Source organism: Bariatricus sp. HCP28S3_A4 (genome assembly GCF_052066395.1).
Classification (GTDB): domain Bacteria; phylum Bacillota; class Clostridia; order Lachnospirales; family Lachnospiraceae; genus Allocoprococcus.
The window spans coordinates 1-115,343 of the sequence record NZ_JBQHSE010000004.1 but is presented as its reverse complement, the minus strand read 5'-3'; the positions used below and the strand labels follow the sequence as shown (position 1 = coordinate 115,343).

The following is a 115,343-nucleotide window of genomic DNA, read 5'->3' as shown; positions in this document are numbered from 1 at the left end:
AGGAAGCTGGGGAACTGCTCTGGCAATTTTACTTTCAAATAATGGACATGATGTGACGGTCTGGTCGATCGACAAAAATGAGGTTGAGATGTTGTCCGAAAAAAGAGAACATACATCCAAACTTCCGGGAGTTGTGATTCCGGATCATATCGTGTTTACCAATGACATTCAGGATGGAATTCTGGAGAAAGATGTAGTCGTGCTGGCGGTGCCGTCACCGTTTACCAGAAGTACAGCGCGTTCTATGAAACCATTTGTGAAGGAAGGACAGATTCTTGTTAATGTAGCGAAAGGAATCGAAGAGAGCACACTTATGACCTTAAGTGAGCAGATTGAAGAAGAAATACCACAGGCAAATGTAGCGGTACTTTCAGGCCCGAGTCATGCAGAAGAAGTTGGACGCAAACTTCCGACGACGGTAGTTGTGGGCGCAAAGAAAAGAGAGACTGCCGAATATCTGCAGAGCATTTTCATGAGCGAAGTGTTCCGAGTTTATACCAGCCCGGACATTCTGGGCATTGAGCTGGGCGGTTCGCTGAAAAATGTCATCGCTCTGGCAGCCGGAATTGCGGACGGTCTCGGCTATGGCGATAATACAAAAGCAGCCCTGATCACGCGTGGAATCGCAGAGATCTCACGGCTTGGAGTGAAAATGGGCGGTAAGATTGAATCATTTACCGGTCTGACCGGAATCGGAGATTTGATCGTGACCTGCGCCAGTGTACACAGTCGCAATCGAAAGGCTGGCTATCTGATCGGGCAGGGCAAGACCATGCAGGAAGCGATGGATGAAGTGCAGATGGTTGTAGAAGGCGTTTATTCTGCGAAGGCAGCGAAGAAACTTGCAGAGAAATATGAGGTCTCCATGCCGATTGTAGAGGAAGTGAACCGCATCTTGTTTGAGGGAAAGAAAGCAGAAGAAGCGGTACGGGAACTGATGCTGCGTGATGGAAGAATCGAACATCCGGCACTTCCATGGGAAGAATAGAAAAAACGATACTATAGGAGGCGTATGTTTACGAAAGACAGAAGCAGGGAAGAGGATGAGAGAGTACGCGGGGAGATCGTGAGAGTCAAACCGGATTATAGAGCGGGACTTACAGAGGAACAGGTAAGAACACGTGTGGAAAATGGATGGACGAACGAGGAAGTGGCGCCGCCAGCATTGACGACAAAAGAGATTATTCATAAAAATGTATTTACGTATTTTAACTTGATTTTTCTGGTGTTGGCGATCCTTCTTTGTATTGTCGGATCGTTCCGTAATCTGACATTTCTTCCGGTCATTATCGCAAATACAATGATCGGAATCATTCAGGAGATCCGTGCAAAAAGGGTCCTTGAAAAGCTGAACATGCTAAATGCTCCGCATGCGGAGGTGGTACGGGACGGAAATGTGCGGAAAATTGATGCGATTGATCTTGTAATCGATGACATCGTCATTTTCGGCGCGGGCAACCAGATCTGTGCGGACGCAGTGGTGGAAGAGGGAGAAGTCAGGGTCAATGAATCCCTTCTTACCGGAGAATCGGACGAGATTACCAAGCGTCGGGGAGACACGCTGCTTTCAGGAAGTTTCATTGTATCCGGAAAATGCCATGCCAGACTGACCAGTGTGGGAGAAGATTCTTATATTTCCAGGCTGACTCTGGAAGCCGGAGCCATGCCGGAAGGGGAACAGTCTGAGATGATGCGTTCTCTCGACCGGCTGGTTAAAGTTGTGGGAATCGCTCTGATCCCGATCGGGATCGTGCTTTTTGTTCAGGGCTTCTTCTTTAACGGGGAGAGTTTCCGGGAAAGCATTGTATCGATGGTTGCAGCCGTGATTGGAATGATTCCGGAAGGTCTGTATCTTCTTGCAAGTGTGGCAATGGTTGTGAGTGCCATGCGGCTTGCAAAGAAACGAGTACTGCTTCATGATATGAAGAGTATCGAGACTCTTGCCAGGGTCGATGTGCTTTGTGTGGATAAGACCGGAACAATCACGGAAAACAGCATGTGTGTGAATAAGGTCGTGAGAGCGAAGGGGTATGAGGAAGAAACTATGCCGCCGCTTGAAGAGATGATCGGGGATTTTGTGAAAGAGATGGAGGCAGACAACGCCACCATGGCTGCTCTGAAAGAATTCTTTAAAGAGAATTCCGGGAAGAAACCGGACAAAGTCATCCCGTTTTCTTCCACTGTGAAGTATAGTGGTGTCATTTACGGAGAAGATGCCTATGTGCTCGGAGCACCTGAATTCGTTCTGAGAAAGATGTTTTCAGAACATCAGGATAAGATTAATCAATTTGCAGAAAAAGGCTACCGGGTTCTTGTTTTTGCAAAATATGATGGAATTCCGGATGGAAAAGCGTTGACCGGAGAGGCAAATCCGCTGGGATATATTCTGCTTCTGAATAAAGTCCGCAAAGAGGCGCCTTCAACGTTTGCATTTTTTGAACAGCAGGGTGTTGAGATCAAAGTGATTTCCGGTGATAATCCACTGACCGTCTCTGAGACAGCAAAGCAGGCAGGAATTCGGAACGCAGAGCGCTATATTGATGCACGGGAACTAAAGACTGAGGAAGAACTGGAAGAAGCTGCCCGGAATTATACCGTATTCGGAAGAGTTGTGCCGGAACAGAAACGCCAGCTTGTGCATGCGTTGAAACGTCAGGGACGTACGGTCGCGATGACCGGGGACGGTGTCAATGACGTACTGGCACTGAAAGATGCGGACTGTTCAGTTGCGATGGCTTCCGGAAGTGATGCGGCGGCACAGGCTTCCCAGGTTGTTCTTCTGGAATCTGATTTTTCCAAAATGCCGGAAGTTGTACTGGAAGGGCGTAGAGTCGTCAATAATATTCAGAGATCGGCCAGTCTGTTTCTGGTGAAGAATATTTTTTCTTTCCTCTTATCGCTGTTCTCTCTGGCTTTCATGATTACGTATCCGCTGGAACCGTCACAGGTTTCGCTGATCACGATGTACACCATTGGTATCCCTGCATTTTTCCTGGCACTTCAGCCGAACAAGGATATCATACGGGGACATTTCCTGACGAATGTGGTTCTGAAGGCGCTTCCTGCCGGACTTACGGATGTGATCGCGGTCGGTGCACTGGTCGTGTTCGGGCAGACATTCGATGTTCCTGCATCGGATATTTCTACAGCAGCGACGATGCTGCTGGCAATTGTCGGATTTATGATTCTTTACCGGATCTGTCAGCCGATGAATCTTTTCAGAAGGGTGATCTGGATAGGATGTGTCGTCGGAATGCTCGGCTGCAGCATTTTCCTTCCTGATTTATTCGCAATCACGGGAATGTCTACGAAATGTATCATGCTGTTTGTAGTCTTCTCCATTGCGACAGAACCGGTGCTGCGCTATCTCACACGGTTTGTGGAGTGGATCAGAGAAGGCTATATCCGGCTGTTTAAGAATCCGGAGAAAAAGAGGGTGTAATGAATCAGACATTTTTGATTTTGACAATATTGGGAATGGTGTTTTTTGGATCAATATATGGAGGCCTGAAAGGAAAAATCGGCAATGGGGTGCTGGTATTCAAAGCGCTTGCCACTCTGATGCCGGTCCTGGCGGCCTTTGCAGGAGTGCGTGCAAATAACAGTATGTCTGGCCGGCTGATGGTCGGGGGAGCAGTTCTTTGCATGGTGGCAGACGTGCTGCTTGAGCTGGTCCTTTTGGCAGGCGTGGCTGTGTTTGCATTAGCTCACCTTTTATTCATTGCAGGATATGCATGCCGTTATGGGATGGAATGGTATACGCTTATTCTTTTTGCAACAGGATATTTGATATTTTTTGTTGGACTTGGAAAGTATCTACCTGAAGCAAAGAAGATGAACCGGAAGAAAATGGTTCCCGATGCAGTTTATCTCACCGGCGCGGCCATATATCCTGCATTTCTCTGTGGAACAGCAGCTATGGCTTTGTCCGGGCTGATTAAAAGTGGATTTTCATTAAGTGCAATACCGGGGGCTATTGGTGGAGTATGTTTTATGATTTCCGATTATATTTTGGCCTGGAGGACATTTACGAAAAGAAAAGAGAGAAAATACAGTCTGATCCTGTTAATATTTTATTATAGTGCGGTGTATTTGCTGGTATGCTGATAAAGTTGTAAGGGGTGCGTTATGGATAGAAAGCAGATGACCAATATCGAAGTGAAGAGAAACAACAGAAACCGTGCGTACCGGTATATATGCAAAAATGGTATTGTATCGAATCCGGATATTTCTTATGCGACGAAGATGAGTTTTTGCCTATAAAATGGATTGCTCTTTTGTGCTCATGTACAGCATAATCTCAGAAAGCAGGGCATACACTGGTATCAGCCGGCAAAGGAGGATACCATATGAATACATTTGACTTATACAAGGACATTGAGACGAGGACAGGCGGGGAGATCTATATCGGAGTTGTGGGACCGGTCAGAACCGGAAAATCCACGTTTATCAAGCGGTTCATGGATGTGCTGGTACTTCCGGGAATGAAGGATGAACACATGAGAGCAAGAACGTTGGATGAACTTCCCCAGTCTGCATCCGGCAAGACGATCATGACGACCGAACCGAAATTTGTCCCGAAAGAAGCGGCTGTGGTCCGTCTGTCAGGGGATACCGATGTGAAGGTGCGACTGATCGATTGTGTCGGTTACATGGTGGAAGGAGCGGCAGGGCATATTGAAAATGGAGACGAGCGGCAGGTGAAAACGCCGTGGTTTGAGTATGAGATTCCATTTACCAAGGCGGCGGGAATCGGAACCAGAAAGGTGATCTGTGACCATTCCACGATAGGAATCGTGATCACGACCGACGGGAGCATCGGTGATATTCCAAGGGAGAATTACCGCCCGGCAGAGGAACAGACGATTCAAGAACTAAAGAGTCTGGGAAAACCGTTTATCGTTCTGGTAAACACCAGAAAGCCTTATAGCGAAGAGGCGAAGAAAGTCGCAAAGGAAATCGAAGAAACGCATAAGGTTACAGCGATGCCGGTGAACTGTGAACAGCTAAAAGAGGAAGACATCCATCATATTATGGAACAGATTCTGTTTGCATTTCCGGTTTCGGAAATTCAGTTTTTCATTCCCAAGTGGGTGGAAATGCTGCCACGAGATCACAAGATCAAGCAGGATATGCTGGAATATGTGCGCCAGGTCCTTAATCATGTCGATGAGATCCGGGATGCGCAGGATGCGGTCGTGACCCCGCAAAGTCCTTACATAACTGAGGCAAAGGTTGGAAAGATCTCCATGGACACCGGATGTGTCGCTGTGGAGATCCGGGTGGATGACGCGTATTATTATGAGACATTAAGTGAACTTACCGGAACCGCGATTACCAGTGAGTATGATCTGATCGGAACGATCAAGGAACTGTCGTCACTTCGAAAAGAGTATGAGAGTGTGAAGGATGCCATGGATTCTGTGAAATTAAAAGGATATGGTGTGGTAAGCCCTGGAAAAGAGGAAATTCATCTGGACGAACCTGTCGTCATCAAGCAGGGAAATAAGTTCGGTGTGAAAATTCATTCCGAGGCGCCGTCCATTCATATGATACGTGCCAATATCGAGACGGAAATTGCGCCGATCGTGGGGAGCGAGCAGCAGGCAGAGGATTTGAAGAACTATATCAAAGCAGCTGCCCAGTCACCGGAGGGAGTCTGGGGAACGAATATTTTCGGCAAATCCATCGAAGAGCTGGTCATGGACGGGATGCACGGAAAGATTGCGATGATCAACGATGAAAGTCAGGTGAAACTTCAGGATACCATGCAGAAAATTGTCAATGACAGCAATGGAGGGCTGGTCTGCATTATCATTTAACAGGAATATGTGGTTGCACAGATGATTTGGGGTATGTTATACTTTTAGATATCAAATATGCCGGTACCGTTTTTTACAGGTATCGGCTTTGACTGTACGTAAGGAGAAGAAAAGAGGAGAGTATAAATGAAAGCAGCAATTGTTTCAGTAGATACATTGATTTACCAGAAATTAAAAGAGGATGATTGTGCGCCGATCGTCAAAAGGATGCTGGGGCAGGTCAGCTTCCGGACGGAACTGATTCAGCCGGTTCCGAATGACAAAGAGGTGATCCGGAAGGTGCTTGCAAGGATCGCTGATGCGGAAATCGCCGATCTGGTATTGACTATCGGAGGAATCGGGTGCAGGGATGAAGACTGGACACCGGAGGCGACGAAGTCGATCCTGGACAAAGAAATACCGGGCATGGCAGAAGCGATGCGGCTGTATATGGAGAGAACGAGAAAGCGCGCCATGCTGACCAGGGGAGTTGCCGGAATCCGGAACCATACGTTGATCGTGAATCTTCCGGGAAGTCCGAAGATCATCAAGGAATGTCTGGAATACATTCTCCCGGAGATCGTTTATGCGACCGAAGTCGTACTGGGAGAACATGACGATATTAAGGAGTAGCAGATGAAAGTAAGGATATATACCGATGGCGCTGCAAGGGGGAATCCGGACGGACCGGGGGGATACGGGACGGTTCTGGAATATGTAGATACCAAAGGGCAGCTCCATGTAAAGGAATTGTCGCAGGGATATGTGAAGACGACCAATAACCGGATGGAGCTGATGGCGGTGATCGCCGGACTGGAGACCCTGAACCGGCCATGTGAGGTCGAATTATATTCGGATTCTCAGTATGTGGTCAACGCATTCAACCAGCACTGGATCGAAGGATGGATCCGCAAAGGATGGAAGCGCGGGAAGAACGAACCGGTCAAGAATGTGGACCTCTGGAAACGCCTTCTGGAGGCGAAAAAGCCGCATCAGGTTCAGTTTATCTGGGTGAAAGGTCATGACGGCCATCCCCAGAATGAGCGGTGTGACCAGCTCGCGACGACAGCGGCCGACGGAAAGGATCTGATCGTTGACGAGGGACTTTAGACTTTACAAGATAGAAAAAATGTGTTAGAGTGTTTGAGGCAAGTAAGACAGACGTTCGCGGCTGCAGGTGCCGAAAGGCCGCAGGTGAGGAAAGTCCGGGCTTCACAGGGCAGGATGCCGGATAACGTCCGGTGGAGGTGACTCCAAGGAAAGTGCAACAGAAATAAACCGCCTGTCATATGACAGGTAAGGGTGGAAAGGCAGTGTAAGAGACTACCGCCCGTCTGGTAACAGAAGGGGCACATGTAAACCCCATCCGAAGCAAGACCGAATCAAAACGATGTGGCGGCCCGTCACGTTTTAGGTAGGTCGCTTGAACCTGCTGGCGACAGCAGGTCTGGATAGATGAACGTCCAACGACATAACCCGGCTTATCGTTTTGCTTGCCTGTTTATACTGAATTTTTATTTATGGTTTGTCATAGTTATGTATAATGCAGCGGAGAGGAAAAGTGGCTATTGTTAGTCACTTTTTTCTTTTATAAAGTAAATATAGGAGTATGATACTGGAGTGGAGTAAAATGTACGATATCGGAATATGTGATGATGGGTTTGAGATTTGTGGTTTTATTCAAAAGGTAATCAAGGAATATGCAGCAACTCATAACAACTTGATGTATGTGAAAACATGGCATACTGGCGAAGAATTAAAAGAATATCTGGGAAGCGGGAATTCTCTGGATTTGTTATCCGATGGATTTTCTGATAAAGTCAATATCAAAGGGACTGATAGAAGAAAGTCTGGAGTTGGCTATACGATTGCTAGGGGAAAAACCAGGGAAATTTAGATTTGAAAGAGGGAAGAAGGTTCAAAAATGAAAATTCCAAAATAAAATTGTGCTGACTACATAATATCCCCAAAACACAATTTTCTTTTCTTCTTTTCTCTCCTGAAAATTCCCCAAAAATATTTGAATAAATCTGTCAATTAAATAAATTCGAAACAAAATTGGGAAAAGAATTAGAATTTGCAGATAGCATTGGATTCCTTCTGGAAAACCCTACTTTTCTGGACCGGTATTCTGGCTATGAGAACTTGAAGATGCTGGCATCTATTCGGAACCTGATTGGAGAAGAAGAAATTCATGCTATACTGCGAAAAGTTGGACTGGATGCAAAGGCGGAAAAGAAGAAATATCGTAAGTATTCCCTTGGGATGAAACCCGACAAAAAAGCTAATTGCAACAAAATAGTATAGGGAGAGGTATCACTCTTTTGAGTAATATCTCTCCCTATTAAAGGTTGTTTATTTTCCTTACGTTATTTTACAGAATTAATGTTTTCTCCTTTTCTGTCTGTCATATTTTTCTTCGCAGTATTTGCACCGGTACACTTCATTTTCCGGATCGGTCAGGACGAAGATATGATCCAGCTCCTGTTCGATGGAAGTGATACAGCGTGGATTCTTGCATTTGATCACATTTTTGATCTCTTTCGGAAGCGTCAGCGCCTTTTTGTCGACGATTTCTTCATTTTCAATGATATTGATCGTAATGTTGTGATCGATGAATCCGAGGATATCCAGGTCGATGATGTCGATCGGACATTCGATTTTGATGATGTCCTTCTTACCCATCTTGTTGCTCTTGGCGTTCTTGATGATAGCTACACAGCAGTCCAGCTTATCCAGCTTCAGATATTTGTAAATATCCATGCTCTTTCCGGCTTCAATGTGATCAAGAACAAAACCTTCCGAAATCTTACCGATATTCAATGTATTCTTTACCATAGTCAGTTACCTCCTAATCCACATGGATATCAAGCAGTGTCAGAATGAGGGCCATTCGGATATAGACACCATACTGTACCTGCTTGAAATAAGCAGCTCTTGGATCCTCATCTACTTCGACAGAGATCTCATTTACCCTTGGAAGCGGATGAAGCACCAGCATATCCGGCGGTGCGAGTTCCATTTTGGCTTTGTCGAGAATATAGAAATCCTTCATACGGACATAATCTTCTTCGTTAAAGAAACGTTCTTTCTGTACACGTGTCATATAGAGAAGATCGAGGTCAGGAAGCGCCTCTTCAAGACGAACTACCTCAGTATATGGAATGTTCTGTTTATCCAGAACGTCATGTCTTACATAATCCGGAAGACGAAGTTCTTCTGGTGAAATCAGTACAAATTCAATATCATCGTAGCGGGCAAGGGCATTGATAAGAGAATGAACGGTACGGCCGAATTTTAAGTCACCACAGAGACCGATTTTCAAGTGGTTCAATCGTCCTTTCAGAGAACGGATCGTAAGCAGGTCGGTTAAAGTCTGGGTCGGATGCTGATGTCCGCCGTCACCTGCGTTGATGACAGGAATGGTAGCATGCTGGCAGGCAACCATCGGAGCCCCCTCCTTCGGATGCCGGATCGCACAAATATCAGCGTAGCAGGAAATCATGCGGATCGTGTCAGAAACACTTTCGCCTTTTGCAGCAGAACTGGATGCTGCTGAAGAAAATCCCATGATGCTGCCCCCAAGATTCAGCATTGCAGCTTCATGGCTGAGGCGGGTACGGGTGCTTGGTTCATAGAATAAAGTAGCAAGCTTTTTGCCGTCGCATGCATGTGCGTATTTCTTTGGATTTGCCTCGATGTCGTTCGCGAGATCCATGAGTTTGTCAAGTTCTTCGACAGAAAAATCTAATGGACTCATTAAATGTCTCATGTAGGAAACCTCCTTTATTTTTGCCAGAATGACGACAGGTCTTCTGGAATTAATCTTTATTCTTCACTATCATATAATAAAACAGACCACATTTCAATAAGGATTTTATCTTTTGGTTTTCCGGCAGTTCGCTCTGATTTGGATATTCAGCCAAAGGAAGAGGAATAAAGAACTGGATTTTATAAAAAAAATAGTATATAATGTCCACGCAGGCAATGAATGCCGAAAGGACGAGCGAATGATAGAAGAAAGAACGTACAGATAAGGAGAGAATCCATTATGGAAACATTACTGGAGATGAGGCAGAAACTGGATGAGATCGATACCCAGATTACGGAGCTCTACGAGAAACGTATGGAAATATGCGGACAAGTGGCGGATTATAAGATAAAAAATGGAAAAAAGGTGCTGGACCGCACACGCGAGAATGAGAAGCTGGCGTCCGTATCTGCAATGGCGACGAATGATTTTAATAAAAAGGGAATCAGAGAACTGTTTGAGCAGCTGATGTCCATGAGCCGGAAACTCCAGTATCAGAAGTTGTCCCAGGAAGGCGTCCTTGGAAGACTTCCTTTTATTGAACTGGATGAGCTGAATGTGGAAGGGGCCCGTGTGGTGTTTCAGGGCGTTGAGGGCGCCTATAGTCAGGCTGCCATGGAGAAATTCTTCGGATCAGGTCAGAAGAATTTCCATGTGCCGACGTTCCGGGATGCAATGGTAGCGATCGAAGAAGGAACGGCGGATTATGCGGTGCTCCCGATTGAAAATTCGACAGCAGGCGCGGTGGATCAGGTCTATGATCTCCTGGTAGAATTTGAAAATTATATTGTCGGTGAAGTCATCCTTCCGGTCCGCCATCAGCTTGCCGGTCTTCCGGGTGTGAAGATTTCCCAGATCAAGAGAGTATATTCCCATCCGCAGGGACTGATGCAGAGCGCCAGATTCCTGGATAATTACGGGGACTGGGAGCAGATCAGTGTCGCGAATACGGCGGTTGCGGCGAAGAAGGTGCTGGAGGAGAAGAATCCGGAGCAGGCGGCTGTGTGCAGTGAATATGCGGCAAAGCTTTACGGCCTGGAGATCCTGGAGCAGGACATCAATGCAGAATCCGATAATTCGACGAGATTTATTGTCATTACGAACCAGAAGGTATTTTTGAAACATGCCTCAAAAATCAGCATCTGCATGGAAGTTCCGCACGAAAGCGGATCCTTGTATCACCTGCTTTCACATTTTATTTACAACGACTTGAATATGACCAAGATTGAATCACGCCCGATCGAAGGAAGAAGCTTTGAATACCGTTTCTTCGTTGATTTTGAGGGAAATCTTGCGGACGCGGCCGTCAAAAATGCGATCCGCGGTTTGAGAGAAGAGGCGCTGAATCTGAAAATTCTCGGCAATTACTAGATTCAGAACAGACATATGCTTTGACATTTGCAATGGGAAAGGACAAATGAAATGAGAACGAACGAACTGGTATTATATCGCTATATGGAACATGAAGATCTGCTGCGTGATATGACATTTTTGATCGAAAATGCAGATAATGAGTATTATAATAAAGAAGATCTGAAGGGACTTTTATATGAATGCCTGAATGAAATGATCGAACTGGCGAGCTGTTACGGATTTGAAGGAAATCTGTGGCATAATTTTCTCACTTTACTGCTGGCAAACAGTGAGAATGCGTACAGTACTGCATGCGAGATCGTAGGTGAGATCGAAGGAAGTGTCAATGAGGCAGCACTTCATGATTTTGAAATTTTCAAAGAATTGTTTGATTATGACCTTCACCGGATGGAGAAGGAGATTGGGACTACCTGTATTTACATGATCGAGGATTATCATCACACAAACGGGCACGGAAAAGTCTTTAATAAGAGGATCCGCGACCGCATCTGCGATCTTGCAGGGGCACTTGGACAGGCAGGATCCGCGGAAGAATTCAAGCGGATCATCACCGGATTTTACAAAGAATTCGGAGTGGGCAAGCTTGGACTTCATAAGGCGTTCCGCGTGGAGCACGATGAAGACGGTGTGCAGATCGTGCCGATCACTAACATCGCCCATGTTCATCTGGACGATCTGGTGGGATACGACATGGCAAAGCAGAAGCTCATCGACAATACGGAGGCATTTGTAAGCGGAAGACGCGCGAACAACTGTCTGCTGTTCGGAGATGCAGGGACAGGAAAATCCTCTTCGATCAAGGCACTCCTAAACCAGTATTATGACAGGGGACTGAGAATGATTGAGGTTTATAAACATCAGTTCCAGGATCTGAATGATGTGATTGCGCAGATCAAGAACCGCAATTACAAATTTATCATCTATATGGATGATCTCTCTTTCGAAGAATTTGAAATTGAGTATAAATATTTGAAAGCAGTGATCGAGGGCGGACTGGAAAAGAAGCCGGACAATATTCTGATCTATGCGACCTCCAACCGCAGACACCTGATCCGTGAGACTTTCAAGGATAAGGCAGACCGCGATGAAGAACTGCACACCAACGATACGGTGCAGGAAAAACTCTCACTGGTGGCAAGATTTGGTGTTACCATTTATTTTGGAAAGCCGGATAAGAAAGAATTCCAGAAAATTGTCAAAACACTGGCGGAACGAAACGGGCTTACGATGCCGGAAGATCAGCTCCTGCTGGAAGCAAATAAATGGGAACTGAATCACGGTGGCCTGAGCGGAAGAACGGCGCAGCAGTTCATCGATTATCTGCTTGGTAAGAATTAGGAGTACTTGCGCTTTCGGACAGGACTTGTTATACTAATATGATACTGGAATTATAAAAATCGGATCAAGGAGATCATGGTATGAAATGGAATAAATTCAGAATAGAGACAACGACGGAAGCGGAAGATCTTGTCAGCAGTATGCTCATGGATCTGGGAATCCAGGGCATTGAGATCGAAGATAATATTCCGATGAGTCAGAGAGAAAAAGAGCAGATGTTTGTGGATATTCTTCCGGAGACCGGCGTGGATGACGGAGTTGCCTATATCAGCTTCTATCTGGAAGAAGAGGATGACAAGGAAGCGGTACTTGCAAAGGTTCGCGCTGAACTTGAGGATATGCGTGCGTATATCGAGGTGGGAAGCGGATCGATTGAGGAGTCGCAGACGGAAGATGTGGACTGGGTCAATAACTGGAAGAAATATTTTCATCAGTTCTACGTAGATGATATTTTGATCATCCCGTCCTGGGAGAATGTGAAGCCTGAAGATGAGAATAAGATGATTGTACACATCGATCCGGGCACTGCGTTTGGCACCGGTATGCATGAGACCACGCAGCTCTGTATCCGGCAGATCCGCAAGTATACCACGGAGCATACACGGATTCTGGATGTGGGATGCGGCAGCGGTATTCTGGGGATGCTTGCATTGATGTTCGGAGCCGAATATTCCGTCGGAACCGATCTGGATCCGTGTGCCATCGATGCGACCCGTGAGAACATGCAGGTAAATGGGATCACCGAAGATCGCTATGAGGTGATGATCGGTAATATCATTGATGATAAAGCGGTGCAGGATAAAGTGGGTTATGAGAAATATGACATTGTTGCAGCCAATATCCTTGCGGATGTGCTGGTGCCGCTTACGCCGGTTATTGTGAATCAGTTAAAACCGGGCGGAATCTATATCACCAGCGGAATTATTGATGACAAAGAAGAAACGGTAGTGAATGCTGTGAAAGCAGTGGGGCTTGAGGTCCTTGAGGTGAACTATCAGGGAGAATGGGTTTCCGTAACTGCACGTAAGAATTAGATGGGATGAGTGAGTGATGCATCATTTTTTTGTGACACCTTCGCAGGTGGAAGAACCGTATATCTATGTGGAAGGGCAGGATGTCAATCACATGAAGAATGTCCTTCGGATGAAACCGGGCGAACAGGCCGGGATCAGTGATGGGAATAATCTCAAATACGTCTGTGAAGTGGTATCTTACGAGGAAGGAAGGGCTACACTTCGTATCCTGGAAAAAATGGAGGCGGATACAGAGCTTAGCAATGAATTGTATCTGTTTCAGGGACTTCCCAAGGGAGACAAGATGGAGCTGATCGTTCAGAAAGCGGTGGAACTCGGAGCGGTGAAGATCATTCCGGTCGCAACGAAGCGTTCTGTCGTGAAGCTGGATGAGAAGAAAGCTGCAAGAAAAGTGGAACGCTGGAACAGCATTGCCGAGAGCGCCGCAAAGCAGGCCGGTAGAAGCCGGATCCCGGAAGTGGAGATGCCGCTTTCGTACAGCGAGGCTCTTAAGAAGGCCGCAGAGCTGGATGTGGTGCTGATTCCGTATGAGCTTGCCAAAGGGATGGAGGAGACAAAACGGATCATTCGTTCCATCAAAAGAGGGCAGTCTGTTGGAATCTTTATCGGGCCGGAAGGTGGTTTTGAACAGGAGGAAGTGGAAGCAGCCATCCGCAGTGGTGCAAAAGAGATCACCCTTGGAAGGCGGATTCTGAGGACCGAGACAGCGGGACTAGCGATTCTTTCTGTGCTGATGTTTGAACTGGAAGAGCAGCAGTAGGATTTCATTCAGAAGAGACAGATGGCAGGAAAGCAGAACCGGCATAAGATATAGTGAGGAAGAAGTTAGGAGACGATAAAAATGGAAGTTTATCTGGATAATTCAGCTACGACCAGAGCATATGACAGTGTCAGGGATATCGTTGCGAAAACGATGTGTGAGGATTACGGCAATCCATCTTCCATGCATAAAAAAGGCGTGGAGGCGGAAAAATATGTCCGGGGCGCAAGGGAAACGCTGGCAAGGCTGATGAAAGTGCAGGAGAAGGAAATATTCTTTACATCCGGTGGAACAGAAAGTGACAATCTGGCACTGATCGGAGGCGCGCGTGCAAATCATCGCGCCGGAAAGCATCTGATCACGACGGCGATCGAGCATCCTGCTATTTTGAATACGATGAAATATCTGGAAGAAGAGGAAGGGTACCGGGTCACGTACCTTCCGGTTGATATGTACGGGCGGGTGCGTTTGGATGCCTTGAAAGAAGCACTCTGTCCGGAGACGATCCTGGTATCAATCATGTATGTAAATAATGAAATCGGATCCGTACAACCGATCGCGGAAGCAGCAGGAATCGTGAAGTCCTATAACCGGAATATTCTGTTTCATGTGGATGCCGTGCAGGGCTTTGGAAAATACAGGATCTATCCGAAGAAAATGGGAATCGACATGTTCTCGGTAAGCGGACATAAGATTCACGGCCCGAAGGGGATCGGATTCCTCTATATCAATGAAAGGGCAAAAGTAAGACCGATCATTTTTGGAGGAGAACAGCAGAAGAATATGCGATCCGGTACGGAAAATGTTCCGGGTATTGCCGGAATCGCGCAGGCAGCAAAAGAGATCTATACGGGACTGGACGAAAAAGTGGCGCATATGAGGTGGCTGAAGCAGAAATTTATAGAAGGTGTCAGCCAGATCGAACATACAAAGGTTCATGGACTTACCGATGAGACGAGCGCACCGCATATCATCAGTGTGGGAATTGCAGGGATCCGGAGTGAGGTTCTGCTGCACACACTGGAGAGCAAAGGAATTTATGTATCATCCGGTTCTGCATGCTCATCGAATCACCCGTCTGTGAGCGGAGTGTTAAGAGGAATCGGTACAGGTAAAGAATATCTTGATTCCACAGTTCGCTTCAGTATGTCAGAATTTACAACGGAAGAAGAGATTGATTATACATTGCAGACATTATACGATTGTGTGCCGATGTTAAGAAAGTATACACGCCATTAGGAGGAAAGTATGAAGTTTCAGACTTATTTGATAAAATATGGAGAGATTGGAATCAAGGGAAAGAACCGGTATATGTTCGAAGACGCGTTGGTGCGTCAGGTAAAATTCGCTTTGAAAGATGTAGAAGGAGACTTCCACGTATACAAGTCACAGGCCCGTGTCTATGTGGACTGTGAAGGATACTATGATTCCGACGAAGTGACGGAAGCACTTCAGAGAGTGTTCGGAATTGTGGGAATCTGTCCGGTAGTCCGGGTATCTGACCGTGGATTTGATGAATTGAAAAAAGATGTGGTTGCATATATGGACGAAATGTATCCGGATAAAAATATCACATTTAAAGTCGAGTCCAGAAGAGCAAAGAAGACTTATCCGAAAAAATCGATGGAGATCAATTGTGACCTTGGAGAAGCGATTCTGGATGCTTTTCCGGAAATTCGCGTGGATGTTCACAAGCCGGACGTTCTTCTCCGAGTAGAAGTCCGCGAGGAAATCTATATTTATTCGGAAATTATTCCGGGACCGGGAGGCATGCCGGTCGGTACGAACGGCAAAGCCATGCTTCTCCTTTCAGGAGGAATTGACAGCCCGGTGGCAGGGTATATGATCTCCAAAAGAGGAGTCGGACTTGAGGCGACTTATTTCCATGCACCGCCGTATACCAGTGAGCGCGCAAAACAGAAGGTGGTCGATCTGGCGAAGCTTGTCTCAAAGTATACAGGACCGATCAAGCTTCATGTGGTGAATTTCACCGATATCCAGCTCTATATTTATGAGAAATGTCCGCATGACGAGCTTACTATTATTATGAGAAGATATATGATGCGGATCGCAGAGCATTTCGCAAAACAGGATGACTGTCTGGGACTGATTACAGGAGAGAGCATCGGACAGGTGGCGAGTCAGACGATGCAGAGCCTTGCGGCTACAAATGATGTCTGCACTCTTCCGGTATATCGTCCGCTGATTGGTTTTGATAAGCAGGAAATCGTGGAAGTGGCAGAGAAGATCAACACCTATGAGACCTCGATCCTTCCGTATGAAGACTGCTGTACCATTTTTGTAGCAAAACATCCGGTAACAAAACCAAATGTGGAAGTGATCAGAAAATCGGAAGAAAAACTGGCGGAAAAGATTGATCAGCTTTTTGACGAAGCAATTCGTTCGGTAGAGACGATTATCGTAAAATAAAGGAAACAAAGCCTAAAAAATAAGATGAAGGCTCCGAGAAACCTTCATCTTATTTTTAACTAAATATTAAACTAAATATGGGTTCAGGATTTCAAGAATGTGATCGACTTCTTCACTGTCAGCGTGAATGTTGAGATCAATCGGTTTTGAAAGATCCAGACTAAAGATACCCATGATAGATTTAGCATCGATAACGTATCTTCCAGATACAAGATCAAAATCATAATCAAACTTTGTGATTTCATTTACGAAAGATTTTACTTTATCAATTGAGTTTAAAGAAATCTGTACTGTTTTCATGTGAAAGTTCCTCCTTGTTTTGAATTTATATAGATATATTATAGTTTGTATAGAGAATTGTCAAGGAATAAAATTCCAAAGAAAACGATATTTTTTTGTAAAATCTTATAGAATTTGAAGGTGGGAAATGTGATGAGAAAAGCAGCGTTACACAATTTGGGGTGTAAAGTAAATGCCTATGAGACGGAAGCAATGCAGGAACTTCTTGAGAAGAACGGATATCAGATTGTCCCGTTCCAGGATGAGGCGGATATTTATATCATTAATACCTGTTCGGTTACGAATATTGCAGACCGGAAATCCAGACAGATGATCCATCGTGCCAGAAAGCAGAATCCGGATGCGGTGATCGTGGCTGCGGGCTGTTATGTGCAGGCAAGGACCGATGCAGGGGAAAAGGATGAGAATATTGATATTGTCATTGGGAATAATAAGAAACAGGAGCTGATCGGGATCCTGGATGCCTATTTTGCACAAAAAGAGAAGCATCAGCAGATTGAAGTAATTGATATCAACCATACTGCAAAGTACGAAGAACTGTCCCTCACAAGGACGGCAGAGCATACAAGAGCCTATCTGAAAGTGCAGGATGGCTGTAATCAGTTTTGCACGTACTGCATTATCCCGTATGCACGGGGAAGAGTAAGGAGCAGAAAAAAGGAAGAGGTTGTGCGGGAGGTAGAGACACTGGCCGCAAACGGATATCGTGAGGTGGTGCTGACCGGAATTCATCTCAGCTCCTATGGTGTGGATCTTAAGGATGAAAATGGGAAGCAGCAGGAAGACCTGCTCTCACTAATTCGGGCGGTCCATGAAGTGGAAGGTATTGTAAGGATCCGGCTCGGATCTCTGGAACCGCGGATCATCACAGAAGAATTTGCGTCTGAACTGTCGAAACTCAAGAAGATCTGCCCGCATTTTCATCTGTCGCTCCAGAGCGGATGCAATGCGACGCTGAAGCGGATGAACCGCCGGTATAGTGCGGAGGAATACTATGAGAAATGCAGGATCCTTCGGAAATATTTTGATAATCCGGCTCTTACTACCGATGTGATTACCGGATTCCCGGGAGAGACAGAAGAAGAATTTGAGGAATCCAGACGTTTTGTGGATAAGGTGGATTTTTATGAAACGCATATATTTAAGTATTCGAAACGCCGTGGGACAAAAGCAGCGGAGATGAAAGGCCAGATTACAGAGCAGGAGAAGGCCGGAAGAAGTGCTATTTTGCAGGAAATGAATGAAAGAAAACAGGCAGAGTATGAAAAGCAGTGGGTTGGTAAGGACGTAGAAGTCCTTTTTGAAGAGGTGACTGAAAAAGAAGGACGGAAGATGGTGACCGGACATACCAGGGAATATCTCAGGATTTCTGTGCCTTGTACCGAAGACGGAGAGGAAAGCTGGACTAATCAGATAAAGAAAATTAAAATTGTGGATATTTCACAAATTACTCATTGAATTTTATTACAGATTATATTAGAATGGGTATTGAAGTATTGGAGGTCGTAAGATGAAGAATTTATCGAATACACAATTTTTTCAGGTGGAGGCCGGACCACAGATTCAGGCAAAAGATATCCTTGAGATTGTATATAATGCTTTAGTGGAGAAAGGATATAATCCAGTGAATCAGATCGTAGGATACATTATGTCAGGTGATCCTACATACATCACCAGCTACAATGGTGCAAGAAGCCTTGTGATGAAGGTGGAACGGGATGAGATCGTAGAAGAACTGCTGAAGGCATATATTAAGAACGAGTTATAGGATGATTCAGATTATGCGGATTATGGGATTGGATTACGGTACGAAGACTGTGGGAGTGGCGGTAAGTGACCCGCTGGGGATTACAGCCCAGGCCGTAGAGACGATTGTGCGCAAGTCGGAGAACAAGCTCAGACAGACACTGGCAAGAATTGAAACACTTGCAAAAGAATATGAAGTAGAGAAGTTTGTGCTTGGTCTGCCAAAACATATGAACAATGATATCGGAGAACGGGCAGAGAAAGCGTTGGAATTTGGTGAGATGCTTCGTCGGCGGACCGGCCTTGAGGTCGTGATGTGGGACGAGCGTCTGACCACGGCATCAGCAGAGCGGACGTTAATTGAAACAGGGATAAGAAGAGAGAACCGCAAGCAGTACGTGGATCAGATTGCGGCTGTTTTTATATTGCAGGGATTTTTGGATTCGCTTGCGATGAAGCAGAACCCGGACGAGGGAGACGAATTGTATGAGTAGTGAAAAACTGGTTTTTACTTATGAAGATAGTGGAGAACAGGTAGAATTTTATATTCTTGAGCAGACGAAGCTGAATGGGAATACGTATCTTCTGGTTGCAGATTCTGAGGAGGACGACGCGGAATGTCTCATCCTTAAGGACACCAGTGCGCCTGAAGATGAGGACAGTCTCTACGAGATCACAGAAGATGAAGTGGAACTCGAGGCTGTATTGAAAGTGTTTGAAGAATTACTGGAAGATGTGGATATCGAGATGTAGCAGCACACCGCGCGCCGGGAACCGGGGCGTAGACTCTTTATTTTACGATATGGATGTACGGACGATACATAAAAATATATGGAGGTGTGACGTTGAAACGAACGAACAATTCTAAATTGAAAATCATTCCGTTGGGAGGTCTGGAAAAAATCGGAATGAACATTACTGCCTTTGAATATGAAGACAGTATTATTGTTGTGGATTGCGGTCTTTCATTTCCGGAAGATGATATGCTGGGAATCGACCTGGTAATTCCGGATATTTCTTATCTTAAGAATAATGTTGAAAAATTAAAAGGTTTTGTAATCACCCATGGGCATGAAGACCATATTGGAGCTCTTTCTTATGTGCTTAAGGAGATTAATCTCCCGATTTATACTACGAAGCTGACCATGGGAATTATTGAGAAAAAGCTGGCAGAGCATAATCTGCTTCGCTCCACCAGAAGAAAAGTGGTGCGCCACGGACAGTCTATCAATCTTGGGCAGTTCCGTATTGAATTTATCAAGACAAATCACAGTATTCAGGATGCATCTGCACTTGCCATTTATTCACCGGCAGGTATTGTGGTGCATACGGGAGACTTTAAAGTGGACTACACCCCGGTATTTGGCGACGCGATCGATCTTCAGCGGTTTGCGGAGATCGGAAAGAAGGGAGTACTAGCCCTCATGTCGGACAGTACCAATGCAGAACGACCGGGATTTACCCAGTCTGAACGTACTGTGGGAGCAACATTCGACCGTATTTTTGCGGAGCATACGAACAGCCGTATCATCATTGCGACCTTTGCGTCGAATGTGGATCGTGTTCAGCAGATTATCAATTCTTCCTACAAATTTGGAAGAAAAGTTGTGGTTGAAGGACGCAGCATGGTCAATATCATTTCCGTAGCGTCTGAACTTGGATATCTGAATGTACCGGACAACACGCTGATCGAGGTGGATCAGCTCCGGAATTATCCGCCGGAGAAGACGACGATCATCACAACCGGAAGCCAGGGAGAATCCATGGCGGCACTGTCCAGAATGTCGGCGGATATTCATAAGAAGATTACCATTATGCCGGGCGATACGATCATTTTCAGTTCGAATCCGATCCCGGGAAATGAAAAAGCGGTTTCCCATGTGATCAATGAACTCTCTGCCAAAGGGGCAGACGTTATTTTCCAGGATGCACATGTTTCCGGTCATGCGTGTCAGGAGGAATTGAAGCTGATCTATTCCCTTGTGAAACCGAAATATGCCATTCCGGTGCATGGAGAATACCGGCATTTGAAAGCGAATGCGAATCTTGCAAAATCTCTGGGAATTCCGAAAGAGAATGTATTTATCCTGAAGTCGGGCGATGTGCTTGCTCTGGATGAGAACAGCGCCGAGATCGTAGATAAAGTTCATACAGGAGAGATTCTTGTGGATGGTCTTGGTGTAGGCGATGTCGGTAATATTGTTTTAAGGGATCGTCAGCATCTGGCGGAGGACGGTATTCTGATCGTTGTTCTCACTCTGGAAAAAGGTACCAATCAGCTCCTGGCAGGTCCGGATATCGTTTCCCGCGGCTTTGTCTATGTGCGTGAATCGGAAGGCCTGATGGAAGAGGCGAGATGTGTGCTTACGGATGCGGTGGAGCGGTGCCTGATGAGCCGCCACGCGGACTGGAGCAAGATCAAGCTTGTGATCCGCGATACGATGAATGATTTTATCTGGAAGAGAACGAAGAGAAAACCGATGATCCTACCGATCATTATGGATGTATAGAAGGATTCATGTGCCCCGCAGGTGTTGCGGGGCATCTGTATGAATGCGTATACAGCTGTATGGACAGGATATCGGTGATGTGCAATACAGGAAGTGAGGAACCACATGATAGTTGAAGAACGTCTGGTGACATACTTACATTCTCTGGAACAGGAGAACAGCGAGATTCTGGAAGAGATCGAACAGGAGGCTTTGCGAGATAGTGTGCCGATCATACGCAAGGAGATGCAGAGTTTTCTGAAGGTGCTCCTTGCGATCAAACGTCCCACGAGGATCCTGGAAGTGGGAACAGCGGTCGGCTTCTCGGCGCTGCTGATGAGCGAATATGCTCCTGAAGAATGTACAATTACTACGATAGAAAATTATGAGAAAAGAATTCCCATTGCCCGGGAGAATTTCAAAAGAGCGGGGAAGGAACAGAAGATCACTCTGATCGAGGGAGATGCCATGGAAGTGCTGACAGAGCTGAGTGGGCCATATGATTTTATTTTTATGGATGCCGCGAAGGGGCAGTATATTGCATATCTCCCGGAAGTGCTCCGAATTCTGGAGCCGGATGGCGTTCTGGTTTCAGACAATGTGCTCCAGGACGGGAATATCATTGAGTCCCGTTTCGCGGTGGAAAGACGGGATCGCACGATACACAGCAGAATGCGGGAGTATTTGTATACGCTGAAGCATCACCCGGACCTGGAGACTTCGATCATCCCGCTCGGGGACGGAACGGCAGTCAGCGTGAAAAGAAATAAAGAGAGGTAGAAGCAGATGGCACGACATCCTGAATTATTGATTCCGGCAAGCAGCCTGGAAGTTTTAAAAACAGCAGTTATTTTCGGTGCAGACGCCGTTTATATCGGCGGAGAAGCATTCGGACTTCGTGCAAAAGCGAAGAATTTCTCCATGGATGAAATGAGAGAAGGAATCGCTTTCGCTCATGAACATGGCGTGAAAGTGTATGTAACGGCAAATATTCTGGCTCATAATTATGATCTGGATGGTGTGCGTGCTTATTTTGAGGAGCTTCGGGACATCAGGCCGGATGCACTGATCATTGCCGATCCGGGAGTATTTGAGATTGCAAAAGAGGTATGCCCGGAGATTGAACGCCACATCAGCACGCAGGCAAATAATACGAATTACGGAACCTATCTGTTCTGGCACAAGCAGGGGGCAAGCCGTGTGGTTTCAGCCCGGGAACTGTTGCTTCGGGAGATCAAAGAGATCCGAAGTCATATTCCGGATGATCTTGAGATCGAGACCTTTGTGCACGGAGCGATGTGTATTTCCTATTCCGGAAGATGCCTGCTCAGTAATTATTTTACCGGGCGTGACGCCAACCACGGTGCCTGTACGCACCCGTGCAGATGGAAATATGCGGTCGTGGAGGAGACAAGGCCGGGAGAGTATCTGCCGGTATACGAGAACGAGCGGGGAACTTATATTTTTAATTCTAAGGATCTCTGCATGATCGAGCATATACCGGAACTGATCGATGCGGGAATTGACAGCTTCAAGATCGAGGGACGAATGAAGACGGCTCTCTATGTGGCGACAGTGGCAAGGACTTACCGTAAGGCGATCGATGATTACCAGAAAGATCCGGAGCTTTACCGGAAGAACATGCCCTGGTATCTGGAACAGATCGTGGGATGCACATACAGACAGTTTACGACAGGCTTCTTCTTCGGTAAACCCGGGGATGAATCACAGATTTATGACAGTAACACCTATCTGCGCGATTACACGTATCTTGGAATGGCAGGGGAAGTACGTGACGGCATGGTACGGATCGAACAGAGAAATAAGTTCAGTGTTGGAGAAGAGATTGAAATCATGAAGCCGGATGGAAGGAATCTGGAAGTGACCGTAGAGCGTATTGTAAATGAAGAAGGAGTGGAGCAGGAAAGTGCACCGCATCCGAAACAGGTATTGTATGTCAAGCTGACCGGTGATGCCGAACCATATGATATTTTAAGGCGAAAAGAAATGGAAATGAATGGGGAAGCATAAGAGAAGCTATGTATCAGGAGGACTTCGGTCCTCCTTTTTGTATCTGAATATAATCAGAAATAAGGACGGAGTTTTTCAATTGCGCCCTTCTCAATACGGGAAACGTAAGAACGCGAAATACCGAGCCGTTCAGCAATCTCACGCTGGGTGTATTCTTCATGATTGTATAGACCATATCGCATCTTCAGAACCAGCTGTTCCCGGGAAGTGAGAGCGGATTCCAGTTTACTGTAGAGAAGCTGAATGTCATTTTTTTCCGAAATCCGTGAGCATGCATCTTCTTCTCTGGATTCCAGAATGTCATAGATCCGGATCTCGTTGCCTTCACGATCCGTGCCCACTGGTTCGTAAAGAGAAATTTCACGATTGGTCTTGCGCTTGCTACGAAGCAGCATCAGGATCTCGTTTTGGATACATCTGCAGGCATAAGTGGCCAGCCGTGCGTTTTTTTGAGGATTAAATGTTGATACGGCCTTGATAAGGCCGATCGTCCCAACTGAGATCAAATCCTCCGGATCATCTTCCAGATATTGATATTTTTTCATGACATGCGCAACAAGACGAAGATTCCGTTCAATCAGAATGTGCCGGGCCTTTTGGTCACCTTCTGCATACTTGCGGAGAAAACAGGCCTCTTCTTCGGCTGTGAGAGGTGGGGGAAAGGACTTCAAAAGCAGCACCTCACAGAGTAGTTATTATAGTGTATGCGGGGACAAATCTGAGCGTGCATTTCCGAAAAAAGATTTCCGGCATTGACAAAACGGATGATTTCCGATATGATGGGGATATATTTTCTAAAGGATTTCGGTTTTCTTTTAGCAAATCAAAGTGACGATCCGTCACAACATTTTCAGAAAAGATTTTTGTACTTTTACCGTCAGGTAAAGGAGAATTTTCATGGGATTTTATACAATTTTATCAGCATCGATTCAGGGAATCAAAGTTGAAATGATTCAGGTTGAGCTAGATGTGGGGAATGGTCTTCCGGTATTTCATATGGTGGGTTTCCTGGCTTCTGAGGTGAAAGAGGCGGCAGAACGTGTACGAACGGCTCTGAAAAATACAGGGTTTATGATCCCGGCGAGGAAGGTGGTCGTGAATTTGTCGCCTGCCAATGTAAGAAAAAGAGGAACAGCGTTTGACCTTCCGATTGCGCTTGGCGTACTCATGGCACTTCAGATCCTGCCCGGAAACAGGCTGAAGAATGCACTGGTGGTTGGAGAACTGGGATTGGACGGAAGTGTTCGCAGGACAGAAGGAATTCTCGCAATTGTAGCGGAGGCAAAAGAAAGAGGAATCAGGTTCTGCATTGTACCGGCAGAAAACATGAAAGAGGCGGTATTGATCCAGGGAATTCATATTCTGGGCGTCAAGACACTGGCGGAGGTCTGCGAGTGGGCCAAAGGGCACAACTGTGCAGTCACAGAAGCGGATTTTACGTCTGATTTTGTTCATGAGGTACAAAAAGCGGACATAGATTATAGTGACATTCAGGGACAGGAGATCATGAAAAGGGCGGCGCTTGTGGCTGTAGCTGGAAATCATAATCTGCTTTTTATCGGTCCTCCGGGGGCAGGAAAAACGATGGTTGCCAAACGAATCCCGACGATCCTGCCGGGCCTGACCAGAGAGGAAAGTCTGGAAATCACCAGGATTTATAGTATTGCCGGACAGATCGAAGGGGAGAATCCGCTGATTACAAAGCGTCCTTTTCGGGAGGTTCATCATTCGGTGACCCGGGCAGCTCTGATCGGCGGAGGAATGATCCCTTCGCCGGGAGAAGTGACGCTGGCACATGGAGGTGTGCTGTTTTTGGATGAATTGCCGGAGTTTTCACGCACGGCACTGGAAGCACTTCGACAGCCCCTTGAGGAAAAATGCGTCCATATCGCCAGAAATCAAGGGATTTATTCGTTCCCGGCCGATTTTATGTTGGTGGCGGCGATGAATCCGTGTCCCTGCGGATTTTATCCGGATCTGGATAAATGCTCCTGCTCCCTGTCACAGGTGCAGAAATATCTGGGAATGATATTTTTCATACGTACCTACCATATCTTGATAGATGCCATACGTTTACCAGCATTTTTACGCTTTTTCCCCCGAGCCGACAGGCTTCTTATCTTGTATTTTCAGTGTAAATGCCACATGTTTTTGTTGTTTTCACCTTAGATGCCACATCTTTTTCCTGTTTTCAAGATATCCATCATAACTTCAGGGTTGATTTTTCACATAGATGCCATATGTTTGATCGGATTTTTCACTTTTGAAGGATCTTCAAAATCGTATCCATCACTTCTCAGGAGGATTTTTTCACCTACATGCTACATCTTGGATCAAAATTGCTGTTTTGTCATCGGATTTTTCAGGCTATTCATCACATCTCAAATGAAGGAAGCCGATTTTGAGTAAAATTTTTCACCTATCCGTCACATCTTTTCAGAATAGAGTTGTTTTTCAGCTGAATTTTTCACCTACATGCCACATCTTTGGATGAAAACGGCTGTTTTGGGCCTATTTTATTAGAAAAATTTTTCAGAGCTATCTGCCACATCTTGTTTTCATTATTTCATGATGGTGTGCGAGCCGATGGAACTTATAAGAAGTCTGATTATCGAAAAACGATGCCCCGCTGTATCATGACAGATACGGACGGGGCGTTGTTTATGCCGGCACAACGGCTGCATCCGGCTTCAGGTATTGCATTTCTGCATTCATATCATCGGAAGGGAAACACCATCTGCCAGTTCTGTGATCTGTTTGGCCAGCTTGACGGCAGCGGCATTACGGTCATCCGGCAGGACATTTGCCATCTCCCGGATGGTGCGTACAAAGAGCCGCATGACGGACTACTGCAGGGTTTTGTGCCCGCCTGCAATACGTTTGGCAAAAGTATCGCTATCAAATCCATAGGCGTTCACAAATTCCAGGATGTCATCTGCTGCGGCTTGCGCTCTGTGTGTTCTTGCGTCGTTCATATCGAAATGCTCCTTTCTTGCAGATCATGTAAAGGATTGATATCCAAGATATATTCTGATTTTTCGCAGTCCTGGAAAAGACAGTCATCCAGCATGCTCTGGATACGGCTGTGTAAGTACCGCACACCCATCTTCGTATCAGCGGCTTCCTGAGCCAGCTGTCTGCAGGTATCTGCATCCATATGCAGCATGACGTCATACTGCTGTTCCAGCTGACGGATGGGCGAGATCCTGTCATCCTGCAGGATGGATTCATAGTCTTTGGCTGTCATGGGAGACAGCTGCACGATCTGGTTGATGCGTCCTGCAATCTCTCTTCGCATGCCGGCATACTGGATCAGGTCATCCGGTGTGAGTATTTTATTATATACAGTGTATGCATCCTGACTGTCCGGTTTGCTGCCGAAACCGATGGATGGCCTGGACTCTTTCTTATTTTTTATTTCCGTCAGTGTTTCGAAGCTCCCCAGGAAGACAAACGAGATGCGGGAGGAATCGAATGTGACAGCGGGCTTGTCCCTGTCTGCAGGGAAGGAGAAACGGTCGCCTTCTATCAGTTTTAATAAACCGTTTTGCTCGACATGGCTGTGGTTGGTTCCGGCAGAACTGAATTTCGGCTCGCATAGTTTATCGAACTCGTCGAAGACCACGATGGAGCGCTCGATCTCCTGACCGGTGAGTCCGGTGAAGATGTCCCGGATTTTGAATGACCCCAGCCAGCCTTCTGCTGTGATCTGGTTTGCGTCGACGATGATAACATGAGGATAGATCTGCCTGCATACCCGCCAGATCTCGGTCTTGCCGCATCCGGTGGGTCCAATGAACAACACATTGCGGCGGTGGCCCTTTACATGATTGTATAGCAATGTTGCAGCTGCCCGGCAGGCATCCTGCTGCCCGTGGATGTGATCCGTCAGATAATCATAAATATGCCGGGGTGACTGCAGTCTGCTGTCCGTGCAGCTTTGGTGCTTCATGATGGTTTGCCCCGGAAGCGGACGGGGTTCGCTCCGGTATTGTTCTGCCAGGCGTGCTCCTTCCGGAATGTGTTCCAGCAGCTCCGGGTTCTTGAGTTCCGGAGCAAAAGTACCGATGGATTTTTCATAGCATCTGCAGAGCTGTTCGGCAATGATTCTCAGGCTTTCGCTGCTGATGCGGATGTTTTCCAGGAAGACCTTTAGAAGGTCAGAAGTCTGCGCATTCGGCTGATCCAGCCAGTTCCTTGCCAGTTCTTCGGCTTCGCCCAGCAGGATATTGTAATCATCATCGTTCAGGCCGTCGAATTTCCCGGAACGGGCAGATCGGACGAATGTTACTGCAGGATTGTTCTGCTTCCGGTATCCGCGGCCTTCGCTGACTTCCCGGATCAGAGACGTGATAAACGCCATGCAGGCGGATTTTCTCATGGTATATTTTCACCTCCTTTTATGCGGCAGGAAGCAGATGGGAAAGAATCTGATCAGAAACCTGCCGGATGTCCTGCATGGTTGCTTTGAGCTCATCCATCTCTTTTCCGGATGACCATCCTGCGATATAGCCAAAAGAGTATTCGCCTGTATCAATGCCGATGGCATTGCAGACGACAAAGGCGATGCTCTCGGCACGGACTTCCATGCTCTGCCGGTCGATGCGGTTGTTCGGATCGCCATCCAGCAGGCTGTGGGCGATCTCATGTATGAGTGTTTTGACTTTATGCTGCCCATGGATGGAAGCACGCACTCGAATGGCATGTTCAGCAAAGCTGAAACAGCCGTAGACACCGGGAGGCAGTTCGTCTGTGAAGCGGACGGGGACGATTGAGAAGCGGCACAGCTGCTCAATAACATGCTCAAAAGAACGGTTGTCGCCTGTAAGCTCACTGGTGAGAGACGGAAGATCCGGCCCTTCCGTCTGTGAGATGTCAAAGACGGTAACCGGCTTGAATAATAATAAATCGTTTTCTTCTGTATGATCGGGATCGTCCTTCTTCCCTTTTATTTTCATGGGGGCCATGATCATGATGCCGTGCTCCCCTTTTTTGACCTGCCGTCCCATGTCCTGCCAGGCCCGGTAGCCGGCAACCTGGCTGGAAAACGGAGCCTGCATCAGGATTAAGATCTGGTTGTTCAGGGAATATCTATGGAATCTGCTGCAGACACGCAGCCAGTCCGCATACCGTTCGGAACAAAATACGGATTCGACTCCTTCCTGAAGCATCTTAGTGATGCAGTCCATCTTTTCTTTTCGCTTTTCATTCATGTTCCCTTCTTTCTGCGATCATGCCGCAGGCGCCGAACAGATCCGCATTGGATTCGTTGAAACTGTAGAATTGCTTTCCAGCGACGATAATATGGTCAAGCAATGGGATTCCCAGGATGTGGCCGCACTGTGCAATCGTTGTCGTGATGTTGATATCATCCGGACTTGGTTTGGGGTCATTTGTCAAATGATTGTGGATCATAATGATGCCGGCGGCATTTGAGAGTACCGCGGATTTGAATATCTCCCGGCCTGATGTCAGGGATTGGTTGATGGTTCCAATGGATACACGGCAGAAGTTGATGACGAGACCCTTGACGTCAAGATTAAATACAAGGATGGATTCTGCTGCCCAGCCTTTGGTGTAGTTCTGGGCGAAACGGATGACAGCCTCCGGCGTCAGCAGCGGTTCTTCTGAGATGCGTTGCTTGATGTTCTGGAGCCGTAGACGCGGCTCTACTTCCTGTATCAAATATTTATCATTTTTCTTTGGCTTCGACGGTGCAGATTCCGGTTTTGGCTTCCGGCGTGCGCTGTGATATTCATCCAGATGGCTGGCAATGAATGTCGCATAGTCTGTCATGGTGCCGTTTTGCGGCATCGGAATCCCTAAGGTCCGGGCGATGTCACTGGCATAGTGTATCTGCCGTTCAGATGGTTCAATCGCTGTCATCGTCTGTTCCCTCCTTTCTGCTTTTTTCCTTGTATTCATGGCACATGGAATCTATAAAGAGAGGCAGCTTTGCTGCTGCCTCTCAAAGACCATAAGGAGACGTAAATTTTTCGTGATATATTAAATTTTTGGAATATCCGGTACGATTGAGTAGGTGACCGGATTCGGATCAGCTTTTTAATCAAACGGCACATCGTCAGATGATGCTGATACGAGCCGGCCTTTTTCATCCAGCTCAAAGACGCCGTCTGAAAGCACTTCTGCAGGAGCCACCTGGCTCTGGTTGATGCTCATGACCATATACCGCAGTTCGTCAGGATCTTTTGTACTGATTTTAGGCACAATAATCCATTCGTGAACAGATGATGGCAGCAGATAGCAGCCGTTTGGATAATGATGTTGGATCATATCCGGAACTGCAGGGTACAGAATGACGGCAGCTCCATGACAGGCGTCCTCGTTGGTCAGGACCATCATCATGAGATCATCCGGCGTGTCAGATGCGGCACCGGGGCACATGTCTTCTATGATGCTGGACAGGGAGGACAGCTTTGCAGGACGGAGCTTTGGACCGTTGGCGATGGCTGCTGTATGGATGTCTTTCAGACAGCGGTCCCAGCATGACAGCATATGGTTGGTGATAGGTACGGTCATTGTAGGATCGTCTTTTGCCCGGGGCAGCTCGATATCATAAATAATGCCGATCCCGGTACCGGGCAGTTGCTGCACCGGTCTGTCAGCAAGATAGCCGTCGTTTCTTCCGGGGCGTATATCAATGAGTTTTGGGACGATATAATTTTTTGCGGCGTCAAAATTAGCCAGAAGTTCCAGATCGATATCATCCGGCAGGTCAGACCGGTACCGGATGGTATCAGCCAGGTCAGAGGCAATTGCCTGAATCGGCATGCCTTCCAGCAGTTTCGTATACTGGTCATTGATATAAAAGCATGGAGCGGTTACAGCACCATGCAGACGTATGGTGATGCCGGTAAGTATCAGGTTGCCGGGCTTTGGGACCTGCTGCACAGTGAATTCTGCATCGTGGGAAAGATCCGGAAATTTTTTCTGGATGATGTGGATGAGTTCGTGTGCAAATTCTTCAATGGTCATGATTTCTCTTCCTCCTTTTCTTGGGAATCAAATCAAATCGTATTCTATAGGGAATACGCATGTTGGTAGTTGCAGGTGTTCTGCGTTGGCCAGCCGGTGGCAGCAGAACGAGTCGAAATCTATCCCGAGGCGCCGATCAGGCGCCGTTCAGTCCATGCACGCTTGCCGTATGGATTGACGGGATGGAAAAGCCGGGAGTGGGATATCAAACGAAACGATATATCTTGTAGACGGTGTAGAAAATATAGATGTTTCCAGTATTTAATCGTAATTAAAAATAATTATTCATAATTATGAAACATTAAAAATATTGACTTTAAGAGGAAATTTCGATATAATGAGGATGGATAACTATTGCGAAAATACGGAGGAGTGTTGTATGGCTGATGCAAAGAAAATAGATGTACTGTGGGATGATAATCCCGTTGATATTACATCTGAGGCGAATTTTATCTGGAGTATTGCGAATAAACTCCGCGGTTCTTATATGCCGGACAAATATGGCGATGTTATCATTCCCATGACTATCATCCGGCGTTTCGAGTGCGCGCTGGAACCCACAAAATCTGACGTGGTGGGGACATACAAGAAGAATCCGAATTATCCTGCAAAGGCAATGCAGCGTATTTCGAATTATCAGTTTTATAACACCAACGAATATACATTGAAAGAGCTCTGCAACGATCCGGATCATATTGCTGCGAATTTCAAAGAATATCTGAATGGTTTCTCTGCAAACGTGCAGGATATTTTCCGTGAACTGAACATGGATGATCATATAAAAAAAATGGACAAGGACGGATGCCTGTATTCTGTTGTAAAGGCATTCTCAGAATTGGATCTGTCCATTAAGACCTTTGACAGTATCAAGATGGGATATATCTTTGAGAATCTGATCGGTCGTTTTTATCAGAACGTAGATGCCGGACAGTTTTATACCGGCCGTGATATTATCAAGCTTCTTGTCGCTGTCCTGACAGCGGAAGGCTGTGATGATATTTTTGATCCGGGCAAGGTCATCACGATCTGTGATCAGACGTGCGGAACCGGCGGTATGCTTTCGACTGCATACAGCTATATCCGGCATTTTAACCCATCGGCTGATGTGCGTCTGTTTGGTCAGGAGCTCATGGGTCAGTCTTATGCTATCGGGCTGGCTGAGATGCTTATTAAAGATCAGAATGCCGATAACTTCCGTCATGCTGATACACTGAAAGAGGATTGTTTCCCGGATGTAAAGATGCGTTTTCTGATCGAGAACCCGCCGTTCGGAACACCGTGGAGCGGTGCTGATGCAAAAGACGGGCAGGAAGATGCTGTAAAGCGGGAATATGAGAGAGGATATACAGGACGATGGGGCGCCGGGCTGCCTGGTGGTGGCGATGCGCAGCTGCTGTTCATGCAGTCTGCGATTGCAAAGCTGGATGATAAGCTTGGACGGGCTGCAATCATTGAGAATGGTTCGCCGCTGTTTACCGGTGGTACAGCGTCCGGTGAGTCTCAGGTGCGCCGTTGGCTTCTGGAACAGGATTTAATCGAGGCGATCATTGCCATGCCGACGGATTTGTTCTACAATACCGGCATTGCTACTTATGTGTGGATCCTGTCGAAAAATAAGCGGCCGGAACGGAAAGGAAAGATCCAGCTGATCGATGCGACTCAGATTTACCATAAGCTGCGCAAGCCACTGGGTAATAAGAAAAACGAGTTTACCCCGGAAGACAGGGCAGAGATTACCCGGCTGTATGCAGAGTTCGAGGAAAATGAGGTCTGCAAGATCTATGACAATACAGAGTTTATCTATCGTGAGTACGCGGTGATGCAGCCTTTGCAGCGCAGCTATGGTTTCACCGAGGAACGGATGGAGAATATGCTGCAGGCGGGTGCTTTGAAATCTCTGTGGGATGATGCAAAAGTCGCTGCTTTGGAAGAGAAAGGTACGGCTGCAACGGCGAAGGAGCAGAAGACACTGGCTGACTATTATAAGACGAAGCCGGTATATGATGCCATTCTGGCAAACTTGGAAGCTGCCGTATCAGAACAGAAGTGGCTGTCCCCGGATGCGTTTGTGCCTGTGTTGACCAAAGCACTGGATGGGATTGCAGTTGATAAGAAGTTGTTTGATAAGATTATGGACGGCCTGTCTGTTATGGATAAAGAGGCTGTGATCCAGAAGGACAAAAAGGGCAATATCCTGTACGATAAGGCAACGAAGGATACAGAGATCGTGAAGTTTGATGAAGACATTGATACTTATATGGCCCGTGAAGTCCTTCCGCATGTGCCGGATGCCAAGTGGTTCTGGGAAGAAAATCTGGGAGCAAAGAAACCTGTCATCAAGACCGGGGCGGAGATCCCGTTTACGCGTTACTTTTATAAATATCAACAGCCGGTGGCAAGCGAAGAATTGGAAGAGAAGTTCATGGAACTGGAGCATTCTGTTTCGGAGCGTATAGCCAAGCTGTTTCAGTAAGGCGGTGATGATATGCGTAAGATGAAAGATAGTGGGATCAAGTGGATTGGTGAAGTTCCTGCTTCGTGGACGAAAAAGAAAATTAAAAATGCTGTTTCGTTAATTGGCAGTGGGACTACGCCGCAAAGTAGTAGTTATCAGTATTATGAAAATGGAGACATATTCTGGATTCAAAGTGGAGATATTTACGGAAAGACCTTAATAATTGAAACAGCATCCATGGTGACAGAAATGGCGATGCATTCTTTACCAGCATTGCGTTTATATGAACCAGATTTTATTGTAATTGCAATGTATGGTGGCTCTGTTGGCAACATCGCAATATCAAAAATACCGGCGTGTGTTAATCAGGCTTGCTGTTGTATTCAGCCTGATAAAGAAAATGACTTGGAATTTATGTTCTATTGGATTTCGATGTGCCGAGAAGATTTTTTGCGAGTCTCCGAAGGAGGCGGGCAACCTAATATTAGTCAGGCAAAAATTAAAAACCAGTATTATATTCAACCTCCCCTTTTGGAGCAAAAGCGAATTGCAACTTTTCTCGACACCAAGTGTGCCGAAATCGACGCACTGATCGCAGATATTCAGGCGCAGATTGATACGCTGGAGCAGTATAAGCGGTCTGTGATTACAGAAGCAGTTACTAAGGGATTGAATCCTGATGTGGAGATGAAGGATAGTGGGATTGAGTGGGTTGGTATGATTCCTGCTTCGTGGCATGTTCATCCAGTATATTATTATTTTGGAGAACGAAAGAATAAGAATTATGCTCTTCAGGAACAGAACTTGCTTTCATTGAGTTATGGTCGCATTATTCGTAAGGACATCAATACGAATGGAGGATTGCTTCCCGCCAGTTTTAATACATATAATATTGTTGAACCGGGCGATATTATCATTCGTCCGACAGATTTACAAAATGATAAGAGGAGTCTCAGAACTGGTTTTGTGATAGAACGGGGCATCATTACGTCTGCATATATTGATCTGATGCCGAAGGAAAATGTGAATTCGAAGTATTTTCATTATTTGTTACATTCTTTTGATGTGCAGAAAGTATTTTATAACATGGGCAATGGTGTTCGACAGGGATTGAATTATAGTGAATTTGCAAAGTTAATGATTTTTGAACCTTCTCTTCGGGAACAGAACGTGATTGTAGATTTTTTGGACAAAAAGTGCGCCGAAATCGACGCAACCATTGTAACAAAACAGGAGCAGATGACCACTCTGGCTGATTACAAGAAATCTCTGATTTACGAATATGTGACCGGCAAGAAAGAAGTTCCACAGGCCGCAGCTGATAAAGCGGCTGAGCTTGACCCACAAGTTATCCTGTTGGGTATTCTCATCAATAAACTCGGCAGGGATATCCGGGGCAAAATCCAGCTGCAGAAGATGCTTTATCTCACGAATGAATATGTCGGTCTTAACCGCGGTGTTCAATATTACCGTTATGCTCACGGTCCCTATGATCTTCAACTGGAACAGTATGTGGACATTCTGGTCAGCAACCATTGGTACGAAGAGAAACATCAGGGCGCTGATTTGCTGTTGGCGGGGAAAAACCATGCTGATTTCGTGGAAAAATACGGGGATCGGTTCAACGATAAGCAGGCTGAGATTGATAAGCTAATTGATTTTCTCGGGCCGATGAAAACCAGTCAGGTTGAACGTATTGCCACATTGTTCGCGGCATGGAATGACTTTATCATTGATGGTAATCCGGCGCCTACGGACAGCCAGATCATCCATGAAGTGATGAACAACTGGACAGATAATAAAGCACATACGCAGTATGCGACCTGGCAGGGAACTTTGAAAAAGATGAAAAAGCATGGTATTGTTCCCAAAGGGTTAGGGCTTCATACGCTTCCAAAGGCATAAAGGAGGAATCGCAATGAATGACATACTTTCAGAAAAAGAATATCAGAAGTTCATTCTTGACCGTCTGGAGCAGGATAATGGCTATCGGATCCGTAAGGCAACTGATTTTGATCGCTATTTTGCCATGGACCGTGAAATGCTGTTTGAGTTCCTGGAGAAATCTCAGCCGGACGTGATGGCAGAACTGCGTAAGATCTTCAAGGCAGATACCGAAGAGACGATTGTCAATGTGATCAATCAGGCTGTTACGGGTGACAAGAGTTCCCTTGTGGAAGTCCTGAAGAACGGTGTTGAAATTAGCAATCGGCATCTGGACCTGATGTATACGAAGCCGGCAACGACGTTCAATAAGACGCTCAATCAGCGTTATGATGACAATATCTTCTCTGTGATGGAAGAGGTGTGGGCATCGGATGACGAACGGATCGATCTGGTCCTTTTCCTGAATGGAATCGCTATCATCTCTTTCGAGCTTAAGTGCAATGCGGCAGGCCAGTCTTATCAGGATGCTATCCTGCAGTACCGTAAGTCCCGTAATCCGAAGACACGCCTGTTCCGCTTCAAGGCCGGGTGCTTTGTCAACTTCGCCATGGATCTGGAAGAAGTCTATATGACGACGAAGCTGGATCAGGATGCCACCGTGTTCCTGCCTTTTAACATGGGCAGCGGTGAGGGCGTGGATGCAGGTGCAGGGAACCCGATTTTCCCGGATAAATACAGTGTGTCTTACATGTGGGAGGGCATTCTGACCAAGGATTCCATCCTGGACCTGATTTCTAAGTTTATTTTTGTTGAGCGTAAAGAGACCGTGGACGAAGTTACTGGCAAGAAGAAACGTTCTGAGACGCTCATCTTTCCGCGTTATCATCAGCTGGATTTGATTCGCAAGCTGCTGGCATCGGTGTATGAGCACGGTTCTTCGCTGAATTATCTCATTGAGCATTCGGCAGGTTCCGGTAAGACGAACAGCATTGCCTGGCTGACGTATCGTCTGGCGTCTCTGCATGATGCAAACAATCAGGTCATTTTCGATAATATCATCATCGTGACGGACCGTGTGGTTGTCGATCGCCAGCTGCAGAAGGCGATCCTGGGAATGGATCACAAAGCGGGTCTTATTCGTGTGATGGATGATAAATGCACATCGGCGGATTTGTCTTATGAGCTGACGCATAATACAAAGATTATTGCAACGACGATTCAGAAGTTCCCGTATATCGTGGATACCGTAGCAAATCTGAAAGACAAGCGGTTTGCAGTCATCATTGATGAGGCGCATTCCTCTACCTCCGGTAAAGACATGCAGGCCGTGACGCAGGCACTTGGTTCCGGCGGTCAGACTTATACGGATGCAGATGATATGATCAACGATCAGATCGAAAAGTCCGGAAAACAGTCGAATGTGTCCATGTTTGCCTTTACGGCTACACCAAAGGACAAGACGCTGCGCCTGTTTGGCCGGCTGAATCCGAAGGGCCAGTACGAGGCATTTCATCTGTATTCCATGAAGCAGGCCATTGAGGAAAAATACATCCTGGATGTGTTGCAGAATTTCACGGAATACGATACGATGTTCAAGCTGAATAAAGAGATCGAAGACGATCCGGAAATGAAAACAGACGATGCCAAGAAGCAGATCGCTCGTTTTATCGAGCTGCATGACACCAACATTGCGCAGCGTGTGGAGGTCATTGTGGAACATTTCCGCACGGTAGTTATGGGTGAACTGGGCGGCATGGCCAAAGCCATGGTTATCACTGCATCGCGGCAGGCTGCCGTTAAGTACCGGCAGGCGTTTGAGGATTATATCAACCGCAAGGGCTATACCGGAATTTCCGCTCTGGTGGCGTTCTCTGGAAAGGTTAAGCTGGATGGGAACGATACCGAGTATACAGAGATCGGTATGAATGGCTTCCGTGAGGAGCAGCTTCCCGGCAAGTTTGACAGCGACGATTACAACGTGCTTATTGTCGCCAACAAGTACCAGACCGGCTTTGATCAGCGGAAGCTCTGTGCGATGTATGTGTTGAAGAAGCTGAAAGGCGTCAATGCTGTTCAGACTTACAGTCGTCTGAACCGGATCTGCCCTCCGTATGATAAGAAGACATTTATTCTTGATTTTGTGAATACCTATGCTGAGGTGCAGGCTTCTTTCGCGCCGTTCTATACGACAACACTGTTGTCCGGAAACATGAACCCGAAGCATATCTATGATTTGGAAGCTAACCTGGATGCCTTTGCTGTTTTGGATCCTTTGGATATCGAGAAGTTTAATGAGATCCTGTTCAAACAGCGGCAGAAGACGGTTACTCCGTCAGAGAAGAAGGCGCTGACATTTTACCTGCAGAAGGCAGAGAAGGCTGTCAAGCAGTATAGTCCGGAGCAACAGAAGGAGATTCGTTTCCGGATGCGTGGCTTTGTCCGCTTCTATGAGTTTTTGCTGCAGGCCAGCTGCTTCAAGGATGTTGATATCCATAAGAAATATGTGTTTATTACATATCTGCTTTCTTATCTGAATATATCTGGCGGCGGCAGCGGGTTTGATCTGACCGGTAAGATTAAGGCGTCGCGATTCGTTCAAAAGAAAGGTGAGACACACGGTACCGAGAAGCAGGTATCGAGACCGGTCATGAAGCTTCCGGAATCGGATGGTTTCAATCTGAGTGAGGCAAAGATAGAGCGCCTGAGCCAGATCATTGCCGATATCAATTCCCGTACAGGGAAAGCATATGACAGCGATGTCGCAGTGAAAGCGATGCTGCAGATCCGTGACATCCTGATGAAATCTGATAAGCTGCGGACTTCGGCACAGAATAACAGCGAGAAAGATTTTGAATTCACTTTCTATGATGACATTGATGATGCACTCATTGAAGGACTGGAACAGAATCAGGATTTCTTTACGCTGCTGCTCAACAATGAAGAGATCAAGAAGTCTGTGCTGGGAATCTTTTCTGGCGAGATCTATTCCAGTCTGCGCAATGCCGGGAAGTAAGGGGGTGGTCGAGAATGCCGCGAAAAAAGAAAGATGCAAAGAATTTTACCTGCAAGTTCGAACGCGAGATATTCGAGAAGCTGGAAGAATTCTGCAATCTCTCCGGGCAGAATAAGACCACCGTGGTGGAACGTGCTGTTCGAAAGTATCTGGATGAAAATATGGAACTGATCCGAGAGGTTTCAAAGAAATTGTAATGAAAACCGTTCGTGTGAGACGCGTACGTTAACGCAGTGCGATTGTTTGCGTCACGCCTTTAAGGGGCGTGTGGATTGAAAAAAAGAGAGATAAGGCAAAGATCGGAGATAAAAAATAAAGTCGCCAGAGAGGAGAAATTCTTTCCGGCGACTTTATTTATCCGTGAATTTTACAATATCGTTTGGCGTACAGTCGAGTATTCGGCATAACTTTTCAAGGGTTACTAAAGTGATGTTCTTATTCTTTTTCAAGGCATCCAGTGTTTTATTGTCAATGCCGGATTTTAACAATTTATATTGTGAGATATTTTTTTCATCCATCGTTTTCCATAGTGGTTCAAAATCAATAATAGCAATCACCGCCTTTATGCGTTATTGTTATTATTATGAGCCAGAATTGAACAATTACATATTGTGGAGATATTCACAATATGCTATAGTGGTTTCAAATCAAAGGAGGGATGGATGTGAGAATAAATCCTGATGAATTAACGCCGGAACAAAGGAAAGGGCTTATAAGTTTTTTTGCCGTAACATTCACTATGGATGAAAGAGAGTTGGATGCGATTGATGGCATCATACCCATGACGCAAGAACTGTTCGATAGTATTGTAGACAAATGCATCGGCAGTGAATTTGACGGTTTTTTCTATGATTTTTTACTGCAATATCCGGACTTTTTGATCGATCATGCAAATCAGGTTGAAATGGAGTTAGAACAAATGCCGCTCCCGAAAGACTGGCATGATCCTACGCCGGAAGAAACAGAAGCAAGCTGGCAGAGATTGTGCGCCAGAATCCGGGAAGAATACGGGGAAGACGCAATATAAAGACAGGTATGGCCCAGATATGTTTTGTATGTGATGTAGGAGATATATACCATATATATCTTCTGCATTTTTTTTGCGATTCTAAATTGAATTTCTCATATATAAAATATATTTCTCATATTGATAAATGAAGAAAAATAAGATATAATTGTGATCGTTAATCAGTGGATGTTTCGTGACCCTGAAAATGTTGTATATAGTTGCTGATAAGTATTTGACCGGATCTGTGATAAATGAAAGGAGATGCATCATTATTATGACAAGAGATCAGGTTAAGCAAGCTGTAGTAGATTATGTCCGTGAGAACGAAGGTACATCATATGCAGAGCTGGAGCGCTTGTTTGAGCGTATTGGGTTTGATTACAAAGGTGATTTCGACATTTGTGTAAAAGAATTTCCGAATGTGGTGATATGGTTTGGCTGGAATATGAATGCTGTGAATATTATATCTGAATTGGAATCAGAAAAATTGATATTTAGAGATGCAGTGCCGTCGTGGGTTTATTTGGCGGACGGACGTCTTATTGATCTGCCTGTTGTGGATGATAGCCCGAGTTATAAACATAAAAAATGTTGGCTGCCTGTCGGATTTTTTTCTGAACTTAAAGATTGATGTCATTCTAAAATATTCAACGAATTTATAGCAAGGGTTCTTTCGTCTTTGCAGATGGTGAGATGAATTTCTGAAAGAAGTTTAACGGCAGTAATGGGCGGAGAAAAATCGGTATCCCACGCTGTCATAAAGTCAAGTTATAGCCGGTATTTCCTGTATGTCAGACTCCGAAGATACCGACTGTGGATTGAAATTCGTATTTATCAGTAATTACATTATAACACAGCGTCGCATCCCACATGGGGCGCGTGGATTGAAATGAGTTTTGCGAAGAAGTGATCCCTACTCTTAGCAGTCGCACCCCTTATGAGGTGCGAGGATCAAAATAAAATAAATCAGATAGTGTCAGTGATGACCGTATGAGACGATCGGCATCCAGGCCCAGCATATCAGCTGCTGTTGTGGCAATGCTGTCGATGTTCTCATAGATCCTGCCGGCGATATATCCGCCGTCTGCAGCGGCGTATTGTCCGTCTGTCTGTACATACAGCGTATAGAGCCAGCCGTCGGTACGGTCATGCTCGACATGTAAATAGCTGTCTCCGCATTGGAACAGTGCTTCCCATTCCCATGGATTGTCCATGGGAATTTTTTTATTGCTGCTCATATTCATAGGCAGGCATCCTTTCCGTATCGTGTCTTGTGATGAGCCAGTCCAGATCTACATGAAAATACTCAGCGATCCGGTAGGCGTCACAAAGGCCGATGTCACTGATGCATCCGCTGCACCAACGGGTGATGCAGGACGGTGAGATAAAATTCTGGCGGGCATAGCCAATGCGGCTGCCTGGCTGGCTGTCAAAGAGCCGCTTGATATTGTGTGAGACTGTTATCATGATTTCCTGATTGCTCAGCAAAATACACCATCTCCTTTCTCATAAGTGCAAAACGATTCGATTTTGCACCCGTGTAGAAAGTGTAGATGGTGTAGGTGACATGTTATTTGATCCAATTTTGGGCAGCTTTTCTCTGATCATAACCGTATCGGTTTCTAATTTCCAGCAGTTTCTCATTATTCCCTACGATACGGGCAAGATTGGCGAACTCTACGATTCGGTCGGTATCGGCGGTGCCAGGTTCGGACGTCCGGATCTTATCCCATAATTCCGGTTCGATCCTGTCTGGCAGAGGCGTGTTATATAGTTCCATGATGCGTGCCAGCCATGCACTCTTTTTGGCGTTATCCAGATTCGGATGTTCCGTGATGTGCTGCCATTCTTCTTCCAGGTAGCGCAGGATAGGGTCGGCAATGCTTTCTATCTGCAGCGTCTGGTTGGTAATCAGTGTTTTCAGGGCTATAAAGGCATCAGCATAGGTCCTGATCCGGTCAAACGCATTGAAATCTCCGTGGTCGGTCATGATCCAGTCTGACGTGACACCAAAGTGATTGGCGATGATATAGACATATTCGGAGCTTGGCAGTGCTCCGCCTTTTTCCGCTGTCCACCGGCTGATACTGGACGGTGAAATATGGCATTCTGCGGCCACCTTGATGCGTGAGTCTTTTTCCCTCCCAAACAGCTCTATCAGATTTTTGCGCACTATCTGACGGAGCTGCTCCTGATATTCGCTCCTTTCGTTCATGCGGGTGTTCTCTCTTTCTTATATGTTAAACCCCATTATAGCAGATATAAAAGAAAATAAATAGCAATTTTGCCTCATTTATGAAGGGATTTTTCTTATTTTGCGAAAAACGGCAAAAGCATCATTCTCAAATTTGCGGTTGGATTGCCGCTTTCGGGAAGTCAAGGCTTTTTATTTGCTGAATTACGAAACGAATTCATTTCACGTTTCTCAAAATGACAAATGCATTTATTTGAAGTAAAATGATAAATATGATAAGAAAGTATTCATAAATGAACTGATTTTAGTAAGGAGCAAGCTATGGGAAAAAGAAAGACAAACAAAGCAAAACTTGCGGAGGGACGTTGCCAGGGTATTGGACCTGACTATGTGCCATTCTATAAAGCCAATGAAGGCGGTTCTCAGGCAACAACGTCCATGATACCAGATCCGATTGAAGGACGGATGATTCACTGTTTATCCGATACTGAGACGATGATGTATTATCTGCTTCGCTGGAATACGGAAGTTCTTCACATCCGCGAGCAGTATTTATTAAATCATGAGCGTGTCAATGATGTGAGAAGCCAGCTGGGCTACAGCCGGGTGCCGGAGCAGGCATGCTTCACGACTGACTTTCTGGTGGACTTCAAAGACGGCAGCCAGCAGGCGTATTCCGTGAAGTTCAGGACAGGAGATTTTAACCCGAATGCAATTATTTATAAAGGCCGTGAACACGCCTACGCACGCTTGATCGAACGGCAGAATACAGAACGGCTCTATTGGGAGAGCCAGGACGTGAAGTTTAACATCGTGACCCGGGACGATCTCATGCAGTACCGGATACAGATCAAGAACATTGCTTTTGTGATGCGGTTCTGGGACGATACATTCATCGTGAACCGCCAGCAGAAGCTGTTATATTTAATTGCACACCATATCGTTGTCGTGTCTATGGATAAAGAATTCATCAATCCGAAGCAGTTGGCAGACAGCATGTCGTTTGATATCGACGCTGTGTACGCAAAGACACTGGAGATGAGGAGGCAGATGATCGGTGAATAATGTAAATGAAATAAATCAAATAAATGAAAAGCAGAACCGCGGCATCCGTATGGGTGATATTTATAAAATAGATGGGAAGCGTTACCGCCTATTTCATGTATCATCAGACATTATCGGTATCATTGGTCTGGATGAGCTTGGGTATGACACAATAGACAGCCAGACATTCTCTGAGAATGTGCGGAACGGTTTATACGAACGTGTGGAAGAACCGGAAAATCCGGTCTCTATCGAGTTATCCGATGAACAGAGGGATCGCATCCGGCACCTGAGGGACCTTATGGAAGATGTTCTCAGGGAGGAATATCCGGAATGGGGACGGTTCGGTAAAAGAGGCGTGGAAGTGAAGAGTATGCATGCAGCAGCAGACCAGGCAGATCTTAGCGTTTACCGGTTCCGGAAACTGTTTATTCGATATCTGCGTTCCGGACGGGATGAGAATTCGCTGATTGACGGGCGGGTTATGAAGTTTGCGAGAAAGCAGCTGCCAGTAGCTCTGCCGCTTGATAACAGTATGCCTCAGCAGGAAGTCCTGACGAAAAAGGATCAGGCGTTCCTGTTTGCTCTGGACGTGTTCAAAAGTACGCTGAGCATGCAGAACGCCTATGAAATGATGATACGGAAATATTATTCCCATATTGAGTGCCAGATGGAAAACGGTGTACTGATGGACAAAGTGATCCCAGATGATGATATCCCGCATTATTCAACCATGCGCAGATATATCTGCAGCCATCTTGGCGGACTGACTCCAACGGAGTATATCAAAGGCGAAAAAGAGTACCGGAACAATCATAGAAAACTCACCGGCAACCAGCGCTCCGGACTTATTACCATCGGGCAGCAGGTGCAGGTGGATGAGTGCGAGGTTGCGGTCAACCTGATAGATACGGATGGGAATATCATCGGGAAACCGATTTTGTATATCGCATTCGATCCGATGGCGCAGATTATTATTGGCGCCTATATCGGTCTGATCAATAACTCTATGGGCGGGTTTATCAACCTGTTCCTGTCCATGCTGGAACCACACGAAAATCAGACAGCGCCATACGGTGTATCCTGTGATGAATATAGTTTCCCGTCCATGGTGCTTCCGAAGCAGATATGCAGTGATCAGGGGTCAGAGTACATGTCAAAGCATATGGAAGCTGCTATGCAGGAACTTGGGATTATAGATTCCATGGTGCCGGCTGCAGCAGGGTCTTATAAAGGCGGCGTTGAGAACGTATTTCATCGTCTGCAGAGCAGACTGAAAAAGCAGCTGATCCATGACGGGTATATTCTGGCAACGCATGAAGGTCCCGACAAGGCGAGGCAGGAAGCTGTTTTATCCATGGACGGGTTCAAGGCGATCTGTTACCGCCTGATCATCGAGCTGAACACCACATCCCTCGGAGAGATGTTCAGCCCTGACAGGGATATGATTGAGCATCATATCCCACCGGTACCGGCTGAGATCTGGAAGTATAAGCTGAACACCTGCTTTGAGCCGATGTTCGTGACAGACCGGAACCGTATGCAGATCCTGTTTGCCCTGTTATGGCGGGATAAAGCGTTCAGCCGGGGGCGTGACGGATTGAGATACAAAGGCCATAGTCTGCGGTTTTTCGTGTACGATGATAACGAATGGTTCCTGGAGCTTATCAGTGCAAAGAATCCGGAGTTTGAAGTCCGTTATAACGATACAGACATTTCAAGGATCTATGTCCGGTACAAGGGTATCATCCATGTTGTCCCATTGGCACCGGTGCGGGATGAGCTGGCCACTTTTGCCGGAATGACATGGACGGCGTATGACACGGTTTATGCGGAATACAAGAAGATGCGCAAAGAACAGCAGAAAAAGGATCTGGGTGTCCGGCTTACGACGGCGCACCGGAATGATCAGACGCTTGCTGCTGAAAAGGCAGCCCATGCCGGTACAGACAACAGTGCAAAAGCGGTGAAGGATTCGCGGGCCGTGGAGCGGGCACGGATCGAGAGCAGCAGTGAGGAGACAAGAAACCGTCTGCTTGGCGTGAAGCAATTATCTGAAGTTCTTCCGGAGCCTGCACAGCCGCCTGTACAGCGTATGAAGACCAATGCGGAACTGGCAGCTATGTTTGAGGATGAAGACGATTGAGGAGGTATGACATGGACCTGTTGACAGGCTATGAGTTAGAAATCGAAAAGTTTGGAAAAGACGATGATATGTATCCGGACAGGCATATCCATTCCATCGTGGAAGCACGGTATGGAAAACGGGGCGGCATCACGGACAATCCGGACGTGTGTGCCCTGCCCCGCCCGGCATCTGTGGCCCGGATGCTGGAAGTATCCACGATACCGCTGGCCGGTTACGATTACGATGAAGTGCGCACGATGAGCCTGGCGGAACGGAAAGAGTCGGTGTTGCTGCTGCAGAGGGCATTCAGTCCTCTGGCACATATTATCGAGATGGGAAAGGCCGTGGATGATGCGCTGTTCAGCTCTTATCTTTCCCGGGAGGTCCGCACGAATTCCTATGCCGGACCGCAGGAGCTTGTGAATGCGGGGCTGCCTGCAAATATTTATTCTGTCCGGAGCGGCTTTGCGGGGCGTGCGCTTTCTTTTGTCGTGTATGGTTCGTCCGGCTGCGGAAAGACCGTGGCTATGAATTTAATCAGGAGCCTGTATCCGACCGCTATTCATCATGTGATAGGGGATATGGAATATATTCAGATCCCGATCATCATGGTCACGGCATTGGTGGGAAACATGTCGGAGCTGATGATCTCGATTGCAAGGGCGATCGATGATGTCATTGGTGCCGGGCCTGTCTGGGAGAGGCGCATGAAGAAAAACAACGTCGGGCTTTCCGGCGCCGTAGTGAAAGAAGCAATCCGCATATTCCATGTCGGCCTTATTGTGATTGATGAATCGCAGTTCCTGAAATTCGATGCATCGAATGTTTCCTTGGAAAATCTGATAGGAATTGCAGAGGATACCGGCTGTAGTCTTGGGTTTATCGGCAACAAAGATCTGATTGGCAAGATGAACCGTTATCCCCGCTTTGTGGGGCGTACGATGCTGAACCGGATTGAGGTCAGCTGCACGGCAGATACAGACCGGGAGTTCTTTATCCGGGCTGTCCAGCATCTCTGGCGTTATCAGTGGACAAAGCAGTATACGGAGCTGACCGATGAGATACTGGAAGAACTGCTCAGGGACAGCATGTATAACATTTCTATTTTGAAAGCGATTCTGATGCGGGTGCAGGCAGAAGCCGCGGCAAAGTATCCTGCCGGCGGTGTTACGGCAGGGTATATCCATGAGATTTCTGAGAAAAGATTTTCGATTATCCGCACGCTCATTCTGGATGATTCCGAAGAATCGGAGCGTGTGGTGTTGAAACTGCTGCAGCAGAATACGGACGACATTTCGTCTGACGCAAAGAAACTGGCGGTGAAAGCAAACCAGAAGCTGCTGGCGGAGATGGAAGAGCAGACCCGTATCTGGGGGCCTACAAAGTATGCGGATATCGAGACCGCATTGAAAATCTACGGGATCAGCCGGGCTCAGGTGAAGACCGTGATAAACAAGCTGATGCAGAAAGATCCGGAATTGCCGGGGCGTGATGTGCCGTATATTATCGACGAAGTGCGCCGGTATATCGCAGATAATACAGATTCGAATATCACGAAGCTGTCAAAGTCCCGCAGACGCAAAAAAGAGCTGGATGTGGAAGGAGAAGCACTGGTGCGCGAGGTAATGCGGGAGTCGATTGCAGAAGGCGGTGGCGTATGATACTCGGATATAGCAGAAGGCCGTATGCAGATGAACTGCTTTATGGCTATATTCATGATATTTTTTATAAAAACGGGTTCAGTACGATGAATGATGTAGACCAGCTGGTTGGTGGACATATCCGGGTGGGCTGTACGACAGCTCTGCCGGTCGTCTGCGAACGCATCGGAAATGTGACTTTTCCGGATGTGATGCAGGCAGTCAAAATGACGCCGTATGGCGCTTATGTGAACGGCTTAGACGCCGGGGCCGCGGCAAGGTATGCGGAGATGTATCTGCAGGCAGAGATGCCTTATGTGCCAGCTCATCCGTCCAAAGAAAAAGACGGGATCCATATCTGTCCGGAATGTTGGAAAGAAGATACAGAGAGATATGGCGATGGATACCTGCATCTGAGCCATCATCTGCCTGGCGTGACGGTGTGTGCAAAGCATGGCTGCACGCTGTTCCAAAGACCCGTGCCGTTGAAGCGGGCGTTGATGAAACCATGGACTATAAAAGATATGGAACCTGTAGATAGTATAGATAATATAGATGAAGCAGTACAATATGCGCAAGCGCAGCTGCGCCGGAATGATGAAAATACAAGTGCTCTGGTATGGAGCAGATGTTCCCGTTGCGGGAAAGAATATGTGGAGCATTCATACAGCAGGGAAACGGCATGCGGCTGTCCGTTCTGTAATCAGACGCTGCGGCCGGAAACAATCGTGAACCGGCGGCTGCAGACGATACAGGATGGAGAATACCGTGTGGATCCGGGGTTTTCGGCATTAAATAACGCCTACGTCATCCATGAACCGTGCGGCAGCAGGAAGCGCAAGCTCATGCAGGTGTTATACGGCGAACCGGAGTATTGCCTGGAATGCATGAAACTGACACCGGAACGGCTGAAACGGCGCTTTGACCCGTCCGGGGAACACTGGGAGTTTTTTGAAAACAGTGAGACGGAGCGTCAGAAAAAGCGCATCCGTGTGAAGCATCGTGTGTGTGGTCGGGAATTCAGCATTTTTTCTGTCCGGTTTGGAAAGAAAGAAGGCGGGTACTGCCCTTACTGCGACAATCCGCAGAAAGTGATCGACATCTGCACGGTGGATCCGGAATACCGGATTGTTGGAGAATATAAGAACAACCTGTTGCGGGTGGAGATGAAGCATCTTGCCTGTGGTACCGTGTTTCAAACAAGCAAGACATCGTTCCTTGCAGGCCGGCGGTGTCCGATTTGTACGCCGCGGTATGATTTCAAAGAAGTGGAGCGTGCGGTCATGGAATGTGCTGTTGGCTGGACTGTCAGGAAAGAGCCGCGCCGGGGGTATGTGACGCTTATTACGCCTGCCGGGTTTGTCATGAGCGGGCTGTCCTATATTACCGTCATGAACGACCTGAAATCAGAAAAGGCGTCTATTATAAAAAACCGCAGGAAGCGGTGGTCCGATCCGGTGAGTATCCGGCGAAGGATTTATGATAATGTAAAGAAGGCATCGCTGGACAAAGGGTTCTGGTGTTTTGCAGACGGTCTGGATGGAGAGCCTGTATCCAGGACGCAGCGGAATCTCATACAGGACCTTGCAAGGCTCGGCTATATCGAACGTGTCGGTGTTGGACGGTACCGGACGGTTACAGGAAATGAGGAGGAAATATGATACCGATAGGATTGAAAATGGCAGATGATGAGCTGATGACCGCCTGGCTGCAGTCCATGGCAGAGGCAAACGGGATGGAGCAGAAAGAATTCTTCCGGTCTTATCTGGGTGCGCATTCAGCCAGGTCGTTTTCACTTTATCCGAAACGATTGGAACAAAACTGCCAGAGGCATGCAGATATGGCGTTCTTCCCCGATGTATTTACGGCCCTGGAAAAGCATACCGATCTGTTCGTTGCAGCACTGGGGCTCAGCAGGGGCATGGTTGCACATTTGGTGGAAGTAATGCTCCGGGATGCGTCTCTGACGTTGAAATCCGGCAGGATAACAGATGGATTTCGTTACTGCCCGGAGTGCATTTCAGAAGATCAGAAGGCATATGGCAGAAAAGTTGTTCATGTGCCGCATCAGATTGCAGGAGTGAAATGCTGCTGGAAACATGGCTGCTCTTTGGAAAACAATGATGGCAGAAAGATCATAGATACGGTGACCGGTATCGAACAGCGCATTGCGGCCTATGCCAGAGAGCTGTATCTTGTGCCGCCGGCTGACGGGATGGATCAGATAAGAACAGCCATGCAGGTATATCTTTTGGAACATAAGATGGACATCCGTGACCTTGCTGGTGCTGCCGTGGCAGACGGCTATCTGGATGATACGGACAAGAAGACGGTAGTCGAGGCGTATCAAAATCCGAAACGCAGGCAGTTTAAGCAAGTAGTGCGGCTTTTGGCTTATCTGTACCCGGATGAACGAAAGCTTCGCCGGTTGGCAGGTACACCAGCCCATTATCCGGAAAATACAGAGGAATGGGAGCTGGTAGATGCAAGACATTGCATTGGAAGGTACCGGTGCAAACGCTGCGGCAGGGAGTTTTACCGACATGAGCGTGCCGTGGAAGCTGGTATGGTTTGTCCTCATTGTCAAAATGGTCTTACCCGTGAAGAACAGCTGCAGCGTCTGCTTTCACGCTATCGGGATGGACAATATGAGTTCACGGATGAGTCATGCAAGAGATTACGTCATAAGAGCTGCGGCAACGAGATGCCGGCCCGGCATATGTTCTGGCTGTACGAGGGCGGTTCCTGCTGGTATTGCGGCGCCCGGTCTATAGATGAATGGCAGGATGTATTTTCAGATTCGGGATTTACTGTGGAAGATGTGTCGTCAGGAAGCAATGGGCGCAGGCTGATGCTGTCATGCCGCAAATGCGGGAAGCGTTTTGATATCATGTCCCATTCGAATTATATGCGCAGAGGTGTCAAAACGGTTGTCTGTCCGGGCTGCGAGGGTCCCGGGCAGAATGCTGCGTATTTGAAAAAGATGCGCATGGAGCGTCTTGGGCAGCGGCAGGTAGCAGGGACCGGGATAGGCGCTGTTGTGGTTGCGTATGATGGTTGGAACCGGGTTTTGGTCCGCTTCGATAACGGTCTGGAACGCTGGATGAATTGGGATGTGTTCCTGAATATCGGCAGATGCCATAAGGGCGGCTATTCGATGAAGGAGCTGCATATCGGGGAAGAAGGCATTATGAAGGACGGCGGGCACTGCGTGATTATCAGATATCAGAATCGGGATGATCTGCTGGTGCAGTTTGATGACGGCGTCCAGGCTGCCGGGAATTATAAAAAATTTCAACGGGGGACTATCGTGCATCCATGATATAGGTATATATGAAAGGGATGGTTTCAGACGCAGCAGCTGTGATGTGGGTAACTGACGGAATGTGGGCAGGCTGTGGGCAATACCCGTGAGGGTTTGTCCATGGGCTGTCCACATTTGCATTAAGGCAGTTATCCACATCGGATAAATACAGTGGGACGGTGCTGTGATATTTGTAACAGCGATAATTGGCGGGTTGAGATATGGACGGCCCGCAGGGAATGTGCAGCGGCAAGGCCGATGCACATTCGCAAGGGCATACAGGGGGTGTATTGGGGGCTGTAGGCACCCGGATCCCAGTGTAAAAAGAGTATGCTGAATCTGCAGAAGCGCAGCGTTGCATAACGATATATGTACAATATATATTATATAGAAGAAAAAAATCAGCACCCGTTCATTCAAGAATTGGGTGCTGTGTTGTTGTGGGAAAAAGGCGTAAAAGGAGCGTGAAAAATTTTGAACGCATTGAAAATGAGATGTGGCATGTATCTTGAAAAATTTGCCACAAAAAACATGGTATTTTCGGGGGAAGTTGTGGTATGTATAAGTGAAAAATATCAGGGAAAGATCAGCCAGCCGTTTCTGGACAGACTGGATGTCTGTGTGGAAGCGGCGAAGGTGGAGTATGATGTACTTGTGGGAAAACAGGAAGAATGTACTTCGGAAAAACTGAGAAAAAAGGTGGAAAAGGCGAGAAAAATACAGAAAGAGCGGTTTAAGGACTTGCCAATTGCAACAAACTCGCAGATGCGTAAAGAAGAAATAGAACAGTTCTGCCGCCTGGACAGCCGGGGAGAATCCCTGATGCGACAGGCATATGATGCGCTGCATCTGACGGCAAGGAGTTATTACAAAATTCTGAAAGTGGCACGCACGATCGCGGATCTGGAAGGATCGGAAGTGGTTGAAGAAGGACATCTGGGAGAAGCGATCGGGTACAGGATGATGGATAAGAAATATTGGGGTTGTTAGGAGAAGAAAAATGACAGAATTGTGGCAGGAATACTATCTGGCGAATATATCAGAAATAAGGCCTGGGAAAAAGCGGAATTGGGCGGATCGGGGAATATCTGCTGAATTTTTATATAATATAGAAGAAATCAGTGAAAAAGAGCGCATCATGGCCGGAATCACAGAGGAAGAAAAGCGGATCCTTATGGAAAGCAGGAAGAGTAAGAACTGGAAGGAAGAGCTGGAAAAACTGGAAGAAAGAGGAATTCATTTCCTTGCGTGGGACAGTGACAGGTATCCCGGACGGTTGAAGGAGCTTACAGGTATGCCATATGGGCTATACGTAAAAGGTAAGCTCCCGGAGGAGAATCGAACAAGTGTCGCAATCGTAGGTGCCAGAAGATGCAGTGCCTACGGCGAGAAGATGACATTGCAGTATTCGGAAATACTGGCAGAGGCAGGCGCACAGATCATCAGTGGGATGGCACTGGGAATCGACGGGGCAGCACACAGAGGAGCGTTATCTTCCGGCGGTAAGACCTTTGCCGTACTAGGATGCGGAGTGGATTTGTGTTATCCAAGAGAGCACAAAGGACTCTATACAGATTTGTCTGTGAAGGGAGGAATCCTATCGGAATACCCGCCCGGTACACCGCCTCTAGCCAATCATTTTCCGGCGCGAAACCGTCTCATCAGCGGCCTTGCTGATGTGGTGCTCGTGATGGAGGCAAAAGAAAAAAGTGGATCACTGATTACTGCGGACATGGCATTGGAGCAGGGAAGAGATATTTTTGCACTTCCCGGACCCGCTGACAGTGCTCTCAGCAAAGGCTGTCACCGACTCATAGATCAGGGGGCAGGAATCCTTCTTGACCCGGAAGAACTGTGTGAACAACTTCACATGATTCCGAAAAATAAGAAAAACGGAATGGCTCAAAATAACCATAAAAATAAAATAATGCTTGAAACTGAAGAGGATTTGGTGTATAGTAAGTGCGATTTGTTCCCGAGAAGCAGAGAGGAGATCCGAAGGCTCACCGGACTTGCTCCGGAAGAATTATCAAGGATTCTGCTCTCGCTTGAATTAAAAGGGTACATATCAGAACGGTCGAAAAATTATTATTTCAGACGAATATAGATTGCAGTGACAGGCATGGAGGAGTATTATGGCACGTTATCTCGTAATTGTGGAATCACCTACAAAAGTGAAAACCATTAAGAAGTTCCTTGGCAGCAACTATGTGGTGGTTGCGTCTAACGGGCATGTAAGAGATTTACCGAAGAGTCAGATGGGGATTGACATTGAACATGATTTTGAACCAAAATATATCACCATTCGGGGAAAGGGTGAAATTCTTGCAAATCTTCGAAAGGAAGTAAAGAAAGCGGATAAGATTTATCTTGCAACTGACCCGGACCGGGAAGGAGAGGCGATCTCCTGGCATTTGATGAAAGCATTGAAGCTTGAAGATAAGAAAGTATACCGGATCAGTTTTAATGAGATCACAAAGAGTGCGGTGAAAGCATCTTTGAAAAATGCGCGCGAGATCGACATGGATCTTGTGGATGCACAGCAGGCAAGGCGTGTGCTGGATCGAATCGTGGGATATAAGATCAGTCCGCTTCTCTGGGCAAAGGTGAAACGGGGACTGAGCGCAGGACGTGTACAGTCTGTGGCACTTCGTATCATTGCGGACCGGGAGGAAGAAATCAACTCCTTTATTCCGGAAGAGTACTGGACGCTGGATGCGATCCTGAATGTCAAGGGGGAGAAGAAGCCCCTTACAGCGAAGTTCTATGGGACAAAAGACGAGAAAATGGTGATTCATAACAAGGAAGAACTGAATCAGATTCTAGCAGGATTGGATGGCGTGCGTTATGAAGTGACCGACGTGAAACGGGGCGAGCGAATCAAGAAAGCACCGCTTCCGTTTACCACCAGTACCCTGCAGCAGGAAGCTTCCAAAGCCCTGAATTTTGCAACATCTAAAACCATGCGGATCGCACAGCAGTTATACGAAGGCGTGGATATCAAGGGTAGCGGTACGACCGGCCTTATCACGTATCTGCGTACGGATTCTACCCGTATCTCAGAAGAAGCAGATGCAAGTGTGAAGGCATACATCGGTGAAGTGTACGGAGAACAGTATGTTACACAGGTAGAAGAGACGAAGAAATCAGACGGGAAGAATATTCAGGATGCTCATGAGGCGATTCGTCCTTCTGATGTGACCAGGACCCCTGCATCGGTGAAGGACTCTCTGTCCAGAGATCAGTTCCGACTGTATCAGCTGATCTGGAAGCGGTTTGTTGCCAGCAGAATGCAGCCGGCCAGATATGAGACGACATCGATCCGGATCGGAGCAGGTGACTATCGTTTTGCAGTGTCTGCTTCCAAGGTGGTATTTGAAGGTTTCCGCCTGGTTTATGTGGAAAGCGATGAAGAGAAAGAAGGAAGCAATATCCTTGTAAAAGGACTGGATGAGAACTCGGTTCTTACGCATGAATCGTTTGACTATAAGCAGCATTTCACTCAGCCGCCTGCGCATTTTACAGAAGCGGCTTTGGTTAAGACGCTGGAGGAGTTGGGGATTGGAAGACCAAGTACCTATGCTCCGACAATCTCCACAATCATTTCCAGAAGATATGTTGCGAAGGAGAACCGGAATCTGTACATGACAGAGCTGGGAGAAGTAGTCAATAATATGATGAAAAAATCTTTCAGCAGTATCGTAGATGTGAATTTCACAGCTTATATGGAAGGACTTCTTGATATGATTGCAGAAGGCAAGGTAGAATGGAAGACTGTGATCCGCAATTTCTATCCGGATCTGGAAGAAGCAGTGGAAAAGGCGGAAAAAGAACTGGATACCGTGAAGATCGAGGACGAGGTTACGGATGTTGTGTGTGAAGAATGCGGACGCAACATGGTGATCAAATACGGACCACACGGAAAGTTCCTGGCCTGCCCCGGATTCCCGGAATGTAAAAATACAAAGCCGTATCTTGAGAAAATCGGCGTTGCATGTCCGAAATGCGGCAAAGACATTGTGCTGCGCAAGACTAAGAAAGGCAGAAAATATTACGGATGCGAGGATAATCCGGAATGTGATTTCATGTCATGGCAAAAACCGTCCACGGAAAAATGTCCAAAATGCGGAAGCTATATGGTGGAAAAAGGAAATAAACTGGTGTGCGGTGATGAACATTGCGGTTATGTAAAAAATAAATAGGAAATTCATTGAGTTCTTGCGAATTGTATGATAATATAGTTTTGCACACAAATTTTTCGCTATTTGTGCGAATAATTTCTACAATAGCCGATGGAGAGGAAAAACCAGAGGTGCAATGCTTTATGGAGGATAAAATGAGCGTACAATTATTGGATAAAACTAGAAAAATAAACAAATTGCTGCACAATAATAATTCCAGCAAAGTTGTGTTTAATGACATTTGTGAGGTGCTGACAGAGATTCTTCTGTCCAACGTGCTTGTGGTAAGTAAAAAAGGAAAAGTGTTGGGAGTCAGTGCTTGTCCGGGCGTTCCGGAGATTAAAGAACTTCTGAAGGGAGAGGTCGGCGGACACATTGACGAGATGCTGAATGAGCGTCTCCTGAATATCCTTTCCACGAAAGAGAATGTCAATCTTCAGACACTAGGTTTTACACCGGAGATTGTGAAAGGGTATCAGGCGATCATTACTCCGATCGATATTGCGGGAGAGAGGCTTGGAAGTCTGTTCATTTACAAGAAAGATGCCTTGTATGAGATTGATGATATTATTCTCAGTGAATACGGTACAACAGTCGTGGGACTTGAGATGCTTCGCTCTGTGAATGAAGAAAGCGCTGAGGAGACCAGAAAGGAACAGATCGTACAATCCGCAATCAGTACTTTATCATTTTCTGAATTGGAAGCAATCATACACATTTTCGAAGAACTTGACGGCATGGAAGGAATTCTGGTTGCAAGCAAGATTGCTGACCGGGTGGGAATTACCCGTTCCGTGATCGTAAATGCACTTCGTAAGTTTGAAAGTGCGGGCGTGATCGAATCCAGATCTTCCGGTATGAAAGGTACTTATATCAAAGTCGTGAACGATTATGTTTTCAAAGAATTGGACAAGATCAAAAGAGAAAAAATGAAATAGAAAACAGAAGAGAAGGGTATCAGGAGTCTGATACCCTTTTTATCTCTCATTAACATAGATCACAATGAAAGGAGAAAGAAAAATGTACGACGGAGACAGAGCGGTCATTTCGATGATCCACAATTATCTCGAAGGCGGAAAGCAGGACGAGACGGTTTACAAATGCACAGTGATCGAGTATCAGAAAGAGATGGAGCAGCTTCATCTGCGGATGAGCACGGGAGAAATCACCGATATTTCTCTGGATGCAGTCTATGAATGCCGGATTCAGACCCTGAAAGGGGAAGCCGTCTGCAAAGGAGTGATCAAAGAGCGGTATGAGAACAGAGCCGGAATGATCTTGATTTTACAGATTGTCAATGGATTTTATGAAATAAATATAAAGTAATTATAAAATTAAAAAAGGCATGTTGACAAATAGAAGTCGCAGTGCTATTTTATATCTAGACAGTTTTTAGCACTCAAATTTAATGAGTGCTAACAAAAATAGAAATCAAGGAGGAATTACAATGAGATTAGAACCTTTAGGTGACAGAGTTGTATTAAAACAGTTAGTAGCAGAAGAGACGACAAAGTCAGGTATCGTATTACCGGGACAGTCAAAAGAGAAACCGCAGCAGGCAGAAGTAATCGCAGTAGGACCGGGCGGAATGGTGGACGGTAAGGAAGTGACGATGAATGTGGCAGTCGGCGATCAGGTCATCTATTCTAAATATTCCGGAACAGAAGTAGAACTGGACGATGTTGAATATATCATTGTAAAACAGAGTGACATTCTTGCAGTAATCAAATAGTCAGCCGTATATGGCCTTTAGAAAAGAATTATTTTAAAACAGGAGTGAATTGAAATGGCAAAAGAAATTAAATTCGGCGCAGAAGCCAGAAAAGCATTGGAAGCAGGTGTGAATCAGCTTGCTGATACAGTAAGAGTAACATTAGGACCAAAAGGAAGAAACGTAGTTCTGGATAAATCCTTCGGAGCACCGCTTATCACAAATGACGGTGTAACGATTGCAAAAGAGATTGAACTGGAAGATGCATTTGAAAACATGGGAGCACAGCTCATCCGTGAAGTCGCTTCCAAGACAAATGATGTTGCCGGAGACGGAACCACAACAGCTACCGTACTTGCCCAGGCTATGGTAAATGAAGGTATGAAGAACCTTGCAGCAGGGGCAAACCCGATTGTTCTTCGTAAAGGTATGAAGAAAGCAACGGACTGCGCTGTTGAAGCAATCCAGAAGATGAGCAGCAAAGTAAACGGAAGAGATCAGATCGCAAGAGTGGCTGCTATTTCAGCCGGTGATGATGAAGTAGGCGAGATGGTAGCAAGCGCTATGGAGAAGGTTTCCAACGACGGCGTTATCACGATCGAAGAATCCAAGACCATGAAGACAGAACTTGACCTGGTAGAAGGTATGCAGTTTGACCGTGGATATATTTCCGCATATATGTGCACCGATATGGAGAAGATGGAAGCAAATCTTGACAATCCATTCATTCTGATTACAGACAAGAAGATTTCCAACATTCAGGAAATCCTTCCGCTTCTGGAGCAGATCGTTCAGTCCGGAGCAAAACTTCTTATTATCGCTGAAGACATTGAAGGTGAAGCACTCACAACACTGATTGTGAACAAACTGCGCGGAACATTCAATGTTGTAGCAGTAAAGGCACCGGGATATGGCGACAGAAGAAAAGCAATGCTGGAAGATATCGCGATCCTGACAGGCGGACAGGTGATCTCAGAAGAACTTGGCCTTGATTTGAAGGAAGTTACCATGGATCAGCTCGGACGTGCTAAATCTGTAAAAGTTCAGAAAGAAAACACGGTAATCGTTGACGGTTTTGGCGATAAAGATGCAATTTCCGGAAGAATTGCACAGATCAAAGCCCAGATCGAAGAGACAACTTCTGACTTTGACAAAGAAAAACTTCAGGAAAGACTTGCAAAACTGGCAGGCGGTGTAGCTGTTATTCGCGTTGGCGCAGCAACCGAGACTGAAATGAAAGAAGCGAAACTCCGTATGGAAGATGCTCTTGCAGCTACCAGAGCAGCAGTAGAAGAAGGTATTATCGCAGGTGGCGGATCTGCATATATCCATGCAGCAAAAGAAGTTGCAAAGATGGCTGAGACATTGACAGGTGATGAGAAGACAGGTGCAGGCGTTGTCCTGAAAGCTCTGGAGGCTCCATTATTCCATATCGCAGCAAATGCAGGTCTGGAAGGTGCTGTTATCATTAACAAAGTCAGAGAAGCAGAACCAGGAAACGGATTCGATGCATACACAGAAGAATATGTTGATATGGTAAAAGCTGGAATTCTTGACCCGGCTAAAGTTACAAGAAGCGCACTTCAGAACGCAACAAGCGTAGCCTCTACATTGCTCACGACAGAATCTGTTGTTGCAAATATTAAAGAAGATGTTCCACCGATGCCGGCAGGAGGCGCAGGCGGAATGGGAATGATGTAATTCCCGTTTTGAATTATTTGTGAATTTTGAAAACTCCTCGTAAAGAGGAGTTTTCTTTTTGTAGGAAAAGTGATACAATGATAGAAATATACAAAAGGAAATTTGGAGGTAAGATATGGGTGATTATTATACCGAACAACTTGTGAAGCGGAACGCCCCCGCAAGCACGATTCTTGCAAAAGCAGCACTGATTTTGCTTACGGTTGCTTCAGTTGGGCTTGTTTTGATCATTCCGGTTGCTATCATTGCACCAATTATTTTGATTTGTCTGGACGTTTTCTTATTCCGCAGTATGGATGTGGAATTTGAATATCTGTTTGTCAACGGCGCTCTTGATATCGACAAGATTATGGCAAAGTCCCGCAGAAAAAAGGTTTTCACGATGGAATTAAATGAGATGGAAGTTCTTGCACAGGCAGGTTCAGCAGAACTTAGACCGTATCAGGGACTTAAGACAGTGGATTTCAGCTCTGGAAACCGGGATGCAAAGCAGTACGAGATGGTGATCGTTCAGAAGGGTGAAAAGAAGAGAGTGGTTTTTGAACCGAATTCAACGATTCTGGAAGGAATGAAGATGCTTGCACCTAGAAAAGTTTTTGTTTAGGGTTGACACAAGTGTAACATGTATTGTATGATAGCAGTTAAATCACAACAAAAGAAGCGAAAGAGAGGAAAAGGATAATGGGAAAGATTATCGGAGAAGGAATTACATTTGATGACGTACTCTTAGTACCTGGGTATTCAGAAGTGATTCCGAATCAGGTCGATTTGTCAACCTATCTGACAAACAAGATTAAGCTGAATATACCAATGATGAGTGCCGGTATGGATACTGTTACGGAACATAGAATGGCGATTGCGATGGCTCGTCAGGGTGGTATTGGTATTATTCATAAGAATATGTCGATTGAACAGCAGGCAGAAGAAGTAGACAAAGTTAAGAGATCTGAATATGGAGTAATCACGGATCCATTTTATCTCTCACCAGAACATACACTTGCGGATGCTAATGATCTGATGGCGAAGTTCCGCATTTCAGGTGTGCCGATCACAGAAGGAAGAAAGCTGGTAGGTATCATTACCAACCGTGATTTGAAGTTTGAAGAGGATTTTTCCAAGAAGATTAAAGAATCCATGACTTCGGAAGGGCTGATCACAGCACCGGAGGGCATTACCCTGGAAGAGGCTAAAAAGATTCTTGCGAAAGCACGCAAGGAGAAGCTTCCGATCGTGGATAAGGATTTCAATCTGAAAGGCCTGATCACGATTAAAGATATTGAGAAGCAGATCAAGTATCCGCTTTCTGCGAAAGATGCCAAAGGACGTCTTCTTTGCGGAGCAGCGATTGGTATTACTGCAAACTGTCTGGAAAGAGCGGAAGCACTCGTGAAGGCACATGTTGATGTTGTCGTGCTGGATTCTGCGCATGGACATTCTGCAAACGTGATCCGGACTGTCAAGATGATCAAAGAGGCATTCCCGGAACTTCAGGTTATTGCGGGAAATGTAGCTACAGGCGAAGCAACAAGAGCTCTGATCGAAGCAGGAGCCGACGCTGTCAAAGTAGGTATCGGTCCTGGATCAATCTGTACTACACGTGTCGTTGCAGGTATCGGTGTACCGCAGATCACAGCGGTTATGGATTGCTATGAAGCTGCAAAAGAATATGGGGTTCCGATCATTGCTGATGGTGGTATCAAGTACTCAGGAGATATGACAAAGGCAATTGCGGCAGGTGCGAATGTATGTATGATGGGAAGTATCTTTGCAGGATGCGATGAAAGCCCGGGAACATTCGAATTATATCAGGGAAGAAAATATAAAGTATACCGCGGCATGGGTTCTATTGCTGCTATGGAAAACGGAAGCAAGGACAGATACTTCCAGACGGATGCTAAAAAGCTGGTTCCGGAGGGAGTAGAAGGACGTGTGGCGTATAAAGGTTCTGTAGAAGACACCGTATTCCAGCTTATGGGCGGTCTGCGTTCCGGTATGGGATACTGTGGTGCTGCGGATATCGAGACACTGAAGACGACCGGAAGATTTGTGAAGATTTCTTCGGCTTCATTAAAGGAAAGTCATCCACATGATATCCATATTACTAAAGAAGCTCCGAACTACAGTGTAGATGAATAAAATGAGATGCCTCGGTGATGCCGGGGCATCTTTTATGTCTGTGCTTCAAAGGCTTAAGAAAAAAATAATGAAATATTCTGCTTTTGTTCGAAGGAAATATGGTAAAATAAAAGAATGAAGCTATAGAAAAAAGGTAGGGGCAGGAATGTTCGGCAAGAGGCGAAAGAGAAGAAGAAAAGAGAAGATATACAGGAACAGAGAAAGAGGATATACAAAGAAGCAGCAGATTCGGCTGCGGCACTATCTGAAGCTGGGCGTAGTTATCCTTGTTTTACTGATTTTGATTCTTTCTGTGATACGAATTGCAGGATGTATCCGCTCCGGGAAGTACTGGGAAAAAGAGGATGCAAAAATCGATGCGACAAAACCGGATATTGATGTGGAACTTTTGACTGTAAATGAATACTCCAGACCGGGGACGGAGACGGGAGAGATCCAGGGAATTGTGATCCACTATACGGCAAATCCCGGTGCAACGGCCATGCAGAACAGAGACTATTTTGAGGGCCTCAAAGATACGCATACCACGAAGGCAAGCAGTCATTTCATCGTTGGATTGGATGGAGAAATCGTGCAGTGTATCCCGACCTGGGAAGTGGCTTATGCCTCAAATTCGCGAAATGCAGATACAGTTTCGATCGAATGCTGCCATTCCGATGAGAGCGGGATGTTCAATGAGAAGACATATCGTTCCATGGTACAGCTCACGGCGTGGCTCTGCGAGAAGTTCGGGTTGGATGAAAATGACGTGATCCGACATTATGATGTGACCGGGAAAAACTGTCCGAAATATTTTGTGGAAAATGAAGATGCATGGGAACAGTTTAAGCTTGATGTGAAGACTGCGCTTGCAACTCCGAAAGAAGAATAATAAGATATTTGGGTTGATAAGAAATAATAAATTCTGTTATACTGAATCCATACATATGTACAGTGGTACAAGACAGGAAATGAGGAATACAATGAAGAATATGAATAAAAAAATGTTGGATTATAATATTGTTTTGATTGGATTTATGGGCGCAGGGAAAAGTACAGTTTCCGCTTACCTGAATAAAGAGTATGGTATGGAAGTGATCGAGATGGATCAGGTGATCGCAGAGCGTGAGAAGATGAGTATATCCGATATTTTTGCCGTACACGGAGAAGAATATTTTCGCAATCTGGAGACGAATCTTCTGATTGAGATGCAGTCTCAGACGAACAAAGTTATTTCCTGTGGCGGCGGTGTTGCCATGAGAGACCGCAACGTGAAAGAGATGAAGAAAAATGGAAGAGTTGTTCTACTTACGGCAGCCCCGGAGACGATTCTGGAGCGCGTGAAAGACAGTGATGACCGTCCCCTTTTGAATGGGCACAAAGATGTAGATTATGTCGGCGGCCTGATGGAAGTGCGAAGACCCAAATACGAAGCAGCTTCAGATATCGTTGTAAGCACGGACCAGAAACGTGTTTCAGAGATCTGTGAAGAGATGATGCAGAAATTGAAGGAAATGGATGAGAAAGATGTTTAATATGTTTTACCCGGATGATTATGTGGCATCCACTTATGTGATTGATTTTGACAAGTTATATACAGAGGGTTACCGGGGGCTGATTTTTGATATTGATAACACACTGGTTCCTCACGGCGCACCGGCCGACCAGCGAGCTATCCGACTGTTTGAAACGCTGAGAAGGATTGGATTTGATACTTGTCTGATTTCGAATAATCAAGAGCCGAGAGTGAAGCCTTTTGCGGAGAAAGTGGGAAGTAAATATGTCTATAATGCGCATAAACCTTCTACAAAGAATTACAAGAAAGCAATGGAACTGATGAGCACGGATGAGAAGAATACCATTTTCATCGGAGATCAGTTATTTACAGATGTATGGGGAGCAAAACGCACCGGAATCGAAAGCATACTTGTGAAGCCGATACATCCAAAAGAAGAAATTCAGATTGTTCTGAAACGTTATCTTGAAAAAATTGTTCTATATTTTTATAAAAGAGACAAAAAAAGAAACAGATAATAGAAAACAGCAAAGGAGTCTGCAGGAAGCAGGCTCTTTTGTTGTGTGTGTCCAGCGAAGCAGGACCACACTTGCCGGTGCAAGTCCGGTCACGGTAATCGCCAGTGAGCCGTGTAGCTAAACTCGGTGCGTTGTAGTAATACAGGGTGCTAAATGAGGGGCGGATGAAAGGTTCATCCGCCTACTCTACCAGAACTGAAGTTTCACCGGATAAAATACGGCCTTCGTATGTTACAAAAATAATATAGACAATATGTATAATTTTTATAGTATTTTTCTATAATTTATGTTATTGTAAAATAAAAAGGAAAGGTGGTAGGGTTTATGAATTTAAATCAGTTGTATTATTTTGCAACTCTGGCTCAGGTGGAACACTACACAAAGGCAGCTGAGATGCTTTCCATTACGCAGCCGAGTTTAAGCCATGCCATCAGTATGCTGGAACAGGAACTGGGAACCACTCTTTTTGAAAAGCGCGGAAGAAATGTTGCCCTGACAAAGTATGGAAAAGTATTTCGCGAATATGTGCAGGAATCGCTTTCTATTCTGGATTCAGGAGTCAAAAAGATGAAGGCTCTCACAAGTGAAACGAGTGGAATGATTGATTTGGCGTACATTTATACACTTGGAAGTGTTTTTGTACCACAGCTGGTCGGAGGTTTTTTAAATCGGCATGAAGGATGGGATGTGGAGTTCCATTTTCATGCAGGCAGTACGACAGATATTATCAAGGGACTAAAAGAAGAAAAGTATGATCTTGCACTTTGCTCGGGTAAAGAAGATGAACCGGAAGTTGTTTTCATACCTGTAGGTATGGAAAAATTAGTGGTTGTTGTACCCAAAGATCATGAATTGGCCGGCAGAGGAGCGATCACACTGGCAGAGACAGTGAAATATCCGCATATCTGTTTCCCGAAATCCTGTGGACTTCGTCTGATTATTGATGATCTTTTTGAAAAATCGAGTGGAATGCCGGAGATAGCTTACGAAATACTGGAAGACAATTCTATGGCAGGTCTTGTGGCACAGGGATTTGGAATTGCTGTAATGCCGGAAATACCGCTTTTAAAAAGTCTGGCTGTGGATGTATTGGAAATCAAAGAACCTTCTTACGAACGGTTTGTTTATATGGCGATAATGAAGAACAAGTATTTAGCTCCTATTGTAAAGCATTTTGCAGATTATGTGGAGAAATGCTACAAAGAGGAGGTTTCCAAGTGAGTGAGAGTCAGGTTGCCCGAATTGTCATTCTGTGATATATTTGTGTGTGACAGGAGGGAGAAGAATGAAGCCGCTTGAAATCAGAAATATAAGAATCGGAGAAGGAATCCCTAAAATATGTGTGCCGATCGTCGGGAAAACGAAGGAGGAGATACTGGGTGAAGCCGGAAAGCTTTCAGAAGTCCCGGCAGATATCGCGGAGTGGAGAGCAGACTGGTATGAGGACGTATTTGATGTGGAGAAGGTGAAAGAAGTTTTGAAGGAACTTCGTGCAATACTGAACGAAACACCGCTCCTTTTTACAATACGAACAGCAAAAGAAGGAGGAGAGAAGGATATCACACCGGAAATGTATGCGATGCTGAATTCAGAAGCAGCAAAAACGAAAGATGCAGATCTGATCGATGTGGAAGCGTTTCTGGACGCAGATCTGGTTCCGGGCCTGATTGAAGAAATTCACCGGTGTCATGGAAAGGTTATTGCATCCAACCATGATTTCGAAAAGACACCAAAGAAGGATGAGATCGTTCGGAGACTCTGTGCCATGCAGGAAGCGGGAGCAGATATCCTGAAGATCGCTGTTATGCCACAAAGCAGGGGAGATGTTATGACCCTTATGGAAGCAACGGTTGAGATGCACGAAAAGTACGCCGATCGTCCGATCGTTTCGATGTCCATGGGAGGCATAGGTGGTATCAGCCGGATCTGCGGAGAAATGTCCGGTTCAGCTATGACATTCGGTACAGCAGGAAAGGCATCGGCACCCGGGCAGATGAACGCAAGGGATCTGAGTAAAATTCTGAAAGTACTGCATGAAAATATGTAAAAGTTGCAACTGTTCATAAAAATACAAAAGTTTCGGTTGAAAAATACAGAGATTTATTATAGAATTATTAAAGTGAATGATTTAAGATGAAAAAGGAATGCCGTAGAGCATATATTAAGGAGGAAGTATACAATGGCAGTAAAATCAGCTGGTGAATTCAGAAATGGTATGACGCTGGAAATTGAAGGCAATGTATATCAGGTACTTGAGTTCTTACATGTAAAACCAGGAAAAGGTGCAGCTTTCGTTCGTACGAAGCTTAAAAACATCATCAATGGCGGTGTGGTAGAAAGAACATTCCGTCCGACAGAGACATTTGAGGAAGCATTTATCGAGAGAAAGAATATGCAGTATCTCTACAACGACGGAGATTTGTATTATTTTATGGACAACGAGACCTATGATCAGATTGCCATTAACGCAGAAACTGTTGGCGATTCCATGAAGTTTGTGAAAGAGAATGAGAACGTTACGATCAGCTCTTATCAGGGAAGTCCTTTCGCAATTGAGCCGCCGTTTACTGTAGAACTTGAGATTACAGAGACAGAGCCAGGCGTAAAGGGAAATACTGCTACGGGTGCTACGAAACCGGCTACCGTTGAGACTGGTGCACAGGTTATGGTTCCGTTGTTTGTCGATCAGGGTGAAAGAATTAAGATTGATACTCGTACAGGAGAGTATTTATCCAGAGCATAGGTTGAAGGATAGAAAGTACAGATATGAGTGTCTGGCATTTTTCACAAAAATCATAAGAATGTATATGCCGGAATTACGGATAAATCCCGTAGTTCCGGCATTTTTTCTTGTCAAAGCCTTTGGGGCTCATGAAAAATAGTACTTGAAAAAGGAAGAAAGGAAACGTATAATCAACTCACATACCTGTAAATCAGGTATTCTCATTCAGATGATGTTTTCTTTGACGGCTGCGCAGAGTTTCAGATTTTAGGAAAGGAGAACGTATGGAATATACGGATTTTGTAAAAGCAATGCACAGAGAAGTCAGAGGACAGATGGAGCCGGATGTGGCGGTGGAGATTCACACAGCAATTAAGAATAACAGTGCCCTAAGAACCGGGCTTGTGTTTATAAAAAAAGATGTCAACATTGCTCCGACGATCTATCTGGAAGAATTCTATGAACAGTATCTCGAAGGTGCCTCAGTCCAGGAAATGGCACAGACAATTCACTCAATCTATGAAAAGATCAGTTTGAAAAATTCCTATCCATATAACAATATTTTAAAATTTGAGAATATAAAAGACAAAATTGTTTATAAACTGATTCATAAGGAATCCAATCTGGAACTGCTTCGAGAGATTCCTTATGAGGAATATCTGGATCTTGCAGTTGTTTTTTATATTCTTCTGGATCATACCGGATTCGGACCGGCAACGATTCTGATTCGCAGTGAGCATATGCTTCGGTGGAATGTCACGAAGGAAGAAATCAGCCGGCTTGCGAAAGAGAACACGCCGAAACTGCTTCCGATGGATCTTGGTATTCTTGCGGACACCATGTACGTAGTGACGAACCAGACACGCAATCTGGGTGCAGCAGTCATGTTGTATCCGGACACCTGGGAGAAAGTTGCTGCTCTTATCGGAGAAGACTTCTATATCCTTCCCAGCAGTATTCATGAACTGATTGTAGTTCCGGAAAGCATTGGAATGAATCGGCTTCAGCTTGAGAATATGGTTGAGGAGATCAATCAGACGGAAGTGGAACAAGAAGAGATACTGTCCAATACGGTCTATCGATATATTCGTAAAGAAAAGAGGGTCATTTTCTAACGAAATATAAGATAACTGTGAATCTGGTCAGAATAGATTATGATTTTTCACTTGATTTTTAGAGATAATAGTGCTATATTAATTATTGTCTCTGTAGCTCAGTGGATAGAGCACCGCCCTCCGGAGGCGGGTGCGTCAGTTCGATTCTGATCAGGGACGTATAAGAGAACGGCAGGAGTACATGATTTGTTACATGTATTTCTGCTGTTTTTTGTAATAGTGATGCCGCATTTTTGCATCTGACAAAACTTTCAATTTTTCGCTATTGACGCAGAAAATCTGCCGCGTTATCATGGGGGAGAACAAGGAGGTTTCTGATATGGCGGAAAAAGTGAGGAATCTCTGTCTCTGGTACTGGAAGCATCAGCGGGCGAATGTGATCGTTGGGATATTGCTTCTTGGACTGGCAGGGATGATGACCGTGTTTTTTCTGACGTATGAGGAAGAACCGCAGGTGATTCCGGTTCCCGCGATCGTGAGCGTTCAAGGATGCGAAGAGATGGAGACGAATCCACTTCGTGAGAGCAGGATGGAAGATGTGAATCAGGCGGTGGAAAAGTACTATGCCCGGATTGGAGAAAATGCAGATTATGTCGAGAATTACGAGAACCTTTATCTGTATATGAAAAACGGGCAATATGAAAATACCTATGTGGTATATGCGACCTATGAGATGAAGATCCGAGATATCTATACGCCGGTTCCGGGGCTGGGAACGCTCTATATAGAGAGGGAAGAGGACGGAACAATTAAAATCAGTGCAAGCGTAGATGAAGAGATCCAGAAATACATCGCACATATCACGCAGCATGAAGATGTACGGGGACTATTCAGGCAGATCGAAGAATCTTACGCCCGTGCTGTACATTCGGATGAAATGCTGGCGCAGGCACTGGGGGATTTACAAAGCGTGCTGAAATAAAATATTGCGCACGGGAGAAGATTCCCTTATAATAAAAACTGGTTTTGAAACAGATTTGAAAGACAGAGAGGAAGAAGAGTATGAAGAAAATCCTGGATCTTATAACAGAGGAACTGGAACAGGCGTTTGAGGAGGCCGGATATGAAAAAGAACTGGCGAAAGTGACGCTGTCCAATCGGCCGGATCTTTGCGAATACCAGTGCAACGGGGCGATGGCCGGAGCTAAAAAGTACCACAAAGCACCGATCATGATCGCGGAAGAGGTTGTGGCAAAGATTACAGGTGATGGAAGCATTCGCGAGGCAGAGGCTGTGAAGCCGGGATTTATTAATCTGAAAACGAATCCGGATTATATTGCCGGATATTTGAATGAAATGGCAAAAGATGATAAATTTGGCGTGGAAGAAGAGAAAAATCCGAAGACGATCCTGATCGATTACGGCGGACCGAATGTAGCAAAACCGCTGCATGTAGGACATCTTCGTTCTGCGATCATCGGCGAAAGTATTAAGAGAATTACCCGCTTCATGGGGAATCGTGTGACCGGAGATATTCACCTTGGTGACTGGGGATATCAGATGGGATTGATTATTACAGAGCTTAGAAAGCGTCAGCCAAATCTGCCGTATTTTGACGATGCGTTTACCGGAGAATATCCGGAAGAACCGCCGTTTACGATCGGTGATCTGGAGGAAATCTATCCTGCTGCATCCGCATATGCCAAGGAGCATGAAGACTATCGTGAGGAGGCTCTGGAGGCTACTTTCCAGCTGCAGAACGGGAAAAGAGGATACCGTGCAATCTGGAATCATATTATGAATGTATCTGTAGCAGATCTTAAGAAGAATTATGCGAATCTGAATGTGGAATTTGACCTGTGGAAGGGCGAGGCAGATGCGCAAAAATATATTCCGGATATGGTGCAGCGCCTGAAGGATGAAGGATATGCACATCTGGATGAGGGAGCACTTGTGGTGGACGTAAAGGAAGAAACAGATACGAAGGAGATCCCTCCGTGTATGATTCTGAAATCAGACGGTGCCGCGCTTTATGATACCACAGACCTTGCAACGCTGGTTGAAAGAGAAGAACTTTATCATCCGGATGAAGTGATCTATGTGGTTGACAAGCGTCAGGAACTTCATTTTATCCAGGTATTCCGCTGCGCGAAGAAGACCGGAATCGTGCGCGAGGATACAAAGCTTACGTTCCTTGGCTTCGGAACGATGAACGGAAAAGATGGAAAGCCGTTCAAGACCAGAGAAGGCGGCGTGATGCGTCTGGAACATCTGATCAAAGATATTACGGATAAGATGTATGAGAAGATTACCGACAATCGTACTGTTGCAGAAGAGGAAGCGGAGAAAACAGCGAAGATCGTGGGAATGTCTGCGATTAAATACGGAGATCTTTCCAATCAGGCTGCGAAGGATTATATTTTTGACGTGGATCGTTTCACTTCATTTGAAGGAAATACCGGTCCGTACATTCTCTATACGATCGTCCGGATCAAGTCGATTTTAAATAAATACAAAGAAAATGGAAATACGCTGGATGATACGAGGATTCTTGGCGCCGGAAGTGAGAGTGAGAAGGCTCTGATGCTGGAGGCTGCCAAATTTGGAAGTGTGATGGAAACAGCATATCAGGAGCTTGCGCCGCATAAGATCTGCGCGTATATCTATGATTTGGCAAATGCATTTAATCGTTTCTACCATGAAACAAAAATTCTGGCAGAAGAGGATAAGGCAAAACAGAAGAGTTATATTGGGCTTTTGAAACTGACAAGAGATATTCTGAATACCTGTATCGATCTGCTGGGATTTGAAGCACCGGAGAGGATGTAAAATAGAATAAAACTATTCGTAAGGTGGCTTGAATAAATACGAAAGAAGGAACATAAGGATGATGACAGAGAGATTATATTATGAAGACAGTCATATGGCTGAATTTGATGCGAAGGTCATTTCCTGCGAAAAGTCCGGGGAAAATTATGAGGTGGTTCTTGACAGAACTGCCTTTTTCCCTGAGGGAGGCGGACAGTCTGCCGATACCGGATTTTTGGAAGATATAAGAATCGTAGATGTTCAGGAAAAAAACGGAAGCATTTTTCATAAAGCTGAAGGCTACATTGAGCCGGGCAGTGAAGTAAAGGGAAGGATCGACTGGAAACAGAGGTTCACCAGGATGCAGCAGCATACAGGGGAGCATATTCTGTCCGGTTTGATCCATAAAAGATTTGGATATGATAATGTGGGATTTCACCTCAGTGATGAGATATGTACGCTGGATCTGAATGGCCCAATGACAAAGGAAGAAGTCAGAGAGATTGAAAATGCGGCGAATGAGGCTGTATTTGCCTGCATTCCGGTCGAGGTGTTATACCCGTCAAAAGATGAGCTTGCATCTTTGGAATACCGGAGCAAGATCGAGATCGAGGGTCAGGTCCGTATTGTGCGAATACCGGGGTATGATATGTGTGCCTGCTGCGCACCGCATGTGGATAATACCGGTGAGATCGGTCTGATCAAACTGATTAGTGTCCAGAACTACAAAGGAGGAGTTCGGCTTACGGTGGTTTGCGGAAGACGTGCACTGGCAGATTATCAGGCGAAAGAAGACAGTGTAAAAGCGATCATGTTCAGCTTGTCCTCCAAGGAGGAATTGATAGCAGATGCAGTTGAGGAGTTGAAAGAAGAGACGAATGCATGGAAGATGAAACTGATAGAAGCCAGACGGGAGATGCTTGCAGGGAAAGTAACCGGCATAGAAGAAGGAAAAGCGTGTGTCTGCCTGTTTGAATCTGGTCTGGAGGGCAGTGAACCGCGTGAACTGATGAATCTGGTTCTGGACCGCAATGTGAAAGTATGCGGAGTATTTGCCGGGACAGATGATGTTGGATACCGCTATGTGATCGGAAGCCGCACGGAGGATGTCCGGCCTCTTGGAAAAGAGCTGAATCAGGCATTTGAAGGAAGAGGCGGAGGAAAACCGGAGATGGTTCAAGGGTCATTAAAAGGGGCTGCATCCGAAATAAAGGAGTACTTTATGAAAGTGCAGTAATGAAATTCTCATGAATTTCCTATTTACTTTTTGAAATAAATGTTGTATAGTGGTGAAATATAAAATGTAACCAGAAAAAGTAACATGATTTCAGAAAGGGCAGGATATATGAGTAGTCAAAAAATGAATATGCAGGATGGTTTGTACAGCCCGGATTTTGAGCATGACAACTGCGGAATTGGAGCAGTTGTGAATATCAAGGGAAGGAAAAGCCATGAGACAGTCGCCAATGCGCTGAAGATAGTTGAAAACCTAGAACATAGAGCTGGCAAGGATGCCGAAGGGAAGACCGGAGACGGAGTTGGAATTCTGTTACAGATTTCACATAAGTTTTTCTCCAAGGTCTGTGAACCCCTCGGCATCTTTTTAGGTTCTGAGAGAGATTATGGTGTAGGTATGTTTTTCTTCCCTCAGGATGAACTGAAGAGAAACCAGGCAAAGAATATTTTTGAAGTCATTGCAAGAAGAGAAGGCCTGAAGTTTCTTGGATGGAGAGAGGTCCCGATTCATCAGGAAATTCTCGGGAAAAAGGCAGTTGAGTGTATGCCGTGCATTATGCAGGGGTTCATTGAGCGCCCGGAGAAGATTGAGAAAGGTCTGGACTTTGACCGCCGTCTGTATGTGGTAAGGCGTGTGTTTGAGCAGAGCAGTGATGATACATATGTGGCATCCCTTTCCAGCAGGACGATCGTCTACAAAGGAATGTTCCTGGTCAAACAGCTGCGGCGATTCTTTGAAGATCTTCAGGATCCGGATTATGAATCTGCGATCGCGGTGGTACATTCCCGTTTCAGTACCAATACGAATCCGAGCTGGGAGCGGGCACATCCGAACCGATTCATAGTGCATAACGGAGAGATCAACACGATACGTGGAAATGCAGATAAGATGCGCGCCAGAGAAGAAAATATGGAATCTGAATACCTCAAAGGAGAGCTCTATAAGGTTCTTCCTGCGATCAATATTGCGGGATCAGATTCTGCCATGTTAGATAACGCTTTGGAGTTCATGGTAATGAGCGGGATGCCTCTCCCGCTTGCGGTTATGATCTCGATTCCGGAGCCATGGGCGAACAACCGAACGATGTCTCAGAAAAAGAAGGATTTTTATCAATATTATGCGACGATGATGGAACCTTGGGACGGACCTGCATCGATCCTTTTCTCCGATGGAGACTGTATGGGTGCGGTTTTGGATAGAAATGGACTTAGACCATCCCGATACTATATCACCGATGATGATACGCTGATCCTTTCTTCTGAAGTTGGCGTGCTGGATATCCCGCCGGAGAAGATCGTAGTCAAGGAGCGAATCCATCCTGGTAAAATGCTACTTGTAGATACGGTTCAGGGTAAAGTGATCGATGACGATGAACTGAAAGAAGGATATGCAGCATCACAGCCTTATGGTGAATGGCTTGACAATAATCTTGTTTGTCTGAAAGATCTGAAGATTCCAAATCTGAAGGTTCCGGAATATACGAAAGAAGAATGCCAGAAGCTTCAGAAAGCATTTGGATATTCTTATGAAGAAGTAAATTCTTCTGTGCTGAATATGGCGAAAAACGGAAGTGAAAGTATCGGTGCAATGGGAATTGATGCACCACTGGCAGTCCTCTCCGAGAAACATCAGTCCTTGTTTGGATATTTTAAACAGATTTTTGCACAGGTAACCAATCCGCCGATTGATGCGATCCGCGAAAAAGTAGTGACATCAACCAGCGTCTATGTCGGCAGGGACGGGAACCTTCTGGAAGAGAAGGAAGAAAACTGTCATGTCCTGAAGATCAATGATCCGATCCTCACAAATACGGATCTTCTGAAAATTAAAAATATGAAAGTGGAAGGCTTTAAAGTGGTGGAAATTTCGACCACGTATTTTAAAAATTCCAGCCTGGAAAAAGCGATTGATTATTTGTTTATCCAGGTGGATCGTGCAATCCGTGACGGCGCGAATATCCTGATCTTAAGTGATCGTGGTGTAGATGAATACCATATTGCTATGCCTTCACTTTTGGCTACTTCCGCAGTGCATCAGCATCTGGTGCGTACTAAGAAGCGTACGAGTGTTGCTGTAATCATGGAAACCGGTGAGCCGAGAGAGGTACATCATTTTGCAACCCTGCTGGGTTATGGAGCCTCTGCAATCAATCCGTATCTTGCCCATGAATCGATCCGCCAGCTGATTGACGAAGGAATGCTTCAGAAAGATTATTATGCTGCGGTAAATGATTATAATGAGGCAGTGATCAGCGGTATTATCAAGATTGCGTCCAAGATGGGAATCTCTACGATCCAGTCTTACCAGGGATCTATGATCTTTGAGGCAATCGGTCTGAAGGCGCAGTTCATTGATAAATATTTTACCGGAACTGTCAGCCGTGTGGGCGGTATCGGAATTGAAGAAATCGCGCAGGATTATATGGCAAGACACTTTGCTGCATTTGATCCATTGGGGCTGGATGTAGATCTGACTTTGAACAGTGTAGGACAGCATAAATCCAAGAGCGGAGGGGAGAAGCATCTGTATAATCCACGCACGATTCATATGCTGCAGCAGTCCACAAAACGTGGAGACTATCAGATGTTCAAGCAGTATACGGAAATGGTAGACGAAGAGTCACGTGGTATCACCTTACGTGGACAGATGGATTTTAATTTCCCAAAGAAAGGAGTTCCGCTGGAAGAAGTAGAAAGTGTGGATGAAATCGTGAAGCGCTTTAAGACCGGTGCGATGTCCTATGGATCCATTTCCAAAGAAGCACATGAGACGCTGGCACTTGCTATGAACGCTCTTCATGGTAAATCAAACAGTGGAGAAGGCGGAGAAGATATCGAACGTCTGGACAGCGATAAATGTTCTGCAATCAAGCAGGTCGCAAGTGGAAGGTTCGGTGTAACTTCCCGTTATCTGGTCAGCGCCAAAGAAATTCAGATCAAGATGGCACAGGGGGCAAAACCTGGAGAAGGCGGACATCTTCCGGGTGGAAAAGTATATCCGTGGATTGCCAAAACCAGGCATTCTACACCGGGAGTGGGACTGATCTCACCGCCGCCGCATCATGATATATATTCCATCGAGGATCTGGCACAGCTTATTTATGACTGTAAAAATGCCAATAAGGATGCGAGAATTTCTGTAAAACTGGTATCCGAAGCAGGGGTAGGTACGGTCGCTGCCGGCGTTGCAAAAGCGGGAGCAGGGCTGATCCTGATTTCCGGATATGACGGAGGAACCGGAGCGGCGCCGAGAAGTTCCATCCATAATGCAGGACTTCCGTGGGAACTGGGACTCGCAGAAACACATCAGACCCTGATCCAGAACGGTCTTCGTGAACGTGTACGGATTGAGACAGACGGAAAATTAATGAGCGGGCGTGATGTGGCGATCGCAGCACTTCTTGGTGCTGAAGAATTCGGATTTGCAACGGCACCGCTGGTAACAATGGGATGCGTTATGATGAGAGTATGTAACCTGGATACCTGTCCGGTCGGCATTGCAACCCAGAATCCGGAGCTGCGGAAACGATTCGCAGGAAAGCCGGAGTATGTGATCAATTTCATGCGTTTCATCGCGGAAGAGCTTCGGGAATACATGGCAAAACTGGGAGTGCGTAAAGTAGATGAACTGGTAGGACGCACCGATCTCCTGAAAGTAAGAGACGTTCCCACTTCTGCGCGTGCGGCTACGCTGGATCTGTCAAGGATCCTTTACAATCCATACGCGAAAGAAAAAAGCGGCATGATCTTCAATCCGAAGAAAAAGTACGACTTTGAACTGGAAAAGACGATGGATATGAAGGTGCTTGTAAAAGAACTTCTGCCGTCTCTGGAAAAGAAGGAAAAGAGAACCCTGGAACTTGAAGTGTCCAATGTAAACCGTACCTTTGGAACCATTTTTGGCTCAGAGATCACCAGACATTATCCGGAGGGACTCCCGGAAGACAGTTATGTAATCAAGTGTCACGGAGCCGGCGGACAGTCATTTGGCGCATTTATACCGTCAGGGCTGACGCTTCAGTTGACTGGTGACAGTAATGATTATTTCGGAAAAGGGCTGTCCGGAGGTAAACTGATCGTTTATCCACCGAAGGAAGCGAAGTTCAAGGCAAATGAGAATATTATAATAGGTAACGTTGCACTTTATGGTGCCACCAGTGGAAAAGCATTTATAAACGGACTTGCGGGAGAACGTTTCTGCGTAAGAAATTCCGGTGCAACTGCAGTGGTAGAAGGTGTCGGTGATCATGGATGTGAATACATGACCGGCGGACGTGTGGTGATTCTTGGACAGACCGGAAAGAATTTTGCGGCCGGCATGAGCGGTGGTGTGGCATATGTATTGGATGAAAACAGTGACCTTTACACCAAAGTAAATAAAGAGATGGTAAATATTGAGCATATTACCTCGAAAGCAGATGTTTCTGAACTCAAGGAAATGATCGAGGAGCATGTGGCAAATACAAATTCGGAAATGGGAAGAAAGATTCTGGAGCATTTTAAAGAATATCTTCCGAAATTCAAGAAAGTCATTCCACATGATTATGAAAAGATGCTGACTATGATTCTCCAGATGGAAGAAAAAGGATTCAGTAGTGAACAGGCAAAAATTGAAGCATTTTATGCGATTAAAAATGGAAGATAGGGGGCGAAAACAGTGGGAAAAGCAACAGGATTTATGGATTATGAGAGATGCGACCAGAAATGTGAGTCGCCGATGAGCAGAATCAAACATTTTTGTGAGTTCCACACGCCTCTGTCTAAGGAGGAACAGGAAATTCAGGGAGCAAGATGCATGTCATGCGGCGTTCCTTTCTGCCAGTCAGGGCAGATGATTATGGGGATGGCAAGTGGATGTCCGCTTCATAATCTGGTGCCGGAATGGAATGATCTGATCTATCACGGGAACTGGGAGAAAGCATATTATCGATTGGTGAAAACCAATAATTTCCCGGAATTTACATCCAGAGTGTGTCCGGCACTTTGTGAGGCGGCATGTACCTGCGGCCTTCATGGAGATGCAGTAACTACGAAAGCAAATGAATATGGAATCATTGAAAATGCCTATGAAAAGGGATACGCAAAAGCGCGCCCGCCGAAAGTACGTACCGGGAAAAAGGTGGCTGTGATCGGTTCGGGGCCTTCCGGACTTGCGGTTGCGGATCAGCTGAACCGTCGCGGTCATACCGTTACCGTATTTGAAAGAGAAGATAAAATAGGCGGTTTGCTTCGTTATGGAATTCCGAATATGAAACTGGAAAAGCAGGTGATTGATCGAAAGGTTGCAGTGATGGAAGAGGAAGGCGTCATTTTCAAAACGGGATGCGATGTGGGAAAAACAGTGAAAGCATCTGAGATTTTGAAAAATTATGACCGCGTTGTACTTGCCTGTGGAGCTTCAAATCCAAGAGATATCAAAGTGCCGGGAAGAGATGCAAAAGGAATTTATTTTGCTGTAGATTTCCTGAAATCCACAACGAAATGCCTGTGGAATCATGGTATGAAGCTGAAAGAGGGAGAATACATTTCTGCAAAGGGCAAGAAAGTTATGGTCATTGGCGGCGGGGATACCGGAAATGACTGTGTTGGTACTGCTGTGCGCCATGGTGCCAAATCTGTGCTTCAGGTCGAGATGATGCCGAAACTCCCGGATGAGAGAGCGGAGAGTAATCCGTGGCCGGAGTGGCCGAGAATCTGCAAGACGGATTACGGTCAGGAGGAGGCTGCAGCTGTCTGGGGAAATGATCCGAGAATCTATCAGACAACAGTCAAAGAATTTATTAAAGATAAAAACGGAAATCTTTGTAAAGCTGTTCTTGTAAAGCTGGAAAGCAAAAAAGATGAAAAGACCGGGCGGATGATGATGGCGGAGGTCGCAGGAAGTGAATACACGGTCGAAGTAGATCTTGTCCTGATCGCGGCAGGATTTCTGGGGAGCCAGGATTACGTAACCAAAGCATTTGGCGTCGAAGTCAATGAAAGAACGAATGTCAAGACTGAGCCGGGAGAATACAAAACGAATGTGAAAAATGTATTTACAGCTGGAGATATGCATCGCGGGCAGTCTCTGGTTGTCTGGGCAATCCGGGAAGGCCGCGAAGCGGCCTGCCAGGTGGATCTGGATCTGATGCGATATACGAATCTTTATGTACAATAAAATAGGAGAGAGACTTGAGTAAAAACAGGTCTCTCTTTTTCTTTATATAAATGCTTTATAAAAATGTTACATAAATGTTAAAAAATATTGCAAATCTTTGAGAGTTGCTATATAATAGTTTTGATTAAAAGAATAATTAAGGAAGTTTTAAGAAACTGAGATACTCTGATACGAAAAGCCTTGAAAATATGTGTCGTTTAGTGTATGCTTAATTCGTATGGGGTATAAATTTTAGATTTTAATAGAATAAGGTGGGTAACAATATGAAGAATAAATTTTTTCGTACACTCGTAGCATCGCTTGTTGTGAGTTCTTGTATTGTAACAACCGTGGGCGCTGCTCCGGATGCGGATACGATTAAGGAACAGAGAGATTCGGTACAGAGTCAGGTCAATTCTCTTCAGAGCCAGTTGACTGAAGTGCTTACAGAGATTAATGATCTGGAACGCCAGCTGATTGCAACCGGAGAACAGATCACACAGGCGACTGAAGATCTGGCGGAAGCTGAGGAAAAAGAGAAAGAACAGTATGAGGCCATGAAGCTTCGTATCAAGTATATGTACGAAGAAGGCAATAATACAGTGCTGGAGAAGATATTTACTTCCGGAAGCATCGGTGAGATGCTGAGTCAGGCTGAGTATATTCAGAATGTACATAAATATGACAGAGATCAGCTCAATGAATATGTTGAGACAAAAGAAAAGATTGCTGATTTGAAGGAACAGCTTGAAGAAGAGCAGAAGGAGCTCGAGGCGACACAGGAAGAATTTACGGCTAAGAAGGAATCCTTGAATGCGACTCTGGAAGAGAAGAAAGAAGAGGTTGCAGATCTCGATGCGCAATTCCAGGCGGCAGTAGAAGCTGCGGCTAAGGAAGCAGAAGAAAAGGCACGCAAAGAACGTGAGGCGGCGGAAGCAGCAGCTGCTGCTGAGAAGAATAACAGCAACAAGAATAACAGTAATAATAATACGAACAATAATAATAGTAACAATAATAATAGTAACAATAATAGTAACAATAATAGTAACAATAATACTTCGAAGCCGAGTACCCCGTCGAACAATGGCGGAAGCAGCAGTACAAGCGGAGGCGGAACGGGCGATACCAGTGTGGCACAGGTAATCGTGAACGCGGCATACAGTCAGCTTGGAACGCCGTATGTGTGGGGCGGGACAAGCCCGGGTGTCGGCCTTGACTGTTCCGGACTTACCCAGTACTGCCACAGAGTAGCTGGAATCTCGATTCCAAGAGTATCAGGTGATCAGGGGGCAGGCGGCAAAGCGGTTTCCAGCCCGCTGCCGGGTGATATTGTATGTTATTCCGGACATGTTGGAATCTACATCGGTAACGGTCAGATGATTCATGCACCGGAACCGGGAGACGTAGTAAAAATCCAGAGTGTATACGGAAATCCATGGTACAGAAGATACTGGTAAAAAAACATTGAGAAAAAAGAGTCGGAATCCTGGCAGAACTATCTGTCAGGATTTTTAGTTACCATGCATATGAGAAAAAGCAGTTGTAATAATTCATGTAGAAAGGAAAATCGTCAGATGAGAGTAATAACAGCGAAGAGTGCCGGCTTCTGTTTTGGAGTAAAGCGGGCAGTGGAAACAGTATATAAACAGCTTGAACTGGAAACAGAAAAGCAGATATATACATATGGTCCGATTATCCATAATGAAGAAGTTGTGAAGGATTTGGAAGAACGCGGGGTAAAAGTAATACGAAGTGAGGAAGAACTGGAAAAACTGACAGAGGGTCTTGTGATCATACGATCACATGGTGTTCCCAAAAGAATTTGTGACATGCTGGAGAAGAGGGGAGTTTCATATGTGGATGCCACCTGTCCGTTTGTCAAAAGGATTCATAAAATTGTATCAGAAGAAAGTGAAAGAGGAAGCTATATTGTGATTGTCGGAGATCCAGAGCATCCGGAAGTGCAGGGAATCCGCGGATGGGCTAAGGATAATGTAAGCGTGATTCAGAATGCGGAGGAAGCACAAAAATTTTCGCTGAATTCTTGTGGGAATGCGATACCATGTAGACAGAAAGTCTGTGTAGTGGCACAAACGACATTTAATTACAATAAATTCAAAGATTTAGTTGAAATTATTTCAGAAAAGGGTTATGATATAAGTGTTTTAAATACGATTTGCAATGCTACGAAGGAGCGTCAGACAGAAGCCAGGAGCATTGCGGAAGAGGTGGATGCTATGATTGTAATCGGTGACAAGCATAGTTCCAATACCCAAAAGCTATTTGAAATATGTAAAAAAGCATGTAACAATACGTACTATATACAGACACTTGGCGATTTGGATACGAATCAATTAAGGTCCGTGGAAACAGTAGGTATTACAGCAGGGGCATCCACGCCCAACAATATAATTGAGGAGGTTCAAAATAATGTCAGAATTAACTTTTGAACAAATGTTAGAAGAATCATTTAAAACAATTCATAATGGAGAGGTTGTAGATGGCACTGTAATCGATGTGAAACCGGACGAGATTATTCTGAATATCGGATACAAGGCCGACGGTATCATCACCAGAAGTGAATACACGAATGAGTCAGGATTAGACCTTACAACAGTTGTATCTGTTGGAGACACAATGACTGTAAAAGTGCTGAAAGTAAATGATGGAGAAGGACAGGTTCTTCTTACATACAAGAGACTTGCAGCTGAGAAGGGCAATGAAAGATTAAAAGAAGCATTCGAGAACAAAGAAGTTCTGAAAGCAACCGTTACACAGATCCTTGGCGGCGGATTAAGTGTTGTTGTAGATGAAGCAAGAGTATTTATTCCTGCAAGTCTTGTGTCAGATACTTATGAGAAAGATTTATCAAAGTATCAGGATCAGGAGATTGAGTTTGTGATCAGCGAGTTCAATCCGAGAAGAAATCGTATCATCGGTGATAGAAGACAATTGCTCGTAGCAGAGAAGGCTGAGAAGCAGAAAGAGCTCTTTGCAAAGCTGAAAGTTGGCGATACGGTTGAGGGTACTGTTAAAAACGTGACAGACTTCGGTGCATTTATCGATCTCGGCGGAGTGGACGGATTGCTTCATATTTCTGAGATGTCTTGGGGAAGAGTAGAAAATCCGAAGAAAGTATTTACAGTAGGTGAGACTCTGAAAGTACTTGTGAAAGATATTCGCGATACAAAGATCGCACTCAGCCTGAAGTTCCCGGAGACCAATCCGTGGGCAAACGCAGCAGAAGATTATGCTGTAGGCAAAGAAGTGACAGGAAAAGTGGCAAGAATGACTGATTTCGGTGCATTTGTAGAGCTGGCACCTGGTGTAGATGCATTACTTCACGTATCTCAGATTTCCAGAGCACATGTTGAGAAGCCGTCTGATGTTCTTTCTGTTGGTCAGGAGATTACAGCTAAGGTTGTAGATTTGAATGAAGCTGAGAAGAAGATCAGCCTTAGCATGAAAGCACTGGAGAATGCAGAAGTGCAGGCAGCGGAAGCACCGGTTGAAGAATAGAATTTTAGAAAATTCAAGTGAATATGATGGGATTTTTATACAAAAAGAGACTGGAAACAGTCTCTTTTTACGTCTATAAAATGTTAAAAAAACATCAAGATGTTTCTCAAAATGTACAATAAATTTGTGCATTTTACTGGAATTGTTCTTGAGTTTTCGGTATAGTTAGAGCAAGTCAACAAGGAGAAATAAGGAAGGAAGGAAATTGATTATGGGACTTTTGACATTTAAAGGCGGAGTTCATCCGAATGACGGCAAAAGCTTTGCAAAGGACAAGGAAATTGTAGAACTGTTGCCGAAAGGCGATCTTGTGTATCCGCTTTCCCAACACATAGGGGCGCCGGCAAGCCCGGTTGTCAAAAAAGGCGATCATGTCCTGAAAGGGCAGATGATTGCCGAAGCGGGTGGATTTGTATCTGCGCCGATTTATGCGTCCGTGTCGGGAACTGTAAAAGCAATTGAGCCGCATGTGAACCCGACCGGTGCAAAAGTGAATTGCATTGTAATTGAAAATGATGGTCAGTATGAAGAGGTGGAATATCCTCCGGTAAAACCACTTTCAGAACTGACAAAAGAAGAGATTCTGAATATGATCGCGAATGCCGGTATTGTAGGTATGGGTGGGGCCGGATTCCCGACCCGTGTGAAGCTCTCACCGAAAGAACCGGACAAGATCGATTACATCATAGCGAACTGTGCAGAATGTGAACCGTATATCACGGCAGACTACAGAAGGATGATGGAGACTCCGGAACTTCTGGTAGAAGGCATGAAAGTTATTCTCAAGTTGTTTGACAATGCAAAAGGTATTTTTGGTGTGGAAGATAACAAACCGGATTGTATCGCAAAACTCAAAGAACTGGTTAAAGACGAACCGCGTATGGAAGTAAAGACATTGATGACAAAATATCCGCAGGGTGCAGAGCGTCAGCTGATCTATGCAACCACTGGACGCGCCATCAACTCTACGATGCTCCCGGCCGACGCAGGATGTGTGGTGGACAATGTAGAAACTGTCATCAGTATTTACAACGCGGTTGTGAAGGGAATCCCGTCTATGGAGCGTGTTGTGACCGTGAGTGGTGACGGCGTTGCAAATCCGGGAAATTATAAAGTCCTTTTTGGTACCAATCAGAGAGAATTGGTAGAAGCAGCAGGCGGATTGAAGGAAGGATGCGAAAAGGTGATTTCCGGCGGACCGATGATGGGATTTGCCATGTATACGCTTGACACACCGATTACGAAAACATCGTCTTCTATTCTCTGTCTTTCCAAAGACGAAGTATCTGCAAGTACGGCGACCGCATGTATCAACTGCGGAAGATGTGTGGAGGCCTGCCCAAGCCGAATCATACCGTCCAGACTTGCGGATCTTGCAGAACGTCATGATGAAGCAGGATTTGTCAAGATGAACGGACTGGAATGTGTGGAATGTGGTTCATGCAGTTATGTCTGTCCGGCAAAGCGCCATCTGAAGCAGGCAATCGGCTCCATGAGAAAGACTGCACTTGCAAATAAAAAGAAAAAATAGAACAGTACAGAGAGGAAGAGGTGAACAAAAGTGAGTGAACAATTGAAAATTTCATCTTCACCACATATTCGTTCCAAAGCGACGACCAGTAATATTATGATGTGGGTTGCAATCGCACTTCTGCCGGCGACCGCCTTTGGAATCTATAATTTCCGTGACACACATGCATGGCTTGTTGTGATCGTGACGACAGCAGCAGCAGTACTTACGGAATATATTTATGAGAAACTGATGCACAAACCGATCACGATCAAAGATTTCAGTGCAGTTGTCACAGGACTTCTGCTTGCACTGAACCTTCCGCCGACAGCACCACTTTGGATGGGAGTTCTCGGAAGCGTATTTGCAATCCTGGTCGTAAAGCAGCTGTTTGGAGGACTGGGACAGAACTTTATGAACCCGGCACTTGCTGCAAGATGTTTCCTGCTGATTTCTTTTACCGGCAGAATGACATCCTTTACATATGACGGGATTTCAGGTGCCACACCGCTTGCGGCTATCCGCGCAAATGTGGAAGCAGGCAACAGTGCACTGGCAGGAGTGAACAGCATGGATATGCTCCTTGGAAAGATCGGAGGAATGATCGGTGAGACTTCTGTGATCGCAATTATGATTGGCGCGATTATTCTGATTCTTATGGGAATTATCGATCTTCGTATTCCGGGAACTTATATCGTGACATTTGCATTATTCATTGGAATTTTCGGCGGATTTGTTGATGGAATCGGATTTTTCAACATTCCTTACATGACAGCACAGCTCTGCGGCGGCGGTCTGATGCTTGGAGCGTGGTTCATGGCAACCGATTACGTGACATCGCCGATTACGAAGAAGGGACAGATCGTATATGGAATCATTCTTGGTGTTCTGACCGGAATCTTCCGTTTGTTCGGAGGGGCCGCAGAGGGCGTATCCTACGCGATCATCTTCAGTAACCTTTTGGTTCCGCTGATCGAAAGAGTTACTCTTCCAAAACCATTCGGTAAAGGAGGAGAAAAATAATGAATAAAATATTAAAAAATACATTGATCCTTACCGCGATTACCGTGATTGCCGGTACGGCTCTCGGACTGGTATATGAAATAACAAAAGATCCGATTGCAAAGGCAGAAGCTGATGCAAAGCAGGAAGCCTGCCAGACGGTTTTCCCGGAAGCAGATACATTTGAAGAAGTGGAAGTTGATTCGGATGCGGCGGCGAAGGCGGTAGAAAGCATGGGAACCAATGCAACGGTCGATGAAGTGTATGTGGCAAAAATGGGCGGTGATGAAGCAGGATATGTGATCACTACAACAGATAAAGACGGATACGGTGGAAATATTCAGATTTCTGTTGGAATCATGAATGACGGAACCATGAACGGTATCTCCATTCTGTCGATCGGTGAGACGGCAGGTCTCGGTATGCGTGCGACAGAGCCGGAATTCTATAATCAGTATGCAGAGAAGAAGACAGACAAGTTCTATGTTGCCAAGGATGGCGGAGAGAGTGAGCCGATTGATGCACTCAGTGGTGCAACGATCACCAGCCGTGCCGTGACCGGAGCCGTCAACACAGCACTTGGTTATTTTCAGAATGCGTTAGGAGGTAGTGGAAATGAATAGTTGTACCGAAAGATTATATAATGGTTTAATTAAAGAAAATCCGACCTTCGTCATGATGCTTGGTATGTGTCCGACACTTGCGGTAACGACTTCTGCGATCAACGGTATCGGAATGGGACTTTCCACTACGGTTGTACTGGTACTCTCGAACATGCTGATTTCCATGCTCCGAAAAGTAATTCCGGATTCAGTCAGAATGCCTGCATTTATCGTAATTGTGGCATCATTTGTAACAATGGTGCAGTTCCTTCTGCAGGGCTTTGTTCCTTCACTGTATGATTCGCTTGGAATCTATATCCCGCTGATCGTAGTAAACTGTATCATTCTGGGACGTGCAGAAAGTTATGCTTCCAAGAATCCGGTACTTCCGTCTATCTTTGACGGTATCGGAATGGGACTTGGATTTACATTTGGTCTTACCTGTATCGCAATCGTGCGTGAACTGATCGGATCCGGAAAAATCTTCGGAATCCAGATCATGCCGAGTTTCTATGAGCCGGTCACCATCTTTATTCTTGCACCTGGTGCATTCCTGGTACTTGCGTTCCTTGTTGCAGCACGCAGCAAGATCATGAAGAAGATGGCAGCAAAAGGCAAAGAAGTTCCGAAAGCACAGGGATGTGCAGAAGGCGGATGTGCGTCATGCGGCGGCTGTGAAGGAAAAGTTTTCCCGACAGGCCAGGAAAAAGAATAGGAGGAATACGAGATGAAAGAATTACTTATTATTGCGATTGGTTCAGCACTTGTAAATAACGTAGTCCTCAGCCAGTTCCTGGGAATCTGTCCGTTCCTCGGAGTTTCCAAGAAGATCGAGACAGCTGCAGGTATGGGAGGAGCCGTTATCTTCGTTATTACGATTGCATCATTTATCACCAGTTTGATTTACCGTTTTATCTTGATGCCGACAGGGTTCGAATACCTTCAGACGATTGTATTTATCCTTGTCATTGCAGCACTGGTACAGTTTGTAGAAATGTTCCTGAAGAAAACGATGCCTCCGCTTTACAATGCACTTGGTGTGTATCTTCCGCTGATCACAACAAACTGTGCAGTACTTGGAGTTGCACTCACGAACGTACAGAAGGAATATACCATTCTGGAAGGTGTGGTAAATGGTTTTGCAACAGCACTTGGATTCACGATCGCCATCGTCATCATGGCCGGTGTTCGTGAGAAAATCGAATACAATGATATCAGCGAGTCTTTCCAGGGAACACCGATCGTACTGCTTACGGCAGCACTTATGTCCATCGCGTTCTTTGGATTCTCCGGAATCATATAGGAGGACCGGATTATGAGTATAACAGGAATTTTAGTTGCTGCACTCATCGTGGGCGGCACCGGCCTTTTCATCGGTGTCTTCCTCGGAGTTGCAGGTAAAAAATTTGCGGTAGAAGTTGATGAAACAGAACAGGCAATTCTGGAAGCACTGCCGGGCAATAACTGTGGCGGATGCGGATACGCGGGATGTTCAGGACTTGCGGCAGCCATTACGAAAGGTGAGGCACCACATAACCGCTGTCCGGTCGGAGGAGCTCCGGTAGCAGAAAAGATTGCCGCAATTCTCGGAACCGACGCAGGAGAAACGGTCCGTCAGACTGCATTTGTCAAATGTGCCGGAACCTGCGGCAAGGCAAAACAGGCCTATGACTATACAGGAATTGAAGACTGTGTTATGGCGAGCCAGATGCAGAACGGCGGTCCGAAAGGATGTGGCTTCGGATGTCTCGGATTTGGAAGCTGTGTAAAAGCCTGTCAGTTCGATGCGATTCATGTGGTAGACGGCATTGCGGTAGTAGATCCGGAGAAATGTAAAGCCTGCGGAAGCTGTGTGAGCGCCTGTCCGAAACGCCTGATTGAGATCGTGCCATACGAACAGAAACATCTGGTTCAGTGCAGCTCCAGAGATAAAGGAAAAGATGTTATGAGCGTATGCTCTGTCGGATGTATCGGATGTAAGATGTGCGAGAAGGTCTGCGAATTCCAGGCAGTGACTGTGACAGGCAATATCGCCCACATTGACCCGGAAAAATGTACAAACTGCGGAAAATGTGCGGAAAAATGTCCGAAGAAGATTATTAAATAATATGAAGCATCAAATAAAAAAAGCAGCGAAGGTGATGGGAGAAGGACTCCTGCTCGTGTGGCAGGATGTCCGGAACCTGTGGCCTGTGCTGCTTGTTCTGGTATTGTATTTCCTTCTTGGAAAGTTTGTGCTTCACAGTCTCTGCCCCAGTGTGATCCTGACCGGATTTCCTTGCCCGGGCTGCGGCATGACGAGAGCGATGCTGTCAATCCTGAGAGGAGATTTCGCATCCGCATGGAGATTTCATCCGTTTTCCTACGTGCTTCTTATGTGGGCTGCGGCATTTGGAATACGAAGATACATCCTCCAGAAGGATGTCAAGATCCTGATGAAATGTCTGATCGTGATTCTGATCGGGATGCTGGTGTTTTATGTGTATCGGATGGTACGGTATTTTCCGGGAGAACCTCCGATGAGTTACGATGAGAGCAGCCGGCTGTATCGGTTATACAGACTTTGGAAAGGGAATGTATAAGCGTACATTTCCAGTGAAAGAGAAATGTGAAAGGTATGTGAAGAATGTTGTTTTTTAATATTTGCTGTGGTATTATGATACCAGTTTAAGTAGATGAATGACAGGAGGAATATACCATGGATAACGAGTTGGAGAACAAGGTATCGCAGGAAGAGAGCGTTTTAGATACACAGCCGGACTTGCAGCCGGAAGGGGCAGGTACTCCGGCGGAACTGACGGAGGCTGATGGAAGCTGTACTGTAGGAGCAGAAGAAGCACAAGTGAGCGAAGAACGACAGCTGTGCGAAGAACCACAGGTGGGGGAAGAAGCACAAGTGAGCGAAGAACCACAGATTACGAAAGACACATTGGTAACTGTACCACAGCAGGAGAAGCCTGTTTTGGAACAGACGGAGGTTAAACCGGATGAAGAGCCGGTTTACACGGATCCGAATGCGGACACAGTACATAAGCAGCAGACAGCGGGACATTTTTCTTATGGAGATCCGAATATGGGATATTATGGAAATGCACAGCAGACAGGAGCGACGGGCAGTCAGTCGAACGGTGCGTCAGATCCCAATATGAATCAGAGCCAGAATGGTCAGAATTATAACACAAATTCTAATCAGGCACAGAAGATAAACTATAATCAGAATTACAACTTCCATCCTGGTCGTCAGACGAATGAAGCACCGCTTTCTATGGGCGAGTGGCTGCTTACTTTGCTGATCGGTGCAGTACCGTGCTTTGGAATCATCATTTACTGTATCTGGGCATTTGAGAAGAACGGCAATGTGAATCGTAGAAATTACTGCCGTGCATATCTGATTATGACTCTGATTGCTTTTGCAATTGTCATGATATTTGTTTTTGTTGCGATAATCGGAGCATTGCTTAGCTTCTAATTGAATAATAATTTTTATTGAAAAGGCCAGTCCGAGTGGGGAGTGGTCTTTTTCTTATTCTTAGAGGTTCCAAGTCTTGCCTGCCTGACGAGCACTATTTTTATAAACGAAAAAAGTTTGTATTTCTCCTGCAATTTCGTTCAATAAGAAACAGACAAAGTATTTGGAGAATAAACTTTAGAAAATCTTTAGCATTTTGTGCCGTGTTCTTTAAGAAGTCTCATCTATCCTATACGTAGAGCAAAAGAAAAACGTGTTTGCTTTACGGAGGTGAAAAAAAGTGTATAATATGAAAGTGTGACCTGGTACATTAGGTGCACGCAATGAATGGAAGAGATGAGGGAAAAGAACATGGAAATGAATCATGTATTAATAGTAGAAGATGACAAAGAAATCCGGGAAGGTGTTGAGATTTATCTGAAAAACCAGGGGTATGAGGTATTCCAGGCCGCGGACGGTGTTGAAGGTCTTAAGATGATAGAAAGAGAAGAAATTCATCTTGCGATCGTAGATGTGATGATGCCGAGAATGGATGGGATCACAATGACAATGAAGCTTCGTGAGAAACATGATTTCCCAGTGATCATGCTGTCAGCCAAATCGGAAGAAGTGGATAAGATCATGGGACTGAACATCGGAGCAGATGATTATGTTACGAAACCATTTACACCGATGGAGCTTTTAGCCCGGGTAAATTCACAGCTTCGGCGCTACCGGAGATTTGCAGAAAAATTAAACAAACAGAACGAAGGGAAGAATATACATGTCGTCGGTGGTCTTGAACTGAATGAGGACACTGTGGAAGTAACCGTAGACGGAGAACCGGTCAAACTGACACCGATCGAATATAAGATTCTTTTACTATTAATGAAGAATCCCGGAAGAGTATTTTCTTCCGAAGAGATTTATGAAAGAGTCTGGAATGAACGGGCGATCAATACGGATACGATCATGGTGCATGTGCGGAATATCCGTGAGAAGATTGAGAGCTGCCCGAAAGAACCAAAATATTTGAAGGTGGTGTGGGGCGTTGGATACAAAATTGAAAAACAGGCATAAACTTGCGATCGTGCTTATTGTTGCTGCACTTGCAGTTGTAAGCATCATTATGGTAGAGAATTATGGGAAATTCTACCGCGCTATGGAAGAAAGGCAGGAACTGGAGCAGGATTATTATCAGGATAAAGAAGAACTGATAAAGGAGATGCTCATGAGCAGTTATGTGCTCTATTATGCACAAGGCAAAGGGGACGATGCCTATGGATATCTTCCCAGGTCTGAATATACTGGGGTTTATCAGGTGTTTGAAGGGCTGGCTCCTTATGTGAATTATCAGATGGAAATAGCAAAAGAGACTACGACAGAAGATTCTGCTTCAAAGGATTCTGCTGCAGAGGACACCAATGCAGATGATTCCAAAGCAACATCCGCTGAAACAGAGAATACAACCATTATTACGGATACGGAAGAAAACGATATTTTGAGAAAATGGGATCAATACGCATTTGGAGTTGCTTTTGGATATGATGAAAACGGAACGCCTTATTATCTTGACTGCATTGGGGACAGAGAAGAAGAGACAGAAAAAAGCATTCGCAGAATCATCGGCGAACTGACGGACTATCCGTTTTGTGACCCGATATTGGATAATGAACTTCCGGGAGCACCGGTTCATTCTGTATTCTACTTTGGAATGACGCAGGAAAATCTTGACTGCTATCTGGTGTCTCAGATCTATGTCAACGAGAGTGCACCGGATATCGAAGTATACACTTTCTTCGCTCTTGCCATGCTGATGATCCTTCTTGCCATGCTTCTGCCTCGCTTTAAGACGCTTCATACCGGGGAGGAACGCATATTCCACGCACCATTTGAAGCGGTTCTGATTATTGGATGCTGTACCGTGGCGTGGATTTTGAATCACTGCGGATGGCTGGTGGCACGTAATACGGGAAGAGGATACTACCCGGAAGATTTTCTGATCTGGATGGCAGTGTTTGCTGTTGCATACTGGATCGGAGGATGCACAAGGCAGATCTACACACTTGGTATCAAGGGGTACCTAGCACAACGGGTACTATGTGTAAAGCTTTGGGAAAAATCCGGGCTTCGTTTGAAAAGTATTTATGAATGGATCAAAGAAAAACTTCATCGGTTATACCACTCCTTTTATGATATCGATCTGAAAGAGAAGAATACCAAAGTGATCCTGAAGATCGTTGCGGTTAATTTTTGTATACTTCTGATCTGTTGCATGATGTGGGTGTTCGGTATCTTTGCACTTTTAATCTATTCGCTCATTTTATTCTTTATCCTGCGGAAATGTTTTGATGATATCCGTACGAAATATGCGCTTCTGTTGGAAGCTACAGGAGAGATCGCAAAGGGCAATCTGGATGTGGAGATCAAGGAAGATCTGGGGATTTTCAGTCCGTTCCGCGAAGAGATACAGAAGATACAGAGTGGCTTCAAAAAAGCGGTCAAAGAAGAGGTGAAGAGCCAGCGTATGAAGACAGAGCTGATTACGAATGTGTCTCATGATCTGAAAACACCGCTCACGGCGATCATTACCTATGTGGATCTTTTGAAGGAAGAGACGGACGAAGAAAAGCGGAAATCCTATATCGATGTGCTGGATCAGAAATCCATGCGCCTGAAAGTACTGATCGAGGATCTGTTTGAGATCAGTAAAGCGAACAGCGACAATATTTCTCTGAATCTGGTTCAGGTCGATATTGTGAATCTGTTTAAACAGGTGGAACTGGAGCTGGATGAAAAAATCAAAGCGGCTGATCTGACACTGCGCACGGATTTTCCGGAAGAGAAAGTGAACCTTCTGCTGGACAGTCAGAAGACTTACCGGATTTTTGAGAATCTGCTGGTCAATGTGGCAAAATATGCGCTTGGGGGCACCCGCGTTTATGTAGAGATCCGAAAAGAAGAGAAGGAGGCTGTGATCCGGATCAAAAATATTTCTGCTACGGAGCTGAATTTCAATCCGGATGAGATCACAGACCGTTTCGTACGTGGGGATGTTTCCAGAAATACGGAAGGCTCCGGTCTGGGGCTTGCCATCGTGAAAAGTTTTGTGGAACTCCAGAAGGGAACCTTCGTCATAGAGACCGAAGCAGATCTCTTCAAGGCAGAGATCCGCTGGCCGCTTGTTCTAAATTAATAATTGCAGCCGAAGTGCACTGTTTCAGGTTTATTTCTTATATCCGCTGGAATAGTGCATTTCGTAGTCTGAGGTTATGAATACCGCTTCGGCAGCAGGTGTATCTTCGATCAGCTTCATACCTGCTTTTAGACCGAGTGCAAAACAGCTCGTGCTCAGTGCATCTGCTTCGGCGGAAGAGTCACAGATGATCGTAACGCCCAGAAGGTTATTTTCATACGGATAGCCGGTGACCGGATTCAGAATGTGATGGTACTGGACCCCGTCCTGTTCAAAATACCTCTGGTAAATGCCGGAAGTGACGGCGGATTTATCTTTCAGTTTTACGGAAGAAATCGTGACGCCGGTCTCTTCAAACGGCTTCTGGATCCCGATATTGAAACTGGTTCCGTCCGGTTTCCCGCCGAGTGCAAGTACATTTCCGCCGAGACTGATCAGCGCGTGTTTGACTCCCTGTCCCTTGAGATATTCCTTGAGGCGGTCGGCGATGTAGCCTTTTGCGATGCCGCCAAGGTCTACGCCGGATTTGACATCGGCAAGGCGGACGGTGTTTCCTTCTATCTTGACGTTCTGATAGCCGATATGATTCTTTGCTTCCGCAATGGCGCTGTCTGACGGGACAGAAGGAGAATCACTGCGGAATCCCCAGGCATCGATCAGCGGCGCGATGGTAATATCGAATTTACCCTCCGTGAGCTGGCTGTATTTCAGCCCGATCTCGATCGCCTCAATGGTTTCGCGGGAAAGCTCCACCGGCTGGCCTCCTGCATGATTCAGCTTGTATATCTCACTTTCTTCATTTGTCGGGCTGAAGAGAAGTTCGTATTTCTTACATAACTGCATACACTCGTCTAATATGTGGTCCGCATTTTTATCGTAGACCGTGATGGTGATCACTGTGTCAAAGAAGGTGGAAGTCCTGGAAGCAGGTTCATTTGAAATGCTGGAGCATCCGTTGACAAGAAGTATCGTAATGAGGAGCAGAATCCCCGGTAATTTCCATTTTTTCATAATTCCCTCCGAAGTGTTATAATAGTATCATTATAAGGTGACTGCAGAGAAAAATCAATCGAACGTTTGGTTGCATTCGGGGATATGTTGTGCTAGAATAAACGGAAGAGAGGTGGAGTCATGGAGAATAAGAAGAATTTGAGAAAGAACGACTTGCTCTTATTGCTAATCGTGGTAGTTGTTGCAGCAGCGATCTGTGCGCTGAGATTCTGGCTCGGGGACAAGCATCCGGGGTATGTGACTGTGCGGATAGACGGTGAGGTCGTGGCATCCTATGATCTGTCGGAAGATCAGGAAGTGGAATTGAACGGAGGAACGAATACGATGCGGATCGAGGACGGTACGGTGAAGATGATTCAGGCCGACTGCCCGGATAAGCTCTGTATGAAGCAGAAAGCGATTTCTAAGAATCGGGGAAATATTATCTGCCTTCCGAATAATATCGTGCTCCAGATCGCAAATCAGGATGAATCGGAGCTGGATGCGGTTACGAATTAGGAGGCGGCAAATTGAGAACAAAAGTGACATATTTCGGAGTGTTCACTGCACTGGCGCTGATCTTCAGTTATGTGGAAAGTCTGATCCCTTTTCACATCGGAATTCCCGGAGTGAAGCTCGGACTGGCGAATTTGATTGTTGTGGTGGCTCTTTATAAGATGGGGACAGAGGAAGCATATGCACTGTCTGTTGCCCGAATCGTACTGTCCGGCTTCCTTTTTGCAAATCTTTTCAGTATCATTTACAGTCTGGCGGGAGGGATGCTCAGCCTTACGGTCATGGTTTTTCTGAAGAAGAAAGGCTGGTTCAGTGTATATGGTGTCAGCCTGGCGGGAGGAGTCATGCACAATGTGGGGCAGCTTCTGATCGCCATGCTGATCGTTGAGACATTCAGTGTTTCCTATTATCTTCCGGTGCTTCTGGTTGCGGGAGCAATCACCGGACTTGTGATAGGAATCCTGGCAGAGGCCATGCTGAAGAGGCTTGCGGGATTGGACATGGGAAGCAGGAAGGAGCAGAAGAGATGATTTCATATATTCGAGGAGAACTGGTCTATATCAGTGAAGATAAAGCAGTGGTTGATGTTGGAGGGGTGGGCTATGGCATTTTTATGCCGGCAAAGTCGTTGAGTCAGCTCCCGCCTACGGGGAAAGAAGTGAAGATTCATACATATCTGAATGTGAAGGAGGATGCGATGCAGCTCTACGGCTTTCTCACCCGGGATGCGCTGGAAGTATTCCGGCTTGTGATTGGGGTGAGTGGAATCGGGCCGAAGGGCGGACTCGGGATCCTCTCACAGCTGACGCCCGATGAACTGCGGTTTGCGGTGATGGCGAACGATGTGAAGGCCATATCGGCAGCCCCCGGTATCGGGAAGAAGACGGCAGAGAAGTTGATCCTGGAACTGAAAGACAAGCTGAGTATTGAAGATGTGCTGACGCATCAGATGGAGGGAGAAGGAACTGTTCAGAACGCTTCTTCCTGCGGACAGGAAGTACAGTCTGATGCGGTGCAGGCGCTGACCGCGCTTGGATACGGAGGCACGGAAGCACTCCGCGCGGTGCGTCAGGTAGAGACGGATGAGAATACAACGGTAGAAGAACTGCTGAAAAAAGCACTGAAGTTTTTGATGTAAGGGGCGGCATATGGCGAAGAGAATTATTACAACCGAGAATCTGGAAGAAGACAAGAAGATAGAGAATCATTTAAGGCCTCAGCTATTGAAGGATTATATCGGCCAGGAGAAGGCAAAGGAGACTCTGAAGATCTACATTGAAGCGGCGAAGTCCAGGGGGGAATCCCTGGATCATGTACTGTTTTACGGGCCTCCGGGACTGGGAAAGACGACACTTGCCGGTATCATTGCGAATGAGATGGGAGTCAATATGAAGATCACCTCGGGCCCGGCTATCGAGAAGCCGGGAGAGATGGCGGCAATCCTGAATAATCTCCAGGAAGGGGATGTGCTTTTTGTAGATGAGATCCACAGGCTGAACCGGCAGGTGGAGGAAGTGCTGTATCCTGCCATGGAGGACTACGCGATTGATATTATGATCGGGAAGGGGGCGTCCGCTCGCTCCATACGGCTTGACCTTCCGAAGTTTACACTGGTTGGAGCGACCACGCGTGCCGGAATGCTTACCGCACCTCTTCGCGATCGTTTCGGAGTGGTCAACCGTCTGGAATTCTATACGGAACAGGAACTGCAGACGATCATCATGCGTTCCGCGAACGTACTGGATGTGGAAATTGACAAAAAAGGAGCACTTGAGCTGGCAAGGCGTTCCAGAGGGACTCCGCGTCTTGCCAACCGCTTATTGAAGCGGGTAAGGGATTTCGCCCAGGTGAAATATGACGGGGTGATTACGGAAGAAGTGGCTTCTTACGCACTGGATCTTCTGGGAGTGGATCGTCAGGGACTGGATCATGTGGACCGGAATATTCTGCTGACGATGATCGAGAAATTTCAGGGAGGTCCGGTGGGACTTGATACGCTCGCCGCTTCGATCGGAGAGGATGCAGGAACGATTGAAGATGTTTATGAACCGTATCTTCTTAAAAATGGTCTGATTCAGAGAACACCGCGGGGAAGGGTCGTCACGGAGCTGGCATACCATCATCTGGGGCTGGAATAGACCTTAAAAACCAATGATTCGTTGAAATTTAGATAAAAAAATTGAAAAACAGTTGGTTTTTGTCTAAATATAGTATATAATGAAATGAGGAATTGAGCGGGTAAGGAGGTTCTTTATGGCATCGTCAAAAAATTACACAGAAGTTCTCATCGGTGGAAAGGTATTTACACTGAGCGGCTTTGAGAGCGAAGATTATCTACAGAAGGTGTCCACTTATCTGAACCATAAGATTGAAGAATGTACAAGCAGCGAGGGGTACCGCAAGCAGAGTGCGGAAGCCAGGAATGTACTTCTGGCACTTAACATTGCAGACGATTACTTCAAGGCCAAGAAGCAGGGTGGAGCCTTAGAGAGCGATATCGAAGCGAAAGACAAAGAGATGTACGACCTAAAGCATGAACTGATTTCCATTCAGATAAAGTATGAGAATGCTGAAAAGGCATTGGACAAGCTGAAAGAAGAGAACAGAGAATTACAGATGAAAATCGTACAGTTAGAAACTGAGATGAAAAATCACCGTAAGAAATAGACTGTCTTATGACAGTCTATTTTGCGCTATAGGAGGTTGGTATGAGGAAGCAAGTGGAGATTCTGGCACCTGCAGGGTCGATGGATAGTCTGAAAGCAGCTGTGGCTGCAGGAGCGGATGCGGTTTATACCGGAGGTATGATGTTCGGTGCTCGCGCATATGCGAATAATCTTTCGGAAGACGAACTTCTGGAAGCAATCGATTTTGTGCATCTGCACGGTAAGAAGCTCTATCTGACTGTTAATACACTTTTGAAGGAACAGGAGTTGGAAGAGGAGCTTTATGCGTATCTCTATCCCTATTACCGTCAGGGGCTGGATGCGGTGATCGTGCAGGACATCGGGGTACTCCGGTTTATCAGAAAGACATTTCCGGATCTTCCGGTCCATGCCAGTACACAGATGACGATCACCGGTGTGGATGGAGCGAAACTTCTGGAAAAGGAAGGCGTCACACGTGTGGTGACAGCCAGAGAGCTTGGTATAGAAGAAGTAAGAAAAATCGCAGAAGAGACCGATCTGGAGATTGAAAGCTTTGTGCATGGAGCACTCTGCTACTGCTATTCAGGTCAGTGCCTGTTCAGCAGTTTCCTTGGCGGGCGAAGCGGGAACCGTGGACAGTGTGCGCAGCCGTGCAGACTTCTGTATCAGGCTGAAGGAGACGACAAAAGCAGGTATCTGCTCAGTCTTAAGGATATCTGTACACTGGATCTGATCCCCGAGATGGTCGAAGCGGGGATAGATTCTTTTAAAATAGAAGGAAGAATGAAGAAACCGGAATATGTAGCGGCAGTCGCGCATTTATACCGCAAATATACGGATCTGTATCTGGAACTGCTTGAAAAAGCACCAGAAGGGACAGATCCGGAGGTATTTGCCAAACAGAAGTTCCGGGTGGAAGAAGCGGATCGGAGTGTACTTCTGGATCTGTACAATCGGGGAGGATTTCACACCGGATATTATCACACACAGAACGGGAGAGAGATGGTTTCGCTGGACAGGCCGAACCATGCGGGGATCCCTGCAGTAAAGGTGCTGAAAAAATCCGGAAGGAATATGGAATGCCGTGCACTCATCGATTTGAATCCGCAGGATATCATTGAACTTCCCATGCGGAGAGGTAAGGAGAAGGCGAACAACTATACCTGTAAGACGGCAGTGAAAAAAGGTGCGTCACTGACCATTCCGGTATTTGCCGATACTCCGGCTGCGAAAGGAATGGTATTGAGCAGGATCAGGAACGAAGTGTTGATCCAGAAGCTTCATGAGCTATATGTGGATAGAAAAATAAAAGAAAAAATTAAGGGAATTTTTATACTTTCCGTTGGAGATTCTGCTAAACTAACGGTATCATACGGCGATATTTGCTTTACGGTATGTTCGGATAAGGTTCAGGAAGCCATGAATCACCCAATCGATGTTGAACGTGTGAAAAAGCAATTAGAAAAGACGGGAAATACCCCGTTTGAATTCGAAGAACTTCAGATCGAGATCACAGGAAACGCGTTCGTTCCCATGCAAAAGCTCAATGAGATCCGAAGAGAGGCGTTGGACAAGCTGCAATGCGAAATAACAGAGAGGTACAGAAGAAAGGAAGCGGATGCGCAGGATATCAGGGAAACTGTCCCCGCTGTTATGGCGAATCCTATGATAGATTCCATGCCGACGCATCATAGATTTACCGCTTCTGCCCGGACGTTGGAGCAGATCCGCGTGCTGACAGGATCCGGAATGATTGAGCGGATCTATGCGGATTGTGCAGCGTTCCCGAAAATCTGGGAAAATGAGATGCTTCGGGAGGTCATTCGGGATGTGAAAGAATCCGGGAAAGAGATCTGGCTGATCATGCCGTATATTTTCCGGGAAACGACACGGAAACGGTATGATGCAGGCTATGACCATATCCTGAATGCCGGATGGGACGGCGTCATGATCCGGAATTATGAAAGCTATGGGTTCCTGAAGAAACGCGGGTTTGAAGGACGTATTATGACAGAATATAACCTCTATCAGTTTAACCGCGAGGGCTTGGCGTTCTGGAAGGAGAAGGGGATTTATGGGTTCACAGCTCCGCTGGAACTGACTGCCAGAGAATTGGAGTCACTTCCGATGCAGGACGGAGAACTGATTCTGTACGGACACCTTCCCATGATGGTATCTGCCGGATGTGTCCGCAAAACGCTGGGCAGATGTAAAAAAGAATCGTCCTGTATGACAATAACTGACAGATATCGAAAACAGTTTATGGTACAAAATGAGTGTGATTATTGTTATAATGTGATTTATAATCAGGTACCACTCTATCTTGCAGACCGGATGCAGGAGGCAGATCAGATTGGAGCAGGAGGCTTCCGCCTGATGTTTACAGTAGAGAATGCCCGGCAGACCGGCAGGATTCTGCAGCTTTATGAGGAGGAGGCAGTATACCTGGACGGAGAATTTACCCGGGGACACTGGAAGAAAGGAATAAAGTAGGTGAAGATTTGGTAAATATTGTTGTTGAGCTGTCGAAATATCTCATGATCATCATGATTGCAGTCTATACGTATGAGTGTTTTGCAGTTTTTGGCTTTTCAGATGAATATACGAAAAAGAGCATTCTTCGCCGCCAGAATGTATTAATGTTTCTCATGCATTTTACAGCGTTTCTGGTGCTGTATTTGCAGACGGAAGAGAAGAAGATGATTGGGTTCTATGGAATGCAGGTCGTGCTTCTGCTGACGATCATTCTTCTGTATACGAAAATCTACCCGAAGGTGTCGCGCCTAGTCGTGAACAATATGTGTATGCTTTTATCGATCGGGTTTATTATGATTACCAGATTATCCTATTCGCTGGCGGTGAAGCAGTTTATCATTGCAGCGGGAGCCGTGGCAATCAGTCTGATTGTTCCGATCATTATCCGTAAGGTGAAGGTACTCTCTGAATGGAGAAGGTTTTATGCAATAGCCGGTGTGATTATGCTGGCGGTGGTGTTGATTTTTGGTCCTGTAACCGGTGGAGCACTGCTTTCTATTCAGATCGGTGGTTTCGCCTTACAGCCGTCGGAGCTTGTGAAAATCATTTTCGTATTCTTTACGGCTGCGAGCCTGAAGATGGATACCAGTTTTAAAAATGTCGTGATTACGACTGTAGTTGCTGCTGTTCACGTGTTGATTCTGGTGGTTTCCAAGGATCTGGGGGCAGCACTGATCATTTTTGCCGTGTACCTGGTCATGCTCTATGTGGCGACGAGGCAGCCACTGTACGTATTTGCAGGGGTGGGTGCCGGAGGCGCAGCTTCCGTAGTAGCGTATTATCTGTTCAACCATGTGAGGGTACGTGTACTTGCATGGAAGGATCCGTTTGCGATTTACAATGAAGGCGGTTTGCAGCTGGCGCAGTCATTGATGGCAATTGGGACAGGAAGCTGGTTCGGCATGGGACTCATGCAGGGGGCTGCGGATAAGATTCCGGTTTCAGAGTCGGATTATATTTTTTCGGCAATCGCAGAGGAAATGGGATTGATATTTGCAATCTGTCTGACGATGATCTGCGTCAGTGTGTATATTATGTTTCTTAATATCGCCATGGAACTGCATGATCGTTTCTACAAGCTTGTGGCACTTGGACTTGGAACCTGTTACATATTCCAGGTATTTCTCACGATTGGCGGTGTGACAAAGTTCATTCCGTCCACCGGGGTGACGCTTCCGCTTGTGAGTTACGGAGGAAGCTCAGTTTTAAGCACTGTGATCATGTTTGGTATTATTCAGGGACTTTATATAGTAAGAGAAGACGAGGAAGAGGATATTGAAAGAAAAAAAGCACAGCAATTACGAAATGGACAGGCTGGACGAAGAGCTTCAGAACCTTCCCGACGAAAGAACGTATCAACCTCAAAAGCGGCAAAGCGGCCAGCGCAGCGAAGGGCAGAAGAAAGGGGAAGGACCGCGGGAAAACAACCGCAAAAAATCAGTTCAGGAAAAGCCGGTTCGGGAAAAGCCTCTGTCAGAACGACGGGCACGAAAAGAGCAGAAGGCGCGCGAAAAGGAAGAAGCTAAGAAAAAGAAGATGACCAACAAGGAATTTGCCAGAGTGACATATATGTTTGTAACATTGTTCCTTGTGATGATTGGATATATGGTATACTTCAATGTAGTGAAAAGCAAAGAAGTGATCAACAGCCCGTATAACGTACGTCAGGATCTTCTCGCCAAGCGTGTAGTCCGGGGAAAAATACTGGACTGTAACGGAGAAGTACTGGCACAGACTGTGACCGATGAAGACGGTACAGAGACCAGGGAATATCCGTATGACGATTTGTATGCGCATGTAGTTGGTTATTCTGTAAAAGGAAAATACGGGATCGAGTCGATTCAGAACTTTAATCTGCTGACTTCCAATGCATTTTTCCTTGAAAAGCTGGCAAAGGAATTCAAAGGAGAGAAAAATATAGGTGATAATGTGGTCACGACGCTGGATACGAAGCTGCAGCAGGCCGCGTATAACGCGCTGGGCAACAACAAGGGTGCCGTAGTGGTGATGGAAGCCAGCACAGGTAAGATTCTTGCTATGGTTTCCAAGCCGACATTCGATGCGAATACCGTAGCGGAGAATTGGGAAGCTTTGAACAACGATCCGGACAGTTCGCTCTTCAACCGAGCGACTATGGGACAGTATACGCCCGGTTCCACGTTCAAGATCGTCACGACTCTGGAATATTTAAGAGAACATCCCGATGCCGATGATGCCTATACACATTACTGCGAGGGATCTATCGAGGCGGACGGAACGACAATCCATTGCTACGGACAGACGGCTCACGGGCAGGAGGATCTTGCGGATTCTGTGGCAAATTCCTGCAATACATCATTTTCAAATATCGGGCTTCAGCTTGATAAAGATAAATGGAAGAAGACGACGGAGGACCTTCTGTTTGACAAAAAGATTCCGTGTGATCTGTCTTATCGCGAGAGCAGTTTCCGACTGACCGGTGATTCGGACAGTGCTGAGACGATGATGACCGCGATAGGCCAGGGGAAAACGGTGGTAACACCATATCACATGGCTATGATCACCGCAGCAATCGCGAACGGAGGAACCTTAATGAAGCCTTATCTGGTGGATCAGATCACCAATTATACCGGAACAACTGTGAAAAAATACATGCCGGAGAAATATGCGGATCTGATGACCTCGGCGGAGGCGGCGCAGCTTACCGAATATATGACGGATGTTGTGAATTACGGTACCGGAACTGCCCTTTCCGGAGAATCTTATACTGTGGCGGGCAAGACAGGAACGGCGGAAGTAAGCGTAGATAAGCAGACGGTTCATTCCTGGTTTGTAGGATTTTCCAACGTGGACAATCCGGACATTGTAGTCAGTGCGGTCGTGGAAAATGCTGATACGGCAAGCATCACCGGAACAAGTGTTGCGAAAAAGATATTTAATGCGTATTACTATCAATAGATAGTTATTCGGACGCAGAACGGATGGGAAACATGAAGTTTTACAAACATCTGTATGTCAGTGAGGACATCGGGAAAAAGAAAGAAAAAATTATCCGGAATATGAAGTCGGGCAAATATCCGCTGACAACCTATCTTCTTGTCCTGACCGAAGAAGGTGAGAATCAGCTTGAGTTCTATTCTGCATCGCTTTTGCGACAGGGAATGCTGTATGAGGAGGATGTTTTTGTGGTTGGTCTGGCATCCGGATATGAAGATGCGGTCTATCTGGTAGAGGAGATTATCAGAGAAGTCTATGAAAAGACCGGCGATGTGGATATACGTTCCTATATTAGGGACCAGGAAAAGAAATAATATAGCGTGGGGGAATAGAAAAAGATGCTCCATCTCATCGGACTGATATTGAAAATCATAGGGATTATACTGGCTGTGATACTGGGAATTCTGGTATTGCTTGTTTGTATTGTCCTTCTGGTGCCGGTGCGGTACGCAGCCGACGCGGATTTTCCGGGAAATGTAAGTGAGATCAAAGCCCATGGAAGTGTCTCGTGGCTGCTTCATCTCATACGCTTGAAGGTTTCGTTTGAAAATGGGGAGCTGAAGTGGAAGCTCGGATTGGTTTGGCTTAGATTTTCCAGTGAAGCAGAGAAAGATAAGGAAGCAGCCCCGAAAGAAAAGAGGGGAAAAAAGAATAAAGAAAAATCTGTGAACGTGCCGAAAACACAAAGAATAGAAGAGAAAGATGTATCGGAAAATGCAAAGGAGAAGAAGTCTGCAGAAACCGGTAAGGAAGAGCGGGCAGAAGTCAAATTGCAGAAAACCGAAGTTCAGGGCAAGGAAACACAGAATACAAAATCAAAGGACGCAAAAGATCTGGATGCAGAACATTTAAAAAAGGAGTTTCAAGATACGAAGTCTCATAAAACAGAACCGGAGGAAATGTCCCGAATCGAAAAACTTTGCGAGCGATTCCGGAAAATATTTGAAAAGATCAAATATACATTCCGGCAAATCTGTGATAAAATAAAAGCAATCGGCGAAACAAAAGAACAGATTACGGTATTTCTTGAGAATGAGAGTCATCAGAGGGCATTTGCAAAATTGATGAAAGAGACAGTCTGGATCAGGCGCTTCTTGAGACCGAAAGAAATAACGGGGGATATTCATTTCGGTTTTGAGGATCCGTATTTAACCGGCAAGACGCTTGCACTGCTCAGTATGATTTATCCCTTTGTGGGGGAACATATGAACATAGAGCCTGATTTTGAAGAAAAAGTGCTGGAAGGAAGCGTTAAGATCCGGGGCGGACTACGGCTGTTTCATCTGATAGCGCTTGTCTGGTGCCTGATCTGGAACAGAGATATCCGTATACTGATCAAAGATGTGCGTAAAAGAATGAAATAATAAAGAATCGTTCAGAATAGAAGAAAGAAAACAGGAGGAACAGATTATGGCAGAAGAAAATCGATTCAAGGACACAATGGATTCCTTATTCAAAGGAATGAATGGAGTGGTATCTTCCAAAACGGTAGTAGGAGATGCGATCCATATCGGAGATACAATCATTCTCCCGCTTGTCGACGTTTCCTTTGCAGTAGGCGCCGGTGCATTTAACGCGGATAAGAAAGAAAAGGGAGCCGGCGGACTTGGCGGAAAGATGACCCCGTGTGCCGTGCTTGTCATTCAGAACGGAACGACCCGTCTTGTCAATATCAAGAACCAGGATACGATGACCAAGATTCTCGATATGGTTCCGGATGTCATCGACAGACTGAAAGCACCGAAAACGGACAAAATGACCGAAGAGGATGTGGTGGATATCCTGGACGGAGCTGAGAAAGAAGCTGAGAAGAAAGCATAAACAGGCCGTCACGAATACTCCCGGGAAACATAACATACAATATAGAAAGAGACCGGAAGCAGGGATGGAAATAAAATGAAACGGATCATCGGATTTGCGCTGTTTTTTATCGCGGTCGGAATCATAATAATGATGTTTCTTCCCAATATTTTCGTGGGAATACTTATTGCTCTGCTGTGTATTTTATTCGGCTACCTGCTTTTTTGCAGCTGCTGAAAAAGAAAATGATATCACAGAAAACAGTCAAATAAAATAGTAAAGAAAAGCCTTGCAGATGCAGGGCTTTTATGATATAATTTGTGCGTTGCAAAAAAACACGTATGTGGTTCATCCCAATGGTGCCAACGCATCAGATGCACGGTTTTGGGACCTAAACATACGGAAGTAAAAAACCAAATGGAGGAAAGAAACATGAGCGTTATTTCAATGAAACAACTTTTAGAAGCAGGTGTTCATTTTGGACATCAGACCAGAAGATGGAACCCTAAAATGGCTGAGTACATCTACACAGAAAGAAACGGAATCTACATTATCGACTTACAGAAATCCGTTGGAAAAGTAGATGAAGCTTACCAGGCAGTTGCTGATATCGCAGCTGAAGGCGGAAAGATCCTGTTTGTAGGAACAAAGAAACAGGCTCAGGATGCTATCAAGACAGAAGCAGAACGCTGCGGAATGTTCTATGTAAATGAAAGATGGTTAGGTGGTATGCTTACCAACTTCAAGACAATCCAGAGCAGAATCGAACGTCTGAAAGAGATCGAGACAATGGCTGAAGACGGAACATTTGACGTACTGCCGAAGAAAGAAGTTATCGCTCTTAAGAAAGAATGGGAAAAACTGGAAAAGAACCTTGGCGGTATCAAGGAAATGAAGAACATCCCGGATGCAATCTTCGTAGTAGACCCGAAGAAAGAAAGAATCTGCGTTCAGGAAGCACACACTCTGGGAATCCCGCTGATCGGTATCGCAGACACAAACTGTGATCCGGAAGAACTTGATTATGTAATTCCAGGAAATGATGATGCTATCAGAGCCGTAAAACTGATCGTTTCCAAGATGGCAGACGCTGTTATCGAAGCAAATCAGGGAGCAGCTGAAGACGTTGTTTACGAAGGTGAAGACGTAGAAGTAGCTGAGGCTGAAGAAGCAGTAGAAGAATAAGAAATTTGATATAACAGATGATACACGAATATATCAGTTGGAGGAAAAAATCATGGCAATTACAGCAAGCATGGTAAAAGAATTAAGAGAAATGACAGGCGCCGGAATGATGGACTGCAAGAAAGCTCTGAGCGAAACAAACGGAGATATGGATGCAGCAATCGAATTCCTTAGAAAAAATGGTGAAGCAAAAGCTGTTAAGAAAGCCGGACGTATCGCAGCAGAAGGTATCGTAATGGCAGATGTTCAGGGTGATAACACAGCAGCAATCGTTGAAGTAAACTCTGAGACAGACTTCGTTGCTAAGAATGCTGATTTCCAGGCATTCGTTAAAGCAGTAGTTAACCAGGCATTAGCAACCGAGAACACTGAGATGGAAGCATTCATGGCAGAAGCTTGGAATGAAGACACAAGCAAGACTGTAAATGATGCATTAACAGAGAAGATCGCTATCATCGGAGAAAAACTCAGCATCAGAAGATTTGAAAAAGTATCTATCGACAATGGTGCAGTTGTATCCTACATCCACGGCGGCGGAAGAATCGGTGTTTTAGTTGTAGCTGAAACAGCAGTAGTTAACGATGCAGTAAAAGAAGCACTCAAGAACGTTGCAATGCAGGTTGCAGCATTAAATGCAAAATTTGTCAGCCAGGCAGAAGTTGATGCTGAATATCTTGCACATGAGAAAGAAATTCTTCTTGCTCAGATCATGAACGATCCGAAAGAATCTCAGAAACCGGAAAAGGTTATTCAGGGAATGATCAACGGACGTATCAACAAAGAAATGAAAGAAATCTGTCTGTTAGACCAGGTATATGTAAAAGCAGAAGACGGAAAACAGTCTGTTGCTAAATACCTTGAAGAAGTTGGAAAAGCTAACGGAACTACAATCAAGCTTCAGAAGTTCGTTCGTTTCGAGACTGGAGAAGGTCTTGAGAAGAAGAATGAAGACTTCGCAGCAGAAGTTGCAGCTCAGATCAACGGCTAATTAAATCAGATTTTTTAAGGGCTCTGAAAGCTTTATAAACACTTGATTCTAGTGGTTATAAGGTTTTCGGAGCTTTTTCTTTGAGAAAAGATAACTATCTGCAATCCCGAAAATTGACACATTTACATATAATAATAGTCTATTGAGAATAAAGATTATTTGGTATAATATAAGTAAAGTCCAGGGGAATAATATCCTAAGCGGCAGGTTACTGATAATCCGGTTCAATCATTAGTAAAAGGAAATTTGATTATGTACCATAAATTAAAAATCTCTCATAAATGGAATGTGGCGGATACAATTACCACCATGCGGATGGCAGCTACTGTTTTTCTGTTTTTTCTTCCGCTTACATCTACTTTGTTTGTTGTGATTTATACATTTGCGGGTATTACGGATGTATTAGATGGGTGGATTGCAAGAAAATCAGGAAAGGCAAGTGAATTCGGTGCCAGACTGGACAGCATTTCTGACTTGTTCTTTTACAGTGTTTTGCTGATTCGTCTTTTCCCGATTTTGTACCGGACACTTCCGGGAGAAATCTGGTATGTAGTATTGGCAATCATACTTGTACGTCTTGCAGCATACATCACAGCAGCAGTCAAATATCATCGCTTTGCGTCAATTCATACATGGATGAATAAGTTGACCGGTGCGTCGGTATTTCTGTTGCCTTATATTCTTTTGGTTTCGTCAGGTGTAGGGTATTGTTGGGCAGTATGTATGTTGGCATTTGCTGCGTCGGCAGAGGAACTTGCAATTCATCTTTTACGGAAAGAATATCTTGCGGACAGAAAGTCCTTTCTACAAAAAAATAGAGATGATATCTATGTTGATAACGAAGAGGGAAGAAGTTAATGGGGAGGTAAGACTATGAAAAGGTATGTTGCCCTGCTAAGAGGCATCAATATAAGTGGAAAAAATAAAGTACCAATGTCTGAGTTAAAGAAATGCTTTGAAAAACTTGCATTTGAAGAAGTTAAGACATATTTGAACAGTGGTAATGTGATTTTTTCCAGTAATGAAGATAATACAGAGAAAATGACAGCACAAATTCAAATGATGATTCATAATCAGTTTGATTTAGATATTGCTGTTCTTGTCATATCAAAAGAAATGCTTGAAGATATTTTACAAAGTGCACCTGACTGGTGGGATAATGACAACAAAGAAATCTATGATAATCTGATTTTCATTATACCTCCGGCTAAATCTTCTGATGTATACAGTGAGATTGGAGAGCCTAAAAAAGGGTTAGAAAAGATAGAAGGTTATAAAGAAGTTATATTCTGGTCTTTTAGTCGTAAAGATTATCAAAAAACGAATTGGTGGTCTAAGACAGCAAGTGCAGGTATAGGAACTAAGCTAACGATAAGAACAGCGAATACTGTCAGAAAAATAGTTCAAATGTAAGCACTTTTATGATGGAGCTGGTATTCTGGCCAACGTATATCGAGAAATATCTTGACAAGTAAACGGTCGTTCACTATAATTGTGGTAAACGACCGTTTTCTTAATCGCCATGAATAAGAAAATGATTCAGTGAACCATTTTGAATGGAGAAAATAAAAATGTCTGATACAAGGGAACGAATATTGATGACTGCTCTTCACCTGTTTGCGAGGGATGGTTATGAGGCTGTACCGGTAAGCGCAATTGCAGGAGAATTGGGAATGACGAAGGGAGCTCTCTATAAGCATTATAAAAACAAACGTGATATTTTTGACAGTATCGTTGAGAGGATGTATCAAATTGATGCTGAACGGGCGCGGAAATATGAAGTACCGCAAGAGAAATATGAAATCCAGCCGAAAGCATATGAGAATCAGTCCGTGGAAAATGTGATTGAATTTACCATTGCTCAGTTTTTCTTCTGGACGGAAGATGATTTCGCATGCGATTTTCGCAAGATGCTGACACTGGAGCAATACCGCAATGAAGAAATGGCAGAACTTTACAGTCAGTGTATCGTAGCAGGACCGGTCGACTACATAGAAGACTTATTTCGAGGGCTGATCCGGGAAGGAGTATTGAAAGAGGAAAATCCCAGGCAGCTTGCGGTAGAATATTATGCGCCGCTTTTTCTTCTTATCAGTATGTCCGATCGGACACGGGGAAATGAGGATTATGCCACAATACTCCGTAATCATGCAGAACATTTTATGCAGAGTCATGGGAGAGACCCGGGAGAGAGAATACAATGAGAAACGAGATAGATATGAAGCAATACGGCCTGTCTGAAACGATTGAAAAAACAGCGGAATGTTTTGAAGATTTGATTGTTTCGCGGGTTATTTCACAGGAAAAGGGAATCTATCGGCTGGTATCTTCACAGGGAGAAAAATGGGGAGAAATATCGGGCAGATTCCATTATGATGTCCAGGCAAAATCAGAATATCCGGCGGTGGGCGATTTCGTTATGGCTGACTGGAACAAAAGCGGCGGAAATGCAGTAATCCACCATGTTCTTCCAAGAAAAAGTTGCTTTATCCGAAAAGCTGCCGGTGAAAAAAATGAGGAGCAGATTGTTGCTGCCAATATCGATACTGTATTCTTGTGTATGTCTCTGAATAATGATTTTAATCTGCGGCGCCTGGAGCGTTATGTATCGATTGCATGGAACAGTGGAGCAATGCCGGTTGTTGTGTTGACAAAATCAGACCTGTGCAAGGATCTGGAACAAAAACTGTTCGAAGTATCTTCTGCAGCAGCGAGTGTGGATGTTTTAGTGACGAACACGATCGATCAAAACGGTTATGAGCAGATTTATCCGTATCTTACTGAAGAAAAGACAATCGCATTGATCGGTTCGTCCGGTGTCGGAAAGTCTACTTTAATCAATTGCCTGCTGGGTGAAAAGCATTTGGATACAAACGGACTGAGGAATGATGAGAAAGGACGGCACACGACAACCCATCGTGAACTGATTCTTCTGCCATCCGGCGGTATGGTGATTGATACACCGGGGATGCGTGAACTGGGAATGTGGGATGCCGGAGACGGAATCGATCAGACTTTTTCAGATATCGAGAAATTGGCGCTTAAATGCCGTTTCCGTGATTGTACTCATTCAGGCAGCGAACCGGGATGTGCAGTACAGGAGGCAGTAGAGCATGGTGAACTACCGATTGAACGGCTCCGCTCCTGGCAGAAGCTGATGAATGAGAATCGGTATGCAGAAGATACACAAGGTTATCTGGCTGAGAAAAAACAAAAATTTAAAAACATTGCAAAAATCAATAAAAAGAATCGAAAAGGATAAAGAAAAAATGAGCACCAGCAATATTTTAATACGTTTAGAGAGAAAAGAAGAATATCGGGAAGTAGAAAACTTAGTAAGAGAAAGTTTCTGGAATGCATATCGTCCGGGATGTTATGAGCATTATGTGCTGAATCAGCTCCGGAACGATCCGGCGTTTGTTCAGGAACTTGATTTTGTTATGTACCTCAGTACACAGGAAAATGCTCCGGTGGAGCATGCCGATGCGGAACAGGATGGTAAGCTGATTGGGCAGAACATGTTTATGAGAGCAAATATCAAAGCAGATGACGGCAGAACGATTCCTATCATGGCGATGGGGCCAATCTGTATTGCGCCTGAACTGAAAAGAAAAGGATATGGAAAAATTTTGTTAGACTACTCCTTTGAGAAAGCGAAAGGACTTGGCTGTGGCGCGGTTTGTTTTGAAGGAAACATTGATTTTTATGGAAAGAGTGGCTGTACTTATGCCAGTAAATATGGTATTCGCTATCATGGATTGGCTGAAGGCGAAGATGCCTCCTTCTTTTTATGTAAGGAATTGATTCCGGGATATATATCCTGTAATACATCTAATTCAAAACAATCTGAGAATACCTTATCTTTGGGTAAAAAATCGTCTGGGTTTTTCCGATAATATCCCTCCGTCCCATATTTTGATAAAAGCGTATATATATGAAACAGTGTTGTTAAAAGATGCTGATGCCATTCAATATCCGGAGTGAAAATAATATATGGAAGGTCAGAATGATATAAAACTGACAACAGATATTTGTTGTAAATATCGCTGGTTATTGGTGCAATCAGGGTGCCGGAGAATAAAATATTCGGGCAAATGCAATCTGTCATTTCTGTTTTTGTTGATCCAGTGGCATGGCCGGCAATTTATGAAGAACTTGATCTACCGGTTTCTTATGTCAGCATAGTATCTATGCTGATTTCAGGAGGAACTGTCATTTCCAGTTTATTGAGTGTCAGGTTAGTAGCAAGGCTGGGAACCGAAAAGATTACAGCAATCAGTACAAGCTTAACAGCGGTTGCTTTATTTGGTTTCTCATGTTCGCATAATCTTTTGTGGCTATGTCTTGTGCTATTCCGTTGGAAATAGGAGCAGGTTCCATTGATACAGCATTAAACAATTATGTTGCACTACACTATTATGCGATGCAGATGAGTTTTCTGCATTGTTTTTATGGAATTGGTGTTTCTCTCAGTCCATATCTGATGTCACTTGCTTTATCAGAGAATATGAACTGGAGAAAGGGATATCGTACGGTCTTTTTCATTCAAATGACTATTGCAGTTATTACAATTATTACTTTACCGTTGTGGAAGAAAGTCCAGACAGCCCAAACAGATGAAGAAAAAATATTCAAGCTGGCAGATTATAGGTGTCAGTCTGGGACCGATCTTTCCAAATATGACATATCTAACTCCTAAATTATTTGGTGCGGAGGTCTCACAGTCAGTGATTGGAATACAAATGGCATCTTCCTATCTTAGTATAATGTTGACACCGGCATTTTTCGGTGTGCTGGCACAAAATATGGGTATCTGTTGTTCTGTACCATTTCTGAGTGTGATGTTTGTAATGATGGCGGGTATGATAATATATGTTAAATGCATAAAGTCTTAGTTTATTCACTTGTTGTTAGATTTTTGTATTTTTTGGGAGAAATACCCACTGTCTTTTTAAAAACGGTAATAAAATAATTATAGTCTTTAAAACCACATTGTGCTGATATTTCTGCCAAAGGCAATTCGGATTCCATTAACATTTTTTTTGCTTTTTGGATTCGAAGATTACGAATATGCTCAGCAATCCCGGTTCCGTAATTCTGACTTGCTATTTCATATAGCTGAGTTTTTCCAATTCCAAATTCATGTGCAATCTGCATGGCATCGATATCCTCTGTAAAGTGAGATTGAATATATTCATCAATTCGAACAGGGAGCTTCTGACTGCGAAGAGAGGCCATTCGTTCCAGACACAAATATGCTGCAACCGCTTCCAGAATATGAGAAGCGGAGGTAATATAACTCTCTGTTTTGAGTGGCTGCATGAAACAGGCTTTTTGTAAATCTGACATATTGATTTTGTAAATCTGACATCTTTTCTTTATTTCTTTCCAACCGATTTCGTGTGACTCATATGCAAATACATGACCAAAAAGAAGATATCCGATGATGATATTTCCCATGTAAAGCGGACGGATGCTTTCTGTTAACCCTGCATGACACTGATAGGTATATAATGAATGACGTTTAGCAGCAATTTTGCATGCATTTTCATCACAATGCTGGCATTCATTTCTGCCAGCTTCATCCGTGCGAATTATCTGGCAAAAAGGCGCAATATTTTCAGGATATGCAGCGAGTTCATGAAAATTCTCGTCAAATATTGTGATACGAATCTGTGTAAGGTTATAAAAATCTTTTAACAAAGCATTCAGCTTTGTAATGTCAAAAGTTGATATCATACTGAATCTCCATTCTTTTTTTGATTCTAGCATATCTGCGAACAAATTCAAAGTAAAAAGAACATACTTCTATATAAAAACAGAAAAAAAGAGGATAGTATTTATAGTACTAAGAAGATAAGGAGGATAACGAATATGTTAGCAACATTAAACGACGTAATGAAGATTGCAGAGGAAAAAAAGATAGCTGTTGGATCCTTTAATACGCCAAACCTCGAAGCGCTTCAAGCAGTAATTGAAGCGGCGGAGGAACTGGATTTACCGGTTATCATTCAGTTTGCACAGTGTCACGAACCGTGGATTCCACTTGCTATGATTGGACCAATTATGGTTAATGCAGCGAAAAAATCCAAAGTTCCGGTATGTGTTCATCTGGATCATGGTGAGACCCTGGAATATTTGCAACAGGCACTTGATATGGGATTTACATCAATTATGTATGATGGATCCACACTTTCCTATGAAGAAAATCTGGAGAATACAAAAAGAGCAGTTGCCATGGCAACTAAGACAGGGGCTTCGGTAGAGGCAGAGCTTGGCTCTATGGGAAGAAGAGAGTCTGGTGCTGGGGATGACAGTGGTGAGAACGATGACACCAAGATCTATACAGACCCGCATCAGGCGAAAGTATTCGTTGAAGAGACAGGAATTGATGCGCTTGCCTGCTCTTTTGGTACAACACACGGCATTTACTTAACACAGCCGAAACTGGATTTTGATGTAGTAAAAAATGTACGTGCGCTGACAGAACAGATTCCGATTGTAATGCATGGAGGATCCGGAGTGAGCAGAGAGGATTATCGAAAAGCCATCGAAGCCGGGACAAGGAAAGTAAACTATTTTACTTATATGGACAAGTCCGGTGGTAATGCGGTAGCGGAATATGTAAACAGCGTAAAAGAAGGAGAACCATTGTTTTTCTCGTCTGCGTCCATGGCGGCAAGGGATGCAATGAAAGAAAATGTAAAAGCAGCAATGAAAATGTTTGCATTAATGGATTAAGAAAAAGGAGAAGCGAAAATGAGAAAAAAGATGACATTTGCACTAGCATTTTGTAACCGTGGATTTATGCCGGGAGAACTGATTTACGGAGCAAGAGAAGATATGATTAAGGCTGTCACGGATGCGGGGTATGACTACATTGCCATGGATGCGGAACTGACCAGGTATGGCGGGATCGAAACGAGAGATGAAGGACTTCTCTATGCAAAATGGTTAAAGGAACATGAGGGAGAATATGATGGAGTAATCTTTTCTATGCCGATTTTTGCAGATGAGAACGGGGCAATCACGGCACTGCAGGATGCGGGGGTTCCGATTCTGATGCAGGCTTATCCGGATGAAATTGGTAAGATGGATTTTGCTCACAGAAGAGATGCATACTGCGGAAAATTCTCTGTTACAGATGTATTTACCCAGTATAACGTACCTTTTACTGTTATGAAGCCGCATGTCGTACATCCGTTATCGAAAGCATTTGCACAGAATTTAAGAGACTTCTCGGCAATCTGTCGTGTGGTAAATGGAATGAAACGATTCAATGTGGGATGCATCGGAGCAAGAACGACTGCGTTTAAGACCGTTCGTTTCGATGAAATCACGTTACAGAAATACGGAATCAATGTGGAATCCTTTGATCTCTCCGAGTTGATCTATAAGGTAGAGCATAAGGCAGACGACGATGCGGCAGTTGCGGAAAAAATCAAAGTTCTGGAGAATTACACAGATTTTACAAGAGTGCCGGAAGCCAATAAACTAATGCTTGCAAAAATATCTGTTGTAATTGATGAATATATTGATGAATACCATCTGGATGCCCTGACTTTGCGCTGCTGGAATGAGATGGAGACCTATATGAGGGTATGTCCGTGTGTCCTGTTAAGTGAATTAAATGACAGAGGTATTGTTGCTTCCTGTGAGATTGATATGTGTTCCGCGCTGACCATGCGTGCCATGAATCTTGCAAGCGAAGAGCCGACCGCTGTACTGGATTGGAATAATAACTATGGTGATGATGAGAATAAGGTGATCTTATTCCACTGCGGACCAGTTGCCCAAAGCTTAATGACGGAAAAAGGAACAGTTACTGAGCATAAGATGTTTGCAAAAAGTGATCCGGGTTCCGGATGGGGATGTAACGAAGGAAGAATTAAGGCATTCCCAACTACTATCTCTAACTGCCAGACCAAGGACGGTAAAATTATTGTGTATGCAAGTGAGGCGCAGTTTACAGATGATCCGATTGAAGATGCATTCTTCGGCTGCGGCGGTGTTTGTGAAATTCCGGATTTGCAGAATAAGCTGATTAAACTTGCAAGGGGAGGTTTCAAACATCACACTTCGGTAGGTGTTGGTCACATGAAAGAAATCTTAAAAGAGGCATTTACCACCTATCTTGGATATGAATGGGTAGATATCGATTAGGAGGAATGTGGCATGAAAATTGCAGGATTGGATATCGGCACGACAGGCTGCAAATGTACGGTCTTTGATGAGAATGGGAAATATCTGGACAAGGCATATCGGGACTATCCGGTAAAGCGGACGGTTGGAGGGCATGAAATTGACATTTCTGCTGTGATGGACGGGGTCTATGCTTCCATTCGGGAGATGGCGGAAAAATACCCGGATATTGCGGGGATCGGTGTTACCAGTTTTGGAGAGACTTTTGTCTGTGTGGATGAGACGGGAGAACCGCTTCACCCGGCCATGCTTTATACGGACCCGAGGGGAAAGGAAGAGTGCCGGGAGCTGGCTGAAAAGCTTGGAGAGCGGGAGATTGCGAATATTACCGGTCTCCGTCCGCATGAAATGTACAGCATTTCCAAAATTATGTGGATCAAGAAGAATCAGCCGGAGGTATATTCTTCTGCCCGTAAGATTTTTTTGATGGAAGATTATGTGGTCTATCATCTGACGGGAAATGCACAGATTGATTATTCCCTTGCCACCAGAACGATGGCATTTGATATCCGAAACCTCTGCTGGAGTCGAGAAATATTTGAGGCGGCAGGAATTGATATGGGGCTGATGGCAAAGCCGGTATCGACCGGAACTGTTGCCGGGACGATCAGTCTGGCAGCAGTACAAAAGACGGGACTTTGCGGGGATACAAAAGTAGTTTCTGTGAGTCACGATCAGGTATCAGCAGCTGTAGGAGCAGGTGCTTTTGATGGCTCTGTAGCCGTGGATGGGGCCGGAACAGTAGAATGCCTTACTCCGGTGTATGATCAGATACCAGACATCGACGTGATGTATCAAGGATATTTTTCTGTAGTGCCTTACGTGATACCGGGAAAATATGTAGCATATGCATTTTCCTACACTGGGGGAGCCCTGATGCAGTGGTGTACGGAGACACTGGCAAAAAAAGAAATGCAGTTGGCGAAAGAACAGGGGATTTCTGTCAATGAGTATCTGGAACAGGCTTATGCGTCTCAGAAAGAAGCGATTCCAAGCGGGCTTCTGGTGCTGCCTCATTTTGCAGGCGCTGCAACCCCTTATATGGATACCGGTTCTAAAGGGGCTGTTTTGGGGCTTACAACGGCAACGACGACAGCTGATATTTACCGCGGTTGTATGGAAGGCGTTGTCTATGAAATGTATCTGAATATGCAAGCACTTCAGGGTTCAGGAATCCGGTTTGAAAAAATCCACGCCACCGGCGGTGGAGCCCATTCTGAAGAATGGATGCAGATGAAGGCAGATATGCTGAATGTGCCTATGGTTGCATTGAAAACTGTAGATGCAGGAACGGTAGGAAGTGCTATGCTTACTGGAATTGCGATAGGACTTTTTCACGATTTGCAGGATGCCGCGTTTCATATGGTGGAAGAAATTAAAACTTATGAACCAAGACCGGCAATGCATGAAAAGTATATGAGAATCTATGAAAAATATCAAAATGTATATCAGGCAGTCAGACCACTCATGTAGTGGTACAGTCTGTCCGGGAAAGGTGAAGAGAAAATGAATCCATATATAGGACATGACACACAGTTGTATGGAGTAGAAGAACATCGTCTTATAGGGGGAAAAGGTGACGGTATGCGTCTCTTTGAAGTGAATAATGGAAAGGGGCTTATGCTCACTATTTCGCCTGACAGATGCGGTGATATTACCAGATTGCGTTTTAAGGGAATCAATATGAGCTACCTGTCTCCTTGCGGATATGCAGCACCGGCTTATTATGACAGTATCGGAGTAAACTGGCTGAAGACCTTTACGGCTGGCTTTCTTACCACTTGCGGACTACAGGCAGTGGGCTCTCCATGCATGGATGAAGGAGAAGAACTTCCACTCCATGGTTCTATCGGTAATCAGCCCTGTGAGCAGGCCTACTGGACCGAAGACGAAGCCGGTCTTGTTATTCATACCGCAGTAAAAGATGAGACCATTTTTGGCAGAAAACTCCGGATGGAACGTAAAATTCAGGTTTCTACTAGGGAAAATTCCTTCGAGATCTGTGATACGATCTGCAATACAGGAGATAAAATAGAGCCTGTTGAGATTCTGTATCACATGAATATGGGATATCCATTGCTGGACGAAGACAGCATTGTGAAAATACCAGCGGCAGAGGTACTGCCAAGGGATGATCATGCCGCAGAGGACATAGAAAATTGGATGCATATGGAGAAACCGACAGTCGGATATCAGGAACGCTGTTATTATCATAAGTTTGCAGATGAGGCAGGAAGAGCTTCTATCTTTCAGCCGAAACTGGGAATAGGACTGAGTATTTCTTTTGACGCAACGGAACTGGACGGGTTTGTGGAATGGAAGATGATGGGAGTCAGAGATTATGTGCTTGGTCTGGAATGCGGCAACTGTTACCCGGACGGTCGCGATGTAATGAGAAAAGCCGGAATGTTGAAATTCCTGAGTCCTGGAGAAAAGAAAACATATAATGTAAAAATCACCATGATAGATTTATGTGAAAAATAAAAGTGATGAAAGATTGAAAAGCCATGTACAGGAATAAAAGTCCGTATATGGCTTTTTAGATGTCAAGGGTTTTGTTTCGTAGTTTTTCCTGATACTGTTTGGGAGTCATATGATAATACTGGTCGAAAACCTTATATAAAAGTGCCCGGTTGGAGAAATTCAGTTTCTCTGTAATTTGTGAGATACTCATTTGGGTACTGCATAACACGGTTTCAGCGGCAGCCATGGTAAAGGTCATACTGTATTTAAAAAGGCTTTTTCCTGTTGCTTTTTTCACTATTCTTCCGATGTATGAGCCATCATAATTAAGAATCTGTGCAAGCTCATGATTCGTAATCCGCCCGTTTCGTTCTTCCAGAATCTGGTCAATACGGGCCATAAGTAAGGAATCCATTCGTGCTCTGGTTGTGACATGTTCTACATGATAATAACGTGAATCGGATAAAATAAAAATGCAAATCCATACATTGTAAATGGTTTGATCAGCCAGTTGATAATCCATGTGACAAACAGACCTTTTGGGTTTTTACCGACGTTTTGTATACTCCGAAAATCTACTTTCAGCATCATGGGATAGATCATAACCCAGATTAGCACAGCCATTGGAATAGAAATTCTTGCATATTCAAATTTGTTTGAAAATGCAGGAAGTGCAGGGGCAAAATGTCCTAGAAGGACACCTACGATCATACAAAGGAACACCCACACTGTCAGGTAGCGTTGGAAAAAATTAATACCTGTATTTTTTTCTTCTTTTATTATGATTTTATACCTCCTCATCCAGCAATTGATTTTTCAGTGCAAGGACTTTTTATGAACGCATACAAAAGCAACTTTGGGCTTATGAGTCATATATGTGTTCCTCCTTTGATTGAATTATAGAAATTATTCTATTTGTTGTTTATATGAAAACCGATGCTGATTATTGCATTAAAAATAGCATCGGTCTCAATTGCAATCACAATTGCAATTACAATGACTGCTCTGATGGCATATACAGTCAGGTTTATCAGAAAAAACACGTCCAAGACTCTGATAAAATGAATCCAACTGTTCTTTGTTCAGCGAGTAGTAAGTATTTTTTCCATCTCTGCGATCAATTACGACATTTGCTTCGATTAAAACTCTCATATCATGAGATAAGGTGGGCTGGGTGATATGGAATGCTTCCAGAATTCGGCATGCACACAATTCACCACATGACAGCATATCAACAATTTTTAGACGTTTAGGATCTGAAATGGCTTTTAAAATCTTACCCAAATCTTTATAGCTCTGTTCCAAATTGTATTACCTCTTGTATATTTATAGAATTTCTTCTATATGTTATTATATGCCTTGATTAATAATGAGTCAATATCAAATTGAAGATATTCTATATTTGTATTGACAAATGGTTATATAAGTAATATTATTAATAATACATAGAAGATGTTCAATGTGTTGGCGAAAGGGAAAACATTATGGAGATAGATTATATACAGTATTCAAAAATATTTAAAGTTTTTTCTGATCCAAAGAGACTTAAGATTATTGATATGTTATCGAATGGAGAATTATGTGCGTGTAAAATACAGGAAGAATTTCACATTACACAGCCGACTTTATCACATGATATGAAACAGCTATGTGATGCTGGTGTTGTAAATTCCCGAAAAGAAGGAAAGTGGATGCATTATTCTTTGAATCTGGAAAAAATGAATGAAATTTATAAAGTGATAGGCAAATTAATGGTGCCGGATGAATTTCAGAAAATTGTAGATTGTGATTGTAATAAATAGATTATAACCGGCTTTATGCCGGTTAAAAAATACATAATAAATAGAAAAATTCGAATGCGTGAATGTGAGGAGAAAAAAGATGGAAGTTTTAAAATCGATAGGTCTGTTTATTCAGAATCAGATCTTAGGAATGAAATGGCTGAATGTGGTAATTCGGAATGGTTTATCTGCGATAGGAGTGGATGTTTCAACAAGGATAGGTGGCAGCATACTGTTTTTCATCTATGATATCATTAAGATTACTGTATTATTATGTTTTTTGATATTTATAATTTCTTATATCCAAAGTTATTTTCCACCGGAACGAAGCAGGAAAATTCTCGGGCAGTTTCATGGAATATGGGCAAATATGATTGCGGCTCTTCTCGGAACAGTTACACCATTTTGTTCCTGTTCTTCAATTCCGTTATTTATTGGTTTTACAAGTGCAGGACTTCCTTTGGGAGTTACTTTTTCATTTTTAATCTCCTCACCGATGGTCGATCTGGGAAGCCTCGTACTTCTTATGAGTATTTTTGGAGCAAAAGTTGCGGTTGCCTATGTGGTTGTGGGATTGATTATTGCTGTTCTTGGCGGTACATTAATTGAAAAAATGCACATGGAGAAATATGTGGAAGAATTTATTCGGAGTGCAAGTGGAGTAGATATTGAATTGCCTGATTTAACAATTACGGATCGTTTGATTTATGCAAAAGACCAGATGACAGGCACGTTCCGAAAAGTATTTCCGTACATTCTTATAGGTGTTGGAGTCGGTGCAATAATCCATAACTGGATACCGGAACATATCATTCAGACTGTTCTTGGTAATAACAATCCATTTGCAGTCATTCTGGCTGTTATAGTTGGAGTTCCAATGTATGCGGACATCTTTGGAACCATCCCGGTTGCGGAGGCATTACTGGCAAAAGGAGCTCAGCTTGGGACAATTCTCAGTTTTATGATGGCGGTTACGACACTGAGTCTGCCCTCAATTATTATGCTTAAAAAAGCGATAAAACCGAAATTATTAGGATTATTTGTTGGAATTTGTACGGGCGGCATTATTATTGTCGGATATTTGTTTAATATATTTCTGTAGGGACGTTTCTTTTGCCACGATGCTGGGGTCAAAAGCCCTGGCATCGAACGTCCCTTTTTTGCTTTTTGTTGCTATTTATAAGTTTCTACCGTAGTTTTCGGTATATTTGGTGTCGATTGTAACTATACCCTTCCCATATTCTTATGCCAATAGAGGATTTTCTGCATAGTTCGAAGACCCTTTCACATAGTGAAAGAGTTTTCTAAAATTCAACGCTGCGATTTTACTTCCGAAGAAGAACCTTCCTCTTTGTTTTCCACGTGGAAGCTTTTCCAGATGATAGTTTCTTCGAAGAATTGAGGGAATCGTTTCTACTCCGTTTCGTATCCTGCGATACAGATTATATGTTTCACTAGACATTCTCTCCTCTAGTGCGAGGCGAATCAGGCTCTTTTTC

General features: G+C 45.1%; 113 protein-coding genes, 1 tRNA gene, 1 other RNA gene and 2 pseudogenes (1 of these 117 running past the window's edge). 97 read left to right on the top strand and 20 right to left on the bottom strand.

From position 1 onward, the window contains the following. The 10 genes from ACTNBF_RS03490 to ACTNBF_RS03445 all read left to right on the top strand — a co-directional run. Positions 1-988 carry the 3' portion of an NAD(P)H-dependent glycerol-3-phosphate dehydrogenase gene (locus ACTNBF_RS03490; RefSeq protein ID WP_427806421.1) on the top strand. Its footprint begins 26 nt before the window's first position, so 988 of the gene's 1,014 nt are visible here — the last part of the coding sequence; its start codon lies off the left edge, out of view; the stop codon is at positions 986-988. Positions 989-1,012: 24 nt separating this feature from the next. Next, complete coding sequence (locus ACTNBF_RS03485) at positions 1,013-3,442, top strand: cation-translocating P-type ATPase (RefSeq protein ID WP_427819138.1); 2,430 nt, start codon at positions 1,013-1,015, stop codon at positions 3,440-3,442. Then, entirely contained in the window at positions 3,442-4,107 is a 666-nt protein-coding gene (locus tag ACTNBF_RS03480; RefSeq protein ID WP_441088767.1) for a lysoplasmalogenase family protein, read from the top strand. Before ACTNBF_RS03485 ends, ACTNBF_RS03480 begins: the two co-directional genes overlap by 1 nt. A gap of 21 nt (positions 4,108-4,128) precedes the next feature. Then, positions 4,129-4,263 (top strand): hypothetical protein, encoded by a 135-nt coding sequence (locus tag ACTNBF_RS03475; protein WP_441088766.1) that lies wholly within the window; start codon positions 4,129-4,131, stop codon positions 4,261-4,263. 86 nt (positions 4,264-4,349) lie between these two features. After that, the gene (gene spoIVA / locus ACTNBF_RS03470; protein ID WP_441015922.1) at positions 4,350-5,822 is read left to right on the top strand and encodes a stage IV sporulation protein A; all 1,473 of its coding nucleotides are present in this window, start codon (positions 4,350-4,352) and stop codon (positions 5,820-5,822) included. A gap of 126 nt (positions 5,823-5,948) precedes the next feature. Next, the gene (locus ACTNBF_RS03465) at positions 5,949-6,434 is read left to right on the top strand and encodes a MogA/MoaB family molybdenum cofactor biosynthesis protein (RefSeq protein ID WP_427806415.1); all 486 of its coding nucleotides are present in this window, start codon (positions 5,949-5,951) and stop codon (positions 6,432-6,434) included. Positions 6,435-6,437: 3 nt separating this feature from the next. Then, positions 6,438-6,911, top strand: a complete 474-nt coding sequence (gene rnhA / locus ACTNBF_RS03460; RefSeq protein WP_427806413.1) for a ribonuclease HI — start codon at positions 6,438-6,440, stop codon at positions 6,909-6,911. A gap of 39 nt (positions 6,912-6,950) precedes the next feature. Further along, an RNA gene (gene rnpB / locus ACTNBF_RS03455) (RNase P RNA component class A) lies at positions 6,951-7,301 on the top strand. Between the two features lie 109 nt (positions 7,302-7,410). Further along, positions 7,411-7,698, top strand: a complete 288-nt coding sequence (locus ACTNBF_RS03450; RefSeq protein WP_441024494.1) for a hypothetical protein — start codon at positions 7,411-7,413, stop codon at positions 7,696-7,698. Positions 7,699-7,859: 161 nt separating this feature from the next. Then, positions 7,860-8,108, top strand: coding sequence for a hypothetical protein (locus tag ACTNBF_RS03445; RefSeq protein ID WP_427806412.1), 249 nt, complete (start codon positions 7,860-7,862; stop codon positions 8,106-8,108). 75 nt (positions 8,109-8,183) lie between these two features. Here ACTNBF_RS03445 and ACTNBF_RS03440 read toward each other — a convergent pair whose 3' ends face one another. Next, the gene (locus tag ACTNBF_RS03440; RefSeq protein ID WP_427806411.1) at positions 8,184-8,639 is read right to left on the bottom strand and encodes an aspartate carbamoyltransferase regulatory subunit; all 456 of its coding nucleotides are present in this window, start codon (positions 8,637-8,639) and stop codon (positions 8,184-8,186) included. A 13-nt stretch (positions 8,640-8,652) separates the two neighbouring features. Beyond that, positions 8,653-9,573 carry an aspartate carbamoyltransferase gene (gene pyrB, locus ACTNBF_RS03435; RefSeq protein ID WP_427806410.1) on the bottom strand — a complete coding sequence of 307 codons (921 nt, stop codon included), beginning with the start codon at positions 9,571-9,573 and terminating at the stop codon, positions 8,653-8,655. 279 nt (positions 9,574-9,852) lie between these two features. Between pyrB and pheA the strand changes: the two genes are divergently transcribed. From pheA to thiI, 6 genes are all read left to right on the top strand, one after another. Next, a complete protein-coding gene (pheA, locus tag ACTNBF_RS03430) occupies positions 9,853-10,983 on the top strand; it encodes a prephenate dehydratase (protein WP_427806409.1) in 1,131 nt (376 codons plus the stop codon). 51 nt (positions 10,984-11,034) lie between these two features. Beyond that, on the top strand, positions 11,035-12,324 hold the full coding sequence (locus ACTNBF_RS03425) for an ATP-binding protein (RefSeq protein ID WP_441088765.1): 1,290 nt from the start codon (positions 11,035-11,037) through the stop codon (positions 12,322-12,324). Positions 12,325-12,404: 80 nt separating this feature from the next. Beyond that, positions 12,405-13,358, top strand: a complete 954-nt coding sequence (prmA, locus tag ACTNBF_RS03420) for a 50S ribosomal protein L11 methyltransferase (protein ID WP_441088764.1) — start codon at positions 12,405-12,407, stop codon at positions 13,356-13,358. A gap of 16 nt (positions 13,359-13,374) precedes the next feature. Then, a complete protein-coding gene (locus ACTNBF_RS03415; RefSeq protein ID WP_427819148.1) occupies positions 13,375-14,118 on the top strand; it encodes a 16S rRNA (uracil(1498)-N(3))-methyltransferase in 744 nt (247 codons plus the stop codon). A gap of 81 nt (positions 14,119-14,199) precedes the next feature. Further along, positions 14,200-15,357, top strand: coding sequence for a cysteine desulfurase family protein (locus ACTNBF_RS03410; protein WP_441024499.1), 1,158 nt, complete (start codon positions 14,200-14,202; stop codon positions 15,355-15,357). Positions 15,358-15,366: 9 nt separating this feature from the next. Continuing rightward, on the top strand, positions 15,367-16,548 hold the full coding sequence (gene thiI, locus ACTNBF_RS03405) for a tRNA uracil 4-sulfurtransferase ThiI (protein WP_441024500.1): 1,182 nt from the start codon (positions 15,367-15,369) through the stop codon (positions 16,546-16,548). Between the two features lie 66 nt (positions 16,549-16,614). Here thiI and ACTNBF_RS03400 read toward each other — a convergent pair whose 3' ends face one another. Then, positions 16,615-16,848 carry an HPr family phosphocarrier protein gene (locus tag ACTNBF_RS03400; protein ID WP_427806402.1) on the bottom strand — a complete coding sequence of 78 codons (234 nt, stop codon included), beginning with the start codon at positions 16,846-16,848 and terminating at the stop codon, positions 16,615-16,617. A gap of 132 nt (positions 16,849-16,980) precedes the next feature. Between ACTNBF_RS03400 and mtaB the strand changes: the two genes are divergently transcribed. From mtaB to ACTNBF_RS03365, 7 genes are all read left to right on the top strand, one after another. After that, a complete protein-coding gene (gene mtaB / locus ACTNBF_RS03395) occupies positions 16,981-18,306 on the top strand; it encodes a tRNA (N(6)-L-threonylcarbamoyladenosine(37)-C(2))-methylthiotransferase MtaB (protein ID WP_441088763.1) in 1,326 nt (441 codons plus the stop codon). Between the two features lie 52 nt (positions 18,307-18,358). Beyond that, the gene (locus tag ACTNBF_RS03390) at positions 18,359-18,616 is read left to right on the top strand and encodes an IreB family regulatory phosphoprotein (RefSeq protein ID WP_427806400.1); all 258 of its coding nucleotides are present in this window, start codon (positions 18,359-18,361) and stop codon (positions 18,614-18,616) included. Positions 18,617-18,629: 13 nt separating this feature from the next. Further along, positions 18,630-19,088: a Holliday junction resolvase RuvX gene (ruvX, locus tag ACTNBF_RS03385; protein WP_441088790.1), complete on the top strand. Its 459-nt coding sequence runs from the start codon at positions 18,630-18,632 to the stop codon at positions 19,086-19,088. Further along, the gene (locus tag ACTNBF_RS03380; RefSeq protein ID WP_427806399.1) at positions 19,081-19,347 is read left to right on the top strand and encodes a DUF1292 domain-containing protein; all 267 of its coding nucleotides are present in this window, start codon (positions 19,081-19,083) and stop codon (positions 19,345-19,347) included. Before ruvX ends, ACTNBF_RS03380 begins: the two co-directional genes overlap by 8 nt. Positions 19,348-19,439: 92 nt before the next feature. After that, positions 19,440-21,104 (top strand): ribonuclease J, encoded by a 1,665-nt coding sequence (locus ACTNBF_RS03375; RefSeq protein ID WP_427806398.1) that lies wholly within the window; start codon positions 19,440-19,442, stop codon positions 21,102-21,104. 105 nt (positions 21,105-21,209) lie between these two features. Next, positions 21,210-21,863, top strand: coding sequence for an O-methyltransferase (locus tag ACTNBF_RS03370; RefSeq protein WP_427806397.1), 654 nt, complete (start codon positions 21,210-21,212; stop codon positions 21,861-21,863). 6 nt (positions 21,864-21,869) lie between these two features. Further along, positions 21,870-23,114 carry a peptidase U32 family protein gene (locus ACTNBF_RS03365; protein WP_441088762.1) on the top strand — a complete coding sequence of 415 codons (1,245 nt, stop codon included), beginning with the start codon at positions 21,870-21,872 and terminating at the stop codon, positions 23,112-23,114. Between the two features lie 53 nt (positions 23,115-23,167). On the opposite strand, the gene sigK is transcribed toward ACTNBF_RS03365, so the two are convergent. Continuing rightward, positions 23,168-23,785: an RNA polymerase sporulation sigma factor SigK gene (sigK, locus tag ACTNBF_RS03360; protein ID WP_441015934.1), complete on the bottom strand. Its 618-nt coding sequence runs from the start codon at positions 23,783-23,785 to the stop codon at positions 23,168-23,170. Positions 23,786-24,011: 226 nt separating this feature from the next. Here sigK and ACTNBF_RS03355 point away from each other — a divergent pair, with 226 nt between their 5' ends. Then, the gene (locus ACTNBF_RS03355; protein ID WP_441088761.1) at positions 24,012-25,283 is read left to right on the top strand and encodes a YifB family Mg chelatase-like AAA ATPase; all 1,272 of its coding nucleotides are present in this window, start codon (positions 24,012-24,014) and stop codon (positions 25,281-25,283) included. 542 nt (positions 25,284-25,825) lie between these two features. Here ACTNBF_RS03355 and ACTNBF_RS03350 read toward each other — a convergent pair. From ACTNBF_RS03350 to ACTNBF_RS03325, 6 genes are all read right to left on the bottom strand, one after another. Continuing rightward, positions 25,826-25,954 carry a hypothetical protein gene (locus tag ACTNBF_RS03350; protein ID WP_441088760.1) on the bottom strand — a complete coding sequence of 43 codons (129 nt, stop codon included), beginning with the start codon at positions 25,952-25,954 and terminating at the stop codon, positions 25,826-25,828. 6 nt (positions 25,955-25,960) lie between these two features. Next, the gene (locus tag ACTNBF_RS03345; protein ID WP_441088759.1) at positions 25,961-26,089 is read right to left on the bottom strand and encodes a hypothetical protein; all 129 of its coding nucleotides are present in this window, start codon (positions 26,087-26,089) and stop codon (positions 25,961-25,963) included. Beyond that, positions 26,086-27,495 carry an AAA family ATPase gene (locus tag ACTNBF_RS03340; protein WP_441088758.1) on the bottom strand — a complete coding sequence of 470 codons (1,410 nt, stop codon included), beginning with the start codon at positions 27,493-27,495 and terminating at the stop codon, positions 26,086-26,088. The genes ACTNBF_RS03345 and ACTNBF_RS03340 overlap by 4 nt, the downstream gene beginning before the upstream one ends. A gap of 19 nt (positions 27,496-27,514) precedes the next feature. After that, complete coding sequence (locus ACTNBF_RS03335) at positions 27,515-28,327, bottom strand: ArdC family protein (RefSeq protein WP_441088757.1); 813 nt, start codon at positions 28,325-28,327, stop codon at positions 27,515-27,517. Continuing rightward, positions 28,320-29,000 (bottom strand): JAB domain-containing protein, encoded by a 681-nt coding sequence (locus ACTNBF_RS03330; protein ID WP_441088756.1) that lies wholly within the window; start codon positions 28,998-29,000, stop codon positions 28,320-28,322. The genes ACTNBF_RS03335 and ACTNBF_RS03330 overlap by 8 nt, the downstream gene beginning before the upstream one ends. A 177-nt stretch (positions 29,001-29,177) precedes the next feature. Then, positions 29,178-30,110, bottom strand: coding sequence for a DUF5688 family protein (locus tag ACTNBF_RS03325; protein ID WP_441088755.1), 933 nt, complete (start codon positions 30,108-30,110; stop codon positions 29,178-29,180). A 59-nt stretch (positions 30,111-30,169) separates the two neighbouring features. Between ACTNBF_RS03325 and ACTNBF_RS03320 the strand changes: the two genes are divergently transcribed. From ACTNBF_RS03320 to ACTNBF_RS03300, 5 genes are all read left to right on the top strand, one after another. After that, positions 30,170-30,340 carry a hypothetical protein gene (locus ACTNBF_RS03320; protein ID WP_441088754.1) on the top strand — a complete coding sequence of 57 codons (171 nt, stop codon included), beginning with the start codon at positions 30,170-30,172 and terminating at the stop codon, positions 30,338-30,340. A gap of 149 nt (positions 30,341-30,489) precedes the next feature. Then, positions 30,490-32,583, top strand: coding sequence for a type I restriction-modification system subunit M (locus tag ACTNBF_RS03315; protein ID WP_441088753.1), 2,094 nt, complete (start codon positions 30,490-30,492; stop codon positions 32,581-32,583). Between the two features lie 12 nt (positions 32,584-32,595). Continuing rightward, positions 32,596-34,470, top strand: a complete 1,875-nt coding sequence (locus ACTNBF_RS03310; RefSeq protein ID WP_441088752.1) for a restriction endonuclease subunit S — start codon at positions 32,596-32,598, stop codon at positions 34,468-34,470. A 13-nt stretch (positions 34,471-34,483) separates the two neighbouring features. Next, positions 34,484-37,465 carry a type I restriction endonuclease subunit R gene (locus ACTNBF_RS03305; protein WP_441088751.1) on the top strand — a complete coding sequence of 994 codons (2,982 nt, stop codon included), beginning with the start codon at positions 34,484-34,486 and terminating at the stop codon, positions 37,463-37,465. Positions 37,466-37,479: 14 nt separating this feature from the next. Next, a complete protein-coding gene (locus ACTNBF_RS03300) occupies positions 37,480-37,662 on the top strand; it encodes a hypothetical protein (protein ID WP_441088750.1) in 183 nt (60 codons plus the stop codon). Between the two features lie 153 nt (positions 37,663-37,815). Here the strand turns inward: ACTNBF_RS03300 and ACTNBF_RS03295 are convergent, their stop codons facing one another. Then, complete coding sequence (locus tag ACTNBF_RS03295) at positions 37,816-37,983, bottom strand: helix-turn-helix domain-containing protein (protein ID WP_441088749.1); 168 nt, start codon at positions 37,981-37,983, stop codon at positions 37,816-37,818. Positions 37,984-38,129: 146 nt separating this feature from the next. Between ACTNBF_RS03295 and ACTNBF_RS03290 the strand changes: the two genes are divergently transcribed. After that, positions 38,130-38,492 carry a hypothetical protein gene (locus tag ACTNBF_RS03290; RefSeq protein ID WP_441088748.1) on the top strand — a complete coding sequence of 121 codons (363 nt, stop codon included), beginning with the start codon at positions 38,130-38,132 and terminating at the stop codon, positions 38,490-38,492. A gap of 256 nt (positions 38,493-38,748) precedes the next feature. After that, positions 38,749-39,105: a hypothetical protein gene (locus ACTNBF_RS03285; RefSeq protein WP_441088747.1), complete on the top strand. Its 357-nt coding sequence runs from the start codon at positions 38,749-38,751 to the stop codon at positions 39,103-39,105. 304 nt (positions 39,106-39,409) lie between these two features. Here the strand turns inward: ACTNBF_RS03285 and ACTNBF_RS03280 are convergent, their stop codons facing one another. From ACTNBF_RS03280 to ACTNBF_RS03270, 3 genes are all read right to left on the bottom strand, one after another. Further along, entirely contained in the window at positions 39,410-39,718 is a 309-nt protein-coding gene (locus ACTNBF_RS03280) for a hypothetical protein (protein WP_441088746.1), read from the bottom strand. After that, positions 39,699-39,962, bottom strand: a complete 264-nt coding sequence (locus tag ACTNBF_RS03275) for a hypothetical protein (protein WP_441088745.1) — start codon at positions 39,960-39,962, stop codon at positions 39,699-39,701. Before ACTNBF_RS03275 ends, ACTNBF_RS03280 begins: the two co-directional genes overlap by 20 nt. Positions 39,963-40,044: 82 nt before the next feature. Further along, positions 40,045-40,689, bottom strand: coding sequence for a helix-turn-helix domain-containing protein (locus tag ACTNBF_RS03270; RefSeq protein WP_441088744.1), 645 nt, complete (start codon positions 40,687-40,689; stop codon positions 40,045-40,047). 300 nt (positions 40,690-40,989) lie between these two features. On the opposite strand from ACTNBF_RS03270, the gene ACTNBF_RS03265 reads away from it, so the two are divergent. From ACTNBF_RS03265 to ACTNBF_RS03070, 40 genes and pseudogenes are all read left to right on the top strand, one after another. Then, positions 40,990-41,733 carry a TnsA endonuclease N-terminal domain-containing protein gene (locus ACTNBF_RS03265; RefSeq protein ID WP_441088743.1) on the top strand — a complete coding sequence of 248 codons (744 nt, stop codon included), beginning with the start codon at positions 40,990-40,992 and terminating at the stop codon, positions 41,731-41,733. Then, a complete protein-coding gene (locus tag ACTNBF_RS03260) occupies positions 41,726-43,858 on the top strand; it encodes a hypothetical protein (RefSeq protein WP_441088742.1) in 2,133 nt (710 codons plus the stop codon). Before ACTNBF_RS03265 ends, ACTNBF_RS03260 begins: the two co-directional genes overlap by 8 nt. A gap of 11 nt (positions 43,859-43,869) precedes the next feature. After that, on the top strand, positions 43,870-45,501 hold the full coding sequence (locus tag ACTNBF_RS03255) for an AAA family ATPase (RefSeq protein WP_441088741.1): 1,632 nt from the start codon (positions 43,870-43,872) through the stop codon (positions 45,499-45,501). Beyond that, positions 45,498-47,141 (top strand): TniQ family protein, encoded by a 1,644-nt coding sequence (locus ACTNBF_RS03250; RefSeq protein ID WP_441088740.1) that lies wholly within the window; start codon positions 45,498-45,500, stop codon positions 47,139-47,141. The genes ACTNBF_RS03255 and ACTNBF_RS03250 overlap by 4 nt, the downstream gene beginning before the upstream one ends. Then, positions 47,138-48,802 (top strand): TniQ family protein, encoded by a 1,665-nt coding sequence (locus ACTNBF_RS03245; RefSeq protein ID WP_441088739.1) that lies wholly within the window; start codon positions 47,138-47,140, stop codon positions 48,800-48,802. The genes ACTNBF_RS03250 and ACTNBF_RS03245 overlap by 4 nt, the downstream gene beginning before the upstream one ends. Positions 48,803-49,258: 456 nt before the next feature. Next, on the top strand, positions 49,259-49,774 hold the full coding sequence (locus tag ACTNBF_RS03240) for a hypothetical protein (RefSeq protein WP_441088738.1): 516 nt from the start codon (positions 49,259-49,261) through the stop codon (positions 49,772-49,774). Between the two features lie 10 nt (positions 49,775-49,784). Beyond that, positions 49,785-50,891: a DNA-processing protein DprA gene (gene dprA / locus ACTNBF_RS03235; RefSeq protein ID WP_441088737.1), complete on the top strand. Its 1,107-nt coding sequence runs from the start codon at positions 49,785-49,787 to the stop codon at positions 50,889-50,891. Between the two features lie 28 nt (positions 50,892-50,919). Then, on the top strand, positions 50,920-52,986 hold the full coding sequence (gene topA / locus ACTNBF_RS03230; protein ID WP_427806391.1) for a type I DNA topoisomerase: 2,067 nt from the start codon (positions 50,920-50,922) through the stop codon (positions 52,984-52,986). Positions 52,987-53,120: 134 nt separating this feature from the next. Then, on the top strand, positions 53,121-53,903 hold the full coding sequence (codY, locus tag ACTNBF_RS03225; RefSeq protein ID WP_427819203.1) for a GTP-sensing pleiotropic transcriptional regulator CodY: 783 nt from the start codon (positions 53,121-53,123) through the stop codon (positions 53,901-53,903). Positions 53,904-53,985: 82 nt separating this feature from the next. Beyond that, on the top strand, positions 53,986-54,291 hold the full coding sequence (locus ACTNBF_RS03220; protein WP_441088736.1) for a hypothetical protein: 306 nt from the start codon (positions 53,986-53,988) through the stop codon (positions 54,289-54,291). Positions 54,292-54,412: 121 nt separating this feature from the next. Then, entirely contained in the window at positions 54,413-54,697 is a 285-nt protein-coding gene (locus tag ACTNBF_RS03215; RefSeq protein WP_427806388.1) for a co-chaperone GroES, read from the top strand. Between the two features lie 54 nt (positions 54,698-54,751). Then, on the top strand, positions 54,752-56,377 hold the full coding sequence (gene groL, locus ACTNBF_RS03210; RefSeq protein ID WP_427819207.1) for a chaperonin GroEL: 1,626 nt from the start codon (positions 54,752-54,754) through the stop codon (positions 56,375-56,377). 115 nt (positions 56,378-56,492) lie between these two features. Further along, positions 56,493-56,981, top strand: coding sequence for a DUF6106 family protein (locus tag ACTNBF_RS03205; protein ID WP_427806386.1), 489 nt, complete (start codon positions 56,493-56,495; stop codon positions 56,979-56,981). 77 nt (positions 56,982-57,058) lie between these two features. Further along, entirely contained in the window at positions 57,059-58,513 is a 1,455-nt protein-coding gene (gene guaB / locus ACTNBF_RS03200) for an IMP dehydrogenase (RefSeq protein WP_427806385.1), read from the top strand. 145 nt (positions 58,514-58,658) lie between these two features. Beyond that, positions 58,659-59,384, top strand: a complete 726-nt coding sequence (locus ACTNBF_RS03195; protein WP_441024503.1) for a peptidoglycan recognition protein family protein — start codon at positions 58,659-58,661, stop codon at positions 59,382-59,384. Between the two features lie 85 nt (positions 59,385-59,469). Continuing rightward, positions 59,470-60,027 (top strand): annotated as a pseudogene (locus ACTNBF_RS03190) (shikimate kinase); the annotation flags it as partial. After that, positions 60,020-60,526 (top strand): YqeG family HAD IIIA-type phosphatase, encoded by a 507-nt coding sequence (locus tag ACTNBF_RS03185; protein WP_427806485.1) that lies wholly within the window; start codon positions 60,020-60,022, stop codon positions 60,524-60,526. The pseudogene ACTNBF_RS03190 and the gene ACTNBF_RS03185, both read left to right, overlap by 8 nt. Positions 60,527-60,850: 324 nt before the next feature. Then, positions 60,851-61,747 (top strand): LysR family transcriptional regulator, encoded by an 897-nt coding sequence (locus ACTNBF_RS03180; protein WP_441088735.1) that lies wholly within the window; start codon positions 60,851-60,853, stop codon positions 61,745-61,747. Between the two features lie 64 nt (positions 61,748-61,811). Beyond that, a complete protein-coding gene (gene aroD, locus ACTNBF_RS03175) occupies positions 61,812-62,573 on the top strand; it encodes a type I 3-dehydroquinate dehydratase (protein WP_427806382.1) in 762 nt (253 codons plus the stop codon). A 132-nt stretch (positions 62,574-62,705) separates the two neighbouring features. Beyond that, positions 62,706-63,269, top strand: a complete 564-nt coding sequence (gene efp / locus ACTNBF_RS03170) for an elongation factor P (protein WP_427806381.1) — start codon at positions 62,706-62,708, stop codon at positions 63,267-63,269. Positions 63,270-63,532: 263 nt separating this feature from the next. Then, positions 63,533-64,363 carry a DUF5688 family protein gene (locus tag ACTNBF_RS03165; protein WP_427806380.1) on the top strand — a complete coding sequence of 277 codons (831 nt, stop codon included), beginning with the start codon at positions 63,533-63,535 and terminating at the stop codon, positions 64,361-64,363. Positions 64,364-64,450: 87 nt separating this feature from the next. After that, a tRNA-Arg gene (locus ACTNBF_RS03160) sits at positions 64,451-64,522 on the top strand. A gap of 160 nt (positions 64,523-64,682) precedes the next feature. Beyond that, positions 64,683-65,285 carry a hypothetical protein gene (locus ACTNBF_RS03155; RefSeq protein WP_427806379.1) on the top strand — a complete coding sequence of 201 codons (603 nt, stop codon included), beginning with the start codon at positions 64,683-64,685 and terminating at the stop codon, positions 65,283-65,285. A gap of 80 nt (positions 65,286-65,365) precedes the next feature. Continuing rightward, complete coding sequence (gene argS, locus ACTNBF_RS03150; RefSeq protein WP_427806378.1) at positions 65,366-67,132, top strand: arginine--tRNA ligase; 1,767 nt, start codon at positions 65,366-65,368, stop codon at positions 67,130-67,132. 61 nt (positions 67,133-67,193) lie between these two features. Then, positions 67,194-68,348, top strand: coding sequence for an alanyl-tRNA editing protein (locus ACTNBF_RS03145; protein ID WP_441088789.1), 1,155 nt, complete (start codon positions 67,194-67,196; stop codon positions 68,346-68,348). A 108-nt stretch (positions 68,349-68,456) separates the two neighbouring features. Continuing rightward, positions 68,457-72,992 (top strand): glutamate synthase large subunit, encoded by a 4,536-nt coding sequence (gltB, locus tag ACTNBF_RS03140; protein WP_441088734.1) that lies wholly within the window; start codon positions 68,457-68,459, stop codon positions 72,990-72,992. Between the two features lie 12 nt (positions 72,993-73,004). After that, complete coding sequence (locus tag ACTNBF_RS03135) at positions 73,005-74,504, top strand: glutamate synthase subunit beta (protein WP_441024504.1); 1,500 nt, start codon at positions 73,005-73,007, stop codon at positions 74,502-74,504. Positions 74,505-74,767: 263 nt separating this feature from the next. Then, positions 74,768-75,940, top strand: a complete 1,173-nt coding sequence (locus ACTNBF_RS03130; protein WP_441088733.1) for an NlpC/P60 family protein — start codon at positions 74,768-74,770, stop codon at positions 75,938-75,940. A gap of 117 nt (positions 75,941-76,057) precedes the next feature. After that, entirely contained in the window at positions 76,058-76,933 is an 876-nt protein-coding gene (gene ispH / locus ACTNBF_RS03125) for a 4-hydroxy-3-methylbut-2-enyl diphosphate reductase (RefSeq protein ID WP_427806374.1), read from the top strand. Continuing rightward, on the top strand, positions 76,914-78,002 hold the full coding sequence (rpsA, locus tag ACTNBF_RS03120; RefSeq protein ID WP_427819218.1) for a 30S ribosomal protein S1: 1,089 nt from the start codon (positions 76,914-76,916) through the stop codon (positions 78,000-78,002). Before ispH ends, rpsA begins: the two co-directional genes overlap by 20 nt. Before the next feature lie 211 nt (positions 78,003-78,213). Then, entirely contained in the window at positions 78,214-79,533 is a 1,320-nt protein-coding gene (gene rsxC, locus ACTNBF_RS03115; RefSeq protein ID WP_441088732.1) for an electron transport complex subunit RsxC, read from the top strand. Between the two features lie 30 nt (positions 79,534-79,563). Beyond that, on the top strand, positions 79,564-80,535 hold the full coding sequence (locus ACTNBF_RS03110; RefSeq protein ID WP_441024507.1) for an RnfABCDGE type electron transport complex subunit D: 972 nt from the start codon (positions 79,564-79,566) through the stop codon (positions 80,533-80,535). Next, positions 80,535-81,137, top strand: a complete 603-nt coding sequence (locus ACTNBF_RS03105; protein WP_441024508.1) for an RnfABCDGE type electron transport complex subunit G — start codon at positions 80,535-80,537, stop codon at positions 81,135-81,137. Before ACTNBF_RS03110 ends, ACTNBF_RS03105 begins: the two co-directional genes overlap by 1 nt. After that, positions 81,130-81,831: an electron transport complex subunit RsxE gene (gene rsxE, locus ACTNBF_RS03100; protein WP_441024509.1), complete on the top strand. Its 702-nt coding sequence runs from the start codon at positions 81,130-81,132 to the stop codon at positions 81,829-81,831. Before ACTNBF_RS03105 ends, rsxE begins: the two co-directional genes overlap by 8 nt. Before the next feature lie 12 nt (positions 81,832-81,843). After that, on the top strand, positions 81,844-82,419 hold the full coding sequence (gene rsxA, locus ACTNBF_RS03095) for an electron transport complex subunit RsxA (RefSeq protein ID WP_427806368.1): 576 nt from the start codon (positions 81,844-81,846) through the stop codon (positions 82,417-82,419). Positions 82,420-82,431: 12 nt separating this feature from the next. Beyond that, on the top strand, positions 82,432-83,223 hold the full coding sequence (locus ACTNBF_RS03090) for an RnfABCDGE type electron transport complex subunit B (protein ID WP_441024510.1): 792 nt from the start codon (positions 82,432-82,434) through the stop codon (positions 83,221-83,223). Between the two features lies 1 nt (position 83,224). Beyond that, positions 83,225-83,698, top strand: a complete 474-nt coding sequence (locus ACTNBF_RS03085; protein ID WP_441015967.1) for a DUF2752 domain-containing protein — start codon at positions 83,225-83,227, stop codon at positions 83,696-83,698. A 116-nt stretch (positions 83,699-83,814) separates the two neighbouring features. Continuing rightward, complete coding sequence (locus ACTNBF_RS03080) at positions 83,815-84,585, top strand: hypothetical protein (protein WP_441088731.1); 771 nt, start codon at positions 83,815-83,817, stop codon at positions 84,583-84,585. A gap of 351 nt (positions 84,586-84,936) precedes the next feature. Next, entirely contained in the window at positions 84,937-85,644 is a 708-nt protein-coding gene (locus ACTNBF_RS03075) for a response regulator transcription factor (RefSeq protein WP_427806483.1), read from the top strand. Continuing rightward, positions 85,616-87,760 (top strand): sensor histidine kinase, encoded by a 2,145-nt coding sequence (locus tag ACTNBF_RS03070; protein ID WP_427819224.1) that lies wholly within the window; start codon positions 85,616-85,618, stop codon positions 87,758-87,760. Before ACTNBF_RS03075 ends, ACTNBF_RS03070 begins: the two co-directional genes overlap by 29 nt. 30 nt (positions 87,761-87,790) lie before the next feature. Here ACTNBF_RS03070 and ACTNBF_RS03065 read toward each other — a convergent pair whose 3' ends face one another. Next, positions 87,791-88,771, bottom strand: a complete 981-nt coding sequence (locus ACTNBF_RS03065; RefSeq protein ID WP_441088730.1) for an FAD:protein FMN transferase — start codon at positions 88,769-88,771, stop codon at positions 87,791-87,793. A gap of 120 nt (positions 88,772-88,891) precedes the next feature. On the opposite strand from ACTNBF_RS03065, the gene ACTNBF_RS03060 reads away from it, so the two are divergent. The 20 genes from ACTNBF_RS03060 (at position 88,892) to ACTNBF_RS02965 (ending at position 106,097) form a co-directional block, all read left to right on the top strand. Further along, a complete protein-coding gene (locus tag ACTNBF_RS03060; RefSeq protein WP_441088729.1) occupies positions 88,892-89,269 on the top strand; it encodes a NusG domain II-containing protein in 378 nt (125 codons plus the stop codon). A gap of 11 nt (positions 89,270-89,280) precedes the next feature. Next, complete coding sequence (locus tag ACTNBF_RS03055; RefSeq protein WP_441088728.1) at positions 89,281-89,796, top strand: Gx transporter family protein; 516 nt, start codon at positions 89,281-89,283, stop codon at positions 89,794-89,796. Continuing rightward, the gene (ruvA, locus tag ACTNBF_RS03050; RefSeq protein ID WP_441015973.1) at positions 89,793-90,404 is read left to right on the top strand and encodes a Holliday junction branch migration protein RuvA; all 612 of its coding nucleotides are present in this window, start codon (positions 89,793-89,795) and stop codon (positions 90,402-90,404) included. Before ACTNBF_RS03055 ends, ruvA begins: the two co-directional genes overlap by 4 nt. A gap of 10 nt (positions 90,405-90,414) precedes the next feature. Next, positions 90,415-91,404 (top strand): Holliday junction branch migration DNA helicase RuvB, encoded by a 990-nt coding sequence (gene ruvB / locus ACTNBF_RS03045; RefSeq protein ID WP_427806359.1) that lies wholly within the window; start codon positions 90,415-90,417, stop codon positions 91,402-91,404. A gap of 115 nt (positions 91,405-91,519) precedes the next feature. Beyond that, the gene (gene zapA / locus ACTNBF_RS03040; protein ID WP_427806358.1) at positions 91,520-91,933 is read left to right on the top strand and encodes a cell division protein ZapA; all 414 of its coding nucleotides are present in this window, start codon (positions 91,520-91,522) and stop codon (positions 91,931-91,933) included. Between the two features lie 41 nt (positions 91,934-91,974). Beyond that, complete coding sequence (locus tag ACTNBF_RS03035) at positions 91,975-94,407, top strand: peptidase U32 family protein (RefSeq protein WP_441088727.1); 2,433 nt, start codon at positions 91,975-91,977, stop codon at positions 94,405-94,407. An 8-nt stretch (positions 94,408-94,415) separates the two neighbouring features. After that, a complete protein-coding gene (locus tag ACTNBF_RS03030) occupies positions 94,416-95,975 on the top strand; it encodes an FtsW/RodA/SpoVE family cell cycle protein (RefSeq protein ID WP_427819231.1) in 1,560 nt (519 codons plus the stop codon). A gap of 43 nt (positions 95,976-96,018) precedes the next feature. Beyond that, on the top strand, positions 96,019-97,386 hold the full coding sequence (locus ACTNBF_RS03025; protein ID WP_441016021.1) for a peptidoglycan D,D-transpeptidase FtsI family protein: 1,368 nt from the start codon (positions 96,019-96,021) through the stop codon (positions 97,384-97,386). A gap of 32 nt (positions 97,387-97,418) precedes the next feature. After that, complete coding sequence (locus ACTNBF_RS03020; RefSeq protein ID WP_441088726.1) at positions 97,419-97,739, top strand: hypothetical protein; 321 nt, start codon at positions 97,419-97,421, stop codon at positions 97,737-97,739. Positions 97,740-97,787: 48 nt separating this feature from the next. Next, complete coding sequence (locus tag ACTNBF_RS03015; protein ID WP_441088725.1) at positions 97,788-98,789, top strand: DUF2953 domain-containing protein; 1,002 nt, start codon at positions 97,788-97,790, stop codon at positions 98,787-98,789. Between the two features lie 46 nt (positions 98,790-98,835). Beyond that, positions 98,836-99,246: a GerW family sporulation protein gene (locus ACTNBF_RS03010; RefSeq protein WP_427806353.1), complete on the top strand. Its 411-nt coding sequence runs from the start codon at positions 98,836-98,838 to the stop codon at positions 99,244-99,246. A 411-nt stretch (positions 99,247-99,657) separates the two neighbouring features. Beyond that, the gene (rpsB, locus tag ACTNBF_RS03005; RefSeq protein ID WP_441015988.1) at positions 99,658-100,410 is read left to right on the top strand and encodes a 30S ribosomal protein S2; all 753 of its coding nucleotides are present in this window, start codon (positions 99,658-99,660) and stop codon (positions 100,408-100,410) included. A gap of 52 nt (positions 100,411-100,462) precedes the next feature. Then, positions 100,463-101,398, top strand: a complete 936-nt coding sequence (gene tsf, locus ACTNBF_RS03000; RefSeq protein WP_427806351.1) for a translation elongation factor Ts — start codon at positions 100,463-100,465, stop codon at positions 101,396-101,398. Between the two features lie 252 nt (positions 101,399-101,650). Next, on the top strand, positions 101,651-102,256 hold the full coding sequence (locus ACTNBF_RS02995; protein ID WP_427806350.1) for a CDP-alcohol phosphatidyltransferase family protein: 606 nt from the start codon (positions 101,651-101,653) through the stop codon (positions 102,254-102,256). Between the two features lie 15 nt (positions 102,257-102,271). Continuing rightward, positions 102,272-102,811 (top strand): DUF1697 domain-containing protein, encoded by a 540-nt coding sequence (locus ACTNBF_RS02990; protein ID WP_427806349.1) that lies wholly within the window; start codon positions 102,272-102,274, stop codon positions 102,809-102,811. Between the two features lie 158 nt (positions 102,812-102,969). Beyond that, positions 102,970-103,602 (top strand): TetR/AcrR family transcriptional regulator, encoded by a 633-nt coding sequence (locus ACTNBF_RS02985; protein ID WP_427806348.1) that lies wholly within the window; start codon positions 102,970-102,972, stop codon positions 103,600-103,602. Further along, positions 103,599-104,660 carry a ribosome small subunit-dependent GTPase A gene (gene rsgA / locus ACTNBF_RS02980; RefSeq protein WP_441024520.1) on the top strand — a complete coding sequence of 354 codons (1,062 nt, stop codon included), beginning with the start codon at positions 103,599-103,601 and terminating at the stop codon, positions 104,658-104,660. Before ACTNBF_RS02985 ends, rsgA begins: the two co-directional genes overlap by 4 nt. A gap of 7 nt (positions 104,661-104,667) precedes the next feature. Then, the gene (locus ACTNBF_RS02975; protein ID WP_441088723.1) at positions 104,668-105,294 is read left to right on the top strand and encodes a GNAT family N-acetyltransferase; all 627 of its coding nucleotides are present in this window, start codon (positions 104,668-104,670) and stop codon (positions 105,292-105,294) included. 171 nt (positions 105,295-105,465) lie between these two features. Then, positions 105,466-105,765, top strand: coding sequence for a hypothetical protein (locus tag ACTNBF_RS02970; protein ID WP_441088722.1), 300 nt, complete (start codon positions 105,466-105,468; stop codon positions 105,763-105,765). Beyond that, positions 105,738-106,097, top strand: a complete 360-nt coding sequence (locus ACTNBF_RS02965) for an MFS transporter (RefSeq protein WP_441088721.1) — start codon at positions 105,738-105,740, stop codon at positions 106,095-106,097. The genes ACTNBF_RS02970 and ACTNBF_RS02965 overlap by 28 nt, the downstream gene beginning before the upstream one ends. A 197-nt stretch (positions 106,098-106,294) precedes the next feature. Here ACTNBF_RS02965 and ACTNBF_RS02960 read toward each other — a convergent pair whose 3' ends face one another. Then, a complete protein-coding gene (locus ACTNBF_RS02960; protein WP_441088720.1) occupies positions 106,295-107,170 on the bottom strand; it encodes a PocR ligand-binding domain-containing protein in 876 nt (291 codons plus the stop codon). 102 nt (positions 107,171-107,272) lie between these two features. On the opposite strand from ACTNBF_RS02960, the gene ACTNBF_RS02955 reads away from it, so the two are divergent. From ACTNBF_RS02955 to ACTNBF_RS02940, 4 genes are read left to right on the top strand one after another with little or no spacing between them, the layout of a single operon-like run. Further along, positions 107,273-108,139: a class II fructose-bisphosphate aldolase gene (locus ACTNBF_RS02955; protein ID WP_394283480.1), complete on the top strand. Its 867-nt coding sequence runs from the start codon at positions 107,273-107,275 to the stop codon at positions 108,137-108,139. Positions 108,140-108,157: 18 nt separating this feature from the next. Next, positions 108,158-109,561, top strand: coding sequence for an L-fucose/L-arabinose isomerase family protein (locus ACTNBF_RS02950; protein ID WP_441088719.1), 1,404 nt, complete (start codon positions 108,158-108,160; stop codon positions 109,559-109,561). Between the two features lie 12 nt (positions 109,562-109,573). Continuing rightward, complete coding sequence (locus ACTNBF_RS02945) at positions 109,574-111,073, top strand: FGGY-family carbohydrate kinase (protein WP_441024528.1); 1,500 nt, start codon at positions 109,574-109,576, stop codon at positions 111,071-111,073. 33 nt (positions 111,074-111,106) lie between these two features. Then, positions 111,107-112,084, top strand: coding sequence for an aldose 1-epimerase family protein (locus ACTNBF_RS02940; protein ID WP_427819246.1), 978 nt, complete (start codon positions 111,107-111,109; stop codon positions 112,082-112,084). A gap of 55 nt (positions 112,085-112,139) precedes the next feature. On the opposite strand, the gene ACTNBF_RS02935 is transcribed toward ACTNBF_RS02940, so the two are convergent. From ACTNBF_RS02935 to ACTNBF_RS02925, 3 genes are all read right to left on the bottom strand, one after another. Continuing rightward, complete coding sequence (locus tag ACTNBF_RS02935; protein ID WP_441088718.1) at positions 112,140-112,478, bottom strand: helix-turn-helix domain-containing protein; 339 nt, start codon at positions 112,476-112,478, stop codon at positions 112,140-112,142. 23 nt (positions 112,479-112,501) lie between these two features. After that, positions 112,502-112,864, bottom strand: a complete 363-nt coding sequence (locus ACTNBF_RS02930; RefSeq protein ID WP_441088717.1) for an arsenic resistance protein — start codon at positions 112,862-112,864, stop codon at positions 112,502-112,504. 168 nt (positions 112,865-113,032) lie between these two features. After that, the gene (locus tag ACTNBF_RS02925; RefSeq protein ID WP_427819252.1) at positions 113,033-113,368 is read right to left on the bottom strand and encodes an ArsR/SmtB family transcription factor; all 336 of its coding nucleotides are present in this window, start codon (positions 113,366-113,368) and stop codon (positions 113,033-113,035) included. 179 nt (positions 113,369-113,547) lie between these two features. Between ACTNBF_RS02925 and ACTNBF_RS02920 the strand changes: the two genes are divergently transcribed. Together ACTNBF_RS02920 and ACTNBF_RS02915 are read left to right on the top strand one after the other, a co-directional pair. After that, on the top strand, positions 113,548-113,865 hold the full coding sequence (locus ACTNBF_RS02920) for an ArsR/SmtB family transcription factor (protein ID WP_427806338.1): 318 nt from the start codon (positions 113,548-113,550) through the stop codon (positions 113,863-113,865). Between the two features lie 79 nt (positions 113,866-113,944). Then, positions 113,945-114,946, top strand: coding sequence for a permease (locus tag ACTNBF_RS02915; RefSeq protein ID WP_427806337.1), 1,002 nt, complete (start codon positions 113,945-113,947; stop codon positions 114,944-114,946). A gap of 141 nt (positions 114,947-115,087) precedes the next feature. On the opposite strand, the pseudogene ACTNBF_RS02910 reads toward ACTNBF_RS02915, so the two are convergent. Next, positions 115,088-115,343: pseudogene (locus tag ACTNBF_RS02910) on the bottom strand (hypothetical protein); the annotation flags it as partial.

Coding starts and splice junctions, on each gene's coding strand:
- ACTNBF_RS03485 (WP_427819138.1), top strand. CDS start 1,013: ATGTTTACGAAAGACAGAAGCAGGGAAGAGGATGAGAGAGTACGCGGG.
- ACTNBF_RS03480 (WP_441088767.1), top strand. CDS start 3,442: ATGAATCAGACATTTTTGATTTTGACAATATTGGGAATGGTGTTTTTT.
- ACTNBF_RS03475 (WP_441088766.1), top strand. CDS start 4,129: ATGGATAGAAAGCAGATGACCAATATCGAAGTGAAGAGAAACAACAGA.
- spoIVA (WP_441015922.1), top strand. CDS start 4,350: ATGAATACATTTGACTTATACAAGGACATTGAGACGAGGACAGGCGGG.
- ACTNBF_RS03465 (WP_427806415.1), top strand. CDS start 5,949: ATGAAAGCAGCAATTGTTTCAGTAGATACATTGATTTACCAGAAATTA.
- rnhA (WP_427806413.1), top strand. CDS start 6,438: ATGAAAGTAAGGATATATACCGATGGCGCTGCAAGGGGGAATCCGGAC.
- ACTNBF_RS03450 (WP_441024494.1), top strand. CDS start 7,411: ATGATACTGGAGTGGAGTAAAATGTACGATATCGGAATATGTGATGAT.
- ACTNBF_RS03440 (WP_427806411.1), bottom strand. CDS start 8,639: ATGGTAAAGAATACATTGAATATCGGTAAGATTTCGGAAGGTTTTGTT.
- pyrB (WP_427806410.1), bottom strand. CDS start 9,573: ATGAGACATTTAATGAGTCCATTAGATTTTTCTGTCGAAGAACTTGAC.
- pheA (WP_427806409.1), top strand. CDS start 9,853: ATGGAAACATTACTGGAGATGAGGCAGAAACTGGATGAGATCGATACC.
- ACTNBF_RS03425 (WP_441088765.1), top strand. CDS start 11,035: ATGAGAACGAACGAACTGGTATTATATCGCTATATGGAACATGAAGAT.
- prmA (WP_441088764.1), top strand. CDS start 12,405: ATGAAATGGAATAAATTCAGAATAGAGACAACGACGGAAGCGGAAGAT.
- ACTNBF_RS03415 (WP_427819148.1), top strand. CDS start 13,375: ATGCATCATTTTTTTGTGACACCTTCGCAGGTGGAAGAACCGTATATC.
- ACTNBF_RS03410 (WP_441024499.1), top strand. CDS start 14,200: ATGGAAGTTTATCTGGATAATTCAGCTACGACCAGAGCATATGACAGT.
- thiI (WP_441024500.1), top strand. CDS start 15,367: ATGAAGTTTCAGACTTATTTGATAAAATATGGAGAGATTGGAATCAAG.
- ACTNBF_RS03400 (WP_427806402.1), bottom strand. CDS start 16,848: ATGAAAACAGTACAGATTTCTTTAAACTCAATTGATAAAGTAAAATCT.
- mtaB (WP_441088763.1), top strand. CDS start 16,981: ATGAGAAAAGCAGCGTTACACAATTTGGGGTGTAAAGTAAATGCCTAT.
- ACTNBF_RS03390 (WP_427806400.1), top strand. CDS start 18,359: ATGAAGAATTTATCGAATACACAATTTTTTCAGGTGGAGGCCGGACCA.
- ruvX (WP_441088790.1), top strand. CDS start 18,630: ATGCGGATTATGGGATTGGATTACGGTACGAAGACTGTGGGAGTGGCG.
- ACTNBF_RS03380 (WP_427806399.1), top strand. CDS start 19,081: ATGAGTAGTGAAAAACTGGTTTTTACTTATGAAGATAGTGGAGAACAG.
- ACTNBF_RS03370 (WP_427806397.1), top strand. CDS start 21,210: ATGATAGTTGAAGAACGTCTGGTGACATACTTACATTCTCTGGAACAG.
- ACTNBF_RS03365 (WP_441088762.1), top strand. CDS start 21,870: ATGGCACGACATCCTGAATTATTGATTCCGGCAAGCAGCCTGGAAGTT.
- ACTNBF_RS03355 (WP_441088761.1), top strand. CDS start 24,012: ATGGGATTTTATACAATTTTATCAGCATCGATTCAGGGAATCAAAGTT.
- ACTNBF_RS03350 (WP_441088760.1), bottom strand. CDS start 25,954: ATGCGGCTCTTTGTACGCACCATCCGGGAGATGGCAAATGTCCTGCCG.
- ACTNBF_RS03345 (WP_441088759.1), bottom strand. CDS start 26,089: ATGAACGACGCAAGAACACACAGAGCGCAAGCCGCAGCAGATGACATC.
- ACTNBF_RS03340 (WP_441088758.1), bottom strand. CDS start 27,495: ATGAGAAAATCCGCCTGCATGGCGTTTATCACGTCTCTGATCCGGGAA.
- ACTNBF_RS03335 (WP_441088757.1), bottom strand. CDS start 28,327: ATGAATGAAAAGCGAAAAGAAAAGATGGACTGCATCACTAAGATGCTT.
- ACTNBF_RS03330 (WP_441088756.1), bottom strand. CDS start 29,000: ATGACAGCGATTGAACCATCTGAACGGCAGATACACTATGCCAGTGAC.
- ACTNBF_RS03325 (WP_441088755.1), bottom strand. CDS start 30,110: ATGACCATTGAAGAATTTGCACACGAACTCATCCACATCATCCAGAAA.
- ACTNBF_RS03320 (WP_441088754.1), top strand. CDS start 30,170: ATGTTGGTAGTTGCAGGTGTTCTGCGTTGGCCAGCCGGTGGCAGCAGA.
- ACTNBF_RS03315 (WP_441088753.1), top strand. CDS start 30,490: ATGGCTGATGCAAAGAAAATAGATGTACTGTGGGATGATAATCCCGTT.
- ACTNBF_RS03310 (WP_441088752.1), top strand. CDS start 32,596: ATGCGTAAGATGAAAGATAGTGGGATCAAGTGGATTGGTGAAGTTCCT.
- ACTNBF_RS03305 (WP_441088751.1), top strand. CDS start 34,484: ATGAATGACATACTTTCAGAAAAAGAATATCAGAAGTTCATTCTTGAC.
- ACTNBF_RS03300 (WP_441088750.1), top strand. CDS start 37,480: ATGCCGCGAAAAAAGAAAGATGCAAAGAATTTTACCTGCAAGTTCGAA.
- ACTNBF_RS03295 (WP_441088749.1), bottom strand. CDS start 37,983: ATGGATGAAAAAAATATCTCACAATATAAATTGTTAAAATCCGGCATT.
- ACTNBF_RS03285 (WP_441088747.1), top strand. CDS start 38,749: ATGACAAGAGATCAGGTTAAGCAAGCTGTAGTAGATTATGTCCGTGAG.
- ACTNBF_RS03280 (WP_441088746.1), bottom strand. CDS start 39,718: ATGAATATGAGCAGCAATAAAAAAATTCCCATGGACAATCCATGGGAA.
- ACTNBF_RS03270 (WP_441088744.1), bottom strand. CDS start 40,689: ATGAACGAAAGGAGCGAATATCAGGAGCAGCTCCGTCAGATAGTGCGC.
- ACTNBF_RS03265 (WP_441088743.1), top strand. CDS start 40,990: ATGGGAAAAAGAAAGACAAACAAAGCAAAACTTGCGGAGGGACGTTGC.
- ACTNBF_RS03255 (WP_441088741.1), top strand. CDS start 43,870: ATGGACCTGTTGACAGGCTATGAGTTAGAAATCGAAAAGTTTGGAAAA.
- ACTNBF_RS03250 (WP_441088740.1), top strand. CDS start 45,498: ATGATACTCGGATATAGCAGAAGGCCGTATGCAGATGAACTGCTTTAT.
- ACTNBF_RS03245 (WP_441088739.1), top strand. CDS start 47,138: ATGATACCGATAGGATTGAAAATGGCAGATGATGAGCTGATGACCGCC.
- dprA (WP_441088737.1), top strand. CDS start 49,785: ATGACAGAATTGTGGCAGGAATACTATCTGGCGAATATATCAGAAATA.
- topA (WP_427806391.1), top strand. CDS start 50,920: ATGGCACGTTATCTCGTAATTGTGGAATCACCTACAAAAGTGAAAACC.
- codY (WP_427819203.1), top strand. CDS start 53,121: ATGAGCGTACAATTATTGGATAAAACTAGAAAAATAAACAAATTGCTG.
- ACTNBF_RS03220 (WP_441088736.1), top strand. CDS start 53,986: ATGTACGACGGAGACAGAGCGGTCATTTCGATGATCCACAATTATCTC.
- ACTNBF_RS03215 (WP_427806388.1), top strand. CDS start 54,413: ATGAGATTAGAACCTTTAGGTGACAGAGTTGTATTAAAACAGTTAGTA.
- groL (WP_427819207.1), top strand. CDS start 54,752: ATGGCAAAAGAAATTAAATTCGGCGCAGAAGCCAGAAAAGCATTGGAA.
- ACTNBF_RS03205 (WP_427806386.1), top strand. CDS start 56,493: ATGGGTGATTATTATACCGAACAACTTGTGAAGCGGAACGCCCCCGCA.
- guaB (WP_427806385.1), top strand. CDS start 57,059: ATGGGAAAGATTATCGGAGAAGGAATTACATTTGATGACGTACTCTTA.
- ACTNBF_RS03195 (WP_441024503.1), top strand. CDS start 58,659: ATGTTCGGCAAGAGGCGAAAGAGAAGAAGAAAAGAGAAGATATACAGG.
- ACTNBF_RS03185 (WP_427806485.1), top strand. CDS start 60,020: ATGTTTAATATGTTTTACCCGGATGATTATGTGGCATCCACTTATGTG.
- ACTNBF_RS03180 (WP_441088735.1), top strand. CDS start 60,851: ATGAATTTAAATCAGTTGTATTATTTTGCAACTCTGGCTCAGGTGGAA.
- aroD (WP_427806382.1), top strand. CDS start 61,812: ATGAAGCCGCTTGAAATCAGAAATATAAGAATCGGAGAAGGAATCCCT.
- efp (WP_427806381.1), top strand. CDS start 62,706: ATGGCAGTAAAATCAGCTGGTGAATTCAGAAATGGTATGACGCTGGAA.
- ACTNBF_RS03165 (WP_427806380.1), top strand. CDS start 63,533: ATGGAATATACGGATTTTGTAAAAGCAATGCACAGAGAAGTCAGAGGA.
- ACTNBF_RS03155 (WP_427806379.1), top strand. CDS start 64,683: ATGGCGGAAAAAGTGAGGAATCTCTGTCTCTGGTACTGGAAGCATCAG.
- argS (WP_427806378.1), top strand. CDS start 65,366: ATGAAGAAAATCCTGGATCTTATAACAGAGGAACTGGAACAGGCGTTT.
- ACTNBF_RS03145 (WP_441088789.1), top strand. CDS start 67,194: ATGACAGAGAGATTATATTATGAAGACAGTCATATGGCTGAATTTGAT.
- gltB (WP_441088734.1), top strand. CDS start 68,457: ATGAGTAGTCAAAAAATGAATATGCAGGATGGTTTGTACAGCCCGGAT.
- ACTNBF_RS03130 (WP_441088733.1), top strand. CDS start 74,768: ATGAAGAATAAATTTTTTCGTACACTCGTAGCATCGCTTGTTGTGAGT.
- ispH (WP_427806374.1), top strand. CDS start 76,058: ATGAGAGTAATAACAGCGAAGAGTGCCGGCTTCTGTTTTGGAGTAAAG.
- rpsA (WP_427819218.1), top strand. CDS start 76,914: ATGTCAGAATTAACTTTTGAACAAATGTTAGAAGAATCATTTAAAACA.
- rsxC (WP_441088732.1), top strand. CDS start 78,214: ATGGGACTTTTGACATTTAAAGGCGGAGTTCATCCGAATGACGGCAAA.
- ACTNBF_RS03105 (WP_441024508.1), top strand. CDS start 80,535: ATGAATAAAATATTAAAAAATACATTGATCCTTACCGCGATTACCGTG.
- rsxE (WP_441024509.1), top strand. CDS start 81,130: ATGAATAGTTGTACCGAAAGATTATATAATGGTTTAATTAAAGAAAAT.
- rsxA (WP_427806368.1), top strand. CDS start 81,844: ATGAAAGAATTACTTATTATTGCGATTGGTTCAGCACTTGTAAATAAC.
- ACTNBF_RS03090 (WP_441024510.1), top strand. CDS start 82,432: ATGAGTATAACAGGAATTTTAGTTGCTGCACTCATCGTGGGCGGCACC.
- ACTNBF_RS03085 (WP_441015967.1), top strand. CDS start 83,225: ATGAAGCATCAAATAAAAAAAGCAGCGAAGGTGATGGGAGAAGGACTC.
- ACTNBF_RS03080 (WP_441088731.1), top strand. CDS start 83,815: ATGGATAACGAGTTGGAGAACAAGGTATCGCAGGAAGAGAGCGTTTTA.
- ACTNBF_RS03075 (WP_427806483.1), top strand. CDS start 84,937: ATGGAAATGAATCATGTATTAATAGTAGAAGATGACAAAGAAATCCGG.
- ACTNBF_RS03065 (WP_441088730.1), bottom strand. CDS start 88,771: ATGAAAAAATGGAAATTACCGGGGATTCTGCTCCTCATTACGATACTT.
- ACTNBF_RS03060 (WP_441088729.1), top strand. CDS start 88,892: ATGGAGAATAAGAAGAATTTGAGAAAGAACGACTTGCTCTTATTGCTA.
- ruvA (WP_441015973.1), top strand. CDS start 89,793: ATGATTTCATATATTCGAGGAGAACTGGTCTATATCAGTGAAGATAAA.
- ruvB (WP_427806359.1), top strand. CDS start 90,415: ATGGCGAAGAGAATTATTACAACCGAGAATCTGGAAGAAGACAAGAAG.
- zapA (WP_427806358.1), top strand. CDS start 91,520: ATGGCATCGTCAAAAAATTACACAGAAGTTCTCATCGGTGGAAAGGTA.
- ACTNBF_RS03035 (WP_441088727.1), top strand. CDS start 91,975: ATGAGGAAGCAAGTGGAGATTCTGGCACCTGCAGGGTCGATGGATAGT.
- ACTNBF_RS03025 (WP_441016021.1), top strand. CDS start 96,019: ATGTTTGTAACATTGTTCCTTGTGATGATTGGATATATGGTATACTTC.
- ACTNBF_RS03020 (WP_441088726.1), top strand. CDS start 97,419: ATGAAGTTTTACAAACATCTGTATGTCAGTGAGGACATCGGGAAAAAG.
- ACTNBF_RS03010 (WP_427806353.1), top strand. CDS start 98,836: ATGGCAGAAGAAAATCGATTCAAGGACACAATGGATTCCTTATTCAAA.
- rpsB (WP_441015988.1), top strand. CDS start 99,658: ATGAGCGTTATTTCAATGAAACAACTTTTAGAAGCAGGTGTTCATTTT.
- tsf (WP_427806351.1), top strand. CDS start 100,463: ATGGCAATTACAGCAAGCATGGTAAAAGAATTAAGAGAAATGACAGGC.
- ACTNBF_RS02995 (WP_427806350.1), top strand. CDS start 101,651: ATGTACCATAAATTAAAAATCTCTCATAAATGGAATGTGGCGGATACA.
- ACTNBF_RS02990 (WP_427806349.1), top strand. CDS start 102,272: ATGAAAAGGTATGTTGCCCTGCTAAGAGGCATCAATATAAGTGGAAAA.
- ACTNBF_RS02985 (WP_427806348.1), top strand. CDS start 102,970: ATGTCTGATACAAGGGAACGAATATTGATGACTGCTCTTCACCTGTTT.
- rsgA (WP_441024520.1), top strand. CDS start 103,599: ATGAGAAACGAGATAGATATGAAGCAATACGGCCTGTCTGAAACGATT.
- ACTNBF_RS02975 (WP_441088723.1), top strand. CDS start 104,668: ATGAGCACCAGCAATATTTTAATACGTTTAGAGAGAAAAGAAGAATAT.
- ACTNBF_RS02965 (WP_441088721.1), top strand. CDS start 105,738: ATGTCTTGTGCTATTCCGTTGGAAATAGGAGCAGGTTCCATTGATACA.
- ACTNBF_RS02960 (WP_441088720.1), bottom strand. CDS start 107,170: ATGCTAGAATCAAAAAAAGAATGGAGATTCAGTATGATATCAACTTTT.
- ACTNBF_RS02955 (WP_394283480.1), top strand. CDS start 107,273: ATGTTAGCAACATTAAACGACGTAATGAAGATTGCAGAGGAAAAAAAG.
- ACTNBF_RS02950 (WP_441088719.1), top strand. CDS start 108,158: ATGAGAAAAAAGATGACATTTGCACTAGCATTTTGTAACCGTGGATTT.
- ACTNBF_RS02945 (WP_441024528.1), top strand. CDS start 109,574: ATGAAAATTGCAGGATTGGATATCGGCACGACAGGCTGCAAATGTACG.
- ACTNBF_RS02940 (WP_427819246.1), top strand. CDS start 111,107: ATGAATCCATATATAGGACATGACACACAGTTGTATGGAGTAGAAGAA.
- ACTNBF_RS02935 (WP_441088718.1), bottom strand. CDS start 112,478: ATGGATTCCTTACTTATGGCCCGTATTGACCAGATTCTGGAAGAACGA.
- ACTNBF_RS02930 (WP_441088717.1), bottom strand. CDS start 112,864: ATGAGGAGGTATAAAATCATAATAAAAGAAGAAAAAAATACAGGTATT.
- ACTNBF_RS02920 (WP_427806338.1), top strand. CDS start 113,548: ATGGAGATAGATTATATACAGTATTCAAAAATATTTAAAGTTTTTTCT.
- ACTNBF_RS02915 (WP_427806337.1), top strand. CDS start 113,945: ATGGAAGTTTTAAAATCGATAGGTCTGTTTATTCAGAATCAGATCTTA.